Raw genomic sequence first — 113,572 nt, 5'->3', positions numbered from 1 at the left:
GAATGCTGGCGGTACATCACATGCACCACAAAGGTGGCCATCTTTCCTTTCTGTTCGGCAAGCTCCTGTCTTGTCATCTGCGGTTCCACCTTCTTCTGTGTGGTCTGCGGCTTCGGCTTTGCCGGGCCGAAGTGCCTGGGCTGCTGGGTTCTGGCCGGATAATTCAGCCGGTCGCACAGGCGGTCGATGCTGTCCAGCACGTCGCTGGTGCGGCAGATGGGCTCCGGCTGCCTGGAATAACAGTGATAGAGCCTGCCGGTCACTTCGCCGCCCGCCCATGCGTCCACGCACACGCGGCACAGGTTCGGCGCCCCGGAATGGAAACCTTCCATGTTCAAATGCTCTTCACCTCGTCTTCCTCAAAGCTTTGAGCATACTATCCCACACGGCACTTAAAATCCACTTAAAAACCGGCACAAAAATTTCATCTTTTTTTAAGCAGACAAAACCCCCGGCAGCTTTTTTGGGTAAAAAGCGCACCGAGGGTTTTATTTTATTCACATTTATCTGCCAGAATCACCGTACCTTAACCGGGGATATTGTAAAATAGGATTGAAACCATATTAATAAGGAAAGGAAGGATCGATTTTGCCCAACTCGAAAAACACCGCGCTCACCCCACGTCGGGTGCGGGGGTATCTTGGCTGGCTTGCCGAGCGGGAGCGCAGCCGGAGCACCCTGAAGAAATACCGCCGGGATCTTGACAGCCTGCAAACATTTCTGGCGGGCCGCCCGCTGACCAAAACCGCTCTGCTGGCCTGGAAGGCCCAGCTGGGCGAGCGCTACGCCCCCGCCACGGTGAATTCCATGCTGGCAGCGGTGAACGGGTATCTGGTGTATGCCGGGCTTTCTCAGCTGCGGCTGCGGCCGCTGCGCATCCAGCGGCAGATGTTCTGCTGCCGGGACCGGGAGCTGACCAGGGCAGAGTATCTGCGGCTGGTGCAGACGGCCCGCCGCCGGGGCGACATCCGGCTGGCGCTGGTGCTGCAGACCATCTGCTCCACCGGCATCCGGGTGAGCGAGCTGCAATTCATCACCGTGCAGGCGGTGGAGCGGGGCTACGCCCAGGTGAACAACAAGGGCAAACGGCGCACGGTTTTTCTGCCCCGCCAGCTGTGCCAGACGCTGCGGCGGTATCTGACGGGACAAAAAAAGGCGGCCGGCCCGGTGTTCACCACCCGAACCGGCCACCCGCTGGACCGAAGCAATATCTGGCGCGCCATGAAGGAGCTGTGCCGCGCGGCGGGGGTTGGCGCCCGGAAGGTGTTCCCCCACAATCTGCGGCATCTGTTCGCCCGCACCTACTACGCCGCCCAGCACGATCTGGTGCGTCTGGCCGACCTGCTGGGCCACGCCAGCACCGCCACCACCCGCATCTACACCATGGAAAGCGGGCTGATTCACGCCCGCCAGATCGAACAGCTGGGGCTGCTTGTCACATAATAACTATTTTGTTGTTGCCCCACCGGCAGTTGCTTTATTTCTATATAAAATAATAGAGCATATCCGGTTTCTTTTCAAGTAATTCCGCTTCTTCCTCCCGGTTAATCTGAAATGAAGACGCAAAAAAACAGGCCGATGTTTATCCCTTTGAACCTCGGCTTGGTGGAAATCGGCCTGATGCGGACGGATATGGGGTATTTGCGGCTTTTTCTGGGGGAGTCGGCTGATCCACCTTTCTTAAGTAGGAAATTCAAACAACAAAATAGTTATTTTGTTGTGCGCGCTTCACTGTTTTCGATTTTCTGCGGCTGTCCCGCTGCCGGAGGTGATGCGCAACAATGACACAGGATACCATCTATGTTAAATTATTCGGCGAGTTCTCCGTCTGGGTGAACGGCCAGTCGCTTTTGCTGGACAACTGCACCACCAAGGCCATGCGGGTGCTGCAATTTCTTTTGTTCCGGTACCCGGCGGGCGTTTCCCGCAACACGTTGATGGACGCCTTCTTCGTGGACGATTCCACCAGCGACCCGGCCAACAATCTGAACGTGACCATCTCCCAGCTGCGCCGCCGGCTGAAAAAGGCCGCGCTGCCCGGCGAGGTGGGCGTGCAGCTGAAGAGTAACCAGTATACCCTCACCTGCCCGGTGCCCATCCTCACCGATGTGGCCCGCTTTGAGGACTGCCTGACCCAGGCCGCCCAGGCGGCGGACGACGAGCAGCGGCTGGAGCTTCTTTTGGAGGCGGAGCGGCTGTATTCCGGCGACTTTCTGCCCCATCTGGCCATGGACGACTGGGCCGTGACCACCGCCGCCAAATACCGGATGGACTATTTCAACTGCCTGGATTCCCTCACCCGGCTGCTGCCGGAGCGGGGCCAGTGGGAACAGCTGCTGGGCATTGCCACCCGGGCAAGCTCGCTGCATCCGCTGGAGGAATTTTTCTGCCTGCGCATCGACTGCCTGATGAATCTGGAGCGGTACCAGGAGGCAAAGCAGATATACGACCAGGCCATCCGCACCCTGACCGAGGATTTTGTGGTGAAGCCCAGCGCCGAGCTGACCCGCCGGTTCCAGCTGCTGAGCCTTGCCAATCAGGACAGCCACGAGACCATCTTTGAGCTGAACAACCAGCTGCGGGAGGCCGAGCACCAGCGGGGCGCCTACTATTGCAGCTACCCCAGCTTCATCGACGTATACCGCATGTGCTGCCGCATGATCGAGCGCACCGGCCAGAGCGCCTGCCTGCTGCTGTACTGGCTGGTGGACCCCAAGGGCCACGCCCTCACCGACACCGAGAAGATCGCCCAGGCCGCGCCGCTTCTGTCCGGCGCGATTCACGACAGCCTGCGCCGGGGCGACGCCTTCACCCAGCACGGGCGGGACCGGTTTCTGGTGCTGCTCATCGGCACCGACCGGGAAAACTGCGAAATTGTGGATCAGCGCATTCAGTCCCGCTACCGGCAGCAGCCGGTGCGCGGGGTGGCGCTGCGCCATTCCCTGCAAACCGTGGAAACCGACATGCCCTTCCCCAACAGCGGAATATGGCAGCCCCAATAAGAAAGAGTGTGAGCCCTATGAACGATTTTTACAGCATCTGCCCCAACAACGAACCCATCGGCCACTTCTGCGGCTACGGCCCGGTGAGCGTGCTGATTCAGGTGACCGGCCCCGAACAGGACAGCTTCGCCGGTGTGGCGATTCCGCTGTGCGGCAGCGTGCCGCCCTTTGCCTTTTCCAGCTTTGCCCACCTGACCGCCCTGCTGGACACCCTGTGCGACGAGCTGGGCCGCCCGGTGCGCACCGACCGGATGAACAGCTTCGGCTCCGGGTCAGCCAACCCGCTGCGTCTGGTTCCGGCCCAGCCGGTGACCGCCCGCAAGCTGGGGCATTTTACCATCGAGATTCTCTACCGCCAGAATCAGAGCATGCAGGGGCGGATCATCGTGCCCGACCGGGGCGAAACGCCCGCCGGCCGCCAGAGCTTCCGCAGCGACATCGAGCTGCTGCACCTGATGCGGGAATACATGGCCTGAGCAGCCCTTTTCTTTCCAGATAATTCGCCGGATGCGCGGGCATTGCCCCGCGTCCGGCGTTTTTTCTTCTGCGCGGATTCTTCCGCACACAAAAAGGCAGGCGCCCGATCGGCGCCTGCCTTTTTGTGATTTCCGGCCGCAGCGAAGGCGGCGCGGTTTTGTGGGTTTTGATTACCAGGGAGTGAGCTCCAGATACAGATCCTTGTACTGGCGGGCGGAGTTTGCCCAGGAAACGTCCTTGGCCATATCCCGCTGAACCACCTCGTCCCAGTGGTAGCGGCTGGTGAAGTATTCGGTCTTGGCCCGGTTGATGGCGTCCAGCAGAAGGCCGGCGTCGTACCGGTCGAAGGTGAAGCCGTTGCCCTCGCCGTTGAACACGTTGTAGGGCTGAACGGTGTCCTTCAGGCCGCCGGTCTCGCGCACGATGGGCAGGGTGCCGTAGTGCATGGCGTTCAGCTGGGTCAGGCCGCAGGGCTCGAAGCGGGAGGGTACCAGCAGCACGTCCGCACCGGCGTAGATCCGGTGGGCGCGGGCTTCGTCGTACTGGATGCAGGCGCTGAACATGCCCTTGTAGGCGTTCTCGTAATAGCGGAAGGTGTCTTCATATTCCTTGTCGCCGGTGCCCAGCACCACCACCTGGGTGTTGCCGTCCATGATCTGGGGCACGATGGCGTTCACCAGATCCAGGCCCTTCTGGTTGGTCAGGCGGGAGATCAGGCCAACCACCAGCTTGCCCTCGTCCTCCACAAGGCCCAGCTCCTTCTGCAGAGCCAGCTTGTTCTGGGGCTTGCGCTCCAGCACGTTGGTGATGTCGTAGTTCACCGCCAGGGCCGGGTCGGTGGCCGGGTTCCACATGCCGTAGTCGATGCCGTTCACGATGCCCCGCAGCTTGTAGCTGTGGTAGCGCAGGTGGTCCTCCAGCTGCTCGCCGTATTCCGGGGTCTGGATCTCCCAGGCGTAGGTGTTGCTCACGGTGGTGATCCGGTCGGCGTAGGCCAGGCCGCCCTTGAGCATGTTGGCGTCCCGCCAGGCCTGCTGCAGAGCGCCCATGTTGAACACCTCGGCGGGCAGGCCGCTCCAGTAGCGGATGGTGGGAATGTTGTAGATGCCCTGGAACCGCAGGTTATGGATGGTGAGCACGGTCTTGGCTCGGCCCACCGGAGAATCCTTGAACAGGGTGCGCAGATACACCGGCACCAGCGCGGCCTGCCAGTCGTGGCAGTGGATCACGTCGGGAATCCAGTTCATGTAATTCAGCGCAGCCAGCGCGGCCTTGCTGAAGAAGCAGTACTTGGGAATGTCGTCCACCAGGCTCACATAGGGGTTGCCATCGGTGAAGAACTCCTGATTGTCGATGAAGTCGTAGACCACGCCGTCGCAGATGTACTCCATGATGCCCACATAGTAGCTGCGGCCGGTCTCGCCCAGATCCATGTAGAATTCGCCCCGGTAGACCATCTTGTCCTGATACTTCTGCGGGATGCAGGCGTAGCGGGGCAGGATGACCCGCACGTCGCAGTTCTGATTCACCAGCTCGCGGGGCAGCGCGTACATCACATCGCCCAGGCCGCCGGTCTTGACGAAGGGATGGCACTCGGAGCCGATGAAGGCCACGCTTCTGCGGGGGGTGTCGTACTGGGGCTGAGCGGGTGCGGGCTCCGCCACGGGAGCGGCAGGCTGCTCGGCCACCGGTGCGGCTACCTCAGCCACGGGCTCGGCGGGCTTTGCCTCTTCGGCCACAGGCTTTTTGGCTTCGGTCTCCGCCTTCTTGGCAGCAGGCTTTGCCTTTTTCGCCGCAGGCTTTTTGGCAGCGGTCTTTGTCTTTTTGGCGGGCTCCGCCTTAACAGCGGGCTCCGCCTTTTCGGCGGGCTCTGCCTTGGCGGCGGGCTCGGCCTTCTTTACAGGCTCTGCCTTGGCGGCGGGCTCGGCTTTCTTGGCGGATTCCGCCTTGGCGGCGGGCTCAGCTTTCTTGGCAGGCTCCGCCTTGGCGGCGGGCTCGGCTTTCTTGGCGGGCTCCGCCTTGGCGGCGGGCTCGGTTTTGGTCACGGGTTCACTCTTGGCGGGAACCGCTTTCACAGGCTCCGCCGTTTTTTTAGCGGAAGTCGAAGCACCTTTTGCTTCGGCGGTCTTTTTCGGATTGGACTGCGCTTTTTTCTGTGCCACAACAACTCTTCCTTTCAAATGGTGATCGTACCGACGGCGCGGGATGCACGGGCCTCCCCTAAGGCTCCCCCTTCGGCCCGTTCCTGAAAAGGGCGCCGGCATGGGAGCACGACAGAGCGCACTCCCGGGTTCCTGTGGCAATACCGCATCATTTCCGGTGGCGGAGCACGTCGGAGCCGTCCGGCGTGATGCGCCGCCCTGAGGCGTCAGCCGTGCGTTGTGCGGTGTTGCCCTATAAAAAAGTTAGCATATTCCCGTCGGAATTGCAATTGCCGGGCGGCATTTCAGCCAAATAAAGTTTTATTTTGGCAGAGCAGACACAGATTTCACCCCGGATTTTGTTGGTCAGCCAACCGCTTTTTCGCCCGGCGGCAGGTATACTGGGAACAGAAGATGCGGGCCGCTGCCCGCCACACCCACCGTTTTTCCCTTCGGGAAAAGGAGCCCGCCCCCATGCAGCACACCCTTTACCTTTGCTGTTTGGTCTGAATATTACGGCCGGGCTTTGCGGAATTCTGCTTGCTCTGTTCCGGCCCGGGCTTTCCGGCAGGCTGCTGTTTGTCTCCGGCGCAGCCAGTGCCCTGCTGATCTTCATCACCATAACCTTCATGGACCGGCTGCGTATCATCGGGCCATCCATGACGGGAACGGATGCCCTTGTTTGCCTGGCCACTTTTGCTCTGACGTTTTACTATTCCCGCCTGGGAAAAGCCGGATAAATTCCTGGCCAGAGTATGTTTTGAAAAAAAGGCAGGCAATCCAAAAAAGACGGACGGGCCCATCAGCCGTCCGTCTTTTCTGCTTTGTGAAATCCGCCGCATGGCGCCAATTCTATTTTTTCCGTTTTATCCCAGCTGCTCTGTCTGTTGCTGCGCAGTGAATACAGTAATCCTGATGCACCGTCCGCAGCTTTCCGCACCGGCTGCAGCGATACCGCTCATTCTGCCGCCGCACAAATGTTTCCAGCCCATTTGCCTGAATGCAAGGTTTTCCAGCATGCTCATGTGGTATTTTGTGCGGTACCGTTTGTCCAGTGCTTTCAGCCTTTTACACGGGTATACGGCACATTCAAAGCAAAAGGCTTTCTTGCCTGCGCATTTTTGAATGGAGCAGTTCCGGCAGGCTTTTCTTTCTCCGCCATGGCCGCATCCATTGCAGGCAAGCCCCTTGCCCTGATAGGCCTGGCGCAAAGCGCAATTCATTCCGCAGGGCGCCACAAGTTGCTCTAACGTCATTTTCCTTCCTCCATAAACCCCACCGTTCTTTTTCTTTCGGATACAAAAGCCGGCCAACCACTGGTTGATCGGCTTGGCGCTCTGTCTTTGACAAATTTCAGAACGCAAGGCTGACCGCGATCAGAAACATGGCATAGTAGTAGGTCAGAAGATTGGCGATGTGCACGGCAGGATGCCTGGAAGGGTAAAAATACAAAAACAGGATCAATAGATCCGAGATCCAGAACAGCACCGCCCCGGCCAGCACCAGAAAGCACCAGGGCTGGCCCATACCGAACGCCAACTGCAGCCCCTTGCCCAGCAGCGCCGAGACAAAGGCTGCGTAAAGCACCACCCAGGGGCGCATCCGCCCGGTGTGCATTCCCGGCATGCCGGACAGCACCACCGCACTGCCGGCCCCCAGCACCGCGGCCAGCGGCACCGGCCAGCCCATGGGCTGCAGCCGGCACAGGCCCCACACAAACAGGGTGTGTCCGGCCAGAAAGGCCCCCAGCCCGGCCAGGAACAGGCCCGGACGGCGCAGGTTGTTGTAGAGCGCCAGCACCACATCCCCCGCCACACAGCACAGCAGCGCCGGCAGCAATCGCCAGAAGGCTTCGGGACGGCTGCCCAGGGCAGCGCACACCGCCGCCACCGCCACAAACAGAAGGCTGCACAGTGTTTTTTCGGGCAGATAGCCCCGACCCGGCAGGCGCAGCCGCCGAATCAGCAGCCACAAAGCGGCGGTGTAGGCCGCTCCCATTCCCACGATGTACGGTATGCGCATAGGCCGCGCCCCCCTTGCATTATTCCACCTTCAGTATAGGAAAAAAACGCCCGGCCGTCAATTTATGCCCTGCCCAAAAATCCGGCATGGCCTTTGGATACCCTGCGAAGCCCCGGTTTCCGGGCTCTGCCGGAACCATGCCCCTTTCATCAATGAAGCGTAACATACAGCAGAAAAACGAGGTACAGCACCAGCATGTGCAGGGGATAAAACGCATAGCAAAAATATTGCCACCATTTTTTGTGATATCCACGTTCTCCGTTGTACAGCCAGATAATCGGCAGCGCCAGCAGCGCAAGCCCCTGCTGCACAATCTCCAATGTGACGCCGAATATATTTACTTCGAAATACAATCCTCCCAGCAATTCCACATTGATATAATACAAAATAATTATCTGGGCGAAATAATCCCACCATCTTTTCCCATGGAACGCATAGAAGGTGAGAACCGTCAGGACGCCAAAGCCATAATAGTCCACAAAGGTGATCGTTCCCGCGAGCCATCCTCCAAACACGATCAGGAGGATCCATATAATTTTTACCGCGATATTCCTGCCGCTTGCCTTTGCTTTATCGATGCCGATCATGCACACAATCGCGATCAGGAACGTCCATAATACATTCTGATGATACGGATAGAACCATCCGCCCCCTGTCATAAGGTTAAACGGAATTTCCGAGATGAGAGCAAAAACAAACAATCTGCCCATGTATTTTTTAACATTTCGGGTACGGAAATATCCTTCCGCGATCAGAAACGCAAAGATCGGGAACGCCAGCCTTCCAACGTTTGTCATCCAGTGCTGGTCGGTCAAAAGCGTCGCCCATAAATGGTCCAGCAGCATGAACACCATGGCAAAAACATGCAGACCAAACGAGGTTATCCCCAATTTTTTCTTTTCCAAATGATCAGCTTCCTTCATTTCTCTCTTATGCGTTATGATTGGAATACAGCGGCATGACAGCAGGCGGCTCCCTGTTTCCATACTGTTCGATTTATGCGTGGCGGAACAGCGGGCAACCGTCAAAGCTGAAATGACCGGGTTTCTTCCCGGCCCTGACCGCCGCCCTCCGTCCCGCTGAACGGGCAGACAAGGCGGCCAATCCCTCAAAGTGCCTGGCTGCACTCATAGATAAACATTTCGCACTGGTCATTGACAGCGGGTTCTTTCTGATAATTGGAATAGACGGATATGCTCTTAAAGCCGCACCCCCGCAGATATTCGTCCATCTCCCCGTATCGGTACAGGTGTGTCTGAAAATCCATGGTTTCACTTTGCAGCAATTCTGCTCCGTGATAGAGTTCGTAAATGGACGGGGAAAACTGCGTCTGACTTTTTTCGTCGTAGTGGTTTTTCCCTTTCAGGACCAAGTCATACCCCTCTTTTGTCTTCACCGAAACATTTACTTTGTAGTCGCTGTCCTCTTCACATCGGTCAAAGACGGTATCCACTGCAAACACAAATTTCCCGCCGGGAGCCAGCAATTCTTTCATCTTCTGCAAAATTCTCTGGCACATCCCCATGTCTGTAAACAGTGAGACGGAGCCGGAGGGAATAAAAATATAATCAAACTGTTCCTGTACGGCATAGTTGATGATGTCCGCCTGTATCGCTTTTGCGTCCGGCGCTTTCTGTTTTAATTTCGCCAGCATTTCTCCTGACAAATCCATCCCGCTGATGTCAAAGCCACGCTTTAAAAACGGAACCAGAAACCGTCCGCTGCCGCAAAGGGGTTCCAGGATTTTCTTTCCCTTTTCTGCATAGGAAAGATAAAAATTCAATTCGTCCTGTGGCGCCTGTTCATGTAAGATTTCGTACATTTCAGTACACAGGCTGCCATAATAGTTTTGTTTTAATTCACTCATGCTATTCCTCCGGAATTGCTTATGGGAACAGTGTCGCTTCCCGATGCTAAACGCAAAAAAGAGCCGAAAACCGGTAGTCACTAGTTCAAGCTCTCATCAACGCCCGAAAATACCCCGAAACATTTTATATCCATGTACAGAAAAACCGGCCAACCAATGGTTGACCGGTTTGTTGGCATGGCTTAACAAAAAAGATATTTCAAATCCGTAAAATGTCGAGATGATATTTCACGCGAACCGTGATACTATGAATCTGGAACAGGAGATCATAAAGTAAGGAGGGATACCGATGGAAAAGGAGAATCTCATCTGCCCCATCTGCGGCCCGCTGGCGGCACAGACGAAAGAGCCTCTCAACGGTTCCTACCGCCAATATGACCAGATCCTTCGCAGGCTCATGGAACTGGAGCAGCAAGGCTGTATGGAACTGTTTGCCGGTGACTGCCCACTGGAGGATACCGATGCGGTGCTGGATGCCGAGCAGCATTATACCGTTTGCCACTAGGGCAGGTATTGCGACGGCAATACCTGCCTTTTCATATGCATATGCGCTTTTGCAAAGGCCATGGAGTCGACCACACCAATATCGGATGCCTTTGTCCGATGAAACACTGGACTCAGTTGATACAAATTACTCATCATAAAAACTTACCAGTAGATGTCCCTCGGGGCAGTGCTGATAGGCAGACTATAGGTAAAAGGCTGGCCGGAGAGGGTCATGTGGACGGCGCAGCTCAGGGCGGACTCCGCAGCCAGAGGCTGGGGCAGGGAGGCGGTGGCCACGGTGATGTAGGTGTATCTCGTCAGAAGCACATCTGGATTGTCCGAGGTGGAGTACTGGGATTCCTCGCGCACCTGGCTCAGGGCATAGGCCTCCGGCGGCAGGGGCTCCCCGTCCACATAGACGGTGACGCTTAGGGTGTCGCCCTCGGCCTGCTCCGGCGCGACGGGCACCACCTGTGGGAAGTCCTCCCCGTCGTCCCACCAGACCTTCATCGTCACGGTGTTGGTTGTTTCATCATACTCTCCCCGCAGCTGGGGGCATCGGCCCAAGTCGGCAGCGGTGTAGGTCTCCGTTTCCCCATTTACCCGTTCCACCGTCAGACGCATCTCAAAGGTGGGGTAGGTGTCCGCCCCCGCCTCTGCCCAGTAGTCGTCGAAATCCGGGGGATAAACCACATAGAAAGCGGTATACAGCCCGGCATCGATGTCCGCCCGGGGGATGCCCTCACCGAAAGTATCCTCATAAAAAGGACGCTGGGTGATGGTGTCAAACTGGGTGACCTTGGCCGAGGCAATGGTCTCTGGCTCCGGGAAGGCCACCTGCAAAAAACCCTCGGATCCGTTCATCATGGCCGAGAAAAAAGTGATGGGTTCCGGCGTCTGGACTGGGCCGGGGCTTTCCTCTCCGCCCGGAGGCGTGGTCTCCGGCGGCACCGTGGGGAGCGGGTCCCCGGCTGACGTCGGCGGCTCGGGAGAGGGGAGCTCCGCTGCCGGGACGGCGGCCGCTACTGTCAACAGAAGGGCCATGGCGACGGAGGCCAGTATCCGCCAGCCCCGCCGGCGCTCCCGATTCCGGGGCGCACCCCTGCCGCCGCCCTGAAACTCCGGGGGAAGCGGGGCCGCCTCCGCCCCGGGGCGGGGCTCCTCCGGGACGCCAGGCTCCCAGGGCAGGATGAACTCCGGGGGAAGTTTCCATTCCTTTGGCGGTGCGCTCCGCTCCATCGGCGGCGCGTTCCGCAGATTCTGCCCGCCCATGGCTCACATAGAGTGGACGTCCAGCTGGGGGAAGGGGCACTCCACACCCAGCTGGCGCAGGCCCAAGAGCAGATCCCGATTGAGGATCCGCGCACCGCCATAGATGTCCTTTTCTTTCACGTCCACGCAGAAACGCAGCACCACGGCGCTGTCAGCCAGCTGCTGCACCCCCAGGTAGACCGGCGTGTCCAACATGACGTCCGCACGCTTCTGCCGGATCTCCTCCAGCAGGGACGGGAATTTCTCCTCCAGTGCCTCCAGATCACAGGTATAGGGGATGGAGATGTCGCAAAAGGACTTGGACACGTGGTCGGAACGGTTGAGGATGTTCCGCATATCCGCATTGTTTACAATCTTGATGTTCTCGCTGGCGTCGGTGATAGAGGTGGTGCGGATGCCGATGTCCGTCACCACGCCCCGGAAGCCGTCCACCTCTATGATGTCCCCCACATTGTACTGGCTATCAAAGAGGATGAACACGCCCGTGACCAGGTCGGCGATGATGCTGTCGGCGGCAAAGCCGACGATTAAGGCCAAAACACCCAGGCTGGCCACAATAGCCAGAATATTCACACCCAGGAGGTGTAGACCACAGCAGAGGATGACAATGGCTGCGGCATAGCGCAGGAGGCTACGGGTGATGGAGAGGATGGACCGGGCCCGGTGGGTCCTGGGCTTGCAGAGGGTCAAGAAGAACTCCGCCACCCACTCCGCCAGCAGCACCCCTGCCGCCATGGCCGCCAGACGCAGGATAGCCCTCAGGCTGAGGGTCCAGTCGGCGGTCAGGGCCGCCGTTTTCATGGCACCAGTGGCAAAGCCGGCGGTCAGGGCCACTGCCAGGATGACCGCCAGAATCAGGAACTTAATAATGCTTTGTTTTTCTTTCATCGTTTGTTTCCTTCCTTTCTGACAATGCTGTGTGCTTGTGTGGGACGGCCCCGATGGATGGTCAGGCGGAGTGACCAGCAGTCGCTGGTGATCTGGACCACGCTGCTGTGTATCAAAAGCTCGTTTTCCAGATACCGTACGATCCGCCACGGCGGTTATGGCTCACTCTTTTCCCTGTTTGGACAAGCCCTCGCAGGGCTGCAGCAGGGTGACCTTCAGCTCGGTACCCATCTCCTGCTCCTCAGCAGAGATGGAAAAGGTGCTGGGATTACCGTATGCCTCCGCTTTGGCCACAATGGTCTCCTCTCCCTTTTGGTAAGTCACCCTCTCGCCGTCCAGCACATCATAAATCACCAGGAGCACATACCGCCGGGCATATCATTCATTTTTCCTAAACAATCTACTAAAAAAATGCAGCTACCTGTCGTTGTAAGCAGGGCAGTTTTCACTCAATATAGCCGCTGATGGGCTGTACGTACATCTCGTCTTCCGTCACCGGCTGATAGCGCTCCCCAGAATAGCTGTCGCTCCAGCCGTTCTCCGCCCGGTAGATATCACCTGTTTCCGTGTCGTAAACGCGCTCATATCCCAATGTGGCGTCGCTCTGCTTCTGGCTCTGGATGTCCACGCTGGTGTCTCGCGCCTTCCAGGAAGACATGATCCCGTTCAGCACCTCGTTTGCATTTCGGCTGAAGTCCATGGCCTGCTGTACCACTTCCTGCCCCGCCTGGATGGTGGCGTTTACAAAGTTTTCCGAGTACTCCAGTGTGCCGAGGCTCTCGGTCAAAATGCCCTCCCACTCAACGAAGGTGTCCTTGGCCGCTGTGACCGCCATGATGTTATACGCCATATAATACCCGCCGTCCGCCTGGGGGAGCTGGTAGCCTACCGGCGGGCCGGCCGCGATGGGAACACTGCCAAAATCCACGACCGACGCGGCAAACATCCCCTCTCCCTCTCTGCCGTCTTCGGTGAAGGTGGCCCGCAGCAGCTCATCGCCCAGCGCGTAGGCGCTCAGGCTGCCGGTGGACGGGAAACGCTCGGTCACAGTGAAGGCCTCAAACTGGGGGAAGGTATAGCCGGCATAGCCGGGGCCATATTGGGCGGCAAAGTCGGCGTACTGCGGGAAGATCTGATAAAAATTCTCTGTAGATGGGCTGGACAGCACGGGAGCCTGGGCAAATATCTGCATATCAGGCATACCGGTCACGCCGGAATAATAGGTCCAGGCGTCCTTTCCCTCCTGACTGTGGAGCAGGATATCCGCCTTCAAGAGAACGAACATCTGATTGAGGGGCTCAGCGGGGTCCTGAATCCGGATGGAGTGATACATCCCTGTACCGCCGCTGGTGACCGTCCAGCCCTTGGGAATCTGGATGCTGAAATCTGGGGTTTCATACAGTTCCAAATCCACAGTCCTGGCCGCCGTTTCCGTGATCGACACCGCGGGTTCCCGGGAAGATGGGGCAGGCTCCGATGTTATCTGACCATCTCCCTTCGGCACGCTTTCGCTCTCCGGTTCGTTTCCCGGACCGCCGCAGGCAGTCAGGCCAAACAGGAGCAGCAGGGCCACTAAAATAGATCCTGTTTTTCTCAAATTTCATTTCCTCCTTATACAGCGACTGCCTGGCCTGAGCGTCCCACACCGCTGCGGACGGGGTGGACGCAAAAAACCGCGCCAGGAGATCCTGACGCGGTTTGTCGTAGGCCGGGATGCTGCGCCAGTATCTGTGGAAAGCGTAGCATAGATGGCCTTAAAATATAAGGTTACATTTGTCTCTTTTTTTATTTTACATCGTTTTTTTCGAATGACAGGGGGGGTACATTTGTCTCACGCCTTGAAATCCGGGCTTTTTTCAGGGGTAACGCCCTTGTTCTCCGGCATCCACTCATAATAGAACTGCAGCAGGCCGATCCGGCTCTGGGTTCCGGTCTTTTCATTCAGGCTTCTGATATGGCGATACAGCACAGGACGGGAAAGGGCCATCTGCTGCGCGATATCCTGCACGCTGCCGTCCGAGACCAGTAAATACTGCAGCACATCCCGCTCCCGGTCAGTCAATGAATAGAGGCTGGCAAAGGAAGAGAACTTTTCCTTCGGCGTGTAGCCCGCCGCCGGAGCCGGGGGCGGCGCCAATACGGCATGAGCCTTGACCGTGTAGGCAAACATCAGGATGCTGGCCGCGACAAACAGCACCAGCATGAGGACGATCAGCGTAATACTCCTGCCGGCAAGGAGCAGCGTCACCGAGCCGTTGGTAACCAGCGCCGCCACGAGATTATTCACCGCCCGTCCCATGCCGGCCCAGAGGTCCGGCAGGCGCATACAGGCAGCGAGCTCCAAAAAACTGGTGGTAAAAAACACGACAAAAAATCCGGAGGCCACATAGGCGACCGCTACTCCGGTCAGGAATGGCCCGCCCCACCGGAGAACAATCACACACAGCACCGAGAGCACCATCACGCAGTACATCATCAGCGTCATATATTTTCTTTTCCGGATATCAAAGAGGAAACCGGCAGCCAGGCCGCTCAGGGCCAGCAGCATACGGGGCCATTGCCCGATGTCCATCGTGCCCGCCGCATGGCCCAGGGTGATCGCGTTATCCAATGTGCTGAATACGCAGGCCATCAGGGCCACCAGAAGTACCAGGAGCAGTCCCGCCGGTATTTTCTTTCTGGACATTTCATCGGGGCGGAGCGCGGTTCGGAGCGGCGCCGTTTCATCCGATGCGAGTGCTTCTTTGTGGATGCGGCGTGTGCGCATGATCAAAACACTCAGTACCGCAAGGGAAACAGAGAGTACCGCGGCCTCCGCGATCTCTATATTTACCAAATTGTTGTTTGCGTACTGTAGCAGGATGCCGGCCGCGTAGGAGATTCCCACCAGGCCGGCTATGCGTTCGGTCCGGATCGTGCAGGCAGCCAGATAATGAACGGAGCCGCCAAAAACGCCCAGCAACAGAAACAGAACCACGCCTGCCGCAAGCGTGACGGAAAACGAGATGTGCTGTTGGATCAAAAATATGCAGATAATGGAGAGGAACGATAGGGAAAATATAAGGATCGTCTTGTTCCTCTCGCGGACAGAGCGGTTTATCAGCGGGTATATAAGAAATCCAAGGGCATTGACGCCCAGCGCATAATTTTGTGCAATGACCGTCTGGCTTTCCTCGACAATGCGGGAGACCATATTGACATATAGATATTCCGAACCAAGAAACACAAATGTAAAAATACTCAGCAATAAAAATATGGCGCTATGCGACGCCATAGCCTGCGTTTTCCTTCTCTTCATTGCTCCTCCATATGGCATGAGTATACTGCACTCATATCATTGCTCTGGCACCTGTAACCATCTTAGGGGCCGTTCTCGTTTTACTTCTTGTTTGTTGTCCAAGTGGCTATACTTTATTGTAATTTCTGACGGCCCATTATACCACAACAAGAAACGTCAGGGAACTACAACTGATTCCAAACACATAATACGGGAGGAAATATTATACCACAACAAGAAACGTCAGAAAAGTGATTTTCAAAGATCAAAGCCGATCCGAAAAATGGCCTCCCGCTGGTGTCCCGGGGCTGTGTGGTCCGTGCGTATCGGCCATAAAGTTTTCCCTTATAGTTTCCCTTGCGCGCTTAACACAGGTCTTTCGGCGGCGGTACAATCCAACACAACAGCGGATGATCTTTTCCCGAAAACAAATCAAAAAAGACCACAACGCAGTCAAAAAGATACGCTAACAACGCTATCTTATAATTCATTTTTTTCCGTTGATAATACCATGCAACCGCAGTGATAACCAATACTTCAACGGCCATTACGCCGATGGTGGGTAACGACGCCGCTTGCAGAATGGTGGCAAGGCATCCACCAGCACCGGTCAGCAACAATGCTTTCCGCTCCAAAGAAAAATCCGTCAGCCTTGCCACGAGATAAACCCCTAAAAACAGGCGCAGTTCATTGGTGAAAAGGCAAGAAACCACCCGTACCCAATCCATCATATATGCGCCCCCCAAAATTGATTGATTTGTCGCTTGACTTCCTGCAAGTGGGAGCGGCTGATGGGTAGCTGATCGCCGTTTTTCAGTATGGCAATGCTATCGCTGACCTTCATAATCTGGACGATATTGACGATATAACCACGGTCAATAAAAATAAATTCCGGTGCATTCAGTTCATCAAATACCCGCTGCAAGCTCTTTCGTACTTTTGAAGTTCCAACGCTGGACACGATACTGGAATTCTTGCCGTCCCGTTGGATATAGAAAATATCCTTGTAGGGAATCTTCTCCATGTGGTTTGCGGTCTGAATCGTGTATTCCTGTCCAGCCTCCAACTCAATCAGTTTGGCGGCATCAGTTATAGCGGCGGTCAGCTTCGTTTCCAGATTATTTTTCGGCACATAGCGGAAAATGGACAGTTCAAATGCATCAATCGCATACTCCGTATGTGAGGTCACAAAGATAATTCTGGCATTGGGCAGAAACCCTTTGACCTGCTGAGGGATTTCCATGCCGCTGATCCCCGGCATTTCAATGTCCAGCAAAATCAGGTCATAGAAAAAGCCATCATCGGTTATGTCGTAAAGCAAGTTCCGGCTTTGGGTATAGGTCGTTATTTCACAGCCGATGCCTTGCGCTTGTAAGCAAGTCTTGACGATTTTTTCAGTCGAAGCAACGGCCCGTTCTTCATCGTCACATATCGCAATCCGTATCATTTTTCCCCACCTTTCCGCACCAATATAACGCAACATAATAAACTATTTGCAAAAAGCACTTTGTTTGCTGAGAAAAAGCTGAGGACCACCAGTACAAAGAAATTTGTTCTTTTGCCAAGACGCTGCCTTGATTTTTTATTATACTGTGTCTGCCAGCACTTCGCAATTGGCTGTAAAAATTGGATACACTAAAATGAATTTGGGAGGCAGAAAGCTATGATCTACACAGAAGTTGAAAAAAAGGAACTTGATGAAGTCCAGCGGGTGTTTGCAGAACATCTTCGGCAGTGCCCGGATTATGAACTGTTATGGTCGGATAGTTTATACTTTCTCCCGTTTACCTCAACGTCAAAAAACAACGGAAGCGAAGCAACATACTCCAGCAGAGATGTCCGATCTGTTTTCCGCAGATGTTTGAGATAACGGTGAGTTACTTCCCCTCCATTATCATACCAAAGCCACAGATTTCTGGTAGACAACATCTCCGCAGGTTTTTCAGGCCGAAGCGCATCCAGCATCATCAACTCGTGGTTGCCAAGAAGCACTTTAACATTCGACATCTTCATTATTTGCCGGAGCAGCCGCCCACCATCCGGGAACCGGTCAATGATATCACCAAGGATGTAAAGAGTGTCTTCAGGTTGTAGATCGATCTGAGAGAGGATAGATTGAAACCGCCGACTATTCCCGTGGATATCTGAAAGAACATAAGTCATTGGGTCACACCACCTCCTTATAGACAGTATCTAATTATCAACACCAAATTGCTCTTTCGTGGAAAACTATGTCAACTCATTTATAGGGCTCTGACAGAGGAGACAGTTCGACATTATGAAAGAGGAACCTCATCTTATCGATGTGCTTCTCAATGTGCCAGTGACCACAAAACCAATACTGATATGCGAGCTTCTCCTCGATAGTATCGAGCCACTTTTCGGTCGAGTCATCCACTGTGGACTGATCAATAAAAGGAAGAAATGCCTCGCGCGGTTCATACCGGAAGGGACAGGTATGCGAGAGAACAACATCAACTTTCCAATCGACCTGGTCCAGGGTCTGTGCCACCTTCGCTTTGATTTTTTCCGAAGGCTGCTCGTCAGCCCACCAACCATATCCTCTTTCCAGCCGGTATTGTTTGTCCACACTATAGGCACCGCCTATGGTGAGATGCTTGATTCCTTCAAGGTCAAACATTTCGCCATCCGCAGCAAAAAGTAGGCTGGGGCGTTCTGGCTCATACCAAACCTTTCCTCCCCGCCATACTTTAGAGGAATATGATGTAATACTCTCTGGGCGCATTTCGTGGTTGCCATGGATGCAGAGAATTTTCGGCCCTAATTTTGCAAGAGACTTCTTTGTACGGGCGTCACGTTCATCGCCATAGTAATTAGCTCCAACGTCGCCCAAAAGAACCAAAGTGTCTTCGTGAGTCATGTTCATCTGCCTGCAAGCAAAAACAGCAGGAAGCGGATTTCCGTGGATATCTCCCATGTAATAAACCATTGAACAGCCTCCTTCTGTACCTATTATATCAGAACCTTAGCCTGACAGCCGTATCACCTCAAAAATATATACATTCCTCAGAAAAACATATACACATCATCTATCACCCCATGTGCGACTATAAAAACGACCGAAAGTCATGCTTCTGACTCTCGGTCGATTGCTTTCTCAGTTGGTTTCAGTAGAATAGAGAGCAAGCATTCCTGTCATCTCTTTCGACGCTCTCTCATGGAATGCTTTAGAGCCTTGATCGTGTCAATGATGACACCATCTTCAAAAGCAGAGCAATCTGCCAAGAGAGCTGCCACTTGACTGCTGGTGATGTCATTCTTTTCGTCGAGCTGCTCCATCAACAATCTGTCGGCAGTGACTCCCAGAGCGTTTGCAATCATAACAAATGTGTTAAGGCTCATACTTTTTGCGCCGGTCTCTATGTAACTGATGTATGAAGGGGATTTTTCAACCAGTTCAGAAAGCATCGCCTGTGACAGCCCATTTTCTTTGCGGACCTCACGGATGTTTTTGCCAATTTCGTTGTAATTCAGACTCATAACAAGGCCTCCTTAAAAAAATGTAGCCTTATTATAGTTTGCAGGATATATTATAGCCTTTACTTTATATCAATTTTGCCCCCGATTGATATATTCTATCAAACAGATAGCTTGTAGCATATACTGTAAGGGGGAGGGAGCCAATGGCAGAATTAAGTCCTACAGAGAGTCAGCTGATTGGTTCTCGCATCCGTGAGGCTCGCGTTAAGCGTCGAATGAGCCAGGCTGAGCTGGCTGATAAAGCCGGAATCTCCCTTCCACAAATCAGCACAATCGAAAACGGAAGGTGTAGCATGAAGCTGCATTCTTTCATTCGGATCATTGAAGCACTCCAAGTCTCAGCCGATTCGATCCTTCGTCCGGACACACCGGAAACAAGAGGAATTTATCAAAGCCAGTTTGACGAATTATTGGCTGACTGCTCCCCAAAAGAACTGGAAGCCATATTGAGAATCGTCCGTGAACTTCGAGCAACGATGCTCCAAAGGGATCCTGAATAAGTATGTGAAAGCGCGTACCGAGCAAAACGGTACGCACCTTTTTTCTTGTTTATAAACCAGGAGTCATCTGAGGGAACTCCCACCCGGTATCGCAGTACAGGATCTCATCGATGGGACGGTTTTCTTCTACGAGACGAAGAAGCATCGCTGTCGAGTCTTTTCCGCCCGACAGCGATGCAACAGTATAAACTTCTCTTGCGGCAACGCCACCTCCTTCTCAAGCACCATCGTCACATTCCTCGGATTGCTTCGTCCGGCTTGGTCGTCATGAGCTTGTACAGCTGGGTGTTCCGGGGGAAGCTGTTTTCAAAGGGGACGATGTTGCCGGCACAGCGGATCAGCCCGCAGCCTGCAGCCACATTGGTGATATAGCCAAGCTGGGTATCCGAGATGTGCAGCAGGTGCGCCAGTTCCTCCCGGTCGGTGGGCGACTGATTCAGCAGGATGAGGAACTCCGAGTTTGCCAGCATAAGGCGGGCGGTATCGGAACGCAGGATCTCATCCACGTTCTGGGTCAAGCCGGTCACGAGACCGTTGTACTTGCGGATCCGCTTCCAAAGTTTGTAGAAAAAGTCGGCGCTGTACTGATAGCGGAACAGCAATACCGATAGGTCAGACTCTTTCGAGTCTTTCGCCCCGGTCCACACCGTGCAAGCAGCTTTCACTGCACACGGCGTTCCATGGGATAAGTTTTTCATTGTTAATGTAGTCACTTTCAAAGTAAGGATTTTGTTTGTTTTTTATAACGTAATGGCGGGAAGATTGGCGCTTGAACGCCAACGGTTGATTTTATCAAGACAGGGTTTCTTAAAGCAATCTGTTTTTCGCAGGTAGTACTGAATACTTTCTGGTGTGGTCGAATGGATAAGCCTGTGCACATCCACATGGACTATACGCAAGTTTGAGTACTGGTCTGTTCCGCCTAAATGCCTCGGCAGAAAATGATGGCAGTGTACTTCTTCCGCGGATAATAATTTCCCCGTGATTTCACACTTTCCTTTGGAGGCCACAAATCTCGCCAGACGGTTATCGCAGTATTCCACGCTCCGCGAGGGTGAGATGCTGGTTCCAAGTTCAAACAGAACATCCGCATATTCCTCTTTACAGAGCATGTCGTGTATCTTGCGTCTGCCCTCGGGGGTAAATTGATTGATGGATGGTCTGTGGCACATAGGGCTTTTGTGCTTGCAGTATGCTACGGGAGCGATAATAAATCCATTTATCTACCTTACTTGCTTGGACTTTCCATATTTTCGGAGTATATAAGCATCCGTTCCACCTTTTGGTTTACTTGGCTTTTCCTTCGTCAGCGAGTTTCTCCCTGCACAGCGGCATTTCATGGTTTTGTCTATGCTGATAAATATACGGTGCATTTCTCCTGGGATTGTGGATGCTGCTGACGACCTGTGAGCACGAACTGATTCATGGGGAACCGCCTCTGGTTCTTTCAGGATTTCGCGCAGGATATTTTCAAACTCTTTCTGCGATTCAAGGCGTATGATGGCCCACGCTATGTAGTCGTTTTTCTGGCCAGTAGGGCAGGTCTGGAGATACGCCCAGGCACGCTGGTGAAGATCCGAATGAGGGTTAGGCCGGAAGAGGAATTGCTGCCTTTTCATCGCTGTTCCTCACGGCCCGACATTTGGCCCAAAATCCGTTCATAGCCCTCGGCGTTCACCTTATCGTCCCCGATCAGAAAAGCCCGACAAAGGCCGTCACGTTCGCTCACGTTGCGCATGACGGTCGCGGCACCTCCTCCCATCAGAATCACGGGCAGAGTTCGCAGGTCAAACCCTGCTTCCATTGCCGCCGAAATGAGTCGCTCAGTGTAGAGCCGGCCCTGCCGCTGAATCAGCTTTCGTGCCTCCTCATCCATGCTACAGGGCTTGCCGGCAAGGATCCGTTCCACCTGGGCGTCCGTAACAGACAGGCCGGTATCCCGACGAACCTGCTCCTGGATCTCATCCATGCAGCGGATCATGCCAAGTTCCAGACTGCGGCAGGTGGCTGCATTAGGGACGTTGTTGTCCAGTCGCATAAGATCCACCGTCCATCCGCCGATGTCCATGAGGAGCACAGACGGCTCATCCTTCACCAGCTCAGGATGAATAGCGATGGCGGAGTAGCCCTGGGGGAACAGTTTCACGCTTTCGATTTTGACTTTGTAGCGTTCCCCTTCGAACAGGAAGTTGACCGGCTGACCATTGCGCAGCAGATATTCGGTGAACGGCTTCTTGTCACGGCCATACCGTGCTAGAGGGAGTCCTGCCGCCAGGGTTACTGAACTCTCTGCCGGAAGGCCCCTGTAGCGAAGTTCCATGGCAATGGCGGCCAGGGTCAGAATGTAGTAGTTGTCGTTGACGGTCTTGTCACGCAGGATAGGCTGCCGGCCAGTGCCACAGACAAAGTATTTGCCGCCGATCTGGAGGGTGTTTTTCAGGGTATAAGGTTCATGGGTATACGCTGTCACACCGGCTGGGAACGAGAAATTCTTGGTTTTAATTGCGTAGTACCCATGGTCAATGCCAATGATCATGCTTTCAAGTCCTTTCTGGCATTTGCCTTTATTTCTGAGTTTTTTCTTTCGGCCCCGTCCCATCTTATCTGGCCCGACTCATACTGGGGACCTGGGGTTCCTTGCAGTACTCCGGGTACCGAAGCCGAACCGCTTCCAACATGTAGGTTACATCCGAAGTGGTGAACAGATCGTAAGGCGTCGCGCAGCCATCCGCGTTCCACCCGTTCCAGAGGTTGAACGCCAAGCGGGTCAGGCAACTGCTGCCGCTGGTCTGCCAGCCTTTGTTCATGCCCTCCGGCCGGATGGCATCCTCCCGGAAGTTGAAGACGTCCTTAATGTGCTTCCTGGTCTCGCCGCTGATGCCCATGGTGTAGAAAAACGCCTTGTGGTAGGGATCAAGGCTGCCGGTCCGGCCAAGGCACTGCTCATAGAATTTCTCGTGTTCCTTATTTTTGAATTTGATGGACATTTCGTTCCTCCTTCTGGTTCGTTTGTTCAAGGAAATCACCGGCTGGGAAAGACGATGACTCCCATTTCAGCATTGATGTTTGCATCGCTTGCTTGGGCTGGCTGGGGCTGTAAGAGCGCATTCCGTAGGCATTGATATCTTCTTCCCAGTAGGTAAGTGTATCTTGGGGGGAGAGTGTGAGAGGGGGGGAGCAACGTCCCCTGTTTCAAAAGCAGGAAAAGGCGCACTTCCCCCTGGGTGTGACGAGGAATTTCTGCCCAGGTATGAAGATGTTTTCGGGAAATATAAAAAGCGTCTGTTTGGATAAATCCAATACAGACGCTTAAAACGATGGTAAGTTGCAGAAACTCATCCCAACAAATAGTTCCTGCTGCAGGGGGGCTGAGTCATATATGTTTTTTGAAATACTTCACTATCAGTAAGCACAAAGGAGTTACTAATAGAGCGGCAAGAACTATCAACAAACCTAAGCCGCCAAAGAATAGCAGTAAGCCTCGGACTTCTTGCGATTGATATGAGAGTGCGCCAATTCCTGCAATCAATACTATTGCTCCGACTATCAGCATAATAGTCTTCTTTGGAACCACTCGCCCAGCGAGTGGTTTTCGTTATACAAAAACGCCGCGCCCGGTCCCGCCGGGAGGGCGGCGGCGTGGTATCAAAATTGCACCAGGAACAACGCCCAAGGCTCGGTCTGGATGGGTACGGATTCAGGATTTTATGTGGCGCACCCACCCCGGAACAGGTCGCTTGAGGGATATTTCGCTTCTGCTGACAGGGAGAAACATCAATGACTCAGGGCTCCACCCGCACCGTCAGGCGGGAGGCGTGCAGCCCACCGTGATATACCCGGTTATGGGCCACCACGGTCCGGGCGGAAGCAAAACCTTCCCGTGTGTTGCTGTTGGGGAAGATGAAATTCTTGGCGCTGGAGGTGACGGTCACCCGGATGCGGTGGCCTTTCCGGAAGCAGTTGGACAGCTTGGTGGTACGGATCTTCAGGCAGACGATCTCGCCTTCCTGCAAAAACTCCGACCGGGCAAAGCCGTTGCGATAGCGGGCGCTGAGCAGGCCGTCCGCCAGCTTGATGGAACGGCCATTCTCGTCCACGTCGGTAACACGCACCACAAAGTCGGTGTCCGGCGCGTCGGAAGAGATGTACAGCTCCGCCGTCATATCGCCGGTCAGGACCAGGTCCTCCTCCAGCACGGGGGAGGTGTAGCACAGCAGGTCCTGGCGCAGTTCCTCCTGGGTGTAGTCCTCCGGCACCTCGATCTCGTTCTCCGACATATCGATGATGTGCTGGGATGGATGCTCGGGGTCATAGGCGTAGCCGTCGCTGTTCTCCTGCTCCGGCCTGGCAAAGGTCAGCCGCCCGTCCCCGGCGGAGGTGTTGGCGTGGCCGTCGCTGTCCAGATACAGGTGGGTGACCCGTGTCTCGGGCACCGGCCAGTTTTCGGCAGTCTTCCATACCTCCTGGCCCAGGGTGTAGTATTCCACCGGGGCAGTCTGGTCGATGCCGTTGTCCACTTCCTTGAGGTGATGCTCGAACCAGCGGAAATACAGCCAGTCCAGATCAAAGCGCAGCGCCTGGCTGCCGAAGGATACCCCGTGCATATCGTACTTGCTGTTGCCGCTGTGCTGCCAGGGCCCCAGAACAACCTTGCGCATGCCCCGAGGGAAGTCGTGGACCAGTTCCAGGGCTTCGGTGGTGCCCATACCGTTGTCGTCAAACCAGCCGGACTGAATCAGCGCCGGGATCTGCGCCCCGACGGAACGCTCCTGCCAATTGGACCGACGCCAGAAATCGTTGTAGTCACTGGGTTCCAGCCACCGGGTGATGAAGGGCACATCGTATCCCAGGGCCTTTTTGGGCAGGTCGGTCAGGGGGCGAATGTTCAGCACTTCCTCCCAGTCGTCGCGCTCCATCAGCTCGGGGTGGAAGGTTTTCTGAGACACCGCAAAGGCCCAGGCCAGCATGCCCGAGGTGAAAGACCCGCCCCGGCGGGGCAGATCCACAAAGGAGCTGCCCGCGCAGACCACGCTGATCAGAGCTTTCAGGTGGGGGTTGCCGCTGGCAGCGGCCGCCCACTGTACATAACCCAGGTAGGACCCGCCCACCATGCCGATGCGTCCGCTGCACCAGGGCTGGGAGGCGATCCAGTTCAGAGTATCGTCGCCGTCCTCCACTTCGTGGTAGTTGGGCAGCCATTCGCCTTCACTGGCGTTGCGGCCGCGTACATCCTGTACCACCACCGCGTAGCCGTGCTGGACGTAGCGGTAGTAGACCTCACAGCCGTCCTCCTTGCCGTAGGGAGTGCGTACCAGCACTGCAGGCACCGGGGCACTGCAGCCTTTGGGCAGGTATACGTCGGTGGAAAGATGTACCCCGTCCCGCATGGGCACCGGGAATGTCCCCGCATGCTCTACCGGGAACAGCTGTTCCTCCGGCCAGGTCGAGCGCCACAGGCGCAGAATGGTCTCCTCCTCGGCACCGGGTTCCACCAGCACCGTGACCATCTCCCGGGCAGGGCAGGTGACGGCGATCAGCCGCCCTTCTTTCATCTGTTTGTTGTTGGGGAATTTTACATCCCGCTGCAGGTAGCTACAGCCGTCTTCGCTGGTGTAGCGCTCGCCGCACAGGGAAACTTCCCCGGTACCCTGCAGGCCCGCCTCGTAGCGGGACAGGTTCTGCCCCAGGGCGGCAAAGTCCATCTTTACAAAGGAACGGTAAAAATCCCGGTCCTGGTCGGTCAGGTCCTGCCAGTCCAGCAGCGCGCCGGTGTGCACATCCAGTTTCTGGATCTGGGGTGTGCCGTCGCCCAGGCGCAGCCTGCCGTACAGGATGCCCGAAACATATAAGTCAAAATTACGCATTTCCGTTTCTCCCGTTTTCCGGTCAGGCGCCGATCAAGGCACGGATGGCATAGGCTACACCGATGCCCACATAGTTGCCCAGGGCACCGGCCAGTACGCCCATGAGCAGACCGATGTTGATAAGGGTCTTCCACTGGGCGCTGGAGGCGATGAGGGCAGCGGTGGGGCCATCTGAGATGCAGCCTACGATGGACAGCAGCACATACTCAAAGCGGACTTTCAGCAACCGGGTGATGAGCAGGTGCAGCAGGATGGAACAGGCGATGACGCAGAAGCAGAACAGGGTGATGTAGAAGGTGGAGCCGAAGAACTGCTGCAGGTCCACCGCAAAGCCGATGGTCACCAGGAACAGCAGCGCCACAAAGAGGCCCAGGTCAAAGTTGCCGCGCAGCTTGCGGATGGCAGGTACCTGTGCCAGGATGATGGAGAAGGTGGTGATGAGCAGGATGCGGCCCGCGCTGCGGAATCCTTCCCCGAATACTACCGAGGAGATGCCGGTGGCGGCCCACACGGTGCCGAAGCCGATGGCCAGCAGCCAGGCGATTTCCTGGATGGACCATTCCTTGGAGGCCATCAGTTCCTCGTGGTCGCCGTCGCCCAGCAGTTCCGGCTCGCTCATTTCATAGGGCCACAACTTTTTCAGCCGTTTGGAATTCTTGTACAGGGCGGGGGCGGCGAACATCAGGATCAGTGTGGGAATGCCCACCACATAGTCGGCGGCGTTGGCCGAGGCGATGGTGGTCTTGCTGGCCTCCAGGCCCACGGCGATGGCGGTCAGGTTGGAGCTGCCGCCGGTGTAGGTGCCCACGAACATGCCGGCCACCTTCCAGCCTTCGTCGATCTTGCCGGCGAACAGTACGCCGAACACCAGGGCCGCCACGCAGACGCTGAACACTGCCGATGCCAGCGCAATGACCGGCTCTTTGGACAGCTTGCGCATCTGTTTCAGGTCCAGGCTCAGCAGGCAGATGGAAACGGACAGCGGCACGCAGTAGCTGCTGATGGCATCATAGGTAGCGCTGGAGGTGGGCACGATCCGCAGGTTGGACATCACGATGCCCATGACGATAACCGTCAGGGCCGGGCCCAGCGTTTTGAACGCCTTGAACCGCTGCAGCCAGAATCCCAGGGCGACCGTGGCGACCATGATGAACAGGAGCGCGCCTTCGGAGGAAAAAATTGTATTCGGCATAATGTACCTCTCTGCGGGGTCCCGCTTAAAAATCAATATCGATGCCAAGGCCCGGTTTGTCGGACAGGGTGTAGACGCCGCCGTTCACGGCAAAACCACCGGGCATGCCCATCTCGGGGTCCACGGCGTACATAAAGCTGTCGCAGTCCGCCTCAGTGATGTTCTGCTTGGCAGCGACCAGACTCACACCGGCGGCAATGGCTACCTTGGTCTCCAGCATGCAGCCCACCATGCACTGTACATGGTTCGCCTCGGCAATGGCGTTGATCTTTTCCGCCGGGTACAGGCCGCCGCACTTCATCAGCTTGATGTTGATGATGTCTGCAGCATCGATCTTGCAGGCTTTCGCTGCGTCAATGGGAGAGTGGACCGACTCATCCAGCATGACCTTCAGGTCCACCTTGGAACGCACAAAGCGCATACCGTCCAGATCCCAGCTGGGCAGGCACTGTTCCACCGCTTCCACGCCCACCTGTTCAAAGGCTTTCAGGGTGCGCACCGCATCGCTGACAGTGTAACCCTGGTTGGCGTCCACACGCAGGCGGATGTTGGGGCCCACCGCCTGGCGGATCAGGGTCAATGCCTGGATGTCCTCTGCCGGGTTGATGCCGGCTTTGATTTTCAGAATGGTGAAACCGTCCTTCTCCACCCGTTCCCGAGCTTCGGCGGCCATGGCTTCCGGTGTGTCAATGCCCACCGTCATGTCAGTGACGATCTGGTTCACACTGCCGCCCAGCACCTTGTACAGAGGCTGACCCATCAGCTTGCCCTTGATATCGTACAGGGCAATATCCACCGCGGCCTTTGCCGAGGTGTTGCCTGACAGCAGGCGGTCCATCATGCAATGGATGCCCTCAACATCCAGCGGATCCATGCCGATCAATCCGGTGCGGAACAGTTTCAGCGCTTCCAGAACGGTGGCCGCGCTCTCGCCGGTCACCGGTTCAAAGGGCGCGGCCTCACCGATGCCCCACAGGCCTTCGTCGGTGGTGATCTTCACCAGCACGTTCACCGAATGGTCCTGTACCGCAAAGGCAATACGGAAGGGCTTTTTCATAGGGATGTGAATGGTTTCCACCTTAACATCTGTAATTTTCATGGGATGCCTCCTGCACAGTAAAATTTTATACAATTTTACTATTTCTAAAATTTTTGTCAAGAGCTTTCCTCTTTTTTCACATTTTTCAGAGAATAAGCAAGAAATCATCTGATTTTCTTTGTAAAAATTTTATAAATATCGAATATTTTCTCGCTTATTTACGTACAGGATATTTTGTGATATACTGTAAATAAATTTTTTACGAAAAAGCGGGAGGTTTTATGCTGGGCGAACAGGTTCGAAATATTCGGAAAAAGCGGGGAATCACCCTCAAGGAACTGGCCGAAAAGACTGGTTTGTCCATCGGGTATATCTCCCAAATCGAGCGCAATCTCACCGACCCGTCCCTGTCCACCCTGCGCAAACTCAGCGCCGCTCTGGACATCCCCACCTATCTGTTCATGGGTGGTGAGAGCAGCACTGGCCTGACGACCCGTCAGGCGGATATGATGATCCTCTCCCAGCCCAACTCCAATATACGGTATCATCTGCTCACCCCCATGCCCAACGGGGATTTTGTACCTCAGTCGTTGGTCATACGCTTTGAACTGGAGCCCCACTGCAAGGACGGCGACCTGCCGGTGATCCATCCCAGTGAAGAAATCCTGCTGCTGGAACAAGGGCAGCTGGATGTACTGGTGGAGTCCGAAACCATCCGCCTGAACGCCGGGGATACCACGGTGGTGCAGTCCAACCTGCCCCACATCGTTTCCAACCCTGGGGATACCACAGCGGTGGGGCTGGCGGTGTTCACTCCGGCCATTTGGTTTCCCAACAACCGGCGCACCCTCAACCGCGGTGGCGAAACCTAAATCTTCGCATAGGAATACCAAAAAGAAAGTACAGCCAATTGCCTGTACTTCAGACTGTCGAAAAAGGTCACCGGAAGGTGGCCTTTTTCTCGTAAATGGGAAGAAAATGAGATGAATAGTGTAGTTGCATTGCCGGGGCTGAAAGAGTGCATTTGGTAAGCATTGATATCTTCTTCCCAGTAGGTAAGTGTTACTTGGGGGGAGAGTATGAGAGGGGGGGAAGTAGCGCACCGTGCTTCATGGGCAAAATAGACGCACCTCCCCCTGGGTGTAATGAGGAATTTCTGCCCATGTATGAAGATGTTTTCGGGAAATAAAAAAAGCGCCTGTTTTGGCGAATCCAATACAGACGCAAAAACCAGAATTTTCGGCATCCTAAACAAAATTAAGCCGATTATTTCTACAACAAATTTTTCTTAAAAAGGGGGAAATTGGGGACTAATCTAGTGGAGCTGAGTAGCTACTTGTGATTATTTCAAAAAGTTCATAATTTGTTTACAATTTCACCGGGTCAAAAATCGGAAAAACCGATCCAAACCAGGCAAAATAAGCCACAAAATCGGTAGTCGTTAGTTCAAGTCCTCACCAAAGCCCGAAAAGGGCGAAAAATATCTTTCAAACTGGGACCTAATTTTTGGCACGAAAAAACCCCGTAAACGGCTTGTTTACGGGGTTTTTCGGTCTTATATCTTTTTTGTTAAGACAATATGGTTGCGGAGGCTGGATTTGAACCAACGACCTTCGGGTTATGAGCCCGACGAGCTACCAGGCTGCTCCACTCCGCGCTATTTTGTTTGCCCTCTTGCTGAGTGCTTATATATAATAGCATACGGAATCGGGGTTGTCAAGCCTGTTTTTTTTATTTTTTTTAATCCGCTCTTTTCTGCCGCATGGGGCCGGGCAGTTCTCATTCCACCGGCTCCGCCCCCACCTGCGCCAGATCAAACTCCACAATTTCGTCGCCGCTGGCCTGCTGGGCGGCGCTATCCGCCGGGGGCTGGGTCTGCACCTCGCCGTCCGCCGAGGCCTGGGCGGCCCCTTCCCCGAAGCCCGCGGCGGTCTGGGCCGCCTGTTCATCGGTCAGGGGCGCGGGGGTGGCCGCGGCGTTTGCCAGCCCCAGCACCTCGCCGGAGGGCTCGTTCAGCAGGTAGGCTCCCACCGGCTTTTCCTTATACACCAGCAGCACACACTGGCAGGTGGTGTCGCCGCCCGACCGGGCCGGGCACTCCACCAGCCATTTTTCCACCGTTTTTCCCTTGCTGTCTGCCAGATCGAAGCCGCTCTCCTTCACCACCGTGTTGAAGGCGGAAAAGCTCTCGTCCCACTTTTTGGGGATCTTCACCTTATCCACCGTGGCGGTGGTCAGATCCACCTCCAGCCCGAAGCACTTGAAAAAGGCGGCGATGTCCTCCGAGCCGGTGATCTGCCCGGGCACGGCGGCCCCGCTCACCGCGGCCGAGGCGCTGGCCTCCAGCGCGCCGTCCCCCGCGTGGATGAAGCCGCTCACCGCCAGCACCGCCCCCGCCAGCGCAATGCCGCACACCGCGGCGGCGCCCAGCCTGCGCAGGCTCTTTTTGCCCAACGTCAACACAAACATTGTCTGGATCCCTCCTCCATGAACTGCTCTTCGGTCATGCGAAGCACTGGTTCATAGGTATGTGCCGGATCCTTAAAATATGTGCCCACGGGGCGGCCGGTTCAACGGGCGGCGGCCTGCGGCCGGGTTTGCGCCCGCCCCAGCAGGATGCGCACCTCCCGCCACAGCGCCACCGCCAGCGGAATGGCGCTGGCCGTCCAGGCAAGGGGTGCGGCCGAGCAGGCACCGGCCATGCCGAACGGGGCGGTGAGCAGCAGCGCCGCCACCATGCGCATGGCCATTTCCACCACGCCCGCGGCGGTGGGCACCGCGCCCCGGCCAAGGCCCTGCAGGCTGAACCGGCAGATATACAGCACCGCCAGCGAGCAGTAGCCGATGCCCACCATGATCAGGTAGATATGGGCCAGCCGGGCCACCTCGGCCTGCCCGGGCAGGAACAGGCCGGCCAGCTGCCGCCCCAGACCGATGCTCACCGCGGCCGCGGCCACGCTGTATCCCAGCGCCATGGTCAGGCACTGGCGCAGGCCCAGCGCAATGCGCCGGTAATCCTGTGCGCCGTAGTTCTGGGCGGTGTAGGTGGCCATGGTGGTGCCGAAGGACACCAGCGGCATGGTGAACACACCCTCCAGCCGGTTGCCTGCGGTGAAGGCGGCCACCGCATCCGCTCCAAGGCCGTTCACCGCCGCCTGCAGAATCAGGGTGCCGATGGAGATCAGGCAGGTCTGAAAGGCCATGGGCAGGCCGATGCGCAGATGCGCCCACACCTCCGCCGGGCCGGGCAGGAAATGCCGGGGGCTCAGCTTCAGCTGGGGGAACCGGCGGCCGATGTACCACAGGCACAGCCCGCCGCTCACCAGCTGGGCCGCCACCGTGGCCAGCGCCGCCCCCTGCACCCCCATGGAAAACCGGGTGATGAGCAGAATATCCAGCACGACGTTCACCACGCTGGCCGCCACCAGAAAATAAAGCGGGGTACGGCTGTCGCCCAGGGCCCGCAGGGTGTTGCCCAGCAGGTTGAACAGCAGCGAGGCGAACATGCCCCCGAAGATGATGGAGATATACGCCTGCGCCTGGGGCAGAATATCCGCTGGGGTGCGCAGCAGCTCCAGCAGCGGGCCGCACAGCGCCACCGCCGCCGGGGTGATCAGCAGGGTGGCCAGCCCGGTGAGCAGAATGGCGCACCCGTAGCTGCGGCGCACGCCCTCGGCGTCCCGTGCGCCGGTGCGCTGGGCCAGCACCACCGAAAAGCCGCTGGTCAGCCCCTGGGCAAAGCCCAGAATCAGAAAGCTCAGGCTGCCGGTGCAGCCCACCGCCGCCAGTGCCTGGGCTCCCAGCGCCCGCCCCACGATCAGGGTATCCGCCATGTTGTAAAGCTGCTGAAACAGGTTGCCCACAAACAGCGGCAGCGCAAACAAAAGGATCAGCCGTGCCGGGTTGCCCCGCGTCATATCCTGACTCATTCCTCGTCCCTCCTCCGCCCTGTTCACCGGGCGAACCATCTGGATCTTTTTTCCCTTTTTCTTCCCGCTCCGGCCACCTCTTTTCGGTGGGTGGGGCGTTCATTCCCCCACATTGTACGCCCCCTGAAAGGCTCCGTCAATCAAGCGCCACGAATTTTTTGCTCGGCTTTCACATTTTGTCCACACCGCTCCCCTATTATGGTAATATAAAGGTAATACCGCGCAATTCCAGATGGTGGAGCGCGCCGGAAAATTTTTTGTGATGTGAACCAAAAAGCGCAGCCAATCCTTTGTGGCCTGGCGAGCATTTTTGGAAAACAGCACGGAAAATTTTGGCGCGATACGCCGCCTGAGCCGGCAGGCGTGAATTGTGCGGTGTTACCGGGAGACAGAACTGCGGCTCCGGGCTTCCCCGGCCGCTTTTGCAGAAATTAACAGGAGGTAATCTTTTATGCCGAAAATCCTGATCGTAGACGATGAACCCCGCATCCGGGACCTGATCCGCGCCCATCTGGAGCACGAGAACTTCACCTGTGAGGAAGCCAGCGACGGCGGCGCGGCGCTGGCCGCTCTTTCGCTGGGCGGCATCGACCTGGTGATTCTGGACGTGATGATGCCCTTTGTGGACGGCATGACCTGCCTGCGCCAGATGCGCAGCCGCAAGATCGACACACCCGTCATCATGCTCACCGCCCGGGGCGAGGAATACGATAAGCTGGCCGGTCTGGAGGGCGGCGCGGACGATTATGTGGTCAAGCCCTTCAGCCCCCGGGAGCTGGTGGCCCGGGTGAAGGTGGTGCTGAACCGCACCCTGCCCAAGACCGAGGCCGAGGGCGGCGTTTACACCTTCGGTGGCCTCACGGTGGACTCGGTGAGCCACAGCGTGAAGATCGACGGGCAGGAGGCGTCCCTCACTCCGAAGGAGTTCGATCTGCTGGTGTTCCTGGCCACCAACCGGGGCATCGCCCTCTCCCGCGAGAAGATTCTGCAGAAGGTGTGGAACTACGACTACTACGGCGAGGATCGCACCGTGGACACCCACATCAAGATGCTGCGCAGCCATCTGGGCCGCTATCGGGACGCCATCGTCACCGTCTGGGGCATCGGCTACAAATTCGACCCGGAAGCGGTCAAGTAAGGAGCGCCGTTTATGGCAAAAACCAAACCCCATTTTTTCAGCCTGCGCTACCGGCTGATGATGTTTCTGTGCCTGGCCAGCGCCTTTGTGCTGATTCTGGTATGGGTCTTTGTGACCCACTTCATGCAGCCGCTGTACAACCACTACATCTACAAGCATCTTCTGAATCAGGTGAACACGGTGGTGTCCATCATCGAGTCCTCCACCGAGCCCATCAGCACCCGCAGCCTGCCCATTCTGGACGCGCAGGTGAGCAGCAGCTTCGAGGCCTCGCTGCTTTCGGCCATCCAGAGCCGCAAGCTGGACGCCTCCAACACCTGCTTCGATCTGGCGGACTCCACCCTCCAGCATGTGACCGGCTTTGAAAACCTGTATCCCTGCCTTTTGCACGAGGCCTCCTTCACCACCTCCATCAACGGCAAGACCTCGGTGTGGAACGGCAGCGTGGTGGAAAGCCTGCGGGCCACGGTGCTCAGCCAGGGCTTTGTGAAAAAGGAGCTGGTGGTGGACAAGAACGCCTCCACCCGGCAGATGGCGGTGGGCCGCGTGGCCAAAAACGGCGACGAAACCTACTCGGTGATCTTCTGCACCAGCCTGGCCCGCATCGACGAGGCGGGCGTGGTGCTGGGCCAGCTGATGCCCTGGATTTTTTTGTGCCTGATGGCCTTCTCCATTGTGGCGTCCTGGCTGTTCAGCCGCTGGTTCACCAAACCGCTGACCAAGCTCTCCCACGCCACACGGCAGCTGGCGGAGGGCGACTACTCGGTGCGGGTGAACGTGCCCGAAACCGATGAGATCGGCCTGCTGGCGGCGGACTTCAACCACATGGCGGGCGAGGTATCCCGCGCCGCACAGCTGCAGCGGGATCTGCTGGCCAACGTGAGCCACGATCTGCGCACTCCGCTCACCCTGATCAAGGGCTATGCGGAGACGGTGCGTGACCTGACCGGCGACAATCCGGAGAAGCGCACCGCCCAGCTGGACGTGATTGTGGACGAGACCGACCGGCTGAGCGGGCTGGTGAACAGCGTGATGGAGCTTTCCAAGATGAGCAGCGGCACCGACAAGCCGGAAAAGGTGCGGTTCGACCTTTCCCAGCTGTGCGAAGAGGTGGCCCAGCGGTACGAGGCGGTGTGCGCCCAGAACGGCTACACCCTGAAGCTGGAGCTGCCGGATCCGGAAACCGACTGCACCATCTCGGCGGGCCCGGCCATGATGGAGCGGGTGCTGCACAATCTGCTGGGCAACGCCATGCACCACATCGGGCCGGACAACATCTTCATCCTGCGGGTGAACGCCCCGGAAAAGGGCACCGTGCGGGTGGAGGTGGCCGACCACGGCGCGGGCATCGCCAAGGAGGATCTGCCCTATATCTTCGACCGCTACTACCGCAGCCGCAGCGACGCGGGCAAGGTGGGCACCGGTCTGGGGCTTTCCATCACCAAGGCGATTCTGCAAAGCCACGGCTTCCGCTTCGGCGTGAACAGCACGCTGGGCGAGGGCTCCTGCTTCTGGTTCGAGGCAAAGGATCAGGGCTGACGGCCCCTTCCCTGTTTTTCCTGACCCACTGACGCAAAATGCCCCCCGCGCCCGGGGTTTCCGGGTACGGGGGGCATTTTTCTGTTCATCCGGCAAGGGTGCCGTTTTTCTGCATCAGCGCGGCCAGCTGGGGGATCAGCTCCTCCGGGGTGGGGCGCTCGCCCCGGAAGGTCATGCCCGCCCACACCGAGCCGGGCATTCCGCCGTTCTGTTCCCATGCCCGGTCAATGGCCCGCTGCATCTCCTGCCTTACATGCTCCGGGGTGGTGCCGTTGCGCCGTGCGATCTCTTTCAGCATTTTCTGAAAATTTGCCATCGTTTCTTCCTCCGCTTTTTTCAATTTCGACCGGTTCTCTGGAATAAGTATATATTTTTCAGACATCAGAATTTCGATTACCCTGTCGACGAAAGGAAAAAAACAACGCACTCACCGCATTCAGCACCCTCTGCTTTTCCTCCCGCGGCAGGGTATCAATGGCATCCGAAAGCTCACAGGCCACCCCGCTGGCCGCCCGATCCACCACATCCACCAGCAGGCTGTCCGCCGAGACCTGCAGCACATTGGCAATGGCCACAAAGGTGTCCATCCTGGGAATTTTCGTTCCCCGCTCGATCACGCTCACATGGGTGGGGCTGATATCCACAAGGGCGGCAAGCTCTTCCTGCGTCAGATGCTTTCGTTCTCTCGCGGCCCGGATCCGCTGGCCCACTGCCTTTGCGTCCACGCTTTGCCCCCTCCTTCAGAACGGAATTTTGTTCTAAAGATAGTATAAATTGACAGCCTGCCCGCATACAGAAGCCAAAGAACGAACGCTCGTTCCAAAGAGCAACAAAACGGATAAAATCCCCTTTTCCCAACAAAAAAGCACCCGTTCCGGAGCATTTCCGGAACGGGTGCTTTGCATTTGTTTACTTGTTCTTGTCGAACAGATCCTTCAGGTTCTTGAAGAAGCCCTTGCGCTGCTCGTAGTTTTCGTCCCTGAGGGTCTCCTCAAAGGCTTTCAGCGCCTCGCGCTGGGCCTTGTTCAGCTTTTTGGGAATCTCCACGTTCACCTTCACATACTGGTCGCCACGGCCGCGGCCGCCCAGATACTGGATGCCCTTGCCGCGCAGCCGGAAGGTGGTGCCGCTCTGGGTGCCTTCGGGCACGGTGTATTCCACCTTGCCGTCCACGGTGGGAACCACCACGGAGGCGCCCAGCACCGCCTGACTGAAGGTGATGGGCACGTTGACCCATACGTCGTAGCCGTCCCGCTCGAACATGGGGTCGGGCCGCACGGTCACGATCACGATCACGTCACCGGCGGGGCCGCCGTTCACACCGGCGTCGCCCTGGCCGCGCAGCGCGATGCTCTGGTCGTCGTTGATGCCGGCCGGGATCTTGACCTCCAGCGTCTTTTTCGCGCCCACCTTGCCGGTGCCGTGGCAGTGGCCGCAGGGGGTGCTCACGATCTTGCCCTTGCCGCCGCAGCGGGAGCAGGGCTGGCGCTGCTGCATGACCATACCGCCCATGCGGATGTTCCGGTTCACATAGCCGGTGCCGTGGCAGTCCGGGCAGGTCTCGGGGCTGGTGCCCTTGGCCGCGCCGCTGCCGCCGCATTCGGGGCAGGTATCCTGCTTGTTGATGGTGATGGTCTTGGTGCAGCCGTGCACGGCCTCCATGAAGCTGAGCACCAGGCTCACCCGCACATCCGCGCCCTTGCGGGGGGCGTTGGGGTTGGCCCGGGCGCCGCCGAAGCCGCCGCCAAAGCCGCCGCCGAAGATATCACCGAAGATGTCGCCCAGATCCACGCCGCCGAAGCCGCCGCCAAAGCCGCCGAAGCCGCCACCAAAGCCGCCCGCGCCGCCGGCGCCTGCGCCGTAGCTGGGATCCACGCCCGCAAAGCCGAACTGGTCGTACCGGGCGCGCTTTTCCTTGTCGCCCAGAACCTCGTAGGCCTCGTTCACTTCCTTGAACCTGGCCTCGGCCTCCTTGTCGCCCGGGTTCAGGTCCGGGTGATACTTTTTGGCCTGCTTGCGGTACGCTTTTTTCAATTCATCGTCGCTGGCGTTCTTCGCAACGCCAAGGACCTCGTAATAATCGCGTTTGTCTGCCATAAATTTCTCACCTAAAAGCCCGCCGGGCGGGCCCCTCATGTAAAATCACCGGGGCGATACGCCGTATGAGGCGTTCGCCGTGAATGGTGTGGTGTTGCCTGAATCGCACAACCAGAAATTGCCGCCCCAGCCTGGGCCGGGGCGGCTGAGAGTATTATTTTATACCTCTTTGAAGTCCGCGTCAACCACGCCGTCGTCGGGCTTGCCGCCGTTGGCAGCGCCCGCGTCCGCACCGGGCTGTGCGCCCTGAGCAGCCTGCGCGTTCTTGTACAGCTCCTCGCTGATGGCGTAGAAGGCCTTCTGCACAGCCTCCTGCTTTGCCTTGATGGCCTCGATGTCGGTGCCCTTCAGAGCTTCCTTCAGCTCAGCCAGCTTGCTTTCCACTTCGGCCTTCTTGGAGGCGTCCACCTTGTCGCCCAGCTCGTTCAGGGTCTTTTCGGTCTGGAACACCAGCTGATCGGCGCCGTTGCGGGTGTCGATCTCCTCGCGCTTCTTCTTGTCCTCGGCGGCAAACTGCTCGGCCTCACGAACGGCCTTGTCGATGTCGTCCTTGCTCATGTTGGTGGAAGCGGTGATGGTGATGCTCTGCTCCTTGCCGCTGCCCAGATCCTTGGCGCTTACATGCACGATGCCGTTGGCGTCGATGTCGAAGGTAACCTCGATCTGAGGCACGCCACGGGGAGCGGCGGGGATGCCGTCCAGCTTGAACATGCCCAGGCTCTTGTTGTCGGCAGCCATCTCACGCTCGCCCTGCAGCACGTTGACTTCAACGCTGGGCTGGTTGTCGGCGGCGGTGGAGAAGATCTGGCTCTTCTTGGTGGGGATGGTGGTGTTGCGCTCGATGATCTTGGTGCAGACGCCGCCCAGGGTCTCGATGCCCAGGCTCAGAGGAGTAACGTCCAGCAGCAGGATGCCGCCGACCTCCTTGTTCAGCACGCCGCCCTGAATGGCAGCGCCGATGGCAACGCACTCGTCGGGGTTGATGCCCTTGAAGGGCTCGCAGCCCATCTCCTTCTTAACGGCTTCCTGCACGGCGGGGATACGGGTGGAACCGCCCACCAGCAGAACCTTGCCCAGATCGCTGGGGCGCAGGCCGGCGTCCTGCAGAGCCTTGCGTACGGGAACCATGGTGCGCTCCACCAGATCGGCGGTCATCTTGTCGAACTGGGCGCGGGTCAGGGTCATATCCAGATGCTTGGGGCCGGTAGCGTCGGCGGTGATGAAGGGCAGGTTGATGGCGGTGCTGGGCACGCCGGACAGCTCGATCTTGGCCTTCTCGGCGGCTTCCTTCAGGCGCTGAGCAGCCATCTTGTCGCCCCGCAGGTCGATGCCGTTCTCCTTCTGGAACTCGTCGGCCATCCAGTCGATGATGCGCTGGTCGAAGTCGTCGCCGCCCAGGTGGGTATCACCGTTGGTGGCCAGAACCTCGGTCACGCCGTCGCCCATCTCGATGATGGACACATCGAAGGTGCCGCCGCCCAGGTCGTAAACCATGATCTTCTGGTCGTTGTCCTTGTCGGCGCCGTAAGCCAGAGCCGCAGCGGTGGGCTCGTTGATGATACGGCGCACGTTCAGGCCGGCGATGGTGCCGGCGTCCTTGGTGGCCTGACGCTGGCTGTCATTAAAGTAAGCGGGCACGGTGATCACGGCCTCGGAAACGGTCTCGCCCAGGTAGGCCTCGGCGTCCGCCTTCAGCTTGGCCAGAATCATGGCGCTGATCTGCTGGGGGTTGTAGTCCTTGCCGTCGATGGAAACCTTGTAGTCGGTGCCCATGTGACGCTTGATGGAGCTCACGGTGCGCTCGGGGTTGGTGATGGCCTGGCGCTTGGCCACCTGGCCGACCAGACGCTCGCCGGTCTTGGTGAAGCCCACCACACTGGGGGTGGTGCGGGCGCCCTCGGCGTTGGCGATCACAACGGGCTCGCCGCCCTCGATAACGGATACACAGCTGTTGGTAGTACCCAGGTCAATACCAATAATCTTGCTCATAATCTATTCCTCTCCTTCTCGAATCGTATCAGAATGAAGTTGATTGTTTTTATCAAAAAGCCGGTTGGCTTTTCTGCTTATTCAGCCACCACAACGGTAGCATGGCGGACGACCTTGTCGCCCAGTTTATAGCCCTTCTGGAACACCTGCACCACGGTGCCGCTCTCCTGCCCTTCGGCAGCGGGCTGCTGCATCACGGCGCTGTGCACCTCCGGGTCAAAGGGAAGGCCCAGTGCGGGGATCTCCTCCACCTTGAGCACCTTGAAGGCAGCGGCCGCTTTGTCCAGCGTCATCATCACGCCTTTTTTGTAGTTCTCGTCGGTGGTGGGGGCGTTGGCCGCCATGTCCAGCGTATCCAGAATGGCCAGAATCTGGCTCACCGCGAAGCCCACGCCGTTGTTGAAGGCGGCGTCCTGCTCGCGGGCGGACCGCTTGCGGAAGTTTTCGTACTCGGCGGCGGTGCGCAGCAGCTGATCCTTGGCGGCGCTCAGCGCGGCCTCGGCGGCAGCGGCTGCTGCCTTTGCGGCCTCCAGCTCGGCGGCCAGATCCTTTTTCTTTTCCTTGCCGTGCTTTTTCGGCTCCTGCCCGGCGTTTTCTTCCGGGGCGCCGGTTTCAGCGGCTTTGGTTTCCTCCGCGGGCTGCTCTTCGGGCTGCTGCGCGGGGTTTTTCATCTCTTCGCTCATGTATTGTCCTCCTGCGCCTTGCCGGCCATACATTCGCCGAGCTTCAAGGCATAATATTCCAGAATGGGGATCAGCTGTTCAAAGGGCATCCGTACCGGGCCCAGCAGCGCGATGGCTCCCGTGAGCCCGCCGCCTGCCAGATACCGCTTGCCCATCACACAGAGGCCGGGCATGGGGTTTTCCATGTCCTCCCCCAGCAGCACCGAGGTGCGGCCGGTGGGCGGGGTGATGAACCGGCCCGCCTTTTCCTGATCGGCGAACAGCTCCAGCACACCGGGCAAACAGCCCTCCAGCTGGGGCCAGCGCAGCAGATACTGCTGGCCCTCCAGATAGGTGCGGGCCTTGGCGGCCTCACACAGCAGCGCTGCGGCGGCCTGCACCACCGGATACAGCGCCGGGCCCTTTTCGCCCATGCTGGCGGTCACAGCCGCCAGCCGCTGGGCGCTCAGATCCGCCGGGGCCACAAAGGCCAGCCCCCGGTTCAGGGCCATGGCAACCAGCTGGGCGTCCTGCCGGGAAAAACCGGTTTCCAGCCGGGCCACCCGGGTGCGTACCCCGCCAGCACTGGTCACGCCCAGCACCGCGGCGGAATACCGGCCCACCTGCACCACCTCGAAATGGGCGATGCGCAGATCGTCCGACCGAGGGGTGGTGGCGGCCACCGTGTAACCGGTCTGCTCCGTCAGCGCCTTGGCCGCGCCCTCCGCCAGCTTATCCGGCTCGTAGTCCAGCCGGGCGAACACCTGGTCGATCTGGGCCTTCTGGCGGGCGCTCAGCCCCGCCTTGGGCTGCATCAGATGATCCAGATAATACCGGTAGCCCTTGGCGCTGGGCACCCGGCCCGCGCTGGTGTGGGGCTGCTCCAGCAGGCCCAGCTTGGTGAGGGCGGCCATCTCGTTGCGCAGCGTTGCGCTGGAGACCGCCATGTCCAGATACTGGCTCAAAAGACCCGAGCCTACCGGTTCGCCGCCCTGGGTATACAGGGCAACAATCGCTTCCAGCACGCGCTGCTTTCGATCATCCATCGGCACAGGTCCTCACCTCTTTTTGCTCTTTTTTAGCACTCTATGTTCCCGAGTGCTAAGTCTATTTTACTCCATTTTATACGGCTGTCAAGGGGGTGCGCAAAAATTTTAAAAGTTTCATGCTTTGTTCACAATCTGCCATAATTCCCCTGCTTGGGCAGGGCAAAACAAAGGCTCCCGCCGCCCCGCAGGGGCGTGGGAGCCGAAAAACTGGCGCTTCAGGCCTCCACCTGCTTTGCCAGAAAGGCCGCCGCAATCTGCAATGCGGCCTGCTCCGGCTCGCCGGGGCGGGCGCTCTTGTCGGCCGAGAGCAGCAGCACCGCGCCGGCCACATCGCCCCCGGCCAGCAGCGGGCAGGCGGCAAGAATGTGCCGGTCGGCCCCCTCGCAGGGGAACACGCACTCCTCGGCTTTGCCGCTGTGCCAGAAGGGCTTGCGCCGGTCCATGATGCGCTCCAGCGGGATGCTCACGCCCCGCTCCTGATACTCCCGCTTTGCTGCGCCGGCGGCGGCGATGATGCTGTCCCGGTCACAGACCAGCGCGGTCAGGCCCAGTATTTTGTGCAGGGCCTCGGCGTACTGGGCGGCAAAGCCCGCCAGCTCGCCCATGGGGGAATACTTTTTAAAGATGACCTCCCCGGCGCCGGTGGTGAAGATCTCCAGCGGGTCGCCCTCCCGGATGCGCTGGGTGCGGCGGATCTCCTTGGGGATCACCACCCGGCCAAGATCGTCGATGCGTCTCACGATTCCTGTTGCTTTCATGGCAGACTCCTTTTTGGATTGGTATTGTAATTCGTAGTATCTGCCAGAATTTCCAGTTTATGCACCCGCAAGCGAAAAAAGCCTCCGGGCGGCGAACTGCCGCCCGGGGGCTCTGCTCAAAACGTTATTTATTCCGCGCCTACCATGCCGTTCCACAGCCGGTAGTACACGCCCTGCTTTGCCAGCAGCTGTTCGTGGGTGCCCTCTTCCTCGATGCCCTCGGCCCCCAGCACCAGAATGCGGTCCGCATGCTGGATGGTGGTCAGCCGGTGGGCGATGGTCAGGGTGGTGCGGCCCCTGGCCAGCTTCTCCAGGCTCTTGCCCACCAGCACCTCGCTCTCGTTGTCCAGCGCGCTGGTGGCCTCGTCCAGAATCAGGATGGGCGGGTTCTTCAAAAATACCCGGGCAATGGAGATGCGCTGCTTCTGCCCGCCGGACAGCTTCACGCCCCGCTCGCCCACATAGGTATCGTAGCCGTTTTTCAGCTGGGTGATGAACTCATGGGCGCCCGCCAGCTTTGCGGCGGCGATCACCTCTTCCCGGCTGGCGCCCACCTTGCCGTAGGCAATGTTCTCGTACACGGTGCCGCTGAACAGATACACATCCTGCTGCACCACGCCGATGGCCCCGCGCAGGCTCTTCAGGGTCACGCTGCGCACGTCCTGATCGTCGATCAGGATGCGGCCGCTGGTCACATCGTAGAACCGGGGAATCAGGTTGCACAGGGTGGTCTTGCCGCCGCCGGAGGGGCCCACCAGCGCCACCTTTTCGCCTGGCCGGATGGACAGGTTCACATTCCGCAGCACCTGATTGTGGTCGTCCGGGTATTCAAAGCTCACATCCTCCAGCCGGATGGCGCCCTCGGTCACCGTCAGGGGTCTGGCGTCCGGTTCATCGAAGATTTCCACGTCCGCGTCCATGATCTCGCAGAAGCGCTCGATGCCGGTCATGCCCCGCTGGAACTGCTCGGCAAATTCCACAATGCGGCGGATGGTGGCGATGAGGGTGGTCACATACAGCATATAGGCCACCATGTCGCCCGGATCGATCTTGCCGTATACCAGAAACAGGCCGCCGGCCACGATCACCACCAGATACATCAGACCGTCGAACAGGCGGGTGCTGGTCTGGAAGGCGGCCATGTAGCGGTAGCTCTGCTTCTTGATGGCCTGAAAGGCGGCGTTGTCCTTCTCAAATTTTTCCTTCTCCACTTCCTCGTTGGCGAAGGCCTTCACCACCCGCTCGCCCAGCAGGCTGTCCTCAATGCGGGCGTTCAGCTCACCGATCTGCACCCGCTGGCGGCGGAAGGCCGCCCGCACCTTCAGGTTGATGAAGGTGGACACCACCCCCATCAGGGGCACGCAGGCAAAGAGGATCAGGGTCAACGCCACGCTGGACTGGCACAGAATCACGAAGGAGGCGGTGATCTTGATGGCCGCGATGAAGAATTCCTCGGGGCAGTGGTGGGCGAACTCGGTCACATCGAACAGGTCGTTGGTGATGCGGCCCATGATCTGGCCCACCTTGGTGTTGGAATAATAGGTATGGCCCAGCTTCTGCAGATGGGCAAAGGCATCCCGGCGCATGTCGGTTTCCACATACACGCCCATCACATGGCCCATGTCCGCCATGTAATAGTTGGCCGCGCCGTCGATGAGCCGCAGCACCAGATACACGGCGCCCAGCTGCAGCACCACCTGAGCGGTGAGCGCCGCCAGATCGGTGGTGGCGGTGTTGGTCAGGTAGCGCATGATCAGCGGCAGCACCATGTCGCACAGAGTGGTAAGGGCCGCGCAGAACAGATCCAGCAAAAGGATATGCCGGTACTTGCGCAGGTAGGGCCAGAAGCGCCGCATCAGGCCCTGCTTTTTGGCTTGGGTGTTCATAAGTTATTCTGTCCTCGTCTTTGTTGGATTTTGGGGAATTACACATAAAAGCGAAGAGGTCAGGTGACCTCTTCGCTTTTTGATCAGGTTCAGCCCTCCACGGAAGCGGTGCTGGCGTTCTCTTCCGGAGCGGGCGCCGCGTTGGCAGGGGTGGAATTGTCCGGCACGGTCACCGCAGGTTCACTGGCCGGAGCTTCCGTTGCAGGGGGCTCGGTAGGTACAGGTTCCGGTGTGGGCGCCGGGGTAGGTGCTGCCGTAGGCGCAGCGGTTGGAGCAGCCGTAGGTACAGCCGTAGGTACCGCAGTGGGCATAGCTGTGGGAACTGCTGTAGGAACTGCAGAAGGAGCCGTGGTCGGCGCGGCGGTGGGAGCCTGGGTAGGCTTCGGGCTGGGCGAAGCAGTGGGCTCCGGGGTTGCGGTGGGCTCCGCCTCCACCTGCTCGAAGTAGGCGGTGAGGATTACGCCGTTGGCGTCCGCGTTGGAGGGCACGGTAAAGGTCAGGCTCTCGCCGCTGCCGCCGGTGCTGCCGATGGTGGCAGCCCAGCCCGCGAACACCCAGCCCTCATCGGGCACGGCGGTCACGGTGCTGCAGGTGCCGCCCTTGGCCACCATCTGGCTGGTGGCGCCGCTCAGGTGGCCGCCCTCGCTGCACACGAATTCCACGGGCACCTTGGTGGTGGCCTGGCCGTTCTCGCCCCGCACCGCGATGGGATCGCTGGTGATCAGGTTCGGGGTAACGCCCTGCACCTGGGGCACCTTGTTCAGGGGCTTGGGACGGGTATCCTCGGTGATGTAGGCGTGGGTCTTGATGTAGTCGAACAGGGCGCGCACGCCGTTCTGGCTCAGGTGCACACCGTCGCTCAGGGTGTAATCGGTCCTGGCCCAGCCGGTTTCCGGATCCTCCAGAGCCTGGCTGCTGTCCAGATACTTATACCCTTCCTCCTCGCACATCTTCACGATGGCGCTGTTCAACGCATCCACCTGCTTCATGCTCAGCGCGGTGTTGCTGCGCTGCTTGTCCAGCGGGGGGATGGCGTTGACGATGATGTCCGCATAGGGGTAGGCTTCGTGGATGGCGGCCAGACCTTCCTTGTACTCCTCAATGAAGGTGTCCACATCCATGGTCAGGTTGTTGGTGCCGAAGCCGATGATCACCCGGCGGGGCTGCATGATCTTGACCGCCTCGGGCATGGTCACCGCAGAGGAGCGGCCCACGAAGTTTTCGCACTTCAGGCTGCTGATCTGCTGCACGCCCATGCTCACAACGCCGATGTTGTTGTCGATGGTGGTGAAGGGCTCGTCGCTGCCCTCCGGGCCATAGACCATGTAGCGCACGGTGTTGGAGTCGCCCAGAAAAAGGGTCTCGCCCAGATATTCCTGGCCGGCGTCCTCGGTTTCGGGCAGCACGGTGCCCTTGTAGGCGTCCACGTCCACCTTGTCGGCGGTGGCGTCGTAGGAAGCGTCGCTGGCCGGCTCGGACCAGCTGGTGCTGCCGGATTCGGCGGGCTTGCCGCCCAGCACGGTAAACCATACCACAATGGCCGCGATGGCCACGATAATCAAACCGCAGACCGCCGCAAGAATGGGCAGTGCCGCCGGTTTTTGAAGCAGCGCCCGCAGCTTTTTCTGCCAGGGCGCCTGTTTACGATTGGATGCCACGATTCGTTCACCTTTCTTTTTTCAGTCGGGAAAATTACTCGTACCAAGCTATTTTACACTATTTTCCCCCGGGGCGCAAACAATCCGTGAAAAAAACGCCAATCCGCGTAAATTTTTCACCTTTTTTGCCCACATTTCGGCCCGCTTGCCCCATTTGAGGCCAAAAAAGCGGAAAAGCCACCGGCTTTCCCGCATTTTTCTGTATTTTTATACCAGCAGCTCCAGCCGGCCGGGCTCCACCCGGATGTCCGCCTCGCGCACCTGGGGGCTGGCTTCGCCGTCCAGCGTCCAGCCGGTGGGTTCGTCGAACACCGCCCGCACCCGCCGCGCCTGCAGCAGATACAAAAGCTCCCCGTCCGGCTTCTGGCTCATCAGGCACGTCACCAGCCGCCGGGCCTGGGGCAGGGTCTGGGGCTTGCGCAGGATCATCACCTCGAACAGGCCGTCGTCCAGCTGCACCGCGTTCTGCTCCGGCACCGCCATGCCCCCGATGTAGCGGGAGTTGCTCACCGAGCAGTACCAGAATTCCCCCTCCAGCGTCCGGTCGTCCACCTGAATGGTGGCCCGCCAGCCCTGGGAAAGATCCAGCCGCAGCACCCCCTCCAGCACGTAGGCAAAGTGGCCCAGCAGGTTTTTGGTGGCCTGCGGCGTCTGGTACGACACCGCCGTGAACATGCCGAAGGCGGCCACATAGCAGAAGTGCCGCTCATTGAACCGGCCCAGATCCAGCGGCCGGGGTGCCATTGCTCCAATGGCGGCGCAGTTTTCCTCCAGCGGGCGGCGAAGCCCGGCCGAGGCGGCAAAGTCGTTGGTGGAGCCAAAGGGCAGATAGCCCACCGGCAGCGGCCGGGGCGCGTTCATCACGTCGTTCACCGTGTAGTGCAGGGTGCCGTCGCCTCCGCAGCAGACCACCGCATCGAACCGGCCGGGGTATGCCGCCAGCAGCTGTGCCGCGCTCCAGCCCTCCATCACCGGGCAGGCGGTGACCATACACCCCGCCCGGGTCAGACCGGTGAGGATGGATTCCAGCTCCTGCGCCACCCGCCGCTTGCCCGCAGCGCCGTTATAAATCAAAAGCACCTGGTGCCGATGTTCCATTGCCGTGCCCTCCGTTCCCCGGCCCGCCGGTACCGGGCCGAATGCAAAGATACCTTTTATTATAGTGGCAGGCGGGCAAAAGTCAAACAGGGGGTGTCGAAACAGCGAAGGCGGGCCGCCGGAACAATCCCGGCGGCCCGCCTTTCGAAAGGGGAACCATTCAATTTTTCAGCCAGTGGCGTGTGCCGGAACCTCTCCGGTGCGGTGAGCCGCCTCAGCACAAAAGCTGTTTGCGGAACAGCCCCGCCCGCTTGAGGGCCGGGCGCAGCGCCCCGGCCAGGATCACAGCCACCAGCACGCCGGCGCCCGCATTGATCAGGCTGCTCAGCAGCTTGGTCACCAGCTGCACCTGCACCGCGCCAAGGGTCTGGCGCTCGATGAAATACATCACAATGAAGCTCTTGCCCAGATACAGCACCACATAGGCCAGCGTACCGGTCACCGCGCCCACAATATCCCACACGCGCTGGGCCGCCGGGCTTTTGCCCGTGCCCCGGCGGGCGATGAGCCCGGCCAGAAAACCGATGAAGAACTTGGTCAGGAAGGTGATCCAGCTCTCGGCAATGTACAGCGGGTTGGTGAAGTCGAACAGCATGCTGCCCATGCCGCTGGCAAGGCCGCCCACCCAGGGCCCGAACAACAGGCCGGTCAATGCGCAGAAGCCGTTGCCCAGATGCACCCGGCTCACATCGCCAATGGGAATCTGCATCCAGCTGGACGCGAACACCAGCGCGCTCATCAGACCGAACACCGCCAGCCGCTGCACGCTCCAAAATTTCTTTTCCATAGGTATGCCTCCCGGCGGGGCCGCGATTTTTGTTTTTTCGGCACCACCGCACATCCGGTTCCGCAGGCTCCGGCGCGCTCCACCCTGCGGAATTGTGCGGGATTGCCTTGACTTTTTTCGCCCCGTTCTCTATGCTCATATTATACCGGATACTGGCCCCATGATAATATCCAGAACAGAACTTTTTTATGGGGTCAGTTTTATCACTTTAACGCGCAAAAAGAAAGGAGCTGCGGAATATGTTTCAGCTTTCCTTTGCGGCCTCGGACCCCGGCGGGCCGCTGTATGACCAGCTGTACCGGGCCATCGTGGCCCAGATCCGCCACGGGGAGCTGGCCCCCGGCGAGCGGCTGCCCGGCAAGCGCAGCCTTGCGGCGGAGCTTTCGGTGAGCGTGAACACGGTGGACACCGCCTACCAGCTGCTGGTGGCGGAGGGCTATCTGGAGGCACGGCCCCGGTCCGGTTTTTTTGTGCAGCACTACACCGGCCCCAAAACCGCTCTGCCCGGCCCCGCGCCCGCGCCCCGGCCCGCCGAGGCGCCGGTGTGGCGGTACGACCTTTCCACCGGCGGCATCGACACCGCCCTCTTCCCCTTCCGCACCTGGGGCCGCATCCAGAAGGAGCTGCTTTATTCCCAGCCCCAGCTGCTGAGCCACGGCCACCCCCAGGGGGACGAAGATCTGCGCAGCGCCATTGCAGATTATCTGCACGCCTATCGTGCGGTGGACTGCGCGCCGGATCAGATCGTGGTGGGCGCCGGTGTGGAATATCTGCTGGGTCTGCTGGCCCGGCTGGTGGAGGGCCCGGCCGCGGTGGAGGACCCGGGCTACGGCCGCACCCGGCGCATTCTGCAAAGCAGCGGCGTGCCCTGCGTGCCGGTTCCGGTGGACCGGCAGGGCCTTGTGGTGGAAAAGCTGGCCGAAACCAATGCCCGGCTGGCCTATGTGACCCCCAGCCACCAGTTCCCCACCGGCGCGGTGATGCCCGCCGGGCGGCGGGCGGCCCTGCTGCAATGGGCGTTGGCCGCCCCGGGGCGGTACATCCTTGAGGACGACTACGACTCGGAGTTCCGGTTTGCCCTGCGCCCGCTGCCCAGCCTGCAGGGCATGGCGGGCAGCGGCGGGCCGGTGGTGTATCTTTCCACCTTCTCCCGCAGCCTTGCCCCCAGCATCCGCATCGCCTTCATGGTGCTGCCCCGGGACCTGCTGGCCCGTTTTGTGGAGCAGTTCGGCTTTTACTCCTCCACCGTGAGCCGGTTTGAGCAGCAGACGCTTCGGGTATTTTTGCAGGAGGGCCACTTCACCCGCCATCTGGCCCGCTGCCGGGGAAAATACCGCACCCGGATGCAGGCCCTCACCGGCGCGCTGGACACCGCCTTCGGGCCGGATCGGCTGCATTTTTCCGGCCAGCACACCGGCCTGCATCTGCTCTTGCAGGTAAAAAACGGCCCGGGCGAAGCGGAGCTTGTCCGCCGTGCCCGGGCTGAGGGAATCCGGATCACCGGTCTTTCGGAATACTGCACCACCGCTTCCTGCCCGCCGAACACGCTGGTGGCCGGCTACGGCGCACTGGCGGACGGCCAGATCGAACCGCTGGCCGCTCTGCTGGCCCGGCTCTGGGCCTGATTTATCCCAGCGCCCCCGCCGGGGCCCCGCTCACCGGGGGCGCAGGGCTGGCGGAAGAAGAAGGACTGCCGACCGGCGACGGGCTTGGCCCTGCCTGTGCCGAAGGGCTGGCGGTGGGGCCCGCCGACGGGCTGGGGCTTGCCCCGGCAGCGCCTGCCGAGGGCCCGGGCGTTGCCAGCGCGGGGCTTTCCGTTTCCTGCTCACGCTGGCAAAACCAGCTCCGGGCAAAGGCGACGCTGTCCTCGGTGAACTCGTAGCGCTCCTCCCCTTCCCACCGGCCGGGCACCACCTGGGCCTCCACCTGGGCCTGCTGGCGGGCCAGAAACTCCAGCGTATCCTGCATGTCGTACAGATCGGTGAGGGTCAGGTTGGAAAGCAGGGTGCTGCTGGCCTTGCGCAGCCCCTCGATCAGGGTGGTGGAAAGGCCGGGCAGCTGCTGGCGCAGAGCCGCGTCCCACACCGCGCCCCGGATGCGCTCCAGCCGGGCGGGCGGCACGCCCTCGCCCTTCAGCTTTGCCAGAAATTCCGAAGCGGACTCCGGCGCAAGGCTCACCACCGGATCCTCCGAAAGGCCCAGCGCCGCCAGTTCCTGAGGCTCCAGCAGGCCGGTCAGGTTCACCCGGGGCGGCTCCATGCCGTTCCAGGCAGTGCCCAGGCTGGCCGGGGTGATGGCCAGATACCGGTCGATCTGAATGTTCAATGTCTGGCTCAGCAGCTCTGCCGCCCGGCCGGGGCCGGCGCTGGAGTAGCTGTCCCGCAGAAGGGTGGGCCCGCCGGGGGCGGATACCACGCTGACCGCGGGCACCGGGCAGATGCGGATCACATTGTTCATTCCGTCCAGCCGCAGCAGCACGAAGCCGGGCTCCTCGGCGGCCACCGCCACGAAGAGGGTGTGGTCGTTTTCCTGTGATGGACTTGCCACCGGCACCCCGCTCTGGGTGATCTGGGCGGGGGCGGCGGTGCTTTGCTGCCACAGGCCGTACAGCACAAAGCCCCCCAGCAGCGGGACGAGAATGGCCAGAGTGAGAAAAAACGAAAGCCAGAAGGCCTTTGGGCCGCTTTGCATGCACATCGCTCCTTTTCATGGATTGCGCATACAGCATGGGCTGTTTGGGCAGAATCTATACCAGAAGGAGGCTTTGCCATGAAAAAACAGCATTCCGTTCCCATCCCCCCGGCGGCGCAGCAGGTGCTGAAGGCCGCCCGCCCCGCGAAGGACGACCCGGAGGGCAGCTACACCGGCATGCCCGCCATCCCCGGCGAGATGCCCCAGCAGGACGCGGACGATCTTTGATTCCCCAAACGCCACAAAAAAGAACCGATGCGGTTGCATCGGTTCTTTTTGCTTGCTTGTTTGGGGGTTGCTGTGCTTATTCCTGATAGAAGGAGCCCATGTAGCGGATGTACTCGTCGGCGGTGTGGTTGGCGCGCCAGTCCTGCACGCTCTTTTTGTTGCGCTCGCCGGAAATGACCGAGAATTCCTTGCCCAGCTTTTCGAAGGCCTCGTCCACCACCTCTTCGGGGGTCTGGGCGATCTTCATCACCGCTTCGCCCTGCGGGCCGCCGGGCAGGTTGCTCAGCAGGCTGGGGGTGAGGGTGGTGCCCAGGGTGATGACCTCCACATCCACGTTGGTCTTTTCCACCTCGCAGGCAACAGCCTCGGTCATCTTCAGGATGAAGGCCTTGCCTGCGCCGTACTGGCCGTTCCAGGGCGAGCTGGAGATGCCGGTCATGGAGGACACATTGATCACCGCGCCCCGGTCCTGGGCGGCGAAGATCTTCATGTAATGGTAGAAGCACTTCATGAAGGTGACCACGTTCACATTGATCATCGCCTCATGCTTTTCCCAGGGGGTATCCTGGATCTTGCCGAAGGAATGCAGGCAGGCCACATAGCTCATGAAGCCCATGTCCAGCCCTTCGGTGGCGGCGAAGATGGCGTCGGTGGCGTTGGGGGTGGAAAAATCCGCCTTGACCACCTTGTAGTCCACGCCGTAGGTCTGCTTGATGCTTTCGCCCAGCTCCTTCAGCTTCTCTTCCCGGCGGCCCACCATCACAACGTTCATGCCGCCCTGGGCCAGCTTCTCGCAGAATGCCTTGCCCACGCCCTCGGTGGCACCCAGAACGATGCCCCATTCGCCGTATTTTTCGCGCAGATTCATGTTGAACAATCTCCTTTTTCTTTCTGCCGTTTCCGGGCAGTTTTTTCCACTTTTTGCAGGGGTCCGTTTGCAGTGTAGAGTAATATACCACTTTGACCAATCGAAGTCAAAGTGCAAAACGTAGAATTTCCGGCCGCTTTTTTCTACATACCACACCGCTGTATCACTTTATCTGACTGCGCTTGCTGCACAAAAAAACCGATGCAAAACAGCCGGGGTGACATAAGAAAACAGCGCCGGAAAAGGGCCGCTTTTGCAGGATTGCAGCGTCAAAGCCCCTTGACAACCACCAAGGGTGCCTGCGGGTCTTTTCCTTGCACTCCCATCAAAATCGGCCCTTTTCCGGTGCTGTGCAGTTCTGCCCCAGGATTTTGGATGCAGAAAGTGCGAAAAGGGGCGGCGCAAGCCTTGGTGGCTTGCCCGCCCCTTTGAACATTTTGTGCGCCAAAATCCTAAGGCAGAACCGTCGTTTTCTTATGCCACACCGGCTAACGCATCGGTTCTTTTTTCTTGCTTTTGGGCTTGTGCTTACTTCAGCACGGCGGCGGCGAAGTCGCGGCCATACTGACGGGCCTCGGCCAGCTGGGCGTCGCTGGGCTTGAAGCGGATCTTCAGGCCGGGCAGAGGCTGACCCAGCTTCAGGGCCTCCATGCGGGCGGTCAGGTTGGGAACCGCCTCGCCGCTCCAGCCGTAGCTGCCGAAGGCAGCGGCGGGCAGGCCGCGGTGGATGATGGGGTTCAGGCCCACCAGCATCTCGTAGATGGGGGGCAGAGCGTCGCCCACCAGAGTGGGGCTGCCCAGCAGGAAGCCGTCGGAGGACTGCAGCGCAGCCTTGGCAGCGGCGTTGTCGTCGGTGACCAGATCAAACATCTGGATGTGCTGCACGCCGCCATCCTTCAGGCCCTCGGCGATGGTCTCGGCCAGCTGCTTGGTGTAGCCGTAGGCGGAAACGTAGGCGATGACCACGTTCCGATCCTCGGGAGCCTTCTTCACGGGGGTGGCCCACTTGCGGTACAGATCGAAGTAGTGCTGGATGTTGGTGCGCAGCACGGGGCCGTGGCCGTTGCCGATGAACTCGATGTCCAGATCCTTGATCCGGTTCAGAGCCTTCAGCACGAAGGGCTTGAAGGGGCCCATGATGTTGTCGAAGTAGTACTTGTAGGCAGCCTCGAAGTCGCCCTCGATCAGGTCGTTGAATACCCGGTCGTCGGCGTAGTGGCAGCCGAAGGAGTCCACGGTAAACAGAGCCTTGGCCTCGGGGATGTAGGTGTACATGCTGTCCGGCCAGTGCAGGAAGGGCACGCTCAGGAATTCCAGGTGCATGCCGCCCAGGTCGATCTGATCCTTCTCGGTCACGGCCTGGCTCTTGAAGGGATGGTTCACGATCTCCTTCAGGAAGGTCAGGGCGGTGGCGCTGCCCACAACGGTGGCGTTGGGAGCCAGAGCCAGCAGCTTCTCCACGCCGCCGGCATGGTCGGGCTCGGTGTGGCCAACCACGATGTAATCGATGGTGGCGGGATCGCAGACCTCTTTCAGGTTCTCCAGATACTGGTCGAAGAACTTGGCCTTCACGGTCTCGAACACGGCGGTCTTTTCGGTGCCCTTCACCACATAGGCGTTGTAGCTGGTGCCGTACTCGCTGTACATCACGATGTCAAACACGCGCAGATCCGGGTCCTGTACGCCGACCCACCAGATGTTTTCCTTAGCCTGTAATGCTCCCATTGTTCTGTCTCTCCTTTATCGGGCGGGCTGGCCGCCTTGTTGATATGATTTGCCGTGCGCGCCGCGGCCAACGGCCGCTTTGCACTCCTTCTTTTAAAATACACCTTATTATACGGCGAATAAAAGCACCTCTTTGTTGCAGCGGCAACAAAATGATGCTTTTTTGTCAATCCTGCCGGTCGTAGAGCAAAAAGCGGAACCCGATGGGGGTTTCCAGCCGCTCCAGCCGGGCCAGACGGGCGCTGCCCTCGGCCGGGGTTTTCCAGTAATAGGGGGTCATGGCGAACAGATCGCCGATGGCCTGCCCCTCCACGGTAATCCGGTCCTCCGCCCGGGTCTCCCCGGCGGGGGAAAAGCCCGGATAGTCCACCTGCTGGCAGGGATTCTCGTAGGGCTCGTCGTACAATACGTCCTTCAGGCCCATCAGATGCTCCGCCGTGGGCACCGCGTAGATCAGCCGGCCGCCGGGGGCCAGGCAGCGGCGGAACTCCTCCCCCGCAAAGGGGGAAAAGATGTTCAGCACCACATCCGCCCAGCCGCTTTCCACCGGGGCGGCAAAGCTGCTGGCCACCGCGAAGGCCGCATTCGGCAGCTTCCGTTTGGCTGCCAGCCGCACCGCCGCCTTGCTGATGTCGAACCCGGCCAGCCGGAAGGGCAGGCCCTGCCGCTCCAGCTCGGCGCAGATGGCTCCGTCGTAGTAGCCCTCGCCGCAGCCCGCATCCAGAATGTGCAACACGCCGCCCTTTTTGCGGGCCAGCTCCGCGCACAGGCGGGCCAGCTCGGCAGCGAAGGGTGCGTAGCCGCCCCCGTTTAAAAAGCGGTTGCGGGCGGCCACCATCTCCTTGCTGTCGCCGGGGATTTTGCTGTGCATCCGGCTGACAAGCAGCAGGTTCACATACCCCTCTTTGGCCCGGTCGAAGCTGTGGCCGGCCGGGCAGCGCACCGCGCCGCCCGCATCGGTCAGCCTTCCGCCGCACACCGGGCAGACAAAGCCGCTCATTCCTCCGCCTCGCCCTCGATGGGCTCGGAGAAGCCGCCGTGGCTCTTCATGTACTCCTCAAAGCTGGCGAACTTCTGGGCCGGGGGCTTGCGGGAGATCAGCAGCAGGCCCGGATCCTCGTCCTTTGCCGGGGCCGCCTGCCGGGGCTGCTTTTCCGCCCGGGCAGATTTCTGCTGCTGGCTGCGGCCGGAAGTCCGCTGGGTCTGCCTGCTGTGCTCGGGGCGGGCGGCGCTTCGCTGCTGGCCGCGGCCGCTCTGGGCCTTTTCCCGGCTGGAGGAAGCCTGCTTTGCAGGCTGTTTTTGCGCCTTTTCCGCCGGGCGTTCATTCCGTTCGGGGCGTTCCGGGCGTTCGCCACGCTCCTCCCGCTTTGCGTTTTCCTGCGCTGCCGCTTCCGCAGCCTTACCGGCCGCGCGCCGACGGCGGCGGCGGCGCTTTGCGCTGGCCGAAAGGGGCTGGCCAGCCTGGGTGTTCTTTTCTTCCACGATGGTAACCTCCAACTGTTGGTTTGCAGGCTCGTTCGGGGCCTGTTTCGCTGTTTCCTTCCGTTTGGGCTGCTCGGGCTTTGCCTTCTCCCGCTCCGGGCGCGGTGCGGGCCGGGCCGGTGCGGCGGTTTCCGCCCGCTCGCCCAGCTCCGGCAGCTCCAGCATCGGAATCTTTTTCCGGTTCAGCTTTTCGATGCCCGCCAGATATTCCTTTTCCTCCGGGCTGCAGAAGCTGATGGCCACGCCCTCGGCCCCGGCCCGGCCGGTGCGGCCGATGCGGTGCACATAGGTTTCCGGCACCTCGGGCAGGTCAAAGTTGAACACATGGGAAAGCTCGCTGATGTCGATGCCGCGGGCGGCGATGTCGGTGGCCACCAGCGCACGGATCTTGCCCGCCTTGAAGCTGTCCAGCGCGGCCACACGGGCGCTCTGGCTCTTGTTGCCGTGGATGGCCGCCGCGCCGATGCCCTGTTTGTTCAAAAAGGTGGCGATGGCGTTGGCCCCGTGCTTGGTGCGGCTGAACACCAGCGCGCTGGTCACCGCCGGGTCGGCCAGCAGCTTTGCCAGCAGCCGCTTTTTGTCCGGCTTGTTCACAAAGTAAAGGCCCTGCTCAATCCGCTCCACGGTGCTGCTCACCGGGTCCACCTTCACGGTGACCGGCTTTTTCAGAATGCTGTTTGCCAGCTGCTCAATCTCTTTGGGCATGGTGGCGCTGAACAGCAGGTTCTGGCGCTGGGCAGGCAGGTGACGGATCACCTTTTTCACGTCGTTCACAAAGCCCATGTCCAGCATCCGGTCGGCCTCGTCCAGCACAAAGATCTCCAGCCGGCTCAGATCCACATGGCCCTGACCGATCAGGTCGTTCAGGCGGCCCGGGCAGGCGGTGAGCACGTCCGCGCCGCGGCGCAGCGCGTCCACCTGGGGCTGCTGGCCCACCCCGCCGAACACCACGCAGTGGCTCACGTTCAGGTAGCGGCCGTAGTTTGCAAAGCACTCGTCGATCTGCAGGGCCAGCTCCCGGGTGGGGGTCAGAATCAGCGCCCGCACTCCCTTGTGGGAGGGGTGGCTGGCGGCCAGCCGCTGCAGAATGGGCAGCGCAAAGGCGGCGGTCTTACCGGTGCCGGTCTGGGCGCAGCCCAGCAGGTCATACCCGGCCAGCACCGGCGGAATCGCCTTGGCCTGAATGGGCGAAGGGGTTTTATACCCCTGCTCCTCCACTGCCTTCAGCAGCGGGCGGGTCAGTTTCAGTTCGCTAAAATTCATAGTCCTCCAAATAATCGCTTGTTCAAACGGCAACACCGCGCCCGAAAAAACGGGCGCGGCCCTGCCTGAAACAAGCCGGGGCGCAGGGGCCCGCCGTCAGCGGATGTACCTGCACTCCAGCTCGTACCGCTGTTCCCGGGCCTCAAGGGGCGCAAACAGCCCCAGGGGCAGAAAATCGGCCCCCGCAAGGCCCCGGAACAGATCCTCGTTTGTCTCATGCAGCAGCACGCCGGTGTTGCCGTCCGCCGCCAGCTCCCGCAGCTCGGCCTCATCGGCCAGCCGGTCGGCAAAGCAGGCGGGGTTCGCCCGCAGATACTCCTGCAAAAAGGCTTCCAGCACGGCAGCCGCCAGCGGCCAGCGGCCCCCGACAGGCCACACCGCCCGCTGCCAGGCACCGTACACAAAGTCCAGCCGCCCGGAGCAGCCGGGAACCGGGCTCTCCTCCAGCCGCACGCTTTGACCGGCGCACCAGCTGCGGAAGGCCGCCAGCAGCGGCAGGCCCTGCACCCCCATCACCAGCCGGTGGGCGGGGGCAAGGCGCAGACCGGCACTCCGGATGCTGCACACCTCGGCCAGACAGAAGCGGGCCGGATGCGTTTCCCGCTCCGCTTCGCTCAGCTCCTCCCGCATCATCATCCAGTATGCCCGGGCGGCGGCCAGATCCTCTTCCCCGCTCACCGGGGCAAGCAGCGCCGCGCCCGCAGGCCCTTGTGCCGGGTCAAACAACGCCGCCAGCGCACCCAGCCGGTCGGCAGATTCCACCGCCCAGCCCACGGCACTGCCGCCGCCATAGCACAATGGCCCCTCATAGAGGGGCGCCTGGTTTTGAATTTCTTCCACCGCCGCAAACAGGGCCGCTTCGTCCATGTTTGCCGCCAGCAGAATGTGGCTGCTCTGTAGCGCCGCATCCTCCCAGCGTTCCAGCCGGGGCAGCACCTGCCGGGCAGCCAGCGCCGAGGGCGCCCGCACCGGAGTGCGGCTGCCTGCGGCAAAAGCGTAGGCTTCCAGATCCACGCAGCCCACAAGGCCCCGGCGCACCCGGCCGTCCGGCAGGGTGCGCTCCAGATACACAAAGCCGTTCACCGTGCGGGGCAGCAGCTCCCGGGCCCGGCCCATGGCCGCCTTTGCCGCGGCCAGCCGCTCCCGGGTTTCCACCCGCTGAAGCAGCGCGTCCGGCACCAGCAGCTGCATGGCCGCCGGAGCGTTTTCCCGCCGGGCCTCCAGCTCGCGCCAGCTCTCCCGGCTCAAAGCGCCCGCCGAGGGGCAGGCCCACTGTTCCGGCGAAACGCCTTCGCCGGGCACAAGCAGCCGGCCCGGCACAAAGCAGGGCTGGCTCATTGGCCCGCCTCCACCGCGAACACGTCGCCGGTGCGCACGCCCACATAGTCGCAGCCCGCGGCTGCGGCTTTGGCGGCGTCCAGCTGGGTCTGGGTCTCTTCGGTGAGCTCGCCGCCCACCTCGATGGCCAGATTCTCAATGCCCAGCGCGTCGATGGTACCGCCGGTCAGGCGGGTCTCCTGGCCGCTGGCCACGTTCAGCGGGTATTCCACCCAGCAGGTGGCCTTTTCCTGCCATGCGGCCAGGGCGTTTGCCAGGCACTGGGCCTCGGTCACGCCGGCCGTATCGCCATAGCTGGCCTTGTCGCGGCCGGCGGTGGTGGGCAGCTGCACGCCGGTGAGCCAGATCTGCTCAAAGCCCATGGCTTTGGCCTCGTCGATGATGCCGCCGATGTAGTCCACCGCGGCGCTGGAATACGGGTTCAGCCAGGCCTTGCCGCCCTTGTCCTGCGCGGCGTCCAGCCACAGGTAGTCGGTGCCCTGATACTTCACAGCCATTTCCCGGTTGGCGCTGGCGGCCAGTGGATCCTGGAAGGCGCACACACCCGCCACCGGCACGATGCCCTGCTCTTTGAAGGCCGCAGCCACCGCCGCGCCGTCGATCTGGGTGGTGGAAAGGCTGGATGCCGCCGCCGGCAGGGCGCTGGCGTAGTACACGCTGCCGGTGCTGTCCTTCAGGGGCACCACCGCATAGGTCACGCCCTGGCCTGCCAGCTGCTGCGCCACCTGCTCGGCCGCGCCCTCGCCGGTCAGGCTGGCCACGTCCACAAAGGCCCAGCTGCCCCGGGTCATGTCGCCGCCGGTCTGGGGCGCTTCGGTGGGCTGGGGCTCACTGGCGGGCTGGCCTTCCGACTCGCTGGCGCTCTGGGGCACGGAGGCGCTTTCCGGCTGGCTTGTGGGCGGATTGTCGGAATCGCCCCGCACGATGCTGTACCAGGTGCTGGTGCCGAAGTTGATCACCGCAGGGCCTGCCAGCCAGCCCACCGCAAACAGCGCCACCAGAGCCAGAACGCCCCCGGCGATGCGCGATGCGCGCTGCCGGCCGCTGTAAAAGCTGCGCCGGTACCGCTTCACTTTGCCCAGATTTTTCTTTGCCATATCAAATCAAGCCGCCTTTCCGCGTGGGTTTTCCACGGTGTGTCATCCAATGGAGATGCGGTGCCCGGTGAAGCCGTAGATGGCCAGCGCCAGGATACCGATGTAAATCAGGGTAACGGGCAGACCCTTGAAGCTGCCGGGGATCATGTCCTGCCGCATGCGGCGCTGGCCCTCGCTCACCACCACCACGGCGGCGGTGTAGCCCACGCCGCTGCCCAGCGCAAAGCCCATGGTCTGCACCAGATTGAAGCTCTGGGTGGCGGCAATCAGCAGCACGCCCAGCACCGCGGTGTTGAAGGTTGCCATGGGCAGCACCGCCAGCATGCGGCGCGCCTTTTCCTTCCAGATCAGCAGCAGCACGCCCAGCACCACAAAGAAGGCCACCGTGCTGCACAGGATGAACAGGAACGGGCGCACGGCGTTGCGCCAGCTCAGCGGGGTGAGCAGAAGGTCCACCCAGAAGCTCAGGGGCGCCGCCACCAGCTGGATCAGGCAGAGCAGGCCGCCGAAGGTGAGGGTGTCCACGGTGGAATCCTCCACCAGCTTCACCAGGCGGGACACGCCCATCGCCCGGCCGAACACTGCGTTTTCCGCAAACACTGCCGTTACAGCATACAAAAAGAAGGTGCTGCAGGCTTTTATTACTTCCATCATTCGCCTCGTCTCGCCTCCGTATGCACATGTTTTTTGTAGGCCCGAACCAGACCGCGCCAGACCGCGCACACCACGCCCAGCAGGATAAACCCGCCGGCGGGCAGGCTGGCCATGGGCAGCAGGGTGGTATTCAGCCGGGGAATGGGTGCGCCGAACAGGGTGCTTGCGGCCAGAATCTCCCGCAGGCAGCCCATGAGCAGCAGCACCAGCACATAGCCCGCAGTGGTACGCAGGCCCTTGCGCAGGGCGGTCATCACCCGCTCGGGCTGGGGCCGCTCGTACCTCTTGATGATCAGCGGCTCCACCACCAGCATGGGCAGATAAACGCCCAGCTGCAGAATTTCCACATCAAAAATGGCCCGCAGCGCAAAATATACGCCGATGTACAGAATCGAGCTGGTGAAGCAGTACACCAGCGCCCGCAGCTGGCCCCGGCCGGTGCGGCAGATCATGGCCGCAACCACCCGGGTGGGGGTGAGCAGCAGCAGCACCGCCACGCTGAGCATCAGCGCGTTCATGCCGTTGGTGGCAGCCACCACCAGCGGCGCAAGGCCCATGCCCTGCATGATGACCGGGTTGTTCAGGAAAATCCGGTCCCGCCGGGCAATGCGCTCCATGTTTTCCGACAGGTATTTCGCCTTCTTAGAGTTCACGGCGCACAACCCCCTTTCGGTGCAGGATGCGAAGCACGGCCCGGTCCAGCCAGCCGGAGAAGGCGTTCACCGCCAGAATGGCGAAGCACACGCCGGTCTCGTAGTTGCCGTAGTAGCGGAACATCATGGCCATAAAGCCGGTGAGCGCACCATACAGGATGCGGGAGATCCGGTTGGTGGGGCAGATCACCGGGTCTGCCATCAGAAAGACCGCCGCAAACAGCAGGCCGCCGCTGCACAGCTCGTATTTCATCACCGCCAGCCGGTCGGCCACATAGGTCCAGGGCATGCTGAAGGCGGGAATTTCGCCCAAGCGGGGGGCCACAAAGGCCACCAGCGCGCACATGCCCAGAAAACTGAACATCACGCTCAGGTGCAGGCTGCGCCGGTTTGCCAGAAACAGCGCGCAGGCCATGATCACCAGCAGCGCGGTCACGCCCATGGGGCCCGCGTAGTTGCCCAGAAACAGGGTGGTATTGTCCAGTGTGGGCAGGCCGCCGGTCTTTAACGCATGCAGGGGCGAATCCACCAGCTGCACGCTGGAAACACTGCCCAGAGGCAGGCTCTGGAACAGCTGGGCTTCCGGATACCGGAACACCTGCTCCGGCCAGCTCACCGCCACCACCGCGTAGCCCACGGCGGTGGGATGGAACACATAGCAGCCATAACCGCCGAAGGCTTCCTTGCCCAGCAGCACCGCCGCCACCGCGCCCACGATCACCACATAGTAGCTCACCGTGGCGGGCATGATGAGCGCCAGCATGAAGGCAAAAGCCTCGCTGCTCCACTCCCCTTTTTCGTAGGGGCGGCCCCGCAGCCAGGCCACCAGTCTGTCGCTCAGGTTGGCCGCGATCACCGCCGTGCCGCACAAAAGCACCGACCGCAGCCCGTAAAACGCAAAGGCCATGGCCAGCAGCGGCAGGCACATATAAAACAGATCCGCGTGAATGCCCTTATCCTGCCGGATGCGGGCAAGTTGTTGTTCCTTCAAGTGCACTGCTCCCTTCCTTGTAAGATTCGGGCTTCTCACAGGCCCTTCAGCCCGCGCACCGCGCCGGCCATGTCGGCCTTGCCGAATACCGCGCTGCCTGCCACCAGCAGGTTCGCGCCCGCCGCCACACACTGGGGGCCGGTCACCGCATCCACGCCGCCGTCCACCTCCAGCCAGGGCGAAAGGCCCCGGGCGTCGCACTCGGCGCGCAGGGTTTTCAGCTTATCCAGTGCGCCGGGCATGAATTTCTGGCCGCCGAAGCCCGGCTCCACGCTCATCACAAGAATCAGGTCCAGCCGGTCCAGAAAGGGCAGAACGGCCTCGGCCGGGGTGCCCGGCTTGATGGACAGGCCCGCCTTGCAGCCGGCGGCATGAATGGCGTCGATGGTTTCGCCCGCGTCGCTTTCGCTTTCCAGATGGAAGGTGATGCAGCTTGCGCCCGCCTTCACAAAGGCGTCCACATAGTCCAGCGGGCGGCGAATCATCAGATGTACGTCGTAAAAGGCATCGGGCAGCGCCTTGTGCAGGCTTTGCAGCACCGGCACACCGAAGCTGATATTGGGCACAAAGCAGCCGTCCATCACATCGAAATGCAGCATGTCGGCTCCCGCGTCCAGCACCTGGCGGCATTCTTCACCCAGGCGGGCAAAGTCCGCCGCAAGGATCGAGGGGCTCAGTTGAGTCATGGGAAAGGTCCTCCTTATGGATCATGCGCAACGGGCCCGCTCTACAAATTGTAAAACGTCAGAGCGTGCGCAAGGATATACAGTATAATTTTATCCTATTTCCCGCTAAAAAGCAAACCGCCATAACCCTTTTCACGTTTTTTGCACAAAAGCGCGGTTTCCGGACATTTCCGAAAACCGCGCTGGCTGTTTTTTGGGGAAATAGCGCATTCTTCCCGGCGATGGAGCGTCAGCCGTGAATCGTGCGGTATTGCCTTTACTTTTTTCCGGTCTGTTTGCGCCGCTGCTCAGGCGGGGCCTCGCAGGGCAGGGTGAAGTTGAACTGGCACCACTGGCCCTCCTCGCTCTCGGCCCAGATCTTGCCGCCGGAAAGGCCCACCAGAATCTTGCAGATGTGCAGCCCCAGGCCGCTGCCCCGGGCGTTGAGCCCGCGGCTTTTATCCTCCTTGTAGAACCGCTCGAACACGAAGGGAAGCGCGTCCGCCCCGATGCCCTGGCCGGAATTCCGGATGGACACCGTGACCATGCCGCCGCTCTTTTTCACCGAAAAGCGGATGTAGCCGCCCTCCGGGGTGAACTTGATGGCATTGTCCAGAATGTTGTAGACCACCTGATACACCAGATCCTGATCCGCGTAGACCATGGTGCGGGTGGGCGCAAGGCCCTGAATCTCCACATGCTGGTTCTGGATGCGCTGCTCGGCGCTGAACACCACGCCGGTGATGCTCTCCCAGATGTCGTAGCTCTGGGCATTCACCCGGTACTCGCCCGCCTCCAGCTTGGAGATGTCCAGCATGTTCTGGATCAGCCGCGTCAGCCGGCCCACCTCCTGGCTCACCAGCCCCAGATAATGCTGGCGCAGCTCGTCCGGAATGGTGCCGTCCAGCATGCCGTCGATGAAGCCCTTGATGCTGGTCATGGGGGTGCGCAGCTCGTGGGCGATGTTGCCCATGAAGCTGGCGCGGGAGGAATCGATGGTCTCCAGATTGCGGGCCATGTTGTTGAAGGTCACCGCCAGCTGGGCCACCTCGTCGTTGCCCTCCACCGGAACGCGCACGCTGAAATCGCCGCTGCCGAACTTGCGGGCGGCCTCGCTGATGCGCCGCAGCGGGGTGGTGAGCCGGTTGGTCACAAAGATGGCCAGAAGGCTGGCCGCCAGCAGCAGCAGCCCGGCGCTGAGCACGAAGATGGAGAACATGTCGCTCACGAACACATTCAGGCTGGCCGCGCTGGCCGAGGCGAACACATAGCCCGCCGCGGCGCCGGATTCATCCCGCATGACCCGGCCCACGGTGTAGTATTTGCCGCCGTAAAGCCCGCCCAGATTGCCGGTTTCAAAAAAGCCGTCCTCTTCCTGGGCCTGGCGCAGAATGCCCGCGTCCACCTGGCTGCCGATCAGCTGCTCGGCCTCGTTCTGGGTATACAGCATCACCTGACCGGAGGCGTCGGTGAGCAGCAGGTTGGTGCTGCTGGTGCGGCCGATCAGGCGCATCTGATCCTGCACGCTGGAGCGGGCGTTTTCATCCTCCAGCAGGCGGCGCAGGGGGGAGCCCTCCTGCACCTGCATGGCGGTCACCTGCACCACGTCGTTCAGGGTGCTGCGTTTGTCCTCCTGAAAATAGCCCATCACCAGATACATCTGGATCAGGCCCATCACCGCCGTGCTCACAATGAGCAGAATGGCGGTGGTGCTGAAATACATGGAACTGATGCTTTTTCTCACACGCGATCAATCCTTTGCTTCAAACTTGTAGCCCACGCCCCACACGGTTTTGAGGCTCCACTGCTCGCTGGCGCCCTCCAGCTTTTCCCGCAGGCGCTTGATGTGCACGTCGATGGTGCGGGAGTCGCCGTAATACTCGAAGCCCCACACCTCGTCCAGCAGCTGGTCGCGGGTGAACACCCGGTTGGGATGGCCGGCCAGATAGGCCAGCAGCTCCAGCTCCTTGGGGGGAGCCTCCACCACCTTGCCCTTCACCTTCAGCTCGTAGCGGCTCATGTCCAGCGAGAGGTTCTCGAACTGGATCACGCCGTCCTTTGCAGAATCCTCCGGGTTGCAGCGGCGCAGCACCGCCTTGATGCGGGCCACCACCTCTTTGGAATCGAAGGGCTTGACCACATAATCGTCCGCCCCCAGCTCCAGGCCCAGCACCTTGTCGAATGTCTCGCCCTTGGCGGTGAGCATGATGATGGGGGTGTTTGCCTGGGCGCGGATGCGGCGGCAGACCTCCCAGCCGTCCATCCTGGGCATCATCACGTCCAGCAATACCATATTGGGCTTGTTCTGTTCAAACAGCTCCAGCGCCTTTTCGCCGTCGTGGGCGATCAGAGTCTCGTAGCCTTCCTTTGCCAGATACAGTCTCAGCAGCTCGCAGATGTTCTGGTCATCATCCACGATCAAAATTTTCTGGTTGGGCATATTCTCCCGCTCCTTTTTCATTTACCGGGCGGCGCAAAAAATCCTCCGCGCCGCCCGAATTGTTTCCGGTAATTGTATTTATTATACAATAGAAATATGGACAAAAAAAGAACGCTCCCCCCTCAAAAAGACAAAAACCCGGCGGCAGGTGGCAAATCGCCGTTGCGCAAACCGCCGGGATTGGGTATAATGATGGGTACGAAACCGCGCGGCGGCCCAACAAGGCCGCCGCCTGCCATACACCAGAAGTTTAATGTTTAAGGAGTTTCAAGCCATGAAATTAGGTATCGTGGGCCTGCCCAACGTGGGCAAGAGCACCCTGTTCAACGCCATCACCAGCACCAAGAACGCCGCCGCGGCCAACTACCCCTTCTGCACCATCGACCCCAACACCGGCATCGTGCCCGTGCCGGACGCCCGGCTGGACAAGCTGGCCGAAATCTGGGACACCAACAAAAAGACCCCTGCCATCGTGGAATTCGTGGACATCGCGGGTCTTGTGAAGGGCGCTTCCAAGGGCGAGGGCCTGGGCAACAAGTTCCTGGGCAACATCCGCGAGTGCGACGCCATCGTGCATGTGGTGCGCTGCTTCGGCGGCACCGACATCGTGCATGTGGACGGCAGCGTGGATCCCCTGCGCGACATCGAGACCATCGACACCGAGCTGATCCTGAGCGATCTGGAGGTGGTCTCCAACCGGGCCGCCCGCTTTACCAAGGCCGCCAAGACCGGCGACAAGAAGGCCGGCGGCTCCGCCGCCTGGCTGGAGCAGCTGGCCGACCATCTGGGCAAGGGCAAGAACGCCCGCAGCTTCGACTTTGATCTGGACGACGAGGATCAGGCGCTGCAGCTGAAGGAGATGGGCCTGCTCACCTACAAGCCGGTGATCTACGCCGCCAACATGAGCGAGGACGACCTGATGGAGGGCATGGACGAGAACGTGCACTATCAGGCCGTGAAGAAGCTAGCCGCCGAGGAGGGCGCGGAGTGCATTCCCATCTGCGCCAAGACCGAGGAGGACATTGCCGACTACTCCCCCGAGGAGAAGAAGGAATTCCTGCATGAGATGGGCATCGAGGCCACCGGCCTTGACAACCTGATCAAGGCCAGCTACAGCCTGCTGGGCCTGATCTCCTACCTGACCGACGGCAAGAAGGAATGCCGCGCCTGGACCATCCGCAAGGGCACCAAGGCCCCCCAGGCCGCCGGCAAGATCCACTCCGACTTCGAGCGCGGCTTCATCCGCGCCAGCGTGGTGCACTACGAGGACTTCGCCGCCTGCGACTTCAACATGGCCACCGTGAAGGCCAAGGGCCTGCAGCACACCGAGGGCAAGGAATATGTGGTGCAGGACGGCGACATCATCGAGTTCCTGTTCAACGTCTGATCCAAAGGAGGAACATATGGAGATCATTGGTATCATGGGCGCCATGCCCGACGAAGTGGAGCAGCTGTGCGCTCTGCTGGACGGGGTGACCATCGAGCCCTACGCCGGGGTGGAGTACCACCGGGGCATGCTGGGGGATAAGCAGGTGGTTGTGTGCTGCGCCGGCATGGGCAAGGCCAACGCCGCCGCCACCACCCAGGTGCTGATTACCAAGTTCGGCGCCCAGCGCATCATCTTTTCCGGCATTGCCGGCAACATGACGTCCAAGATCGGCATTGGCGACGTGGTGGTGGGCAAAACCGTTGTCTACCACGACGCGCAGGACGACATGATCGCCCAGTCCGCCCCCTTCACCGCCGAGTACCCCGGCGATGAGGAGATGGTGAAGGCCGCCATGGCCGCCTGCGAGGAAACGGGCGTGAAAGCCATCGCCGGCAAGATCGCCACCGGCGACCAGTTTGTGGGCGACAGCGCCACCAAGGCCGCCATCGCCGCCAGGGTGAACCCGGACTGCGTGGAGATGGAGGGCGCCGCCGTGGCCCAGATCGCCGCCAAGAACAATGTGCCCTGCGTGGTGCTGCGCGCCATGAGCGACAACGCCGACGAGGCCGGCCATGAGGTTCTGGTGGTAAAAAAATTCAGCATCAGTGAATATGTGACCACCGCCACCCGCATCGTGGCCCGCATGCTGGAGCGTCTGGACTGATTTTCCGGCCGCGCCGCATTCCAAAAGACTGCAAAAAGGGACGGGCAGGCTCCAGCGCCTGCGCCGTCCCTTTTTTCCACAATTTTTTCCGTCGGATTCCTCCGAACCTCCGGCAAAGCCTTTTGGCATCCGGTTTTGCGGGTTCTTCTTTTTGGAAAAGTTTTCAACAAAATCAGCGCCCGGCCGTGGAAAACCTGCCCGCCGGGCGCTTTTTCAGGCAGATTTTCGCCCCTTTTGCCCATCGATGGACATTCCGGGAACGGCAAACCCCAAAACCCGAACAAACAGTTCGTCGACATTTGCCCCCTGCTGCGTTATGCTGCATGAAAAGGGGGAATTTATTCAATGAAAGGATGTATGGCAACCCGGCGGGCTTCCCGCCGTGCACCGATCGCCGCAGAGGGGGTCGTTGTACTTGATCCGGTATCAGATTGTAAAACAGGCGCTTGAAACACCTGAGCTGGGCCGCTATGTGAGCTACGGCATTGAGGCGGTGGCCCTGCCCGATGGCCAGCGACTGGCCTTTGTTTCGGACGTATCCACCGACCCTGCCTTCGCAGCAAATCTTGCGGAACGCTGCACCGAAGGCCAGCTGGACCCGGCCCAGCTGCTGGATGTGGTTCTGGATGCGCTGTAACCTTCCTGTTCCGCCTGCACGATGCAGGCGCACACCTATGGCATACACAAAAAGGCAGGCGGCGGTTCCCATTGCCGAACCGCCGCCTGCCTTTCATTTTTTCGGTTTTTTCTCACAGATACTCCCGCATCTGGCGGGCGGTGCGCTCCTCGAACTGCTGCAGTTCGTTCAGCAGCCCCAGCGCGCCGGTGCTGGCGGCGGGGTGGTCTCTGCGGGCCTTCTCACAGTCCATCACGCCCTGATTGGCCCCCTGAATGACCATGTCCGCCAGATTGCGGGTGGAGCGGTCGGTGAGGGTCTCGGTCCAGATGCCCATTTTTGCCATCAGCTTTGCCGCGGTGCTCTGGCCCTGACTCTGGGCCCCGCAGGCCGCCATGGCCGCGTGGGCCTGCTGGTTGATGCGCCGGTACTCCTTCTGCTGGGCCAGCAGGCTGGCCTTCAGCTGCCGATCGTCGGTCACGTCGATCAGCTGATCCAGACTGTTTTTGCCCATCTCGGTGTTGCGCACGATCTCGTTGAGCACGGCCTGATTGTCGTTGTCGCCGTGGTTCTGGTCGTTTCTGCGTTCACTCATACAAAAAGCCCCCTTTGGAAACTGACTGACGGAGCACAATCGCTCCGGCAACAGCCAGTATTCCCAAAGGGGGTGCTGTTTATTCTGCAGCAGACGTCCGCCCCGCGGCCTCCGCCGCCTTTTCCCCTGCCTTTTTCCCGGTCTTTATCACCGGGGCAGCCGGCCGTTTTTCCAGCGGTTCGGGCAGCGGTGCACAGCGGCCGTAGCGGGCGCAGGTGCGCCGGATGCGCTGGGCCAGCTCCGGCGTGAAGGAGCCCTCCCTGGCCCGCCAGACCCAGTTGCCCATGCCGGTGCCGGGGGTGTTGATACGGCCCTCGGCCCCCAGCTCCAGCCAGTCGGCCATGGGGATCACCGCCAGATTGGCGCAGCTGGACAAAACGCCCCGCAAGAAGCCCCGCACCGAGCCCTCCATGGCGTTCAGGCCCAGATAGTTCTTGGCCCGTGCCAGCTCCTTCGGGTCGCCGTTTTTCAGCCAGTCCCGCAGGGTGGTGTTGTCGTGGGTGCCGGGGTAAACCACACAGTTGGGGATGTGGTTGTGGGGCAGGTATTCGTTTTCCGCCGTGCTGCCGAAGGCGAACTGCATCACCTTCATGCCCGGGTAGCCGCTTTCCTTCAGCAGCACCCGCACGCTGTCGAACAGATCGCCCAGATCCTCGGCCACGATGGGCAGCTTGCCCAGCTTTTCCTCCAGCGTGCGGAACAGATCCATGCCGGGGCCGTATTCCCAGTCGCCCACCCGGGCGTTGGTGCGCCCGGCGGGAATGGCATAATAGGTATCGAAGGCGCGGAAGTGGTCAATCCGCAGCCGGTCGTACATGGTGAGCGCGTGCTCCACACGGCGAATCCACCAGGCGTAGCCGCTGGCCTTGTGCTGGGCCCAGTCGTACAACGGGTTGCCCCAGAGCTGGCCGTCCTCGGAGAAGTAGTCCGGAGGGCAGCCCGCCACCCGGGTGAGCCTGCCCTCCCCGTCCACCTGGAACAGCTTGCCGCCGGCCCAGGCGTCGGCGGAGTCCGCCGCCACATAGATGGGAATGTCGCCCAGAATCTGCACGCCCTTGCCGTTGGCGCAGGCCTTCAGGGCCATCCACTGCCGGTAGCCCTGATACTGCAAAAAGCGCCAGAAGCCCAGCTCGTCGGCATTTTCTTCGCGCAGCTGCTCCAGCGCCCGGGGCTGCCGGGTGCGCAGCGCGGCGGGCCATTCCGGGTAGGCCTTCATCTTGTTCAGGCCCTTGGCGGTCATGTAGAGAGCGTAGTCCTCCAGCCAGTCCTCGTTCCAGAAGCAGAAGGTGTAGTAGTCGTCCGGCAGCCAGGCCTTGAACCGGTTATAGGCCAGCCGCAGCACCGAAAAGCGCCCGGTATACAGCGCACCATAATCCACCGCGTTCGGCTCTTCGCCCCAGTCGATGGTGCCGTACTCCTCCTCTTCCAGCAGGCCCTCGTCCCGCAGGGTGTCCAGGTCGATGAAATAGGGGTTGATGGCAAAGGCCGAGCAGCTCTGATAGGGGCTGTCGCCATAGCCGGTGGGCGAAAGGGGCAAAATCTGCCAGATCTGCTGGCCCGCCCCGGCCAGAAAGTCCACAAAGGCATAGGCCTGCTTGCCGAAGCTGCCGATGCCGTAAGGCCCCGGCAGGCTGGACACAGGCATCAAAACGCCGCATTCCCGCATAACAACCGCTCCTTTTTCGCTGTGTGACCCCGGGTCTTCCCCCTCGCGGCGCGCACGCTGGCGCTGCGCCTTCCTTTTTCCGGGGCCTGATTCTTGAATTTCCCCTATTATATCATAAACCGCGGCAAAATGGCATTGGCACGCGCAAAGTATGGCTCTTTTGTGCTATAATAGATGCACTCAGCGGGCTTTGCGCGCCCTTGGTGGCACGCAGGCCCGCAGCAAAGGAGTTTTTGCGATGCAGACCGAAGCGCTTTATTATACCCAGCCCCCGGTGGGCGAGTTCACCGCCCGGGTGCTTTCCTGCGAAGCGGCGGGCGAAACCTGGGCCGTTACGCTGGACCGCACCGCCTTTTACCCGGAGGGGGGCGGCCAGCCCGCCGACCGGGGCACCCTTGGCGGGGCAAAGGTGCTGGACGTGCACGAAAAGGGCGGCGAAGTGGTGCACAGCCTTTCCGCCCCGCTGGCGGTGGGCGAAACCGTGACCGGCCGCGTGGATCTTGCCCGGCGGCTGGAGATGAGCCAGCAGCACACCGGCGAGCACATTCTTTCCGGCATGCTGCACGCCATGTTCGGCGCGGAGAACGTGGGCTTTCACATCGGGCAGGAGTTCCTGACCATGGACACCAGCGTTCCCATTTCCGACGAAGAGCTGGCCGAAGCCGAGGCCCGGGCCAACCGGGTGATCTGGCAGGACGTGCCGGTGGAAGCGATCTGGCACACCAGGGAGGAGCTGGCAGGCCTTACCTACCGGAGCAAAAAGGAGCTGGAAGGCCCGGTGCGCATCGTCACGGTGCCGGGGGCGGACTGCTGCGCCTGCTGCGGCACCCATGTGGAGCGCACCGGTCAGGTGGGCATGATCAAGATCATCGACTGGCAGAACTACAAAGGCGGCGTGCGGCTGTTTGTGGTGTGCGGCGTGCGGGCGCTGTGGTACTTTGAGGCCCAGCGGGCGGAGGCCGCGGCCATCCGGGCCATCCTTTCCGCAAAGCCGGGTCAGCTGGCCCGGGCGGTGCAGCACCAGAGCGTTGAGCTGGAAGCCGCCCGCTACCGGGCAGTGCAGGCGGAAAACGAGCTGTTCGCCGCGCTGGCCGAGAGTGTGCAGCCCGACGAAGCCGCCATTCTGCTGCGGCCAAATCTGGGCCCGGACGGGCTGCGGCGGCTCTGCGCGGCGCTGAGCGAGCGCACCGACGGCCTTTGCGCCGCCTTCAGCCCCACCGAAACCGGCACCCTTGCCTACGCGCTGGCCTGCACCGGGCCGGGGGCGGATCTGCGGGGGCTGTGCAAGCAGCTGAACCAGGCCTTTTCCGGCCGGGGCGGCGGCAAGCCCGGCTTTGTGCAGGGCAGCCTGACCGGCGAATTCGAAGAGGTACAGGCCTTTTTGCGGGATGCCCTACAGGCGTAACCGCCCCTTTTCATTTCTTTTCAGACAAACACTTGTGAAGGAGAACCATACACCATGAGAATGCGATTCAAACCCTACGCCCGGCCGGAGCTGCTGGCCTGCGACTACCATGCCCACGCCCCGCTGGAGAACAAGGGCCGCTGGCACAGCGTGTTCGCCCGGCCCCAGCAGCCGGTGCATCTGGAGCTGGGCTGCGGCAAGGGCGGCTTTCTGGCCCGGCTGGCCAGCGCCCACCCGGACATCAACTATCTGGGCATCGACATCACCGACAAGGTGCTGATTCTGGCCAAGCGGAACATCGAGCGCATCTACGCGGAAAAGGGCATGACGCCGGACAACGTGATGATCATGAGCCTGGACATCGAGCGCATCCTGAACGCCTTCGACGAGCGGGACACGGTGCAGCGCATCTACATCAACTTCTGCAACCCCTGGAACAAAAAGCTGGCCCACAAAAAACACCGGCTCACCCACACCCGCCAGCTGGCCCTCTACCGCACCATTCTGGCGGAAAACGGAGAAATTTACTTCAAGACCGACGACGACGATCTCTTCCGCGACAGCCTTGCCTACTTCCCGGAGGCAGGCTACGAGATCGTGTGGAAGACCTTCGACCTGCACGCCGACGAGCCGGACTGGAACATCCGCACCGAGCACGAGGCCATGTTCACCGAGCAGGGCATTCCCACCAAGGCGCTGATCGCGGTGAAGAAGCCCATGACCGCCGACGAGCTGGCCGCCGCAGTGGCCGCCCGCAACCAGCGGGACAAGGAAGAAAGCGCCGCCATCCGCGCCGAAAAGGGCATTCAGTAAGCTTCTCCCCCGTTTAAGACAATAAAAGCCCCCATTCCCGGCCGGGAATGGGGGCTTTTGCTTGTGCAGCTCAGCACTCGAAGTCACAGAAGGTGCGGTTTTTCGCAATGCTGCCCACCCACTTTTTGATCTCCACATGGGGCGGGAAGTTCTGGTAGGCCTCCAGCGCCTCGCGGCTTTCCAGCTCGGCAATCAGGGCCACGTCGTAACCGGCAAAGCTCCGGCTCACATGGGCGCTGAGCAGACCGGGGGTCTGGCCCACCAGCGCCTCCAGCCGCTCCTTCATTTTGGCCGCATTGGCATCCGCCTGGTCCTTGTCCGCCAGCTCCCACAATACGATATGTTTAATCATGTTCACTCTCTCCTTTTTGTATTGTATGTTGGATCAATCCCGGTCCAGAAGGGGAATCACATCCCTCAGGCCGGGCAGGATCTCATCCGCCAGCTTTTTCAGCTCCTCATCCGGGGCAGTCAGATCCGGCACCATCACCGTGAAGCAGCCTGCCGCCGCGCCTGCCCGCACCCCGGCGGGGCTGTCCTCCAGAACCATGCACCGGGCCGGGTCCCTGCCCGCCAGCGCCGCCGCCTTCAAAAACACCTCCGGGTCGGGCTTGGAATGGCTTACCTCGTCGCCGCAGACCGCGCCCAGAAAATACCGGTCCACCTTCGCCCGCTGCAAATGGCCCCAGGCGCTGTCCCTTGTGGTGCTGGTGGCCAGCACCGCCGGGATGCCCCGCCGCTCCAGCTCGGCCAGCAGCTCATACAGCCCCGGCTTCACCGGCAGACCGTCCTCCTCGATCCACCGGGCCATGAGCGCCCGGCAGGCGGTGCGCATGGCGTCGAAATCAAAATCCTCACCGAACGCTTCCCGGCACACCCGGGCACAGCCCTCCCGGTTGCGGCCCCGCAGCCGGTCCACGATCTCCGGCTCCATGGGCGCCCCCATCTGCCGGCCGGCCTGCAGCCAGGCCTTCTGGTACATCCGCTCGGTGTCGAACATCAGGCCATCCATATCAAACAAAACCGCTTCGATCATACGTTCCTCCCCGTTGTCGTCGGGCACTCCGCCCTGTTTTCCGTCCGCTCACAGCGGGCCCTTTACCTTTTCGTCGAACTCCTCTTCCTCCCCGTCCCCTTCGCTCTGAGGGCGGATGGCCAGCTCGCCCAGGCCCATGTCGTTGTGCAGGATGCTCCCTGCGCCGATGGCTCCCCGGCCGTATTTTTTGCGGATGGCGTCCAGGCTCTGCTCCAGCTTTTCCCGCCGGGGGTCTGCCTTGGGCGCATCGTCAAACAGGCTCTGCTGCACCGCAAAGGGCTCCTCGGTGATGGCCAGCGCGGTCACGGTGAGCATCCGCACCGGGCGGGCCATGTCCCAGTTTTTCTCCATCAGCTCCCAGCAGGCGTTGGCCAGATCCCGGGCCAGATGGGTGCTCATGGGCAGCTGCTTCTGCCGGGTGATGGTCTTTAAATTCGGATCCCGGATGGTCACCTGCACCGCCCCGGCCCATACCCCGTGCCGCCGCAGCCGGCCGGCCACCTCATCCGCCAGCACGTTCAGCGCCGAGCGGATCTCCGCCGGGCCCCTGATGTTGCGCCGGAAGGTGGTGCCGTTGCCCACGCTCTTGATGGGCTCCTTTTCGCCCCAGCGGCGCACCGGGGCTTCGTCCTCGCCCCGGGCGTAGCGGCTCAGCTCCAGCCCCAGCTTGCCCAGGGCCTCGGCCAGCGCCTCGGGCCGGGCCGCCGCCAGCTCGCCAATGGTGGAAATGCCCATGCCGGCCAGCCGCTTCTGGGCCGAAGCGCCCACATACAAAAGATCCCCCGCCGGCAGCGGCCAGACGATCTGGTGGAAGTTTTCCCGGGTAATGAGGGTGGTGGCGTCCGGCTTTTTGTAGTCGCTGCCCAGTTTGGCGAACACCTTGTTGAAGCTCACCCCCACCGAGATGGTCAGCCCGGTGGCCGCCTTCACCTCGGCCCGCAGCCGGTCCGCCAGGGCCGCCGGGCTTTCGGCAAACAGCTGCCAGGTGCCGGTCACGTCCAGCCAGCTTTCGTCGATGCCGAAGGGCTCCACCCGGTCGGTATACTTGCGGTATATTTCGTTAATGATTTTCGAGTACTTTCGGTAATATTCCCGGTGGGGCGGCAGCAGAACAAGATCCGGGCATTTGCGCTTTGCCTGCCAGATCACCTCGGCGGTTTTCACGCCCATGCGCTTGGCGGGCTCGTTTTTGGCCAGCACAATGCCGTGGCGGCCCTCCGGGTCGCCGCAGACGGCCACGCACTTGTCCCGAAGCTCCGGGTGGCGCAGCAGCTCCACACTGGCATAAAAGCTGTTGCAGTCACAGTGAAAGATCCAGCGTTCCACCCGGCAAAGCCCCCTTTTTTTTGTAAATTTTTCATTTTTCTGTTCTGATTATATCACGCAGGGGCAACGGGATGCTATAATGTTAAAACAACGCCATAGAATTCCATAAAACCAAACGCATCCCCTTGGCGCTGTTTTACGAGAGGTGGTATCTGAATGGAACATTCCCTGTACGCGATTTTGTGGTACTTTCTGATCTACGCCTTTTTGGGCTGGTGCCTTGAGGTGGTGTTCTGCACCCTGCGCACCGGCAAATGGGTGAACCGGGGCTTTCTGAACGGGCCGGTCTGCCCCATCTACGGCTTCGGCATGGTGATCGTGCTCATGGCGCTGGAGCCGCTGGCGGATCGGCCGCTGGCACTGTTTGTGGGCAGCGCCCTGCTGACCAGCGCGCTGGAGCTGGTCACCGGCTGGGCGCTGAAAACGCTGTTTCACACCACATGGTGGGATTATTCCAAACAGAAATTCAATCTGGGCGGTTACATCTGCCTGAAATTCAGCCTGGCCTGGGGCCTGGTGGGCATGTTTGCGGTGAAGGTGCTGCATCCGCCGGTGAACCACTTTGTGGGATGGATGCCCCGGCCGGTGGGCCTGGCGCTGCTGGTGCTGTGGATGGCGGTCTTTGTGGCCGACGTGGCGGTGACCCTGCGCACCCTGATTGGTCTGGAGCGGGATCTGGGCGAGCTGGAAAAGGTGGTGGCCGCCCTGCGCAGGGGCAGCGACACCATCAGCCGCAATCTGGGCGACGCGGCCCTTGCGGCGGACGAACGGCTGGAGGAGAGCCGACAGGCCCTGCCCCAGAAGCTGGCCGAGCTGGAGGCCCGGCGGGACTTTTTGCAGGCCCGCATTCTGGACACCCGGCTGTTCGGCGCGGCCCGTCTGATGAAGGCCTTTCCCGCCATGAAGGATCTGCGCCACAGCGAGCTGCTGGCCGAGCTGAAGAAAACCCTGCACGAGCGGCTGCACCGCTGATTTTTCCACAAACAAAGCCCCGTCCTGTTGAAAAACAGGGCGGGGCTTTTCTGATTGGGCAGGCTCAGCCCGCGTCCAGCTGGTTCAGGCTCACGGCGCGGGTGTGGGCCACCGGGGTCCACTCCACCCTGCGCACGCAGGCCACCAGCGCAATGGGCAGATAGGTGGCCATGTACAGCGGGAAGGTGAAGATGCCCGCCAGCTTCCACACCGCGGGGGCCTGAATCCGCTTCCACTCGGTGCAGGTGGTCAGCGCCGCCATCACCAGCATGGAAAGGTAGCCGCAGGCAAGAATCCGGCCCAGAGCGGCCAGCACCAGTACCGGCCCGCCGGCCAGCGCCGCGCCCACGGCGGCAAAGCCCAGCGCCAGCAGGTTGAACAGCACCGGTGCAATGCGGCTGATCAGCAGATCCGCGCAGGACCAGCTGCCCCGCAGCGCCGCCCGGCCCAGCCCTGCGCCCCGGCTGGCCATCACCTGCAAAAAGCCCTTGCACCAGCGCAGCCGCTGGCGCACGCTCTGGGAAAGGGTGGCGGGCTGCTCGTCGAAATATTCCGCCTGGGGGCAGTAGGCGATGCGCCGCCCGGCGATCATCTGCACGGTGGAAAATTCCAGATCCTCACACAGGCAGTGCCAGGGCCAGCCGCCCGCGGTGCGCAGAATCTCCTCGCTCACCAGAAAGCCGGTGCCGGTCACGTTGCCGCTGAAGCCCAGCAGGGTGCGGGGGCAGTTGAGAAAGCGCACCTCCCGGATGAAGCACAGCCCCTGCCCGGCGGCCACCCAGCCCCGGTAATTCTTGGTGTTCCGGTAACCCGCCACCACCGGGCATTCCGGGCCGAACACCCCGTCCAGCCGGCGCACAAAATCCGGCCGGGCCAGATTGTCCGCGTCAAAGAGCAGATAGCCGTCGTAGTGTTTGCCCTCGGCCCAGATCCGGTGCAACAGAAAATTCAGCGCGTATCCCTTGCCCACATGGACTAGGTCGTGCCGCTCGAACACGGTGGCTCCGCCCTTTCGGGCAAGGCGGGCGGTGTCGTCGGTGCAGTTGTCCGCCGCCACATACAAATCCAGCACGCCGGGGTAATCCTGGGCGCGCAGGCTTTCCAGCAGCTTTGGCAGCACCGCGGCCTCGTTGCGGGCGCAGATGAGCACCGCGTACCGGTTGGTGCCCGCCCCCGGCTTCCAGCGGGGCGTTTTCACAAGGCTCAAAAAGGTGTAGGCCAGCTGGTAGGCGCAGCAAAGGCCCATCAGCAGCAGCCAGAACCGGCTGATGGAAAGGAGTATATATGCCATGGTAATCGACCTCCCTGTTCGGCATGCGGGGTTTCGCGGGCGGCGGATTTCCGCCCGCCTGTGCCCATACAACGAAGGTTGGCGCCCCGGTTCTTCACCGCCGGGCGTAAATTCCGCTTTCTTTGCAGAAACTTCATATATTCCGCCCCGGAACGTGGTACCATAACAGAAAGGGAATCTGTTTTCGATTCTGTTTTCAATCCCCCGCCGGCATCTTTTCCGGCGATACAACGAGGTGTTTCATTTGTCCTCTGATCTTTCCATTCTGGTGACCCTGAACGAGCATTACCTGCCCCAGCTGGAGGTGATGCTCACCTCCCTGCACGCATCCAACCCGGGCGAAAACGTCTCGGTCTGGCTGATCCACCGCTCCCTCACCCCGGAGCAGCTGGCCCGGCTGGAGCGGCGCTGCGGCCTGTTGGGCTTTTCGCTTCATCCGGTGACCGCCGACGCCCGCCTGTTTGCGGACGCCCCCCTCACCCGCCAGTATCCCCAGGAGATGTATTACCGGCTGCTGGCGGCCCAGCTGCTGCCGGAGGAGATGCACCGGGTGATCTATCTGGACCCGGACATTCTGGTCATCAACCCGCTGCGCCCGCTGTGGGAGCTGGATCTTGCGGGCAACCTGTTCGCGGCGGCGGCCCACACCGGCAAGACCGAACTGGCCAACAGCGTGAATCAGGTGCGGCTGGGCACCGACCACGACTACTTCAATTCCGGCGTGCTGCTCATGGATCTGGACGCCGGCCGCCGCTGGATCAACCCGGAGGCCCTGTTCGACTTCACCCGCCGGCATGCCCGGGAACTGCTGTTCCCGGATCAGGATCTGCTGAACATGCTGTACGGCAGTCTGGTGCTGCCGCTGGACGACGCGGTGTGGAACTACGACGCCCGCAATTTCAACAACTACTATCTGCGCAGCGGCGGCGACTGCGATATGGACTGGGTATTCGCCCACACCTCCGTTTTGCACTTCTGCGGCAAGGCCAAGCCCTGGAAGCCGGGCTACCGGCGGCGCTTTGGCCCTTTGTACCGGCACTACATGCGCCTGACCCAGCTGGCCATGCCGGACTGAACCGACCATAAAAAGACCGCCCCCGGGCCTGTGTGAAAAACACATGGGCCGGGGGCGGTTTTTGTTTGTCGTTCTGTGGCTGCTTATGCCTGCTTGCGGGGGGCGCGGCGGCGCAGCAGCTGGCGCAGCATGCCCAGAATGCCCTGCAGATTGAACAGGCAGATCACCGCGGTGAGCAGGGTGCACCAGACCGGCCAGCCCGGAATCTGGCGCAGCATGAGCACCGTTTCCACCCCGATCAGCACGCAGTTGATGGTCAGGCGCAGGGGCGCGAAGCTCATGTGCATCAGGCCGCGGGTGTTGATGGCACGCAGCACAAACACGATGACATAGCTGATCAGGCTGGCCAGCGTTGCGCCGTTGGGGCCCATCAGGGGAATCAGCGCCCAGTTCAGTGCACAGTTGGCGATGGCGCCCGCCAGCATGGTGTACAGCGAAAGAGTGCTGCGCTTTTCCACCATGTAAACGCTGTTCAAAAACTGGTTGAAGCAGTTGAACAGGGTGGCCAGCGTGAGCATGGGCACAAACTGCCATGCGTCGTAGAAGTTGGCCTTGAACATGAACATCAGCGGGCGGCACAGAAGGATGATGCCGCTGCAGCAGCAGAACAGCAGCGCCTGATAGATGCCGAACACCCGGCTGAAAAAGGCGGCGCGGCCCTTTTCCTCGGTCACGGCGGAAAGCTGCCAGGCCTCATAGAAGATGGTGCCCAGCACCGTGAGGATGGTGGGCAGGAAATAGCCCACGCCCAGCAGGCCGGTCCAGTATTCGCCGCTCTGGCCCTGGTAGCCCTCGCACATGGCCTGCACGAAGAACAGGTCGCTGGCGTTGATCACCCAGAAGCTGATCTGAGCCGGCACCATGGGCAGCGCGTAGCGCATCATGCGGCCCCACAGCTCCCTGTTGAAGCTCTTCACATGCAGATACCGGCGCAGCCCCGCCACCAGAAATACGAACAGAGCGCTCAGCGCGTCGCTGCAGATGATGGCCAGAATGTAGCCGGAGGCGCCCATGCCCATGCCGGACAAAAACAGGATCATGAAGCCCAGGTTGGTGGCGCTGCACAAAACGCCGTCCACCGCCACCAGCCGGTTCAGCTGGCGGCTGCGCACAAACTGGGTGCACAGGGTACGCAGGCAGCTCACCAGCACATGCACATACAAAAGCAGCGCATAGTCGCTGAACAGCGGGATGAGCCGCAGCACCGGGTAACAGATGAGCATCAGCGCAAAGCCCAGGCCGATGGTCACAAGGCCGTTTGTAAACACCTGGCTTTTGCTGTTGGTCTTTTCCAGACCGAAACGGATGATGGCGAAGCTCACGCCCATGCTCACCAGCGGGATCAGCAGCGAACCGATCTGCTGCACCAGCTTGGTGATGCCCACCTCGTCCACCTCGCCCATGGCAAAGGTGATGTAGGGTTGTAAGATAATGCTGAGCAGCTTGGAGGAAAAGTTGCTGATGGCAAACAGCATGGTGTTGCTCATCAGCTTTTTGTATTTGTTTTCCACGCCCGGCGGCCCTCCTTGTTTTCTTTTATTCTATTATATATACAATTATATGGTCCGCAGATTTTCTTCGGACGAACCTATATTATAGCGCCTGTGGGCAAAAAAGTCCACGGAATCCGCTTTTGGAGTGCCGCGCCCCTGCCCTATCCCTGGCGCAAAAGCGCCCGGCGGGCTTTCCAGTCCGGCAGAAAGCGCTCCACCAGCGCCCAGAATTCCTTCTGATGATTGGGGTGCACAAAGTGACAGTATTCATGCACGATCACATATTCCACCGCCGCGGCGGGCTGCAGCGCCAGCCGGGAGGCCAGCGTGATGCGTTTTTTCGCCACGTCGCACACGCCCCAGCGGCTGGTCATGTCCCGCACGCGCAGCTCGGGCGGCTGGCCGCCCAGCACCCCGGCAAAGGCCGGATACACCCGCCGGCTGACCGGCTCGAACAGCGCAAGGCACTCCTCCTTCGAGGGGGGCGGGCAGTCCGCCTGCTTTCGGGCGGCCCGGGCCACCTGCTGCTTTGCGGCGATCACCCAGCCCATCCGCTGGGCCACAAAGGCATCCGCCTGGTCGGCGCTCACCCGCAGCGGCACGCTCACCGCCACCGTGCCGTCCCGCCGCACCCGCAGGTTCAGATTCTTCACCTTTTTTCGAACAAGTTCATATTCCAGCCCCGCCACCCGGCGAATTTGGCCTGCCATCTTGGTTTTCCACCCCCTGGCAAAGTTTTCCGACCATTTTATTGTATCACAACATTCTGCGGTTTGGCTCGTCAAGCCATCATATCTCACAAATTTTCCCCGAAAAGCTTGGGCGTTCTTGGGCCTTATCGGCATCGGGAATCTATTGACTTCTACTATATCTAGTGCAATAATAATAATCGCGGCCGAATCACCCCAAAATACAGAGGGTAGTTCTTTACGCTCTGTATTTTTTTTGCCGCACCAAAGTAACAGTTGCATGAGGAGAATCGCCATGATCAAAAGTGTAATTAAGCGCGACGGCCGTGTGGTGCTCTACGATCAGAGCAAGATCACCGCCGCCATTATGAAGGCGCTGGAAGCCGCCCAGGAAGGGGATGCCGCCGAAGCCGACCGCATTGCCGCCCGTGCTGCCCGCCAGCTGGAGATGGATTGCGGCGAGGAGTCTCCCCAGATTGAGCAGATTCAGGACGCGGTGGAAACCGCGCTGATGGAGACCGGCCACGACGCGGCCGCCAAGCAGTACATTCTGTACCGGGCAAACCGCACCCGCATCCGCGAGGCGAACACCAGCCTGATGAAAACCATCGACGAGATCACCAATGTGGACGCCCGCGCCAGCGACATGAAGCGCGACAACGCCAACATCGACGGCAACACCGCCATGGGCAGCATGCTGCAGATCGGCACCGCCGGCGCCAAGGCCTATAACGCGGCGTATCTGCTGCGCCCGGAGCAGGCCAAGGCCTACCGGGAGGGCGACATCCACATCCATGACTTTGATTTTTATTCTCTGACCACCACCTGCTGCCAGATCGATATTCTGCGCCTGTTCCACGGCGGGTTCTCCACCGGCCACGGTTTTTTGCGCGAGCCCAACAGCATCGGCAGCTATGCGGCACTGGCGGCCATTGCCATCCAGTCCAACCAGAACGACCAGCACGGCGGCCAGAGCATTCCGAACTTTGATTACGGCATGGCCGAGGGCGTGGGCAAGACCTTTGCCCGGGCCTACCGCAAAAAGCTGGCCGAAAGCCTGGAGGACGTGCTGGAGACCGAGAACGAGGCCGACTTTGTGAACCAGATGGTGGACAAAGCCGTTACCAAGCTGGACCAGCAGCCCCGCCTGGAGACCAATGCGGAGGAATTCGACCGCATTGTGGCCGACGCGCTGATTGCCAGCGGCCGTGTGGATGAGCACACCGCCCGCCGTCTGGTGGCCACCGCCCGCCGCCGCGCCTGGAAGCAGACCGACCGGGATACCTACCAGGCCATGGAGGGCTTTGTGCATAACCTGAACACCATGCACAGCCGCGCCGGCGCGCAGACCCCCTTCAGCAGCATCAACTACGGCACCGACACCACCCCCGAGGGCCGGATGGTGATCCGCAACATTCTGATGGCGGAGGACGCGGGCTTGGGCCACGGCGAGACCCCCATCTTCCCCATTCACATCTTCAAGGTCAAAGAGGGCGTGAACTACAACGAGGGCGACCCCAACTACGACCTGTTCAAGCTGAGCATGAAGGTGAGCGCCAAGCGGCTGTTCCCCAACTATGTGTTCCTGGACGCACCCTTCAACCTGCAGTACTATGTGCCCGGCCGGCCCGAGACCGAGGTGGCCACCATGGGCTGCCGCACCCGCGTGATGGGCAACGTCTACGACCCGGAGCGCCAGATCAGCTACAGCCGCGGCAACCTGAGCTTCACCTCCATCAACCTGCCCCGTCTGGCAATTCTGGCCGACCACGACGAGAAGAAGTTCTACGAGAGCCTGGACGCCATGATGGAGCTGGTGGCAAACCAGCTGCTGGACCGGTTCGAGATTCAGGCTGCCAAGCGCGTTTACAACTTCCCCTTCCTGATGGGTCAGGGCGTATGGCTGGATTCCGACCAGCTGGGCCCCGCCGACGAGGTGCGTGAGGTGCTCAAGCACGGCACCCTGTCCATCGGCTTTATCGGTCTGGCCGAGACCCTGACCGCCCTGTACGGTCACCATCACGGCGAGAGCGACGAGATGCAGAAGAAGGGTCTGGAGATCGTGGGCCACATGCGGGATTACTGCGACCGCAAGAGCCAGGAGATGAAGATGAACTTCACCCTGCTGGCCACCCCCGCCGAGGGTCTGTCCGGCCGGTTCACCCGCATGGATCAGAAGCGGTTCGGCATCATTCCCGGCGTGACCGATCGGGAATACTACACCAACAGCTTCCATGTGCCCGTGTGGTATCCCATCTCCGCCTACGACAAGATCCAGAAGGAGGGCCCCTACCACGCCCTGACCAACGCGGGCCACATCAGCTATGTGGAGCTGGACGGCGACACCGCCAACAATCTGGAGGCCTTCGAGAGCGTTGTGCGCTGCATGCACGACAGCGGCGTTGGCTACGGCAGCATCAACCATCCCGTGGACCGCGACCCCGTTTGCGGCTACGTCGGCGTAATCGGTGACGTTTGCCCCCGCTGCGGCCGCCGCAGCGGCGAGGCCCTGAGCCCCGAAAAGCTGGATGAGCTGCGCAAAAAGTATCCCGGCGTTCCCACCTTCTGCGGCCTTTCTTAACGGATTTTTTAACGAACCCGACCGTTGACCGGGTCCGATGCGCCAGCCTTCCGCACCCGGCTTTCCTCAGCAAAAACATCAAGCTGCCTTATTGGCCCTCTGCGTTTTGCTGATTAAGCCCGCACAATTGTTTTGTTGCTTCGGCAACGCTGTGCCGCCGGTGTTCTTTCTATAATGGTCTTATCCCCCATTTGCTTTTGAATTTTTTACGCCGCCTGCCTTTTTCGGGGCGGGCGGCGCCTGATAAAAGGAGGAGTTTTCTATGTCCGCTATGCAGAAACAATCCGTCGTTGGTAAGGACGTTCCCTTCGAGCGCATCCGCCGCATCACCGGCTATCTGGTCGGCACCATGGACAAATGGAACGACGCCAAGAAGGCCGAAGAGCGCGACCGCGTGAAGCACCTGTGAGCGCCATGCTGCAGGTAGCAGGCTTCGCCGGCGACAGCATTGTGGACGGCCCCGGTCTCCGGTTTACCGTGTTTTTCCAGGGCTGCCCACACCACTGCCCCGGCTGCCACAACCCCGAAACCTGGCCCTTTGAGGGCGGCACCCCCTTTACCCCCGAACAGCTGATCCAGATGGCAAAGAAGAATCCGCTCTGCCGCGGCATCACCCTGTCCGGCGGCGAACCCTTCGCCCAGGCCGGGCCGGAAATGCTGGAATTCGTCCGGCTGGCCCGCGCCGCCGGCTACGAGGTGGCAAGCTACACCGGCTACACCTTCGAGGAGCTGTACCAGCACGGCACCCCTGCCCAGAAAGAGCTTCTGACCCTTCTGGACACCCTCATCGACGGCCCCTTCGTACAGGCCGAGATGAGCCTGGAGCTGCGCTTTCGGGGCAGCCGCAACCAGCGCATTCTGGATCTTCCCAAAAGCCTTGCCCAGGGCGAGGCCGTGTGGGAGACCCGCGAACGCTGGGTGGGCGAGCACGAATAACCGCACATGTTTTAAACAAGGCCCCCGCACCCCGGACATTTCCGGCGGCGTGGGGGCCTTGTTTGCAGTTTTGATACAACTTCTTGCCGACAGTGTTACCCTTTGTATGCAATAATAGAGACGAAGGCAAAATCCCCTGTCGGCCGGTGCGGCAGAAAAAACAACGCCGGCCCTGTTCAACAGGATTTTACCAGTTGGCCCATTTTGCGGCCGGATTATGATACAATAAGTGTAACGCGATCGGTTTTCCGGCCCCGGCCGGAACCAAAGGAGGAAAACAACCATGGCACATATCCTGATTGTGGAGGACGAAGAACACATCGCCCAGATGATCGAGGCCACCCTGTCTCTGGGCGGCTACAGCTGCGAAATCTGTTCCGACGGCGCGCAGGCCGTGGAGCGCATCTTTGCAGGCGGCTTTGATCTGGTGCTGCTGGATGTGATGCTTCCCGGGCTGGACGGCTTCTCCGTGATGGAGCGGGTGGCCAGCCAGGGTACCCCGGTGATCTTTCTGTCCGCCATGCAGCAGGTGGCCGACAAGGTGCGCGGGCTGCATCTGGGCGCCGAGGACTACATCGCCAAGCCCTTCGAGGCGCTGGAGCTGCTGGCCCGTGTGGAGGTGGCCCTGCGCCGCCGGGGCAAGGGCCGGGAGGTGCTGGAATACCGGGGCATCTGCCAGGATCTTTCCAGCCACACAGTGACCCTGAACGGCAAACCGGTGGCCTTGAGCCCCAAGGAATTCGAGCTGCTGCGGGTCTTTTTGCAAAATCAGGATCTGGCTCTCTCCCGGGACAAGCTGCTCTCGCTGGTGTGGGGCTACGATTTTGCCGGCGAAACCCGTACCGTGGACATTCATGTGCAGCGGCTGCGCCAGAAGCTGGGCCTTTCCGGCAAGCTGGTCACCCTGCCCCGCATCGGCTACCGGCTGGAACACTGAAAGGAGCCCGCCTGTGAAACTGTGGCAGAAGATCTTTTTGTCCTCTCTGGCGCTGCTGGTGCTGGCCACCGGCGGGCTGAGCCTTCTGTTTCTGAACAACACCCAGACCCAGCTGTGGCAGCGGGAAAAGCAGCGGGCCGCCCTGCAGCAGCAGTCTTTGATGAACGCCATCAAAACCAACGTGGTAAACCAGCGGCTGCAGTCCGGCCAGATCAGCCTGAGCGAGACCGAAACCCGGCAGGCGCTGCAGGCGGCCCTGTCCAGCCAGGAGACGGACAGCTATATGCTGGCCTTCCAGATGTTCGATGCGGGCGGTGCCAGCCTTCTGGACGACCCCACCGGCCTGTGCGCCGCCGCCGACCTGATCAGCAGTGACCGGCAGGACACCTCCCTCACCTATACCCGCATCTTCAATCAGGGCGACCGGATGCTGCTGGCGCTGAATGCCCCGCTGCCGCTGGAGCAGGTGGATTTCCGCATCGTGTCCGTGTTCGACGTGACCGATCTGGGCGCTCAGCTGCAGCGTCAGGCGCTCACCGCCCTGTCCTTCGGCATGGTGGTGAGCCTTGCCGCCGCGGTGGTGCTGCTGGTGCTGGTGAAGGTGCAGCTGCGCCGGCTGGAACAGCTGTCCCGGGCGTCCCGCCGCATCGCCAAGGGCAACTATGCCGAGCGGGTGCAGATCTCCGGCGCCGATGAACTGGCCGATCTGGGCGAGGACATGAACCGGATGGCCCAGGCGGTGCAGCAGCATGTGGGCCAGCTGGAGCAGGTGGCGCAGGATCAGAAAACCTTCATCGCCAACATGGCTCACGAGATGAAAACACCCCTCACCAGCATTCTGGGCTTTGCGGATCTGCTCTATCTGCAGAAGGATGTGCCGGAAAAAAAGCGCCGGGAATACGCGGGCATCATTCTGGACGAAACCAAGCGGATGCGCAGTTTGTCCGGCAAGCTGATGGAGCTGCTGAACGTGGGCAGCCAGAACCTGATCTTTGCGCCGGAGGAGCTTTCCGGCGTGATCGACGAGGTGGCCACCGCCATGCAGCCGGTGCTGAACAGCAGCCGGCTTGCCCTGCAGTACGGCTGCGAGCCGGGGCTGTGGGTGGACATGGACCGGGAGCTGTTCAAATCGCTGCTGTACAACTTCATCGACAACGGCCGAAAGGCCAGCCCGGAGGGCAGCCTGATCCAGCTGCTGGCCCACCGCAAGGGCCAGAACATCGAGATTCTGATCCGGGATCACGGCCAGGGCATTCCCAAAAAGGAGCTGGAAAAGATTCGCCAGCCCTTTTATATGGTGGACAAATCCCGCAGCCGCAAGGCGGGCGGCGCGGGCCTTGGCCTTGCGCTGTGTGAGGAGATCTGCCGCATCCACAAGGGCAGCTTCGTCATCGACAGCCGCCTGGGCGAGGGCACCCTCATCACCCTCACCTTTCCGCCCGCCTCTTCCGGCGGCGCAGAGAAAGGAGGCAACGCATGAAAATCCGGCGCAGCCAACAGCACAGTCAAACAAAACCGGGCCCGGGCTCTGCCCCGGCGGGCAAACAGCCCCACATCCCCGCAAGCTATTCCATTCGAAATGAGCCGGCAGCCGGCCGCAGTCTCCCGCTGCGGTTTACCGCGCTCGCAATGGTGCTGCTGGCCGGCAGCGCCCTGTGCCTGTTTTTTCTGGCCCAGTGCCTGATCCGGCCCAGCGCCCAGATCGACAGCCTTGCGGCCCTGCCCGCCTACAACATGGTGGGCGAGCAGAACGATCAGGCCAGCTTCTGGTCCATGGCCAAGTATCACGACCTGCCCCCCACCTCCTCCAGTAACCATCCGTTTTTTGCACTGGATGCGCTGAACCGGCTGAACAGCCGGGATCATCTGACGCAGCTGATGCAGCCGGACGGAATGTGCAGCCTGATTGCCGCAGATGGCGCTTTGGTTTCCTCCTGGACGTACGACGATCTTCTTCAGGAAGTGCGCTGCTGGTTCGTCGACGACATCCCCTGCACCTATTCCGACAGCACCGGCCGGGAGATTCCGGGTTCGGTGGATTTGAGCATGGGCTGGTCCACCGGGTTTTCCTGCCTGCCCGTGTGCTACACCGTGCTGTTCCATCCCCAGCAGAACGCCGGAGAGGAAGCCTTTGAAAAGGCATACGCCTCGCTGGTGGACGATCTGCAGCAGCTGTGCGGCGCCCGCATCGACCGGTTTGTCTCCATCGAGACCATGCTCCTCACCCTGGGAACCGCTCCCTTTGAAAACGCCGGCATGACCTTCGAGAGCGCCTGTGCCCTGAGTGATCTGGGCATCTATATGGGGCATACGCTGGAGCAGCTGTATACCTCCGCCACCTTCCCCTACGATCTGGACGATCCGGAGCGCGCCACCGATCTGCTGCAGGATCATTTTTCCAGTCAGGGCCTGTCGTTACAGATTCTGCGGCTGGAGGAATTTTATCTGGTACTCATTGGCGACAGCAGCTCCACTCTGGGCCTTTATTACAGCCCCGTGCTGGAAACCTGGTGCGGGTTCGGCCTGCAGCAGCTGTGAGCCCGGGCGGGAAAGGAAACATATCATGCACACAAACAAAGCAAAATCCCCGGTGCGCCCCGGCCGCACACCCCGGTCAGAGCCATCCTGGCCGTTCACCCGCACGCTGCGGGCAAACCTGGCCTTCGTGCTGCTCACGGTGTTGATTCTCGCCGCGGGCGGAACCTGCGCCGTGCGGGCCTCCTCCCTGCTGACCGCCCCCTCCGGCCAGGTGGACTCCTTTGCCGCGCTGCCGGTATACAACGTGATCGGCCAGCGCACCGAGCGGGTGGAGTTCTGGCCCCGGGCCCGCTACCACGACCGGGCGCAGGCGCTGGGCTATCCGCTGACCTACACCCCCCGTCAGGCATTTGAGGAGAACAATGCCAGCCTGATTTTGCAGAATCTGCTCAATTACAGCAACTTTGATCAGCAGCTGACGCTCTCCCTTTCCGACCAGCTGCAGAACGACTTTGCCTGCTATGCCTACCAGCGCGACAATGTGGTCTGCCGCTTTTACGACAATATCCCCATTCAGATTGCCGACTCGCAGGCGCCGGATACCCCGATCTATCAGGGCGTGATCAATTCCAGTTCCGGCCGAATGATCAGCACCGGCCGCTACTGTTACAGCGCACTGATCATCCCCTCGGCCGCCATGGACGCTCCCACCGAGGAGCAGTACCGGCAGGCATACGGAACGCTGCTGGAGCAGCTGCTGCAGCTGGCGGGTGGGGGGCATCAGGAAGCCCCCTATTACTGCGACGGTCCGCTGGTGTGGGTGCTCAGCACCCTGCAGGCGGACTTTCCCTCCACTGTAATCACAGGTCTTGGCACTGGTGAGGAAGAAGACGCAGAGGGCGAATTTTCCTACACCTACTCCACCCTTGAATGGTTCTGCTCCACTCTGCTGGATAATTTCCAGAAAAATGAGCAGCTGCTGGAGCTTCCTCCCTGGGAACAGATTAACTGGCCCGAGCCGAACCCGAACGACCCGGAGGCCGTGGAACGCTTTTTGCAGGAATACTATTCGACCATGTATAACATCGACCTGCAGATTCTGCGTCAGGACGGCTGTTATCTGGTTCTATTCCAGATATCCGAACATACGCTGGGTCTGTATTTTGACCCGCTGCTGCAGGCCTACACCGGCTTCGGCCTCCAGTAAAAAACACATCAGCCCCCCTGCAAAGCAGGGGGGCCTTAAAATTTGCAACTTGGATACATTTCTTTGGCGACTTGGTTTCCGTTCCCCTTCTATAATAAAGTCAGCCGGAAAAGGCGCGGCCCGCGTGATTTTTTTGCGGGTTCTGCGTCTAATAGGCAAACGCTGAAAAGGAGGTTCGCCGCCATGGCTGCCCGCACGCTTTCCGTTCAAAATGCTCGCCGACCGGTTTACCACGCGGCGCCCTGTTCTTCTTCCCTGCCCGGCCGGCAGCGGTCCATCCGCCGGCCGGCGGAGCGGCCGGTCTCCGCTTATCCCCAGCCGCAGCGGTCAAACGCCCGAGCGGCGGCGCCCGCGCCCACCGTTTACCGCCGGCCCCGACCTGCCGCCCACGCTCCGGCCCACCGCCGCAGAAAGCGCCATACGCTGGCCCTTGTGCTGGGCAAGCTGATGGTTCTGGCCCTGTGCGCCGCGGCCCTGTTCTCGGTGTTTGATCTGCTGGCTCAACACCGGCTGCTGGCCTCCATGGGCAGCCTGGCCACCGGGCAGACCATTGCAAACCCGGCGCCGGAAACCGCCTTTGCAAGCGGCAGCGGCATGCTCACGGTGCGCACGGTGCTGCAAAAACCCGCGCTGCCCAACGGCTGCGAGGCGGCAAGCCTTACCACCCTGCTGGAATACAGCGGCTATCCGGTAGATCTTGCGGCCCTGGCCGAGGATTACCTGCCCCGCCAGAGCTTCACCTACAACGGGCTGAACCGCTACGGGCCGGATCCGGAAACCGCCTACGCGGGCAATCCGGCCAGCTCCTCGGACGGCTGGTACTGCTTCGAGGGGCCCATTATCGAAGCGGCCAACGCTTATCTTCGGGATCAGGGCTCCGACCTGCGGGCCGAGAGTGAAACCGGCGCGGACATGGCCCGGCTGGAGCAGCTGCTGCGGCAGGGCACGCCGGTGGCGGTGTGGTTCACCCAGGACTACGAGCAGCCCCGGTTCAACAATTCCTTCACCTGGACGCTGCCCAATGGCCGCACCTACACCCCCTACACCAACCTGCACTGCGTGGTGCTCACCGGTATGGACGAAACCTGCTGCTATCTGGCCGACCCCATGCAGGGGGACACCCTGATCGACCGAAGTCAGTTCGAGTCCATCTACACCGCCATGGGAAGCCGTGCGGTGGTGCTGCGCTGAATTTTACCTCTTTTTTCGTTGCTTTTCAACTCCTTCTTATCGCCCCTCGGGGGCAAAAGCCCAGACGCACGGCTGGGCTTTTTTGCCCCAAAACGAAATGATCCGGGGGCTTTTCTCGTCTTATAAAAGACGACAGTTTTCGACTTTTCCCCGAAAGGATTGTATTTTTCATGCCCACTGCAACCCTTCGCCGCCCCCGGCGGCGCAAAAAGCGGCCGCGCCTGCTTCGGCTGGCGGCCCCCATTCTCGCCCTTGTGCTGCTGGCCGCCGCCTTCTGGATCGCGCTGGCCAAATTTTCCACCCAGCGGGAGGACGACCCCACCAGGCAGGCCCGCATCGTGGCCATCGACGCAGGCCACGGCGGCTCGGATACCGGCGCCATCGGGGTAAACGGCGTGCGGGAGTGCGACCTGACCCAGGCCACCGCCCAGGCCCTGTGGGACCTGCTGGAGGCCGACCCGGACATCACCCCGGTGATGTGCCGCTCGGACTGGAACGAGGACCTGCCCGCCGCCGACCGGGCCAAGCGGGTGGCCGCATCGGACGCCACCCTCAGCCTGTCCATCCACATGAATTCAGACGGCGGCTCCGGTCAGGCCAGCGGCTTCGAGTGCTTCCCCGCCCCGCCGGGCAATCGGTACAACAAAAACAGCCTGCGCTTTGCGGATTTCATCGCCGCCGAAATGAGCGCCGCCGGGGCCAGCCTCCGGGGCGAGGGCGGGGTGCGCTATGCCTATTACGACGAGAACAACCAGCGCATCATCCGGGAGCGCAGCGACACCAATCCCAACGATTACCCCAGTTTCGCCATGGTGAACAGCACCGGCTGCGCCTCGGTGCTGGCGGAACAGTGCTTCATCACAAACGAAAGCGATCTGGCCGCCTTTGCCTCGCCGGAGGGCTGCCAGCTAGCCGCCCGGTGCTACTACCGGGCCATCCGCCAGTATTACGGCCTTTCGCCCGAACCGGAGCAAAGCAATTCCTGACCATAAAAAAATCCCCTTTCCAGCCGGAAAGGGGATTTTTGTTGGTTGCGGTTCAGGCGGCTTCGGTGTTGGTGTCCGCTTCCAGCGCCTGTGCACTGGACAGGCCACTCACGCTCAGCCCGCCGCTGATGCGGTAGACGCCGCTCATGTAGGCAATGCCGATCTTGTAGTTCTTGCCGGGGGTCAGGCCGTCAAAGGTGGCCGTGGCGCAGTCGCCGCCGGTGGCAAACTCGATGGTGTGGCCGTTCACATAGGCGCGGCCACCCTCCGCTTCCTCCCACAGAGTCACCAGATACTGGGTGGTTGCGGTGTCCTTTTCGCTGGTGGCGTAGCTGGTCACCGTGATGGAATCGCCCGCCGGGGTGAAATAGTTGGTGAACCGGTTCTGCACGCTGTTGAACACCACATACAGTGTGCCGCTGGCTTCGTCCAGCTGGCTGGCGAAGGTGGCGCTGGTGTCCAGCCCTTCCGGCCAGGTGATGCTGCCGCCTGCCTGAGAGGCGATGTAGGTTTCCTCCACCGCTTCGCTCTCGGCTTCCTTCTCGCTGCTGCCCGAGCAGCCGGTCAGGCAGAAGGCCGCCATGGCAAGCGCCAGGCCCAGGGCAAGCAGAGATTTCATTCGTTTCATAGCTGTGTCCTCCGTTTCGCGGGCGCAAAGCCCCCAACGGGCCGCCCGTAAGTCCGGTTTTTGTTCAGAGTTCCCGCAGCCCCGCCCCGTTGAAAACAGGGCCTGCCGGCGGGTGGATACCTTTTTATTATAATCCAAAACCCACCGGCTTACAAGCAGGCAGAAAAAAGCAGCCCCTTCCGACCCTTTACTCGGGGTCAGGAAGGGGCTGCTCACAGCGCAAAATCAGCCGGTCACAGCTGAATGGCAAACTCCAGCCGGTGATTCTCTTCGGCGCTCAGCCGGTAAGCGGGCTCCACGTCCGCGCCCCAGCTGTCGATGCCGCCCACGCCGCGCACCGCGCCCATCACCGTGACCACGGTGCGGCCGGTGTTCGGCAGCTGCTCCCGATGGTCGGCGTTCTGCAGCTCCTGCGCAGTGTAGGGCAGGGCGCTGAAGGCAAAGGGCTCGCCCTCCATGAACACCTCCAGCCGTGCCGCGTCCGGCTGGCCCGCGATCCGCCGCTCCAGCGTGAACTGGTGGGTGTCCATGTGTACGCCGCAGTCCTGCGGCACCAGATAATCCGGGATATGGGGAATCTCGGTATGGCGGCCGAACATCCCGCCCTTCTTCCGGTCCGGGTAGGTCTCGCCGGACAGGCCGGTCCAGCCGATGGCGGACGCGGGCTCGGGGAGAACCAGCCGCACGCCGAACACCGGCAGACCGGACAAGCCGGGCGCTCCGGCAAATTCCGCCTTCACCCGCAGGGTACCGGCGGCATCCACCGTGTAAACAATCTCCACCTTCGCGCCGGGCACGGCGGCAAAGGCGAATTCGTATGCAATTTCCACCTTGCGGGGGCCCTTTTCCCGCACCGTCCAGCCGGTACAGCGGGCAAAGGCGTCCGCCGCCATCCAGGCCGCGCTCTTCGCCGCGAATCCGTTGCCGATGTCGTTTTCGGTGGCGGCCCGCCACAGCGCCGGGCGGGGGGCCCGGTAGAGCCACTGCACACCCTGGGAAATCAGCGACACCGGGCCGGCCTCCACATAGGAGAAGAGCACCTCAAAGCCGGCGCCCTGCACGCCCAGGTTCACATCGCCCTCGATCACGGTCAGATCCGGGGCAGTCTCGGCCCGGCCGGCCCGCTCCTTTTGCAATTCGGCCAGCTGGCGGGCGGACTGCTGCGCTGCCCGCCGGTTGTTCGCATCGTGAGCAGCGCGCTGCTCCGGGGTGGAATACCAGTAACGCACCTCCTGCATGGCGGGCTTTTCGCTGCCGTCCGCAAACACGATGCCGTTGGCGCTGAAGTTGTAGTCGGTGGGGCGCTCGCCGAAGTCGCCGCCGTAGCCCAGCACCCGGCGGCCCAGGCTGTCGGTGCGCCAGAGGGCCTGATCCATATAGTCCCAGATAAAGCCGCCCTGATACTGGTCGAATTCCTCACCCAGGCGGATGTAGCTTTCCATGCCGCCCAGACTGTTGCCCATGTCGTGCATGTACTCGCACAGCAGGAAGGGCTTTTCCGGCTTTGCCTCCAGATATTCCCGAATTGCCTCGGGGGTGGCGTACATCCGGCTTTCCACGTCGCTGATGCGGTCGAATTCCCGGTTGTGGAACACGCCCTCGTAATGCACCAGACGGCTGGGGTCGTTTTCGTGGAAGAACCGGCTCATGGCCAGAATGTCCTCGCCCGCATAGGACTCGTTGCCGCAGGACCAGAACAGGATGGCGGTGTGGTTTTTATCCCGCTCGAACATGGAGCGGGCCCGGTCCACCACGCATTCCTTCCACTGGGGCAGGCTGCCGGGCACGTTCCAGCTGGGCTCCACCGCGCCCATCTTCTGCCAGGAGCCGTGGCTCTCCAGATTGGTCTCGTCGATCATATAGATGCCGTTTTCGTCGCACAGGTCATACCAGCGGCTCTGATCCGGGTAATGGCAGGTGCGCACCGCGTTGATGTTGGCCCGGCGGAAGGTATCCATGGCCCGGTCCATATCCTCGTCGGTGATGGCCCGGCCCCGCTCGGCGCTCCACTCGTGGCGGTTCACGCCGTTGAACATCACCCGCTCGCCGTTCAGCAGAAGCAGGCCGTTTTTCAGCTCGAACCGGCGGAAGCCGGTGGAATAGGGCACCAGCTCCACCACCTGACCCGCGACGTTTTTCACCGTGAACAGCACCGAATACAGCACCGGATGCTCATGATCCCAGGCGCACACATCGGGCAGGCGGATGGCGGTGCTGCCGTCCGGGTTTACCGGGCCCTCAAACAGCACCCGGCCCGCCGGGTCGCTCACCCGGCATTCCACCGCCGCGCCCTCCGTTTCGCCGGAAAGGCGCAGCCGGGGGGCAAGGGTGCCGGTGGTGTTGTCCTCGGCAAGGCCCGCCCGCAGCCACAGGTCCTCGATGTGCACCTGAGGCTTTGCATACAGATACACCGGCCGGAAGATGCCGCTGAACCGGAAGAAGTCCTGATCCTCCAGCCAGCTGGCGCTGCTGCGCTTGTGCACCTCCACGCAGAGCAGGTTGCCCTTCGGGCGGATGGCGTTCGTCAGATCGAAATGGGCGGGGGTGAAGGAGTCCTCGCTGTAGCCGATGAACTGGCCGTTCAGCCACAGATAGAACGCCTGCTCCACCCCTTCCAGACAGATGCAGACCGGCTTGCCCGCCAGGGCCGGGTCCAGATCGAACCGGCTCACATAGCTGCTCACCGGCGCGTCGTTCCAGTCAATCTGGGGCGGGCGCAGATCGCTGCGGCCATCCCAGGGGTACATGGTGTTGATGTACTGGATCTGGCCATAGCCCTGCAGCTCCACATGGCCGGGCACCTGGATGCGGCCGAAGGCCGAACGGTCGGCCTCCTCCTTCCAGAAATCCGCGGGCCGGGCGGCGGGGTTCGGGCTATAGGCAAACTGCCACTCCCCGTTAAGGCTCTGGCGCAGGGCCATGGTTTTCTGGGCCAGCTCCGCCTCGTTCTGGTACCACCGGTGGTCCGAGTGGGCGGGCAGCCGCCCCACCGCGAACACCTCCGGGTTCACAAGCCAATTCAAATCAGGCTGCATCAATGCTTTTCTCTCCTTTTCCATTCTCAGGCCACCTGATTTTCCGCCCGGATGGCCGCGCACTCGCTGGCGGCCAGATCCGCCCAGCTGCCGTTGTGGAACAGAAAATCGTAGCGGTAGAGCACATAACCGTCCGCGCCCACTTCCCTGCCGGTGCCGATCATATCCGCCAGATTGTGGCCGGTCTGCCACTGGGTCACCGCCGCGTCGTAGTTGCCGCCGTCGCCGTCGCCGATGCGGTAGGCCCCCAGCCCAAAGTAGAGGGCTACCCCCTCGGCCCGCTCCAGCGCGGCCCACTCCTTTGTGATGTTCTCGAAGCCGAACCGGGTCTGCCCGCCGGAAGTGGTGTAGCCGTAGCCCCAGTAAAGCTGGGGCAGTATGTAATCCACATAGCCCGGGGTACTCATCCAGAGGGCCACATCACTATACTGGCCGTTATAATTGTTATCCATATTCCCCTGCGGACTGATCCCGAATCGAACCTCCGGCTTTGCCGCCTTGATGGCGTCGTATACCGCTTTCACCAGCTGGTTCACGTTGTCCCGCCGCCAGTCCTCAAGGCTCAGGGAGGTGCCGGATGCGGCGTATTCCTCCGCGTCAAAGGAGGGGTCGGTGGTGGGGTAGAAATAGTCGTCGAAGTGGATGCCGTCCACCTCATAGTTCATCACGATTTCGGTCACGCCGTCCACGATCAGCTGGCGCACTTCTTCGCTGGAGGGGTCGAAATACAGCCCCTCCCCCGCCTGCTTGACCAGCTCCGGCCGGGTGACGGCGGGGTTTGAATCCGCCAGCTGACCGGGCAGGCCGGCGTTCAGCTGCACCCGGTAGGGATTCAGCCAGGCCTCCAGTTCAAGGCCGTGGGCGTGGGCAGTCTCGATCAGAATGGCCAGCGGGTCAAAGCCCGGGTCCTGCCCCTGGGTGCCGGTGCACAGATGGCTCCAGGGGAAGTACTGGCTGGGGTAAAGGGCGTCCGCAAAGGGGCGCACCTGGGCGATGACCGTGTTCAGGCCCAGATCGGCGCAGTTGGCCATCATCTCCTCTGCCCCGGCCCGGAAGGCTTCGGCGCTGGAGAAATCGAACTGCTGCCATTCCAGATAGCTCACCCACATGGCCCTGTATTCCGGCTGAGCCTGAGCGGGCTTTTCGGCTTCGTCGCCGGTGTCGTTTACAATGGGGCTGCCGGTCTGGCTGCCGGCGGTGCTGGCGGACGTGCCGCCGGGTGCAGTTCCGCCGCAGGCGGCAAGGCTCACCGCAAGGCAGGCGGCGGCCAGCAGGGCGAATATCCTGTTCCACATCATGGATCAACTCCTTTTGGGGCGGGCTTTGCGCAAGGGGCCCCGCGGCAGGCGGCCCGCGCCCTGTTTCATTCCTATGCGGGGCGATTCGTGCTTATTATAGCACAGCACGCCCGCGCAGCGCAAAAAAGCGGCAGCCGGAAAACCGGCTGCCGCCTGTGTGCCTGAAAATCAGTATTTGGCCACAATGGCGCTCATCTTGTCCCAGTTGGCCTCCATGTCGCTCACCAGCTTGAACTGGGTGCGGCAGCGGTCCAGGTTCTGGCCTTCCCGGTGTACCCGGAAGTAGTGGTCACCCTCCAGATAGTCGGTGAGGAAGCGGATGCCGCATTCCAGCGTCATCAGCTTGGCGCCCCAGGGCAGGTTCTCCTTTTCGGCGGCGGTCAGCGCATCGCCGGCAGCCTCCAGAAAGCCCTTGGTGTAGATCTCGAACAGATCCAGATCAAAGTTCACCTTGCTCAGGTCCTTCTCGTCCTCGGCGCAGTGGTTGGCGCCGAAGCGGATGGAATCGCCGAAATCGTTCAGCGCAAGGCCGGGCATCACGGTATCCAGGTCGATGACGCAGATGCCGGTGCCGGTTTTCTTGTCCATCAGGATGTTGTTCAGCTTGGTGTCGTTGTGGGTCACGCGCAGGGGCAGCTTGCCTGCCTCCAGCTGATCCATCAGCACGGCGCAGTCCTTCTCCCGGGCCAGCACGAAGTCGATCTCCGGCTGCACGTCCCTGGCGCGGCCGCACGCATCCGCCTCCAGCGCCTTTTTGAAGTTGGCAAACCGGTTGCGGGTGTCGTGGAACTTGGCAATGGTCTCATGCAGGGTGGAGGCGTCGTAACCGGCCAGCAGACGCTGGAAGTTGCCGAAGGCAACGGCGCTCTGGTAGAACTGCTCCGGATCCTCCACCGCCTGCAGGCAGACGGTGCCCTCCACGAAGGGATACACACGCCAGCAGCCGCCCTGGCTGTCCCGGTAATAGTTCTTGCCCTCTTTGGTGCGCTGCACGGTCATGGTCTCACGGGCGGTATCGCCGCCGTTTTTCTCGATGATGCCGCGCAGATAGTCGGTCACGCCCACGATGTTTTCCATCAGGCCGTCCGGATCGGTGAAGGTGTTGGTGTTGATGCGCTGCAAAATAAAGCGCACGCAGTCGCCCGCCTCGTCCTGGGTGTATACACAGAAGGTATCGTTGATGTGGCCCTTGCCGTAACGCACGGCGCCCACGATCTGACCGCCGAAATCAAAGCCGGTCAGGGCCTCGGACAGGGTTTCTTCCGCTTTGCACAGTGCCATGATGCTTACTCCTTCCACAGATCATCGGGATACAGGCCGGCGGCGGTCTTGTCGGCAATGGCCTTTACCACCACGGGCTTATCCTCTTTGTAAGTAACGCCGTACCACTTGTCGGTGCTTCGCAGCACCTGAACGGTGGCCTTGCCCTCCTCGATCAGCTGGCTGACCACGCTGGGCAGGAAGTACTCGCCCTTCAGCGGGTTCTCCACCAGAGCCTTGTCCAGGAAGGCGGCGAAGCGGGTCTTGGCTTCGGCCACGAAGTTCTCGGAGAAGCCCCACAGGTTCATGGAAACCACGCTGTCCGCGTCCACGTCGGTCCAGGTTTTGCCGTCGTCCTCGGTGAAGTGGATGCCGTTCTCGTAGGTCTCGATCTTGGTGCGCTCGGTCACGCTGGCCAGGGTGCCGTCGGCGTTTTCCACGCAGATGCCGCGGGCCACGCTGCCGTTCTCGGTCACGGTGTTCTTCAGCAGATAGCCCACCATGGCGAAGCGGTACTTGTCGTCGTCCTGATGGGTGGACAGATAGTTGTAAATCTCCTTGAAGGCTTCGGGGCCGTAGTAGTCGTCGGCGTTGATCACGGCGAAGGGTGCGTCGATCACGTCACGGGCGGCCAGAATGGCATGGCTGGTGCCCCAGGGCTTGGTGCGGCCTTCCGGCACGGAATAGCCCTCCGGCAGATCGTTCAGATCCTGATAGGCATAGCGCACGTCCATAATTTTGGACAGCCGGTTGCCGATGGCTTCCTTGAAGGCGTCCTCGATTTCGTGCTTGATGATGAACACGATGGTCTCAAAGCCCGCGCGGCGTGCGTCGTAGGCGGAATAGTCGATGATGATCTGGCCGTGGTTGCCCACCGGATCAATCTGCTTCAGGCCGCCGTACCGGCTTCCCATACCTGCTGCCATCACCACAAGAATCGGTTTTTTCATGATGCTCTCTCCCTATCTCTCAATGCAATCTTAACGGGCAGGCCGTTCAACCCTTGTACCCGTTGGGGTTCATGCTCTGCCACTTGTAGCTGGAGGCGCACATCTCCTCGATGCCGTACTGGGCCTCCCAGCCCAGCTCCTCCCGTGCCTTGGTGGGGTCGGCGTAGCACTCGGCGATGTCGCCGGGGCGGCGGGGATCGATCACATAGGGCAGCTCCTTGCCGCAGGCCTTGGAGTAAGCCTTGATCACATCCAGCACGCTGTAACCGTGGCCGGTGCCCAGGTTGCAGATGAACAGGCCGCAGTTGGTGGACAGCTTTTTCAGCGCCGCCACATGGCCCCGGGCCAGATCCACCACATGGATGTAGTCACGCACGCCGGTGCCGTCCGGGGTGTTGTAGTCGTTGCCGAATACATGCACCTTTTCCAGCTTGCCCACGGCCACCTTGGCGATGTAGGGCACCAGATTGTTGGGAATGCCGTTGGGGTCCTCGCCGATCAGACCGCTCTCGTGCGCGCCGATGGGGTTGAAGTAGCGCAGCAGGGCCACATTCATGGTGGGGTCGGCCTTGCACAGATCCTTCAGAATCTGCTCGTTCATCACCTTGGTGGCGCCGTAGGGATTGGTGGCCGCGCCCACGGGGAAATCCTCCCGGATGGGCACGCTGGCCGGGTCGCCGTAAACGGTGGCGGAGGAGGAGAACACGAAGTTCTTCACCCCGTGGCGGCGCATGCTGTTCAGCACGTTCAGGCAGCTGACCAGATTGTTGGTGTAGTATTCCAGCGGCTTGGAAACGCTCTCGCCCACTGCTTTATAAGCAGCGAAGTGAATCACCGCGTCAATCTCCGGATGCGCATCGAACAGCTCGTCCACCCTGGCCGCATCGCACAGGTCGATGTTCACAAAGGGTACCTTTTTGCCGCTGATCTGCTCCACCCGGTTCAAAGCCTCCTGGCAGGAGTTGTAGAAGTTGTCGGCCACCAGAATCTCGTGGCCGGCTGCCATCAGTTCAATGCAGGTGTGGCTGCCGATGTAGCCGGCGCCGCCGCTTACCAAAATAGGCATAATGATTTATCCTTTCTTATTCAACCGTTTTCCGGCATCATTCAGCAGTTGGGCAGCTCCACGTTGGACAAACAGTTCACCGGGGTGCGGCCGGGAATCAGGCGGGTACCGTCGGAATAGCCTTCCTCCGAATCCTTCAGCTCCTGAATCAGCAGATTGCGCAGGTAGGCAATCCGCTCCTGCTTGTCCGGGTCATGGATGGCGTTGTGGGTCTCGTCCGGGTCGTTCACCAGATCGAAATACTGTTCCTCGTTCCGCTCGTTCAGCCAGATGAACTTGTCGGTCTTTGTCACAATAAACTGGCTGGACCAGCGGTTGAAGCCGAAGGTGTGCTCCCCGTGGATGTATTCCCGGTCCAGCGGATGCAGCATGCTGCGCCCGTCCAGATGGGCGGGGATCGGTGCGCCCGCCAGCTCCAGCAGGGTGGGCATCACGTCCCGCAGCTCCACCAGCGAATCGTCGGTGCGGCCCCGGGGGCCGATGTACCGCTCCGGCCCGCTGATAAACATGGGAATGTGGGCGCTGCCGTTGTAGGGCAGTGCTTTACGGCACCACCCGTGGTCGGACAGCATCTCCCCATGGTCGGAGGTGAACAGGATCACGGTGTTGTCCATCAGCCTGTGCTCGATCAGCGCCTGAATGATGCGGCCGATCTGGTGGTCCAGATGGGTGATGCAGGCGTAGTAGCCGATCTGCTGCTGGCGGATCAGCTCCGGGTCTTTTGGCCCGGTGCAGGAATTGAACACCATACCCCGCTTTTCCAGCATGGCGGTGTCGTTCCAGTCACCCTTCACCGGCGGCCGCAGATCCTTGTCCTTATACAGGTCGAAGTAATACTGGGGCGCGTCGTAGGGGGCGTGGGGCCGCACGAAGCTGGCCATCAGAAAGAAGGGCTGGCGGGGGTCCCGGCGGCGCAGAAAGTCGATGCTCCGGCTGGCCACCCAGTTGGTGGGGTGGTATTTTTCCGCATAGGGCCAGGGGCGGGCGGTCCAGCCGTTGCAGTCCATGCCGGTGTCGGTCACGTCCGCATCCGCGCCCAGCTCGCTTTTCAGCCAGTGGAAATAATCGTCCGCAATCAGCTGGTTTTCGCCGTATTCCACATTGGGGTAACGATATTCATGCAGGTAGCCGTCGTGCAGCTCCACGTTGTGGAAGCCCAGATAGTTGCGCAGGGGATGCACATGCATCTTGCCCACGCACTGGGTGTAGTAGCCGGCCCTGCTCAGTTCTCCGGCCATGGTGCAGCCGTAGTTCCAGTCCACCCGATCCTGATAGCCCACCTTTCCGGTGTGGCGCTGGCTCAGGCCCGTGTGCAGGATGGCCCGGGCGGGCACGCAGGTGGGGCAGGCGGACCAGGCATTGGGAAAATAGATGCCGTCGGCGGCAAGGGAGTCCAGATACGGGGTTTTCACATCCGGGTGCCCGGCATAGCCCAGGCAGTCTCCCCGCTGCTCATCGGTCATGATGAAAAGAATATTGGGGCGGTCCGTCACAGCGTTCACAACCTTTCCGAAAACAGGCGACAGGGCGTTTTTCCCCCGCCGCGACAATGAAAGAGGCGGCCGCCGCCGGGCATTCCCGAGGGCGGCCGCCTTGATGCAAAACCGGATCAGGGCCGATCAGATCTCATACCACTTGATCTCGTTGGCGTCCATATCCAGCTCGAAGCTGGTGCCGTCGCCCTTGTAAACGGTGGTATGCTGGGGCTCGTAGGTGTTGTTCACCACGCAGTATTTGCCGTTCTTCACATAGGCATGTACTTCCACGTTGAAGTTGGAGGAGAACCAGCGATGCAGGTTGTCCTCGTCGTGGGCGCTCCACAGGATGGAACGGTACAGCATGCGGCTGTTCTCGAAGGTGTAGGGCAGGCCGCTGATGTAAACGGTGCGGCCGGCGCCGAACTCGTTCACTGCCATCTGCACTTCCTTGTCCTTCTGAACCAGGATCTGGGCGCCCTCCAGCGCGTAGATGTTCTTCTTGCCCTCGCCGAAGTCCACTTCCCTGGTGGCGTCGGCCAGGATGAAGTGATCCCGATGCTCATCCCAGTTGTACTTGTCGTAGTTCAGGGTGAAGCCGGTCTCCTTCTCCACGCCCATCACGGTGGCCAGCTGCAGGTAGTGGCCCTGATACTGGTGGCCGGCGGGCTCGCCCACGCCGATGAAGCCGCCGCCGTTGTAGATGAAGGCCTTGATGGCAGAAGCGATCTCCGGGTCCTCCCACACGGCGCCGCCGGTGTGGGCGGTGTCGCCGTCGCCCACGTTGATCAGCACGTCAATGGAATCCAGCAGCTTCGGGTCGGCCTTGATGTCGTCGAAGCTGATGAACTTCACGTCGAAGGGAGCGCCGCTCAGCGCCTCGATCACGCCGGCGTAGCTGTAGTTCTGCTTCTGGTACAGCGCATGGTGCACCATGTGGCAGCCCCAGCTGCGGGCCTTGCCCCAGCTGTTCAGCACAGCCACGGTCTTGACGCAGTAGGCGGTGGTGCCCTTGGCGTTCTCGTACAGCTCACGGAACTCGTTGCAGACGCTCTCGATGTAATCCACGAACTCGGGGAAGTCCAGCGCCAGCTTCAGGTAGCCGCCGTAGCCGATCCGGTCCACGGGCTTGCGCAGGATGGCGCGGCGGGCGGTCACCCAGTTCTCCTTGGCTTCCTTCACCGGGTCGCCGCCCTCGTGGAAGGTATCCGGGAAGAAGTAGGGCAGGAATCGGCCCTCGGTGTACTTCACGCCGGGAATATCGGAAATCAGACGCAGGGTGGAGCCGTTGCCCACGCTGCCCACCACGGCGTCCAGGCCGATGGTCTTGAACTCGTCCATGAAGGGCTCGGTGCCGATGAAGTGGTCGCCCAGGAACATCATGGCTTCCTTGCCCAGCTCGTGGGTGATGTCCACCATCTCCTTGGCCAGCTTGGCAACCTCGCGGCGCTGGAAGGCCTGGAAGTCCTTGAACTCCTTGCTGGGCACCCGGTACTGGTTGTTGTAGTAGCCCTGATCGATGATGAACTCGGGGCGGAACTTGTAGCCCACTTCCTCCTCAAACTGCTTCAGGATGTAGGGGGAAACGCTGGCGGAATAGCCGTACCAGTCCACATACTTCTCACGCTTCAGCTCGTCGAACAGCAGGGTGAACTGATGGAAGAAGGTGGTGTAGCGGATCACGTTCACATAGGGATGCTCGGCAATGAACTTGCGCAGGCGCTCCATGGTGAACTTGTGGGTCTTGGGCTGGCGCACGTCGAAGGTGATCTGGTGCTCAAAGTTCTGCCAGTTGTTGGTCACCGCATTGTACATGTGCACGGGGTCCCAGATCAGGTAGGCCAGAAAGCTCACGGTGTAGTCGTGGAAGGCGGTGCAGCCGGTGATCTCCACGCAGCCGGTGGCCTCGTTGTAGCTCCACTGCTCCACGGGAACCACCTCACCGGTGGTGCGGTCGATCACTTCCCACCAGCGCTTGATGTCGTCGCGGGTGTTTACTTCCATCAGCTCCTGGGAAACGCCCTTCATCAGAGGAATCGACAGAGTGTCGCCGGTGGCGGTGTAGAAGCCGGTCATGATGTAGCACTGCTGCACCTCGTCCGGGTTGGCCTTGGCCCAGGCGTTGTCCTTCCGGGTGGTGTAGTAGGTGGAGTAGATCTTCGCGCCCACCTTGGTCAGCTCTTCGGGAAATTCGGTGCCGTCGCAGTCGCGGATGGCGTCTGCGCCCCAGCGCTTCAGAATATCAATGGTTTCCGGCACAATGTCCAGATTGGTGGGAATGGTTACCCGGCCGGTCAGTTTTTTCTCGCTCATGTTGTTCCTCTTTTCCTGGTTTTGACCAAAATACGGCGTTCTGCCCGCTCTTTTCGGCGCGGGCAGAACGCCGCGTTTGTGCGTTTTATTTTGTGTAGGGTTTGTTATACAGATACAGCAGCACAAGGATGCCGGCCAGACCCACCAGCTGGATGCCCAGACCGATCGTTCCCTGCCGGGTGTCGGCCATGAAGCCCATGGAGTGGCCCGCAATGACCAGCGCCAGGCACACCAGTGCAGCAATGCCGGCCAGGATCAGTTTCACGGTCTTTTTGGTGTATTCATTCATCGTGTTTCCCTCCTTAGCCCTTCAGGCCGCCCAGAGTCATGCCCTGAGTGAGCTTTTTCTGTACACACATATACAGGATCAGCGTGGGGATCATGACCAGAACCAGACCGGCGTACATCTGGCCGTACTCGGCCTTGGCGTTCTGGGCCTTCATCAGGTTCAGCAGGCCAACCGGCAGGGTGCGGGCGCCGTTGGGATCGGTGAGCATGGTCATGGAGATGATGTACTCGTTCCAGTAAGCCAGGAACTCGAACAGAATTACGGTGATGATGCTGGGCTTGGCCATGGGCAGGATGATGCGCACCATGGTGGTGAAGTAGCCCGCGCCGTCCACATAGGCGGCTTCCTCGTAGTCCTTGGGCAGAGTGGCCAGGTAGCTGCTCAGCAGGTAGATGGTGAAGGGCAGCGTGGTGGAGGCCAGAACCACCGATACCACGAAGGGATTGTTCAAGAAGAAGGATTTGCCGAACAGAGAGTTCAGAACCCGGTCACCGGCCACGAACATCAGGAAGATGGGAACAACGATGTAGTTCACGTTGATGAACAGGCCGGCCATGAAGCCGCCGCGGATGACCTTGCGGCCGATGAAGTTGTAGCGGCTGAGCACATAGGCCGCGGGCAGAGCCACCAGCAGCAGGATCGCCAGCGACATGGCGGTGATCATGACCGAGGTCATGAAGTACTCGCCCATGCGAGCCTTGGTCCAGGCATCCACAAAGTTTTGCAGGTAGAGGCCCTGAGGCAGGGTGAAGGGGTTGCCGTAGAACTCGCTGTTCTGCTTTACGGATGCCATAAACACCCACGCCACGGGCACAATGATCGTGACTGCAAGCACGATCAGCACGATATAAATCACGGCTTTGATCAGCGCATCGCTTCTCTGGCCGCTTGTTTTCTTGTTTGCATTCATTCGCACACGCTTCCTTTCCGATCAGAATTCCAGCGCTTCGCGTTCGGTCACCTTGTTCACGATGGCGGCCAGTGCGAAGGAGAAGGTGAACACCACAACACCGATGGCCATGCCGTAGCCGTAGGTGGAGTTGGTGTAGGCCTGCTTGTACATGTAGCTCAGGAACACCTCGGTGGCGCCGTCCGGGCCGCCGTTGGTCATGGCCTTTACAAACAGGAAGCTCATGTTGATGTTGGAAATGATGAAGAAGGTCAGAGTGGTGCGGATGTTGGTCCAGATCAGAGGCAGGGTGATGCTGAAGAACTGCTTGGTCCGGGAAGCGCCCTCCAGGTTCGCGCTCTCGTACAGGCTTTCGGAGATGGAGGACATGCTGGCCATGTACATGACCATGTAGTAACCGATGGCCTGCCATACCATGGCGATGGCCAGGCTGTAGATAACGATCTTCTGGTCACCCATCCAGTAGATGGGCTCCGCGTCGCCCCGGAAGATGTTCAGGATGCTGTTCAGCAGGCCGTTGTTGGCGTCGTAGATGGCGCTGAAGATGGCGCTGATAACAACCACAGACAGAATGTTGGGGATGTAGAAGATCACGCGGAAGAAGTTCTGACCCTTGAGGTTCTCACGGGTCAGGATGGCGGCAAACAGCAGTGCGAACACGATGGTCACCGCTGTGACCAGCACGATCAGCAGGATGCTGTTGCGGCAGGAACGGAGGAAGTTTTCATCCTTGAACAGGGTGACAAAGTTTTCCAGACCCACAAATTCCTGATTGGGGGAATAGCCGCCCCAGCGGAACAGGGACATGCGGAACACGTTGAATGTGGGGATTGCCAGGAAAATGAACGCCAATATTGTGGCCGGCGCCACGCATGCCACAATAAACCGGCTGCGCGCTTTATTTTTTTGCATTGTGCCAACTCCTCTCACCTAAAAGGCGGTGAACAAAAGGCTGATTCCTTCTGTTCACCGCCCGGTTTACCAGATTACCTGCGCGGCAGGCGCCTTACGGCGCATCCAGTTTGCCATGCGCATTTGAACATTGTGGCCAGCGCCGACAACGTTTACTCCATGGCTGCGGCCATGGTCTTGCAGGTATCCTGCATATCGGTATGCCACTGCTCAGCAGTCTTGTTGCCGTTCACAACGCTGTCCATGGTGAAGCAGAAGACCTGCTTGAAGTCCATGCCTTCCACGGGCTTGGTGGTGGCGAAGGTGCCGATGGCAGCCTTGGCGCCGTTGTCGTATACGCTGTAGTAGACCTTGTTGTCGTCGCTCAGCTTGTCGGTCATGCCAACGATGGGCTGAACCGCACCGGACTCGGCGAAGATGGCAGCAGCCTCATCGCTGTACAGGTAGCTGATGAATACCTTGGCCAGCTCCTGATTCTGAGAACCGGCGGGAACCCAGCACTGCTCGAAGAAGGTGTAGCTGTAGCGGTCGCCGCCCTGCTCCATTGCAGGCAGAGCCATGAAGCCCCACTCGAAGCCGTCAGCACGGGGAGCGTCGGCCATCTCGCCGATGACCCAGTTGCCGTTGGGCATGAACAGCGCCTTGTTGTCCAGGATCAGCTGCTGGTTCTTGGTGAAGTTGTCGGAGTTGCCGTTGGAGGGAGTGGACTTCTCGGTGTTCGCAGCCAGCTTGCCCAGCACGTCGAACATCTGGCCCATCTCTTCGCTGGCCCAGGTAGCCTCGTCGTAACGCAGAGCGTTGTTGAAGAAGTCCTGACCGCCCACCTCAGGGATCATGGCGTAGATGAACGCATCCAGGTAGCCGGCGGTGGGGTAAGTAAACAGGGGGATGTCGGTCTGGTCGGCCAGAGCGAAGAACTCATCCCAGGTGGTGGGCAGGGTCAGCTCGCCGCCGCCCTCGGTGAAGTTTGCCTTGTTGTAGAACAGACCGCAGGGGCTGTAGAACATGGGCATCATGTAAACGCGGTCGTCGTTGTAGGGGTTGGTGGTCAGGTTGCCGGTGAAGCCGGGGATGATCTTCTCGCCCACGGTCACGTCCTCACCCAGAACCTTCATGTCCAGAACGTCGCTCAGGTCGGTCAGAGCGTTCTCTTTCAGCATGGTCTCGGGCAGAGCCTTCTCACGGCCGGTGGCCAGATGAACCACGTCGTAGAAGTTGCCGGCCTTCATCTGGGGATCGATCACGTCCTCCAGGTTCTTGTCGGTGGTCAGCTCTACGGTAGCGCCGGTCTTGGCTTCGAAGCCATCCACAACCTTCTGCCACATCTCGGAGCCGTAAGCGGTCTCAATGGCGGCGACCTTCAGGGTCTGGCCGGCGTAATCGCCCTCTGCGGAAGCGGTGGAACCGGACGCGCCGGAAGCGGCGGTGCTGGTAGAGCCGGTGCTGGTGGTGCCACCGCCGCAAGCGGTGAACACGGATGCAGCCATCATGACTGCCAGCAGCATGCTAAGTGCCTTTTTCATAGTGTACCTCCTGTTTCGTGTATCCATAACGCAGGGACGGAAGGAACGCTGTTGCACTTCCTTCGGTTTTCGCGCTTCCCTGCATTTCCTGATTCCAGTATACCGTTTCCAACCAGGAATACAAGAGTTTTCTTGCTCTAACTTTTATACTGCTTGTTTTTGTGTTCATTTTCCCCAGTATGTGCTCCTTTTGGGAGTAATTTTTGTATTTAACATCAACAAAAAAACCAAACAATTTCTGGCTATATTGCCATTGTCAAAAAATTCGTAGAACAGCTCACTATTTTTTGTTTTTATCGTCAATTCAAAACGACCAATTTTTCATCACACTCTCATATTTTTTCACTTTATCAACCAAAATTGTTCATGCAAATTTGCATTTTAAAAAAATGGCGTTATAATAAAGCCAAACAATCGATTATATTTTGCTCAATATTTTATAAATTCTCCGGAATTTTCGGTCTTTTGCCTTGTGCAGCCGCCGAACGGATACAAATCGTTCGGATATGCGGCCGTAAAAATATCCGGCAGGGAGGTTTTTGCATGAGCACCAAACGATATGATCTGGATCTGAGCGTTTCCCAGCGTTCACCGGGCTCCTTTTCCGCCCTTCTGGGAAACGCCAGCCTGCTGTATGTGACCGACGCCCAGTTCAACACAGACTGGCACAGCACCCTGCACAGCCACCCCAACATGGAGCTGTTTTACTGCGTGCGGGGCATCGGTGAGTTCCGCATGAAGGACCGGGTGCTGCCCGTGGGCAGCGACGACATGATCATCATCAACCCCAACGTGGAACACACGGAATCCAGCATTCCCAGCAATCCGCTGGAATACATCGCTCTGGGCATCAGCGGGGTGGACCTGGTGTTCGACACCAAGGGCCAGCAGTTTTCGGTGCTGAACTACCGGGAATCCCGTTCCGAGATTGCGGCACTGCTGCGGATGCTGATCTCGGAGGCCTCCACCCAGCCGCCGGGCTGGGAGAATGTCTGCCAGCATCTTCTGGTGGTGCTGCTCTCGCTTTTGCTGCGGCACACCCATTTTACCCTGAACAGCGAGCAGGGGCTGCATACCAACAAGGAATGCGCCGCTGCCCGCCGCTACATCGACGAACACTTTGCCGAGCCCATCGACCTGAATCAGCTGGCAAACCTCACCCACGTGAACAAGTATTATCTGGCCCATTCCTTCAAGAAGGAATATGGCATCTCCCCCATCAACTATCTGATTGAGCGGCGGATCCGGGAAAGCAAATATCTGCTGGAGCACACCGACCACAACCTCTCTGAAATTGCTCATTTTCTGGGGTTTTCCTCCTCCAGCTATTTTTCCCAGAGCTTCCGCCGGTTCACCGGCCAAAGCCCCACCGATTATCGGAAAACCAGCCGATGCACCGATGAGGATCTCTCCGCCGAGCCCGACAGCTGAGCAAAACAAAAGCGCCTTCGCCGAACATCGGCAAAGGCGCTTTTTGTCTGGTGGGCCATCCAGGACTTGAACCCGGGACCAATCGGTTATGAGCCGACAGCTCTGACCAGCTGAGCTAATGGCCCTTACGGGCGGCGAACCGCTCGAATGTTTTTATTATACCAGAACCAGAGCCCGGTTGCAAAGCATTTTTTGCGGCAGAGGTCACCTTCAGATTCTGCCATACATCTTGCACACCAGCCGCAGGCTCAGGTCTCCAAAGTGGCCGGCGTTGCGGCGCACCACATCCACGGTGCTCAAGGGCCGGAAATATTCGCCCTGCCGCTGCACTGCGGCGCGGGTGTATTCCAGATAACTGCCCTCGTAGATGGCATACGGTTCCAGCCGGTGCAGCAGCGACTGCACCTGAATGACGCGCAGGCCAAGGCAGCGGCTCACAAACTCCACGCAGGTGAAGGCCCCGGGCAGGGCCAGATGGAACCCCACCACACTGGCCATGGCCCCGTATGTATTGTAGATGGTGCGACCCGGCTGGGCCCGGCAGACCATGAGCATGTTGCGGGCGGCGTCGAACTGGCGCCGGGTCACCGGCACCCGGCAAACCCGCACCCGGATGTCGCCCTCGTCGCACAGGCGGCCCGCATCCTCGGCCACAAAGCCGCCCGCCAGCGCGTTTTGCTTGTTGCGGCGGGCGAAGGAATAGCAGACCGCCAGATCCGGCCGCAGGCTGATGGAAACATGGTTATAGCTGCTCCCGGTCACCGCCCGGATCATCCGGCCCATTCCGGTGTTGGTGTGGGAAAACATCACATACAAATCCGGCAAATTCCTTCGCCTCCTTTTTTGAATTTACGAAAAAGCCTGTCATTCCAGACCGGCGCACCGGCCTGCCAGATACCCCGCGCCCATCAGGCCCGCCTGGTTGCCCAGCTGCGCAGGAATCAGCCGGCAGCCCCGGAAACTGGGCTTTAAAAGCGGCTGCAGCTGCCGGGCCAGCTGGCTCTGGATGTAGTCCTGCTTCATCACGCCGCCGCCCAGCACCACAGCTTCCGGGTCAAAGGCGTGGATGAGCGACACAAGGCCATAGCTGATCTCGCGGATCCAGCCGTCCACTTCGGCCCGCACGCTGTCATCCTCCAGCCGTGCGAAGATAGCCCGGCCGTCGGTCAGTTCCGGAAAGCGGGCGCTTACCCGTTTTACCAGCGCGGTGGTACTGGCGTAGCGCTCATAGCTGCCCGTGCCCTGGCAGGCCGGGTCCACCGCCTCCGGATGGGTGATCAGGCCGCCAAATTCCCCGGCGCTGCCCAGGCTGCCCCGGTACAGCTGCCCGCCCGCAAAGGCCGCGCCGCCGATGCCGGTACCGAAGGTAAGCATCACAAAATCCCGTTTCCCCTTTGCCGCACCGAAGGCGTATTCGCCCATGGCAGCGGCGTTCACATCGTTTTCCACCGCCACCGGCAGGCCCAGCTGCTGCTCCAGCAGAGTTTTCGGGTTCATACCGGTATAACCGGGAATGTTGCAGGCAAACCGGATGCGACCGGTCTGCGGCTCCACCTCGCCGGCAGTGGAAATGCCCACACACTGCACGCCGGGCATCCCGTGCACCAGCTCCGCCACATTCCGGAGCATCTGCTCCGCGCCGGCAGCCGCATTGGTGGGCGTTTCCTGCAAAGAGGAAAGCCGCCCGTCCTCCAGCACCGCCGTTTTGATATAAGTACCGCCAATGTCCACACACGCTGTTTTCATGGAAAAGCCTCCACTTTCACTATGTTTTTGTGCCAAAGGGTCGTTTGAGGGTTATTATACCAAACTCCGACGGAATTTGGAAGAGAGGCGCGTTCTGATATAAAAAATGCGCCGCAAGCAAATACAGCTTGCGGCGAGCTGAAACATCGCAACACAACAGATACTTTTACACTGGCTTCTTCTTCGCTGTATTGATGGAAGCAATCAGCAGTCGTTTGACCTTTGTGCATTGCTTTAAAATGGCAGAATCTTCATAATAACCGCTCTCGATCAACAGTTCCAGCCAGTACTCACTTTCCGAACATTCTTTCAGGGCAATCTGCAATTTTGCAATAAAATCAGCCTTACCGTGGGCATACATGGCTTCCCGGATATTCGCCCCCACGCTGGTACCAGATCGAATCAGCTGATTGGTGAGAACGCCCTCCCGTTTTTCACGCTTGATTTCATTACATACCCGGATAATTTCCAAAGCGAAGGCTTTGGATTTATCCTGCAACGGACTGGGCACAATCATCACCCCAACCATTAAACTCCGTGCCGCGCATGCGGCACACCTTACTTATTCACTATTCACTCTTCACTATTCCCTTCCAAAAATCGACTCTGCCGGTTTAGTGAAAAGTGAATAGTGAACAGGAAATAAGGAAAAATCGACAAGCTCCTTGGCGGAACTTACTTCCGGGGCCCCCGCGAAAGTTTGCAAAGCAAAGTTTCGTGGGGAGAAGGAGGAATGACGCAGCGGTATGAGAAAAGCCCGGTCTTTCGACCGGGCTTTTTGAATGGAGCGCAGTCCATCGGGCAGGCCACGCCCTGCTGGGGCCCCCATGAAAATTTGCGGAGCAAATTTTCATGGGGAAGTGAGGAGCGACGCAGGGATGAAGAAAGCCCCGGTCCTTCGACCGGGGCTTTTGCACGGACCGGAGTCCGCGACGAACTGGAGCTGGTGGACGGATTCGAACCCCCGACCTGCTGATTACAAATCAGCTGCACTACCAGCTGTGCTACACCAGCATATTCAACAAGAGACATTATACCAAAAAAATCGTCCGGGTGCAAGACGGTTTTTGTCGCCGGGCTCCTTCCCTTTTGCCGGGGCCCGGCGACATGGTTCCGTTTTGCAAACCGGCGGCTTATTTTGCCGCCTCCAGCGCCTTCTGCAAGGCGCAGAAATCTTCCAGCGTGAGCTGCTCGGGGCGGGCGGTGGGGCTCAGGCCCGCCGCCTCCAGCGCCGCGGCCACCTGGGCCTTGGGCAGACCCAGACCGCTGCTGATGGAGTTGGCCGCGGTCTTGCGCCGCTGGCCAAAAGCCGCCCGCACCAGCTTGAAAAAGCCTTCCTCGTTTTCCACCTGCACCGCGGGCTGCTCGCGCACCTGCAGCTGAATCACCGCGCTGGTCACCTTCGGCGGCGGATAGAAGCTGCCGGGCTGTACCGTGAACAGCAGCCGGGGCTTTGCATAGTAATCCACCGCATAGCTGATGGCGCCCGCCTGACGGGTACCGGGCGTGGCCGTGATGCGGTCTGCCGCCTCCTTCTGCACCATAACCGTGATGTGCTGAATGGGCAGTTTCTCCTCCAGCAGCCGCATCAGGATGGGGCTGGTGATGTAGTAGGGCAGGTTGGCGCACACCGCCACCGGCATTCCGGCGAATTTCTCCCGGATCAGGCCGGCCAGGTCCACCTTCAGCACATCCTGCAGAAGGATTTCCACGTTATCGAACTCGGCCAGCGTCTCCGCCAGCAGGGGCGGCAGGCGCTGATCCACCTCGATGGCCACCACCTTGTTTGCCCGCAGGGCCAGCTCCTTGGTGAGCACGCCCACCCCGGGGCCAACCTCAATCACGCCCCAGCTCTTGTCGATGCCCGCGGCCTCCACGATCTTGGGGCAGATGCCCGGGTTCACAATGAAGTTCTGCCCAAATCCCTTGGACAGTGCGAAGTCATACCGGGCGCAAAGGTCCCGAATGGTGGAAATATCCGTTAAATTGGGCATAGGGTCCCGCCTTTCTGTTTCTCTCGCGCCCGCCCGGAGCTTTTCCCGGGCAGACAGCAGCGCCCCGCCGCCCATCTGCATGGGCCGCCGGAGCGCCGCTGGATCATTTTGAAATTATTCGCCGTCGGTGCCGTCGGTCTGGGCAGTGCTTTCCGCCGCAGTGCTGGCATCCGTGCTCTCGCCGGTAGTCTCGCCGCCCTCATCGGTGCTCTGGCTGGCGGAAGCGTCGCCGCTGGCGGCGCTGGTGGCATCGGTACCGGTGGAAGCGGTTCCACCGGTCATGGTCTGGGCAACGCCCTCGGCCTTCTGAACCTGGGTATCCTCCTCCACGCCCACCAGCGTGGTGTCGCTGCCGTCGGCCTTGGTGGCCACCTCAACGTCCACGGTCAGGCCGGTGCCGTCGAAGCTGGTCTTATCCGAGGTGAGCATCTTGGCAGTGGTGATAACCACGGCGCTGCCGTCGCTCATGCGGTAGGGGTCCGCCTGAATGGTGCCCTTGCCCGCGGTGGTGCTGCCCACCAGCTGGGCACCGGAAAGCTGGCGCAGGCTGGCGGCAAACAGCTCCGCGGTGCTGGCGGTGCCGCTGTTCACCAGCACCACCATGGGCAGATCCACATAGTTTTCATCGCTGGAGCCCAGCAGGGTCTGCTCGCCGTTCTTGTCCTCCGCGAACACGATGTCCGCCTCGGGCACCAGCTGGTCGATGCAGTTCACCGCCACGTCCATCTGGCCGCCGGCATTGTCGCGCAGGTCGAAGATCAGCGCCTTTGCGCCCTGATTCTGCAGATCCTCCACTGCCTTGCTGAAGGTACCCTGCGTGGTACCGTCAAACCGGTAGATGCGGATATAACCGTAGCTTTCGCCCAGCATCTGGTATTCCACACTGGGGATGGTATAGCGGCTGCGGTTGATGGTGTGGTCGGCGGTGGTGCCGTCCGGCGCCATGTAGGTCACGGTCACCTCGGTGCCCGCCTCGCCCTGCAGCTGGGCGGTCACGTTGGCGGCGGTCAGGCCCTTCACCTCGGCCCCGTTGATGGCGGTGATGAAGCCGCCCACCTGCAGGCCCAGCTCAGAGGCGGGGCTGGAATCGTAAACCTTGGTGATGCGGGCATGGCCCGAGGAATCCTTCACCACGTCCACGCCGATGCCCATGATGTTGCCGTTCTGCACCTCCACCAGCTCGGCGTACTGCTTCGCGGTGTAGTAGCTGGCGTTCTTATCGCCAATGCCCAGCACATAGCCGTAGGCCATCATATCGTTCAGGGTGGCATCCTGAATATCGCCGTAGTAGTTGGCGCGCACATATTTGTCCAGCTCGGCGATCTTGCTGTACATGCTCTCCTTTTCCTTGACGGAAGGGATGGTGGCGTCGAACATCTGGCGCGCCAGAATCATGGTGATGGAAAAGGTCACCGTCATGGCGATGATGGCGATGGTCAGCGCCATGCTGATGGAAATCTTCTTGTTCATGGTCTTGCGTTTCCTCCGTGGCGTTTGCCGGTCAGATCAGATAGGCGATCTGGATCGCCATGGAGCTGAAGATGGTGAGCACCATGAGCACGGCAAGCACCAGGCTCACGGTACGAACGAGTTTTTTATTATCCTTCATGGGGCTCCTTTCGTTGTTGAGGGCGGACATCAGAACGCCACATAATTGCGGGGGTTCTGCTTCACGCCGTTGATACGCACCTCAAAGTGCAGATGATTGCCATAGGAATTGCCGGTATTTCCCACATAACCGATCACGTCGCCCTGCTTTACCGACTGGCCAACGCCCACGGCAATGCTGCTCATGTGGGCATACAGAGTGGTCACGCCGTCGCCGTTGTCCACCATGACCACGTTGCCGTAACTCCAGTGGCCGGTGGTGGAAGAGATCTTGCCGTCATGGGCAGCCTTGATGGGGGTCCCGGCGGGGGCGGCGATGTCCATGCCGCTGTGGCCGGTCTGAATCACGCCGTTGATGTTCTGGGTGGCGCCGAACTCGGTGGTCACCCGTCCGGCGATGTCCAGCGGCCAGCGGAAGCCCTCGGCGCTCACGCCGCTGCCGGTGGAAGCCTGGCTGGCCACCCAGGCTTCGTACTGCTTCTCGGCCTCGTCCGCCCGCTTCTGCTTTTCGGCCACCACGGTCTCCTGTGCCTCGGCTGCGGCCTCCTTCTGGCTGATGGTCTTGTTCTGGGCCTGAATGTTGGCGGCCAGCTGGTTTTCCTTTTTATCCAGCGCGGCTTTCGCGTCCTCCAGCTCGGCCTTGGCTGCCTCCAGCTCGGCTTCCTCTGCCTCCAGCTTGGCCTTTTCGTCGTTCATTTCCTGCAGGATCTCGGTATCCTTTTCGCTGATGCGCTGCAGGTTATCGGAATAGGTGAGCAGATCGTACAGGCTCTGGGCGCTGGCCAGCACTGCCACGGCGCCGCTATCCTGCATCACCTGCATGGCCTGCATGCGTTCCTTGAAGTCCGCCCAGCGCTCGTCGATCACCGCCTGCTGGTCTGCAATGGCCTGCTGCTGGATGGCGATTTCGCTGTTCTTCTGGTTGATCTGATCGATGGTATCGTTGATCTGGCTGATGATGATGGTCTGCTGATTTTCCAGACTCTTTTTCTGCTGCTCCGCCTTGTCCTTCTCGTTCTGGATCTGCTGAAGGACCTGCTCTTCCTTTTTCAGCTCCTGCTCGGCCTTCTCCCAGTCGGATTTATAGTCGGCGCTTGCCGCCGCGCCGCCGCATACGGCAGCCATGCACACAGCCAGCGCGCCGCACAGCGCCCGCCGCCAGGGTGCCCGAAGTTGCTTGCTCATGAGAATCGCTCCTTTTGCTGGCGCCCGCGGCCGGCCGGCCGCGGATCGCGGTTTATACGTGCAGGTATTTGCGGATGGAGGTGGCAGTGCCCACACTGCCGATCAGGCTGCCGAAGGCCAGGAAGGCAACCAGCACCTTCCACCAGACCTGATCCATGCCCAGCAGCACGCTGTTCAGAATGCTGCCCCAGAAGGCGGGGAAATCCACGCTGTAAATGATCAGCAGCTGGTAGCCGCCCAGCACAATGGCCGAGGAGATCAGCCCGGCGATCAGGCCCACGGCGATGCCCTCCACAAAGAAGGGCAGACGGATGAAGCCGTTGGTGGCGCCCACATATTTCATGATGTTGATCTCCTTGCGGCGGGCGAACACGGTCAGCCGGATGGTGTTGCTGATGACCACGATGCTCACGAAGCCCAGCACCACCACAAGGCCCACACTGATCACGGTGACCGCCTTATGGATGTTCACCACCAGGTCGGAAAGGCCGGTGGGCACGTTCACGTCCACCACGCCGGAGATGCTCTCCAGCTGGGGCACGATCTCATCCATCTGGCCCACGTCCTGCAAAACCACCTTGTAGTTGGCCAGGAAGGGGTTTTCCTCGCCCTCAAACACATCGAACAGGTCGGCCTTGTCGCCCATGGAATCCCGCATCAGATCCAGCGCCTCATCCTTGGACACATAGGTCACTTCCTTGAGGCCGCTGATGGAGCGCAGGGCGCTGTCCACCGAGGCGAGGCCCGCCTCGTCCAGGTTTTCGTCCAGATAGACGACCACCTCGTTCTGGCTGCGCAGATACAGCATCAGGCTGTTCATGTTGGCGGTGAACAGACCGGCCACGCCGGTGATGATCAGGCAGACGGTGAGCACGCCCACGCTGGCAAAGCTCATCAGCCGGTTGTTGATCATGTTGTGAAGGCCCTGACGGGCAAGGTATTTAAAGCTGGACCACTTCACAGGATCACCTCCCCTGCTTCGTCGGTGGCATCCTGCCGGTTCTGGGAGTCACCGATCACGTTGCCGTGGTCGATGGTGATCACCCGCTTGCTGAAGTGGCGGGCCAGCTCATGCTCGTGGGTAACCACCACCACGGTGATGCCCACGCTGTTGATGGCGCTGAGCAGCTCCATCATCTCGATGCTCAGCTCCGGGTCAATGTTGCCGGTGGGCTCGTCGGCAATGATCAGCTGGGGGCTGTGCACCAGTGCACGGGCCAGCGCCACGCGCTGCTGCTCGCCGCCGGAAAGCTCGTCCGGGTATTTGTCCATTTTTTCGGAAAGGCCAACCAGGCTGAACACATAGGGCACCCGGCTGGCGATCTTCTTTTCGGGAATGTTGGTCACCCGCATGGCGAAGGCCACGTTTTCATAGGCGGTCATGCTGGGAATGAGGCGGAAGTCCTGGAACACCACACCCATGTTGCGGCGCAGGTAGGGCACCTCACGCTCCTTCATGCGGGTCAGGTCCTTGCCGTTCACAAACACCCGGCCACTGGTGGCCTTCTCCTCCCGCAGGATCAGCTTCAGGAAGGTGGATTTGCCCGCGCCGGAATGCCCCAGAACGAACACGAACTCGCCTTTTTGGATGTGAAGGCTCACATTTTTCAGTGCGGTGTTGCCCCCGGGGTACACCTTGGAAACGCGGTCAAATACAATCATTTCTTCTCCCCTTGCGCTGCCCTGCCTGCGAGCTGCGCGGCCGCTGAGCGGCCATTTTTTCCTTTTGTTGGTTGCTGTTTCGCTGTTACAAAAAAACAGGGCCGGCGCAAAGCGCCGCGGTGCAACAATTGGCACCGCGGTGCGGCATAGCGGCCGGCCCATGCAGACTTCGCCGCCCGGCACAGGCTCCGGGCCTGCGCGTGATCAGTATTTTGCCGGGTTGGCGCTCAGATATTTCTTTACCATCAGCGCCACCTTGAACACGATGGCGTCGTCGAATTCCCGCAGATCCAGGCCGGTGAGCTTTTTGATCTTCTCCAAGCGGTACACCAGCGTGTTGCGGTGCACGAACAGGCCGCGGCTGGTCTCGGAAACATTCAGGTTGTTTTCAAAGAAGCGCTGGATGGTGAACAGAGTCTCGTTGTCCAGGCTCTCGATGCTGCCCTGCTTGAACACCTCGCGCAGGAACATCTCGCACAGGGTGGTGGGCAGCTGATAGATCAGGCGGGCAATGCCCAGATTGTCGTAGCTGATGATGGACTGCTCGGTATCGAACACCTTGCCCACCTCCATGGCCACCTGCGCTTCCTTGAAGCTGGCGGCCAGGTCCTTCACGTTGGCGATGGGGGTACCGATGCCCACGGTGGCCTTGATGTAATGCTCGCCGGACAGAGTGTCCACGATGCTG

Annotated in this window: 106 protein-coding genes, 3 tRNA genes and 1 pseudogene (2 of these 110 cut by a window edge); 30 read left to right on the top strand and 80 right to left on the bottom strand. The window is 60.4% G+C overall.

Translation table 11 applies throughout. From position 1 onward, the window contains the following. A protein-coding gene (locus EDD77_RS02840; protein ID WP_077138443.1) for a hypothetical protein crosses the window boundary here: on the bottom strand, positions 1-332 show its 5' portion. The gene continues 190 nt to the left of window position 1, outside the view; 332 of the gene's 522 nt are visible here — the first part of the coding sequence; its start codon is at positions 330-332; the stop codon falls past the left edge of the window. 256 nt (positions 333-588) lie between these two features. On the opposite strand from EDD77_RS02840, the gene EDD77_RS02835 reads away from it, so the two are divergent. The 4 genes from EDD77_RS02835 to EDD77_RS02825 all read left to right on the top strand — a co-directional run bounded on the left by EDD77_RS02835 (position 589) and on the right by EDD77_RS02825 (position 3,478). Next, positions 589-1,443: a tyrosine-type recombinase/integrase gene (locus EDD77_RS02835; protein ID WP_058962735.1), complete on the top strand. Its 855-nt coding sequence runs from the start codon at positions 589-591 to the stop codon at positions 1,441-1,443. A gap of 111 nt (positions 1,444-1,554) precedes the next feature. Next, on the top strand, positions 1,555-1,785 hold the full coding sequence (locus EDD77_RS17985) for a hypothetical protein (protein WP_147625417.1): 231 nt from the start codon (positions 1,555-1,557) through the stop codon (positions 1,783-1,785). Beyond that, entirely contained in the window at positions 1,782-3,002 is a 1,221-nt protein-coding gene (locus EDD77_RS02830) for an AfsR/SARP family transcriptional regulator (RefSeq protein WP_058962736.1), read from the top strand. The genes EDD77_RS17985 and EDD77_RS02830 overlap by 4 nt, the downstream gene beginning before the upstream one ends. A 17-nt stretch (positions 3,003-3,019) precedes the next feature. Beyond that, complete coding sequence (locus tag EDD77_RS02825) at positions 3,020-3,478, top strand: hypothetical protein (protein ID WP_058962737.1); 459 nt, start codon at positions 3,020-3,022, stop codon at positions 3,476-3,478. 171 nt (positions 3,479-3,649) lie between these two features. On the opposite strand, the gene EDD77_RS02820 is transcribed toward EDD77_RS02825, so the two are convergent. Continuing rightward, positions 3,650-5,641, bottom strand: a complete 1,992-nt coding sequence (locus tag EDD77_RS02820; RefSeq protein ID WP_341439305.1) for a glycogen synthase — start codon at positions 5,639-5,641, stop codon at positions 3,650-3,652. Positions 5,642-5,946: 305 nt separating this feature from the next. On the opposite strand from EDD77_RS02820, the gene EDD77_RS02815 reads away from it, so the two are divergent. After that, a complete protein-coding gene (locus tag EDD77_RS02815; RefSeq protein ID WP_132587298.1) occupies positions 5,947-6,360 on the top strand; it encodes a hypothetical protein in 414 nt (137 codons plus the stop codon). Between the two features lie 147 nt (positions 6,361-6,507). Then, the gene (locus EDD77_RS17980) at positions 6,508-6,870 is read left to right on the top strand and encodes a hypothetical protein (RefSeq protein WP_156417366.1); all 363 of its coding nucleotides are present in this window, start codon (positions 6,508-6,510) and stop codon (positions 6,868-6,870) included. A 103-nt stretch (positions 6,871-6,973) separates the two neighbouring features. On the opposite strand, the gene EDD77_RS02805 is transcribed toward EDD77_RS17980, so the two are convergent. From EDD77_RS02805 to EDD77_RS02795, 3 genes are all read right to left on the bottom strand, one after another. Further along, positions 6,974-7,642 carry a lysoplasmalogenase gene (locus EDD77_RS02805; protein ID WP_058962739.1) on the bottom strand — a complete coding sequence of 223 codons (669 nt, stop codon included), beginning with the start codon at positions 7,640-7,642 and terminating at the stop codon, positions 6,974-6,976. Positions 7,643-7,791: 149 nt separating this feature from the next. After that, positions 7,792-8,547 carry a TraX family protein gene (locus EDD77_RS02800; protein ID WP_058962740.1) on the bottom strand — a complete coding sequence of 252 codons (756 nt, stop codon included), beginning with the start codon at positions 8,545-8,547 and terminating at the stop codon, positions 7,792-7,794. Positions 8,548-8,750: 203 nt separating this feature from the next. After that, positions 8,751-9,590, bottom strand: a complete 840-nt coding sequence (locus EDD77_RS02795; RefSeq protein WP_242868284.1) for a class I SAM-dependent methyltransferase — start codon at positions 9,588-9,590, stop codon at positions 8,751-8,753. 208 nt (positions 9,591-9,798) lie between these two features. On the opposite strand from EDD77_RS02795, the gene EDD77_RS02790 reads away from it, so the two are divergent. Continuing rightward, on the top strand, positions 9,799-10,014 hold the full coding sequence (locus tag EDD77_RS02790; protein ID WP_058962742.1) for a hypothetical protein: 216 nt from the start codon (positions 9,799-9,801) through the stop codon (positions 10,012-10,014). Positions 10,015-10,157: 143 nt separating this feature from the next. Here EDD77_RS02790 and EDD77_RS02785 read toward each other — a convergent pair whose 3' ends face one another. The 10 genes from EDD77_RS02785 to EDD77_RS02740 form a co-directional block, all read right to left on the bottom strand. Continuing rightward, positions 10,158-11,234, bottom strand: coding sequence for a hypothetical protein (locus tag EDD77_RS02785; RefSeq protein ID WP_058962743.1), 1,077 nt, complete (start codon positions 11,232-11,234; stop codon positions 10,158-10,160). Positions 11,235-11,270: 36 nt separating this feature from the next. Continuing rightward, positions 11,271-12,155, bottom strand: coding sequence for a mechanosensitive ion channel family protein (locus tag EDD77_RS02780; RefSeq protein ID WP_058962744.1), 885 nt, complete (start codon positions 12,153-12,155; stop codon positions 11,271-11,273). Positions 12,156-12,317: 162 nt separating this feature from the next. Further along, positions 12,318-12,509: a hypothetical protein gene (locus EDD77_RS02775; protein ID WP_132587297.1), complete on the bottom strand. Its 192-nt coding sequence runs from the start codon at positions 12,507-12,509 to the stop codon at positions 12,318-12,320. Positions 12,510-12,600: 91 nt separating this feature from the next. Continuing rightward, positions 12,601-13,752, bottom strand: coding sequence for a hypothetical protein (locus EDD77_RS02770; RefSeq protein ID WP_132587296.1), 1,152 nt, complete (start codon positions 13,750-13,752; stop codon positions 12,601-12,603). A gap of 234 nt (positions 13,753-13,986) precedes the next feature. Further along, on the bottom strand, positions 13,987-15,453 hold the full coding sequence (locus EDD77_RS02765) for a helix-turn-helix transcriptional regulator (RefSeq protein WP_058962747.1): 1,467 nt from the start codon (positions 15,451-15,453) through the stop codon (positions 13,987-13,989). Positions 15,454-15,797: 344 nt separating this feature from the next. Beyond that, positions 15,798-16,163, bottom strand: coding sequence for a hypothetical protein (locus EDD77_RS02760; protein WP_058962748.1), 366 nt, complete (start codon positions 16,161-16,163; stop codon positions 15,798-15,800). Beyond that, entirely contained in the window at positions 16,160-16,879 is a 720-nt protein-coding gene (locus EDD77_RS02755) for a LytR/AlgR family response regulator transcription factor (protein ID WP_058962749.1), read from the bottom strand. The genes EDD77_RS02760 and EDD77_RS02755 overlap by 4 nt, the downstream gene beginning before the upstream one ends. Positions 16,880-17,175: 296 nt before the next feature. Beyond that, complete coding sequence (locus EDD77_RS02750) at positions 17,176-17,595, bottom strand: metallophosphoesterase (protein ID WP_058962750.1); 420 nt, start codon at positions 17,593-17,595, stop codon at positions 17,176-17,178. Positions 17,596-17,671: 76 nt separating this feature from the next. Continuing rightward, positions 17,672-18,382 carry a metallophosphoesterase gene (locus tag EDD77_RS02745; RefSeq protein ID WP_058962751.1) on the bottom strand — a complete coding sequence of 237 codons (711 nt, stop codon included), beginning with the start codon at positions 18,380-18,382 and terminating at the stop codon, positions 17,672-17,674. Between the two features lie 206 nt (positions 18,383-18,588). Continuing rightward, positions 18,589-18,933 carry a helix-turn-helix domain-containing protein gene (locus EDD77_RS02740; protein WP_058962752.1) on the bottom strand — a complete coding sequence of 115 codons (345 nt, stop codon included), beginning with the start codon at positions 18,931-18,933 and terminating at the stop codon, positions 18,589-18,591. A 143-nt stretch (positions 18,934-19,076) separates the two neighbouring features. On the opposite strand from EDD77_RS02740, the gene EDD77_RS02735 reads away from it, so the two are divergent. Then, positions 19,077-19,433, top strand: coding sequence for a helix-turn-helix domain-containing protein (locus EDD77_RS02735; RefSeq protein WP_058962753.1), 357 nt, complete (start codon positions 19,077-19,079; stop codon positions 19,431-19,433). A 49-nt stretch (positions 19,434-19,482) separates the two neighbouring features. Here EDD77_RS02735 and EDD77_RS02730 read toward each other — a convergent pair whose 3' ends face one another. The 7 genes and pseudogenes from EDD77_RS02730 to EDD77_RS02700 all read right to left on the bottom strand — a co-directional run bounded on the left by EDD77_RS02730 (position 19,483) and on the right by EDD77_RS02700 (position 27,588). After that, positions 19,483-19,605 (bottom strand): phosphoadenosine phosphosulfate reductase domain-containing protein, encoded by a 123-nt coding sequence (locus tag EDD77_RS02730; protein ID WP_132587301.1) that lies wholly within the window; start codon positions 19,603-19,605, stop codon positions 19,483-19,485. A 58-nt stretch (positions 19,606-19,663) separates the two neighbouring features. After that, positions 19,664-20,035: pseudogene (locus tag EDD77_RS02725) on the bottom strand (VirB4-like conjugal transfer ATPase, CD1110 family); the annotation flags it as partial. 1,013 nt (positions 20,036-21,048) lie between these two features. After that, complete coding sequence (locus EDD77_RS02720) at positions 21,049-21,969, bottom strand: ParM/StbA family protein (RefSeq protein WP_058962879.1); 921 nt, start codon at positions 21,967-21,969, stop codon at positions 21,049-21,051. A gap of 64 nt (positions 21,970-22,033) precedes the next feature. After that, positions 22,034-22,420 carry a DUF6075 family protein gene (locus EDD77_RS02715; protein ID WP_058962756.1) on the bottom strand — a complete coding sequence of 129 codons (387 nt, stop codon included), beginning with the start codon at positions 22,418-22,420 and terminating at the stop codon, positions 22,034-22,036. Positions 22,421-23,215: 795 nt separating this feature from the next. Beyond that, a complete protein-coding gene (locus EDD77_RS02710) occupies positions 23,216-25,297 on the bottom strand; it encodes a CocE/NonD family hydrolase (protein ID WP_058962757.1) in 2,082 nt (693 codons plus the stop codon). 22 nt (positions 25,298-25,319) lie between these two features. Next, entirely contained in the window at positions 25,320-26,489 is a 1,170-nt protein-coding gene (locus tag EDD77_RS02705; protein ID WP_058962758.1) for a DUF819 family protein, read from the bottom strand. Positions 26,490-26,514: 25 nt separating this feature from the next. After that, complete coding sequence (locus EDD77_RS02700) at positions 26,515-27,588, bottom strand: mandelate racemase/muconate lactonizing enzyme family protein (RefSeq protein ID WP_058962759.1); 1,074 nt, start codon at positions 27,586-27,588, stop codon at positions 26,515-26,517. A 221-nt stretch (positions 27,589-27,809) separates the two neighbouring features. On the opposite strand from EDD77_RS02700, the gene EDD77_RS02695 reads away from it, so the two are divergent. Beyond that, positions 27,810-28,400: a helix-turn-helix domain-containing protein gene (locus EDD77_RS02695; protein WP_058962760.1), complete on the top strand. Its 591-nt coding sequence runs from the start codon at positions 27,810-27,812 to the stop codon at positions 28,398-28,400. Between the two features lie 708 nt (positions 28,401-29,108). On the opposite strand, the gene EDD77_RS02690 is transcribed toward EDD77_RS02695, so the two are convergent. The 3 genes from EDD77_RS02690 to EDD77_RS02680 all read right to left on the bottom strand — a co-directional run bounded on the left by EDD77_RS02690 (position 29,109) and on the right by EDD77_RS02680 (position 31,457). After that, positions 29,109-29,185 (bottom strand) — tRNA-Met (locus tag EDD77_RS02690). Between the two features lie 122 nt (positions 29,186-29,307). Next, entirely contained in the window at positions 29,308-29,997 is a 690-nt protein-coding gene (locus tag EDD77_RS02685) for a DUF4830 domain-containing protein (RefSeq protein WP_058962761.1), read from the bottom strand. A gap of 101 nt (positions 29,998-30,098) precedes the next feature. Beyond that, a complete protein-coding gene (locus EDD77_RS02680; RefSeq protein WP_058962762.1) occupies positions 30,099-31,457 on the bottom strand; it encodes an MATE family efflux transporter in 1,359 nt (452 codons plus the stop codon). A gap of 451 nt (positions 31,458-31,908) precedes the next feature. Here EDD77_RS02680 and EDD77_RS02675 point away from each other — a divergent pair, with 451 nt between their 5' ends. Further along, positions 31,909-32,595 carry a response regulator transcription factor gene (locus tag EDD77_RS02675; RefSeq protein ID WP_058962763.1) on the top strand — a complete coding sequence of 229 codons (687 nt, stop codon included), beginning with the start codon at positions 31,909-31,911 and terminating at the stop codon, positions 32,593-32,595. A gap of 12 nt (positions 32,596-32,607) precedes the next feature. Then, the gene (locus EDD77_RS02670) at positions 32,608-34,134 is read left to right on the top strand and encodes a sensor histidine kinase (RefSeq protein ID WP_058962764.1); all 1,527 of its coding nucleotides are present in this window, start codon (positions 32,608-32,610) and stop codon (positions 34,132-34,134) included. An 85-nt stretch (positions 34,135-34,219) separates the two neighbouring features. On the opposite strand, the gene EDD77_RS02665 is transcribed toward EDD77_RS02670, so the two are convergent. The 11 genes from EDD77_RS02665 to EDD77_RS02615 form a co-directional block, all read right to left on the bottom strand. Next, complete coding sequence (locus EDD77_RS02665; protein WP_058962765.1) at positions 34,220-34,450, bottom strand: sporulation initiation factor Spo0A C-terminal domain-containing protein; 231 nt, start codon at positions 34,448-34,450, stop codon at positions 34,220-34,222. A gap of 58 nt (positions 34,451-34,508) precedes the next feature. After that, positions 34,509-34,859 carry a helix-turn-helix domain-containing protein gene (locus EDD77_RS02660; RefSeq protein ID WP_058962766.1) on the bottom strand — a complete coding sequence of 117 codons (351 nt, stop codon included), beginning with the start codon at positions 34,857-34,859 and terminating at the stop codon, positions 34,509-34,511. Between the two features lie 184 nt (positions 34,860-35,043). Continuing rightward, positions 35,044-36,231 (bottom strand): molecular chaperone DnaJ, encoded by a 1,188-nt coding sequence (gene dnaJ, locus EDD77_RS02655; RefSeq protein ID WP_058962767.1) that lies wholly within the window; start codon positions 36,229-36,231, stop codon positions 35,044-35,046. A 159-nt stretch (positions 36,232-36,390) separates the two neighbouring features. Then, positions 36,391-38,220 (bottom strand): molecular chaperone DnaK, encoded by a 1,830-nt coding sequence (gene dnaK, locus EDD77_RS02650; RefSeq protein ID WP_058962768.1) that lies wholly within the window; start codon positions 38,218-38,220, stop codon positions 36,391-36,393. Positions 38,221-38,297: 77 nt separating this feature from the next. Continuing rightward, a complete protein-coding gene (locus EDD77_RS02645) occupies positions 38,298-38,903 on the bottom strand; it encodes a nucleotide exchange factor GrpE (protein WP_058962769.1) in 606 nt (201 codons plus the stop codon). Beyond that, complete coding sequence (gene hrcA, locus EDD77_RS02640) at positions 38,900-39,928, bottom strand: heat-inducible transcriptional repressor HrcA (RefSeq protein WP_058962770.1); 1,029 nt, start codon at positions 39,926-39,928, stop codon at positions 38,900-38,902. Before hrcA ends, EDD77_RS02645 begins: the two co-directional genes overlap by 4 nt. A gap of 218 nt (positions 39,929-40,146) precedes the next feature. Continuing rightward, on the bottom strand, positions 40,147-40,689 hold the full coding sequence (locus tag EDD77_RS02635; protein WP_058962771.1) for a stage V sporulation T C-terminal domain-containing protein: 543 nt from the start codon (positions 40,687-40,689) through the stop codon (positions 40,147-40,149). Between the two features lie 128 nt (positions 40,690-40,817). Then, the gene (locus EDD77_RS02630; protein ID WP_058962772.1) at positions 40,818-42,575 is read right to left on the bottom strand and encodes an ABC transporter ATP-binding protein; all 1,758 of its coding nucleotides are present in this window, start codon (positions 42,573-42,575) and stop codon (positions 40,818-40,820) included. Positions 42,576-42,664: 89 nt separating this feature from the next. Beyond that, complete coding sequence (locus tag EDD77_RS02625) at positions 42,665-44,233, bottom strand: SGNH/GDSL hydrolase family protein (RefSeq protein WP_058962773.1); 1,569 nt, start codon at positions 44,231-44,233, stop codon at positions 42,665-42,667. Between the two features lie 207 nt (positions 44,234-44,440). Beyond that, positions 44,441-45,331 (bottom strand): diacylglycerol/lipid kinase family protein, encoded by an 891-nt coding sequence (locus EDD77_RS02620; protein WP_058962774.1) that lies wholly within the window; start codon positions 45,329-45,331, stop codon positions 44,441-44,443. A 214-nt stretch (positions 45,332-45,545) separates the two neighbouring features. Further along, positions 45,546-46,118, bottom strand: a complete 573-nt coding sequence (locus EDD77_RS02615) for an ECF transporter S component (protein ID WP_058962775.1) — start codon at positions 46,116-46,118, stop codon at positions 45,546-45,548. A 239-nt stretch (positions 46,119-46,357) separates the two neighbouring features. Here EDD77_RS02615 and pdxR point away from each other — a divergent pair, with 239 nt between their 5' ends. After that, entirely contained in the window at positions 46,358-47,743 is a 1,386-nt protein-coding gene (gene pdxR, locus EDD77_RS02610) for a MocR-like pyridoxine biosynthesis transcription factor PdxR (protein ID WP_058962776.1), read from the top strand. 1 nt (position 47,744) lies between these two features. Here the strand turns inward: pdxR and EDD77_RS02605 are convergent, their stop codons facing one another. Then, complete coding sequence (locus EDD77_RS02605; RefSeq protein ID WP_058962777.1) at positions 47,745-48,809, bottom strand: hypothetical protein; 1,065 nt, start codon at positions 48,807-48,809, stop codon at positions 47,745-47,747. A 78-nt stretch (positions 48,810-48,887) separates the two neighbouring features. On the opposite strand from EDD77_RS02605, the gene EDD77_RS17975 reads away from it, so the two are divergent. Next, positions 48,888-49,037, top strand: coding sequence for a hypothetical protein (locus tag EDD77_RS17975; RefSeq protein WP_156417367.1), 150 nt, complete (start codon positions 48,888-48,890; stop codon positions 49,035-49,037). Positions 49,038-49,113: 76 nt separating this feature from the next. Here EDD77_RS17975 and EDD77_RS02600 read toward each other — a convergent pair whose 3' ends face one another. From EDD77_RS02600 to EDD77_RS02545, 12 genes are all read right to left on the bottom strand, one after another. Then, entirely contained in the window at positions 49,114-49,905 is a 792-nt protein-coding gene (locus EDD77_RS02600) for a 7beta-hydroxysteroid dehydrogenase (RefSeq protein WP_058962778.1), read from the bottom strand. Positions 49,906-50,433: 528 nt separating this feature from the next. Next, a complete protein-coding gene (locus EDD77_RS02595; RefSeq protein WP_058962779.1) occupies positions 50,434-51,630 on the bottom strand; it encodes an FprA family A-type flavoprotein in 1,197 nt (398 codons plus the stop codon). 166 nt (positions 51,631-51,796) lie between these two features. Beyond that, positions 51,797-52,630 carry a putative RNA methyltransferase gene (locus tag EDD77_RS02590; RefSeq protein ID WP_058962780.1) on the bottom strand — a complete coding sequence of 278 codons (834 nt, stop codon included), beginning with the start codon at positions 52,628-52,630 and terminating at the stop codon, positions 51,797-51,799. Beyond that, positions 52,627-54,375, bottom strand: coding sequence for a DEAD/DEAH box helicase (locus tag EDD77_RS02585; RefSeq protein WP_058962781.1), 1,749 nt, complete (start codon positions 54,373-54,375; stop codon positions 52,627-52,629). Before EDD77_RS02585 ends, EDD77_RS02590 begins: the two co-directional genes overlap by 4 nt. A gap of 96 nt (positions 54,376-54,471) precedes the next feature. Beyond that, positions 54,472-55,713 carry a DUF1015 family protein gene (locus EDD77_RS02580; protein WP_058962782.1) on the bottom strand — a complete coding sequence of 414 codons (1,242 nt, stop codon included), beginning with the start codon at positions 55,711-55,713 and terminating at the stop codon, positions 54,472-54,474. Beyond that, the gene (locus tag EDD77_RS02575) at positions 55,710-56,810 is read right to left on the bottom strand and encodes a putative glycoside hydrolase (protein ID WP_058962783.1); all 1,101 of its coding nucleotides are present in this window, start codon (positions 56,808-56,810) and stop codon (positions 55,710-55,712) included. Before EDD77_RS02575 ends, EDD77_RS02580 begins: the two co-directional genes overlap by 4 nt. A 42-nt stretch (positions 56,811-56,852) precedes the next feature. Beyond that, positions 56,853-57,464, bottom strand: coding sequence for an Rnf-Nqr domain containing protein (locus EDD77_RS02570; protein ID WP_058962784.1), 612 nt, complete (start codon positions 57,462-57,464; stop codon positions 56,853-56,855). Then, positions 57,461-58,117 carry an Rnf-Nqr domain containing protein gene (locus tag EDD77_RS02565; protein WP_242868285.1) on the bottom strand — a complete coding sequence of 219 codons (657 nt, stop codon included), beginning with the start codon at positions 58,115-58,117 and terminating at the stop codon, positions 57,461-57,463. Before EDD77_RS02565 ends, EDD77_RS02570 begins: the two co-directional genes overlap by 4 nt. Then, complete coding sequence (locus tag EDD77_RS02560) at positions 58,107-59,108, bottom strand: RnfABCDGE type electron transport complex subunit D (protein ID WP_058962785.1); 1,002 nt, start codon at positions 59,106-59,108, stop codon at positions 58,107-58,109. The genes EDD77_RS02565 and EDD77_RS02560 overlap by 11 nt, the downstream gene beginning before the upstream one ends. A 35-nt stretch (positions 59,109-59,143) precedes the next feature. Further along, positions 59,144-59,794 carry a ribulose-phosphate 3-epimerase gene (rpe, locus tag EDD77_RS02555; RefSeq protein WP_058962786.1) on the bottom strand — a complete coding sequence of 217 codons (651 nt, stop codon included), beginning with the start codon at positions 59,792-59,794 and terminating at the stop codon, positions 59,144-59,146. A gap of 256 nt (positions 59,795-60,050) precedes the next feature. Next, positions 60,051-61,517 carry a sensor histidine kinase gene (locus EDD77_RS02550; RefSeq protein ID WP_058962788.1) on the bottom strand — a complete coding sequence of 489 codons (1,467 nt, stop codon included), beginning with the start codon at positions 61,515-61,517 and terminating at the stop codon, positions 60,051-60,053. Positions 61,518-61,523: 6 nt separating this feature from the next. After that, complete coding sequence (locus EDD77_RS02545) at positions 61,524-62,213, bottom strand: response regulator transcription factor (RefSeq protein WP_058962789.1); 690 nt, start codon at positions 62,211-62,213, stop codon at positions 61,524-61,526. Between the two features lie 274 nt (positions 62,214-62,487). Here EDD77_RS02545 and ychF point away from each other — a divergent pair, with 274 nt between their 5' ends. The 3 genes from ychF (at position 62,488) to EDD77_RS02530 (ending at position 64,943) form a co-directional block, all read left to right on the top strand. Continuing rightward, positions 62,488-63,600 carry a redox-regulated ATPase YchF gene (gene ychF, locus EDD77_RS02540; RefSeq protein ID WP_058962790.1) on the top strand — a complete coding sequence of 371 codons (1,113 nt, stop codon included), beginning with the start codon at positions 62,488-62,490 and terminating at the stop codon, positions 63,598-63,600. 16 nt (positions 63,601-63,616) lie between these two features. Further along, a complete protein-coding gene (locus tag EDD77_RS02535) occupies positions 63,617-64,306 on the top strand; it encodes a 5'-methylthioadenosine/adenosylhomocysteine nucleosidase (protein WP_058962791.1) in 690 nt (229 codons plus the stop codon). Positions 64,307-64,721: 415 nt separating this feature from the next. Continuing rightward, positions 64,722-64,943: a DUF6514 family protein gene (locus EDD77_RS02530; RefSeq protein ID WP_058962792.1), complete on the top strand. Its 222-nt coding sequence runs from the start codon at positions 64,722-64,724 to the stop codon at positions 64,941-64,943. 112 nt (positions 64,944-65,055) lie between these two features. Here EDD77_RS02530 and EDD77_RS02525 read toward each other — a convergent pair whose 3' ends face one another. Together EDD77_RS02525 and malQ are read right to left on the bottom strand one after the other, a co-directional pair. Next, the gene (locus EDD77_RS02525) at positions 65,056-65,517 is read right to left on the bottom strand and encodes a hypothetical protein (protein ID WP_058962793.1); all 462 of its coding nucleotides are present in this window, start codon (positions 65,515-65,517) and stop codon (positions 65,056-65,058) included. Positions 65,518-65,596: 79 nt separating this feature from the next. Further along, on the bottom strand, positions 65,597-67,183 hold the full coding sequence (gene malQ / locus EDD77_RS02520; RefSeq protein WP_077138446.1) for a 4-alpha-glucanotransferase: 1,587 nt from the start codon (positions 67,181-67,183) through the stop codon (positions 65,597-65,599). A 238-nt stretch (positions 67,184-67,421) separates the two neighbouring features. Here malQ and EDD77_RS02515 point away from each other — a divergent pair, with 238 nt between their 5' ends. Beyond that, positions 67,422-68,588: an alanyl-tRNA editing protein gene (locus EDD77_RS02515; protein WP_058962794.1), complete on the top strand. Its 1,167-nt coding sequence runs from the start codon at positions 67,422-67,424 to the stop codon at positions 68,586-68,588. A 54-nt stretch (positions 68,589-68,642) separates the two neighbouring features. Then, positions 68,643-69,401, top strand: a complete 759-nt coding sequence (trmB, locus tag EDD77_RS02510; RefSeq protein ID WP_058962795.1) for a tRNA (guanosine(46)-N7)-methyltransferase TrmB — start codon at positions 68,643-68,645, stop codon at positions 69,399-69,401. Positions 69,402-69,471: 70 nt separating this feature from the next. On the opposite strand, the gene EDD77_RS02505 is transcribed toward trmB, so the two are convergent. The 3 genes from EDD77_RS02505 to EDD77_RS02495 are packed head-to-tail and all read right to left on the bottom strand — an operon-like array spanning position 69,472 to position 71,763. Continuing rightward, positions 69,472-69,753 (bottom strand): Dabb family protein, encoded by a 282-nt coding sequence (locus EDD77_RS02505; protein ID WP_058962796.1) that lies wholly within the window; start codon positions 69,751-69,753, stop codon positions 69,472-69,474. 33 nt (positions 69,754-69,786) lie between these two features. Next, positions 69,787-70,437 carry an HAD family hydrolase gene (locus EDD77_RS02500; RefSeq protein ID WP_058962797.1) on the bottom strand — a complete coding sequence of 217 codons (651 nt, stop codon included), beginning with the start codon at positions 70,435-70,437 and terminating at the stop codon, positions 69,787-69,789. Positions 70,438-70,485: 48 nt separating this feature from the next. Then, positions 70,486-71,763 carry a DNA polymerase Y family protein gene (locus EDD77_RS02495; protein ID WP_077138447.1) on the bottom strand — a complete coding sequence of 426 codons (1,278 nt, stop codon included), beginning with the start codon at positions 71,761-71,763 and terminating at the stop codon, positions 70,486-70,488. A gap of 156 nt (positions 71,764-71,919) precedes the next feature. On the opposite strand from EDD77_RS02495, the gene EDD77_RS02490 reads away from it, so the two are divergent. Beyond that, positions 71,920-72,735 carry a putative ABC transporter permease gene (locus EDD77_RS02490; RefSeq protein ID WP_058962798.1) on the top strand — a complete coding sequence of 272 codons (816 nt, stop codon included), beginning with the start codon at positions 71,920-71,922 and terminating at the stop codon, positions 72,733-72,735. 64 nt (positions 72,736-72,799) lie between these two features. On the opposite strand, the gene EDD77_RS02485 is transcribed toward EDD77_RS02490, so the two are convergent. Next, positions 72,800-74,026 carry a glycosyltransferase family 2 protein gene (locus EDD77_RS02485; RefSeq protein ID WP_058962799.1) on the bottom strand — a complete coding sequence of 409 codons (1,227 nt, stop codon included), beginning with the start codon at positions 74,024-74,026 and terminating at the stop codon, positions 72,800-72,802. 244 nt (positions 74,027-74,270) lie between these two features. Between EDD77_RS02485 and EDD77_RS02480 the strand changes: the two genes are divergently transcribed. Next, positions 74,271-75,101 (top strand): glycosyltransferase family 8 protein, encoded by an 831-nt coding sequence (locus tag EDD77_RS02480; protein ID WP_058962800.1) that lies wholly within the window; start codon positions 74,271-74,273, stop codon positions 75,099-75,101. A gap of 83 nt (positions 75,102-75,184) precedes the next feature. Here the strand turns inward: EDD77_RS02480 and EDD77_RS02475 are convergent, their stop codons facing one another. Together EDD77_RS02475 and EDD77_RS02470 are read right to left on the bottom strand one after the other, a co-directional pair. After that, a complete protein-coding gene (locus EDD77_RS02475) occupies positions 75,185-76,612 on the bottom strand; it encodes a lipopolysaccharide biosynthesis protein (protein ID WP_242868286.1) in 1,428 nt (475 codons plus the stop codon). Positions 76,613-76,755: 143 nt separating this feature from the next. Then, complete coding sequence (locus EDD77_RS02470) at positions 76,756-77,304, bottom strand: M48 family metallopeptidase (protein ID WP_058962801.1); 549 nt, start codon at positions 77,302-77,304, stop codon at positions 76,756-76,758. Positions 77,305-77,578: 274 nt separating this feature from the next. On the opposite strand from EDD77_RS02470, the gene EDD77_RS02465 reads away from it, so the two are divergent. From EDD77_RS02465 to EDD77_RS02425, 9 genes are all read left to right on the top strand, one after another. After that, positions 77,579-79,864: an anaerobic ribonucleoside triphosphate reductase gene (locus EDD77_RS02465; RefSeq protein ID WP_058962802.1), complete on the top strand. Its 2,286-nt coding sequence runs from the start codon at positions 77,579-77,581 to the stop codon at positions 79,862-79,864. A gap of 262 nt (positions 79,865-80,126) precedes the next feature. Next, on the top strand, positions 80,127-80,273 hold the full coding sequence (gene nrdD / locus EDD77_RS02460) for an anaerobic ribonucleoside-triphosphate reductase (protein ID WP_143402985.1): 147 nt from the start codon (positions 80,127-80,129) through the stop codon (positions 80,271-80,273). A gap of 5 nt (positions 80,274-80,278) precedes the next feature. After that, the gene (gene nrdG / locus EDD77_RS02455) at positions 80,279-80,800 is read left to right on the top strand and encodes an anaerobic ribonucleoside-triphosphate reductase activating protein (RefSeq protein WP_058962882.1); all 522 of its coding nucleotides are present in this window, start codon (positions 80,279-80,281) and stop codon (positions 80,798-80,800) included. Between the two features lie 283 nt (positions 80,801-81,083). Continuing rightward, a complete protein-coding gene (locus EDD77_RS02450) occupies positions 81,084-81,737 on the top strand; it encodes a response regulator transcription factor (RefSeq protein WP_058962803.1) in 654 nt (217 codons plus the stop codon). Positions 81,738-81,750: 13 nt separating this feature from the next. Continuing rightward, entirely contained in the window at positions 81,751-83,217 is a 1,467-nt protein-coding gene (locus tag EDD77_RS02445; RefSeq protein WP_058962804.1) for a sensor histidine kinase, read from the top strand. Beyond that, positions 83,214-84,275 carry a hypothetical protein gene (locus tag EDD77_RS02440; RefSeq protein WP_058962805.1) on the top strand — a complete coding sequence of 354 codons (1,062 nt, stop codon included), beginning with the start codon at positions 83,214-83,216 and terminating at the stop codon, positions 84,273-84,275. Before EDD77_RS02445 ends, EDD77_RS02440 begins: the two co-directional genes overlap by 4 nt. A gap of 25 nt (positions 84,276-84,300) precedes the next feature. Beyond that, on the top strand, positions 84,301-85,422 hold the full coding sequence (locus EDD77_RS02435; RefSeq protein ID WP_058962806.1) for a hypothetical protein: 1,122 nt from the start codon (positions 84,301-84,303) through the stop codon (positions 85,420-85,422). Positions 85,423-85,605: 183 nt separating this feature from the next. Next, positions 85,606-86,613, top strand: a complete 1,008-nt coding sequence (locus tag EDD77_RS02430; RefSeq protein ID WP_058962807.1) for a C39 family peptidase — start codon at positions 85,606-85,608, stop codon at positions 86,611-86,613. A 170-nt stretch (positions 86,614-86,783) separates the two neighbouring features. Then, positions 86,784-87,599, top strand: a complete 816-nt coding sequence (locus EDD77_RS02425) for an N-acetylmuramoyl-L-alanine amidase family protein (RefSeq protein WP_058962808.1) — start codon at positions 86,784-86,786, stop codon at positions 87,597-87,599. Between the two features lie 52 nt (positions 87,600-87,651). Here EDD77_RS02425 and EDD77_RS02420 read toward each other — a convergent pair whose 3' ends face one another. The 12 genes from EDD77_RS02420 to EDD77_RS02365 all read right to left on the bottom strand — a co-directional run bounded on the left by EDD77_RS02420 (position 87,652) and on the right by EDD77_RS02365 (position 103,258). Continuing rightward, positions 87,652-88,227, bottom strand: coding sequence for a hypothetical protein (locus EDD77_RS02420; RefSeq protein ID WP_058962809.1), 576 nt, complete (start codon positions 88,225-88,227; stop codon positions 87,652-87,654). 233 nt (positions 88,228-88,460) lie between these two features. Next, positions 88,461-91,286, bottom strand: coding sequence for a glycoside hydrolase family 2 TIM barrel-domain containing protein (locus tag EDD77_RS02415; protein ID WP_341439376.1), 2,826 nt, complete (start codon positions 91,284-91,286; stop codon positions 88,461-88,463). A gap of 2 nt (positions 91,287-91,288) precedes the next feature. Next, entirely contained in the window at positions 91,289-92,560 is a 1,272-nt protein-coding gene (locus EDD77_RS02410; RefSeq protein ID WP_242868288.1) for a glycoside hydrolase family 10 protein, read from the bottom strand. 168 nt (positions 92,561-92,728) lie between these two features. Further along, positions 92,729-93,841, bottom strand: a complete 1,113-nt coding sequence (locus tag EDD77_RS02405) for a phosphotransferase enzyme family protein (protein WP_058962811.1) — start codon at positions 93,839-93,841, stop codon at positions 92,729-92,731. Positions 93,842-93,846: 5 nt separating this feature from the next. Beyond that, a complete protein-coding gene (locus EDD77_RS02400; protein ID WP_058962812.1) occupies positions 93,847-94,770 on the bottom strand; it encodes a sugar phosphate nucleotidyltransferase in 924 nt (307 codons plus the stop codon). 46 nt (positions 94,771-94,816) lie between these two features. Next, positions 94,817-95,836, bottom strand: a complete 1,020-nt coding sequence (galE, locus tag EDD77_RS02395) for a UDP-glucose 4-epimerase GalE (RefSeq protein WP_058962813.1) — start codon at positions 95,834-95,836, stop codon at positions 94,817-94,819. Positions 95,837-95,877: 41 nt separating this feature from the next. Then, positions 95,878-97,329 (bottom strand): arylsulfatase, encoded by a 1,452-nt coding sequence (locus EDD77_RS02390; RefSeq protein ID WP_077138448.1) that lies wholly within the window; start codon positions 97,327-97,329, stop codon positions 95,878-95,880. Between the two features lie 126 nt (positions 97,330-97,455). Next, positions 97,456-99,624, bottom strand: coding sequence for a 1,3-beta-galactosyl-N-acetylhexosamine phosphorylase (gnpA, locus tag EDD77_RS02385; RefSeq protein WP_058962814.1), 2,169 nt, complete (start codon positions 99,622-99,624; stop codon positions 97,456-97,458). Between the two features lie 85 nt (positions 99,625-99,709). After that, complete coding sequence (locus tag EDD77_RS02380; protein ID WP_058962815.1) at positions 99,710-99,913, bottom strand: DUF6903 family protein; 204 nt, start codon at positions 99,911-99,913, stop codon at positions 99,710-99,712. 13 nt (positions 99,914-99,926) lie between these two features. Then, positions 99,927-100,823: a carbohydrate ABC transporter permease gene (locus EDD77_RS02375; protein ID WP_058962816.1), complete on the bottom strand. Its 897-nt coding sequence runs from the start codon at positions 100,821-100,823 to the stop codon at positions 99,927-99,929. Positions 100,824-100,844: 21 nt separating this feature from the next. Beyond that, the gene (locus tag EDD77_RS02370; RefSeq protein WP_058962817.1) at positions 100,845-101,735 is read right to left on the bottom strand and encodes a carbohydrate ABC transporter permease; all 891 of its coding nucleotides are present in this window, start codon (positions 101,733-101,735) and stop codon (positions 100,845-100,847) included. Between the two features lie 152 nt (positions 101,736-101,887). Then, the gene (locus EDD77_RS02365; RefSeq protein WP_187120488.1) at positions 101,888-103,258 is read right to left on the bottom strand and encodes a carbohydrate ABC transporter substrate-binding protein; all 1,371 of its coding nucleotides are present in this window, start codon (positions 103,256-103,258) and stop codon (positions 101,888-101,890) included. Positions 103,259-103,801: 543 nt separating this feature from the next. Here EDD77_RS02365 and EDD77_RS02360 point away from each other — a divergent pair. After that, on the top strand, positions 103,802-104,689 hold the full coding sequence (locus EDD77_RS02360; RefSeq protein WP_058962819.1) for an AraC family transcriptional regulator: 888 nt from the start codon (positions 103,802-103,804) through the stop codon (positions 104,687-104,689). A gap of 48 nt (positions 104,690-104,737) precedes the next feature. On the opposite strand, the gene EDD77_RS02355 is transcribed toward EDD77_RS02360, so the two are convergent. From EDD77_RS02355 to EDD77_RS02305, 11 genes are all read right to left on the bottom strand, one after another. Next, a tRNA-Ile gene (locus EDD77_RS02355) sits at positions 104,738-104,814 on the bottom strand. Between the two features lie 85 nt (positions 104,815-104,899). Next, complete coding sequence (locus EDD77_RS02350; protein WP_058962820.1) at positions 104,900-105,514, bottom strand: hypothetical protein; 615 nt, start codon at positions 105,512-105,514, stop codon at positions 104,900-104,902. Between the two features lie 39 nt (positions 105,515-105,553). Beyond that, the gene (locus EDD77_RS02345) at positions 105,554-106,435 is read right to left on the bottom strand and encodes an ROK family protein (RefSeq protein WP_058962821.1); all 882 of its coding nucleotides are present in this window, start codon (positions 106,433-106,435) and stop codon (positions 105,554-105,556) included. A gap of 166 nt (positions 106,436-106,601) precedes the next feature. Beyond that, complete coding sequence (locus tag EDD77_RS02340; protein ID WP_058962885.1) at positions 106,602-106,952, bottom strand: four helix bundle protein; 351 nt, start codon at positions 106,950-106,952, stop codon at positions 106,602-106,604. Positions 106,953-107,373: 421 nt separating this feature from the next. After that, positions 107,374-107,449 (bottom strand) — tRNA-Thr (locus EDD77_RS02335). A 119-nt stretch (positions 107,450-107,568) separates the two neighbouring features. Then, the gene (rsmA, locus tag EDD77_RS02330; RefSeq protein ID WP_058962822.1) at positions 107,569-108,429 is read right to left on the bottom strand and encodes a 16S rRNA (adenine(1518)-N(6)/adenine(1519)-N(6))-dimethyltransferase RsmA; all 861 of its coding nucleotides are present in this window, start codon (positions 108,427-108,429) and stop codon (positions 107,569-107,571) included. A 114-nt stretch (positions 108,430-108,543) separates the two neighbouring features. Next, entirely contained in the window at positions 108,544-109,899 is a 1,356-nt protein-coding gene (locus tag EDD77_RS02325; RefSeq protein ID WP_058962823.1) for a S41 family peptidase, read from the bottom strand. A 168-nt stretch (positions 109,900-110,067) separates the two neighbouring features. Further along, positions 110,068-111,222, bottom strand: coding sequence for a murein hydrolase activator EnvC family protein (locus tag EDD77_RS02320; protein WP_058962824.1), 1,155 nt, complete (start codon positions 111,220-111,222; stop codon positions 110,068-110,070). A 52-nt stretch (positions 111,223-111,274) separates the two neighbouring features. Beyond that, on the bottom strand, positions 111,275-112,183 hold the full coding sequence (gene ftsX / locus EDD77_RS02315) for a permease-like cell division protein FtsX (protein WP_058962825.1): 909 nt from the start codon (positions 112,181-112,183) through the stop codon (positions 111,275-111,277). Then, complete coding sequence (gene ftsE, locus EDD77_RS02310) at positions 112,180-112,884, bottom strand: cell division ATP-binding protein FtsE (protein WP_058962826.1); 705 nt, start codon at positions 112,882-112,884, stop codon at positions 112,180-112,182. Before ftsE ends, ftsX begins: the two co-directional genes overlap by 4 nt. Before the next feature lie 204 nt (positions 112,885-113,088). Continuing rightward, positions 113,089-113,572, bottom strand: the end of a protein-coding gene (locus EDD77_RS02305) for a PucR family transcriptional regulator (RefSeq protein WP_058962827.1). It continues 599 nt past the right edge of the window; the window shows 484 of its 1,083 coding nt (coding positions 600-1,083); its start codon lies off the right edge, out of view; the stop codon is at positions 113,089-113,091.

Source organism: Allofournierella massiliensis (assembly GCF_004345265.1).
Lineage (GTDB): Bacteria > Bacillota > Clostridia > Oscillospirales > Ruminococcaceae > Allofournierella > Allofournierella massiliensis.
This window is presented reverse-complemented; position numbering and strand designations above follow the sequence as displayed.

Excerpts from the sequence above, each read along its gene's own strand:
- EDD77_RS02365 (WP_187120488.1), bottom strand. The coding sequence starts at position 103,258 with ATGAAAAAGGCACTTAGCATGCTGCTGGCAGTCATGATGGCTGCATCC.
- EDD77_RS02705 (WP_058962758.1), bottom strand. The coding sequence starts at position 26,489 with ATGCCGAATACAATTTTTTCCTCCGAAGGCGCGCTCCTGTTCATCATG.
- EDD77_RS02470 (WP_058962801.1), bottom strand. The coding sequence starts at position 77,304 with ATGGCAGGCCAAATTCGCCGGGTGGCGGGGCTGGAATATGAACTTGTT.
- ftsE (WP_058962826.1), bottom strand. The coding sequence starts at position 112,884 with ATGATTGTATTTGACCGCGTTTCCAAGGTGTACCCCGGGGGCAACACC.
- EDD77_RS02715 (WP_058962756.1), bottom strand. The coding sequence starts at position 22,420 with ATGTCCATCAAATTCAAAAATAAGGAACACGAGAAATTCTATGAGCAG.
- dnaK (WP_058962768.1), bottom strand. The coding sequence starts at position 38,220 with ATGAGCAAGATTATTGGTATTGACCTGGGTACTACCAACAGCTGTGTA.
- EDD77_RS02415 (WP_341439376.1), bottom strand. The coding sequence starts at position 91,286 with ATGGAAAAGGAGAGAAAAGCATTGATGCAGCCTGATTTGAATTGGCTT.
- rsmA (WP_058962822.1), bottom strand. The coding sequence starts at position 108,429 with ATGCCCAATTTAACGGATATTTCCACCATTCGGGACCTTTGCGCCCGG.
- EDD77_RS02580 (WP_058962782.1), bottom strand. The coding sequence starts at position 55,713 with ATGAGCCAGCCCTGCTTTGTGCCGGGCCGGCTGCTTGTGCCCGGCGAA.
- EDD77_RS02620 (WP_058962774.1), bottom strand. The coding sequence starts at position 45,331 with ATGGAACATCGGCACCAGGTGCTTTTGATTTATAACGGCGCTGCGGGC.
- EDD77_RS02360 (WP_058962819.1), top strand. The coding sequence starts at position 103,802 with ATGAGCACCAAACGATATGATCTGGATCTGAGCGTTTCCCAGCGTTCA.
- EDD77_RS02585 (WP_058962781.1), bottom strand. The coding sequence starts at position 54,375 with ATGAATTTTAGCGAACTGAAACTGACCCGCCCGCTGCTGAAGGCAGTG.
- EDD77_RS02680 (WP_058962762.1), bottom strand. The coding sequence starts at position 31,457 with ATGAGTCAGGATATGACGCGGGGCAACCCGGCACGGCTGATCCTTTTG.
- nrdD (WP_143402985.1), top strand. The coding sequence starts at position 80,127 with ATGTCCGCTATGCAGAAACAATCCGTCGTTGGTAAGGACGTTCCCTTC.
- trmB (WP_058962795.1), top strand. The coding sequence starts at position 68,643 with ATGAGAATGCGATTCAAACCCTACGCCCGGCCGGAGCTGCTGGCCTGC.
- gnpA (WP_058962814.1), bottom strand. The coding sequence starts at position 99,624 with ATGAGCGAGAAAAAACTGACCGGCCGGGTAACCATTCCCACCAATCTG.
- EDD77_RS02435 (WP_058962806.1), top strand. The coding sequence starts at position 84,301 with ATGCACACAAACAAAGCAAAATCCCCGGTGCGCCCCGGCCGCACACCC.
- EDD77_RS02515 (WP_058962794.1), top strand. The coding sequence starts at position 67,422 with ATGCAGACCGAAGCGCTTTATTATACCCAGCCCCCGGTGGGCGAGTTC.
- EDD77_RS02570 (WP_058962784.1), bottom strand. The coding sequence starts at position 57,464 with ATGATGGAAGTAATAAAAGCCTGCAGCACCTTCTTTTTGTATGCTGTA.
- EDD77_RS02345 (WP_058962821.1), bottom strand. The coding sequence starts at position 106,435 with ATGAAAACAGCGTGTGTGGACATTGGCGGTACTTATATCAAAACGGCG.
- ychF (WP_058962790.1), top strand. The coding sequence starts at position 62,488 with ATGAAATTAGGTATCGTGGGCCTGCCCAACGTGGGCAAGAGCACCCTG.
- EDD77_RS02400 (WP_058962812.1), bottom strand. The coding sequence starts at position 94,770 with ATGAAAAAACCGATTCTTGTGGTGATGGCAGCAGGTATGGGAAGCCGG.
- dnaJ (WP_058962767.1), bottom strand. The coding sequence starts at position 36,231 with ATGGCAGACAAACGCGATTATTACGAGGTCCTTGGCGTTGCGAAGAAC.
- EDD77_RS02790 (WP_058962742.1), top strand. The coding sequence starts at position 9,799 with ATGGAAAAGGAGAATCTCATCTGCCCCATCTGCGGCCCGCTGGCGGCA.
- EDD77_RS02765 (WP_058962747.1), bottom strand. The coding sequence starts at position 15,453 with ATGAAGAGAAGGAAAACGCAGGCTATGGCGTCGCATAGCGCCATATTT.
- EDD77_RS02685 (WP_058962761.1), bottom strand. The coding sequence starts at position 29,997 with ATGTTTGTGTTGACGTTGGGCAAAAAGAGCCTGCGCAGGCTGGGCGCC.
- EDD77_RS02370 (WP_058962817.1), bottom strand. The coding sequence starts at position 101,735 with ATGCAAAAAAATAAAGCGCGCAGCCGGTTTATTGTGGCATGCGTGGCG.
- EDD77_RS02665 (WP_058962765.1), bottom strand. The coding sequence starts at position 34,450 with ATGGCAAATTTTCAGAAAATGCTGAAAGAGATCGCACGGCGCAACGGC.
- EDD77_RS02405 (WP_058962811.1), bottom strand. The coding sequence starts at position 93,841 with ATGGCACTGTGCAAAGCGGAAGAAACCCTGTCCGAGGCCCTGACCGGC.
- EDD77_RS02755 (WP_058962749.1), bottom strand. The coding sequence starts at position 16,879 with ATGATACGGATTGCGATATGTGACGATGAAGAACGGGCCGTTGCTTCG.
- EDD77_RS02535 (WP_058962791.1), top strand. The coding sequence starts at position 63,617 with ATGGAGATCATTGGTATCATGGGCGCCATGCCCGACGAAGTGGAGCAG.
- EDD77_RS02465 (WP_058962802.1), top strand. The coding sequence starts at position 77,579 with ATGATCAAAAGTGTAATTAAGCGCGACGGCCGTGTGGTGCTCTACGAT.
- hrcA (WP_058962770.1), bottom strand. The coding sequence starts at position 39,928 with ATGGATGATCGAAAGCAGCGCGTGCTGGAAGCGATTGTTGCCCTGTAT.
- EDD77_RS02440 (WP_058962805.1), top strand. The coding sequence starts at position 83,214 with ATGAAAATCCGGCGCAGCCAACAGCACAGTCAAACAAAACCGGGCCCG.
- malQ (WP_077138446.1), bottom strand. The coding sequence starts at position 67,183 with ATGCGGGAATGCGGCGTTTTGATGCCTGTGTCCAGCCTGCCGGGGCCT.
- EDD77_RS02785 (WP_058962743.1), bottom strand. The coding sequence starts at position 11,234 with ATGGAGCGGAGCGCACCGCCAAAGGAATGGAAACTTCCCCCGGAGTTC.
- EDD77_RS02340 (WP_058962885.1), bottom strand. The coding sequence starts at position 106,952 with ATGATTGTGCCCAGTCCGTTGCAGGATAAATCCAAAGCCTTCGCTTTG.
- EDD77_RS02525 (WP_058962793.1), bottom strand. The coding sequence starts at position 65,517 with ATGAGTGAACGCAGAAACGACCAGAACCACGGCGACAACGACAATCAG.
- EDD77_RS02590 (WP_058962780.1), bottom strand. The coding sequence starts at position 52,630 with ATGAGCGGCTTTGTCTGCCCGGTGTGCGGCGGAAGGCTGACCGATGCG.
- EDD77_RS02420 (WP_058962809.1), bottom strand. The coding sequence starts at position 88,227 with ATGAAACGAATGAAATCTCTGCTTGCCCTGGGCCTGGCGCTTGCCATG.
- EDD77_RS02375 (WP_058962816.1), bottom strand. The coding sequence starts at position 100,823 with ATGAATGCAAACAAGAAAACAAGCGGCCAGAGAAGCGATGCGCTGATC.
- EDD77_RS02490 (WP_058962798.1), top strand. The coding sequence starts at position 71,920 with ATGGAACATTCCCTGTACGCGATTTTGTGGTACTTTCTGATCTACGCC.
- EDD77_RS02500 (WP_058962797.1), bottom strand. The coding sequence starts at position 70,437 with ATGATCGAAGCGGTTTTGTTTGATATGGATGGCCTGATGTTCGACACC.
- EDD77_RS02695 (WP_058962760.1), top strand. The coding sequence starts at position 27,810 with ATGCTGGGCGAACAGGTTCGAAATATTCGGAAAAAGCGGGGAATCACC.
- EDD77_RS02615 (WP_058962775.1), bottom strand. The coding sequence starts at position 46,118 with ATGGAAAAGAAATTTTGGAGCGTGCAGCGGCTGGCGGTGTTCGGTCTG.
- EDD77_RS02805 (WP_058962739.1), bottom strand. The coding sequence starts at position 7,642 with ATGCGCATACCGTACATCGTGGGAATGGGAGCGGCCTACACCGCCGCT.
- EDD77_RS02710 (WP_058962757.1), bottom strand. The coding sequence starts at position 25,297 with ATGCGTAATTTTGACTTATATGTTTCGGGCATCCTGTACGGCAGGCTG.
- EDD77_RS02325 (WP_058962823.1), bottom strand. The coding sequence starts at position 109,899 with ATGAACAAGAAGATTTCCATCAGCATGGCGCTGACCATCGCCATCATC.
- EDD77_RS02670 (WP_058962764.1), top strand. The coding sequence starts at position 32,608 with ATGGCAAAAACCAAACCCCATTTTTTCAGCCTGCGCTACCGGCTGATG.
- EDD77_RS02545 (WP_058962789.1), bottom strand. The coding sequence starts at position 62,213 with ATGCCCAACCAGAAAATTTTGATCGTGGATGATGACCAGAACATCTGC.
- EDD77_RS02575 (WP_058962783.1), bottom strand. The coding sequence starts at position 56,810 with ATGGCAAAGAAAAATCTGGGCAAAGTGAAGCGGTACCGGCGCAGCTTT.
- galE (WP_058962813.1), bottom strand. The coding sequence starts at position 95,836 with ATGCCTATTTTGGTAAGCGGCGGCGCCGGCTACATCGGCAGCCACACC.
- rpe (WP_058962786.1), bottom strand. The coding sequence starts at position 59,794 with ATGACTCAACTGAGCCCCTCGATCCTTGCGGCGGACTTTGCCCGCCTG.
- EDD77_RS17975 (WP_156417367.1), top strand. The coding sequence starts at position 48,888 with ATGAAAAAACAGCATTCCGTTCCCATCCCCCCGGCGGCGCAGCAGGTG.
- EDD77_RS02425 (WP_058962808.1), top strand. The coding sequence starts at position 86,784 with ATGCCCACTGCAACCCTTCGCCGCCCCCGGCGGCGCAAAAAGCGGCCG.
- EDD77_RS02750 (WP_058962750.1), bottom strand. The coding sequence starts at position 17,595 with ATGACTTATGTTCTTTCAGATATCCACGGGAATAGTCGGCGGTTTCAA.
- EDD77_RS02505 (WP_058962796.1), bottom strand. The coding sequence starts at position 69,753 with ATGATTAAACATATCGTATTGTGGGAGCTGGCGGACAAGGACCAGGCG.
- pdxR (WP_058962776.1), top strand. The coding sequence starts at position 46,358 with ATGTTTCAGCTTTCCTTTGCGGCCTCGGACCCCGGCGGGCCGCTGTAT.
- EDD77_RS02630 (WP_058962772.1), bottom strand. The coding sequence starts at position 42,575 with ATGAACACCCAAGCCAAAAAGCAGGGCCTGATGCGGCGCTTCTGGCCC.
- nrdG (WP_058962882.1), top strand. The coding sequence starts at position 80,279 with ATGCTGCAGGTAGCAGGCTTCGCCGGCGACAGCATTGTGGACGGCCCC.
- EDD77_RS02635 (WP_058962771.1), bottom strand. The coding sequence starts at position 40,689 with ATGAAAGCAACAGGAATCGTGAGACGCATCGACGATCTTGGCCGGGTG.
- EDD77_RS02825 (WP_058962737.1), top strand. The coding sequence starts at position 3,020 with ATGAACGATTTTTACAGCATCTGCCCCAACAACGAACCCATCGGCCAC.
- EDD77_RS02645 (WP_058962769.1), bottom strand. The coding sequence starts at position 38,903 with ATGAGCGAAGAGATGAAAAACCCCGCGCAGCAGCCCGAAGAGCAGCCC.
- EDD77_RS02700 (WP_058962759.1), bottom strand. The coding sequence starts at position 27,588 with ATGAAAATTACAGATGTTAAGGTGGAAACCATTCACATCCCTATGAAA.
- EDD77_RS02760 (WP_058962748.1), bottom strand. The coding sequence starts at position 16,163 with ATGATGGATTGGGTACGGGTGGTTTCTTGCCTTTTCACCAATGAACTG.
- EDD77_RS02745 (WP_058962751.1), bottom strand. The coding sequence starts at position 18,382 with ATGGTTTATTACATGGGAGATATCCACGGAAATCCGCTTCCTGCTGTT.
- EDD77_RS02485 (WP_058962799.1), bottom strand. The coding sequence starts at position 74,026 with ATGGCATATATACTCCTTTCCATCAGCCGGTTCTGGCTGCTGCTGATG.
- EDD77_RS02595 (WP_058962779.1), bottom strand. The coding sequence starts at position 51,630 with ATGGGAGCATTACAGGCTAAGGAAAACATCTGGTGGGTCGGCGTACAG.
- EDD77_RS17985 (WP_147625417.1), top strand. The coding sequence starts at position 1,555 with ATGAAGACGCAAAAAAACAGGCCGATGTTTATCCCTTTGAACCTCGGC.
- EDD77_RS02410 (WP_242868288.1), bottom strand. The coding sequence starts at position 92,560 with ATGATGTGGAACAGGATATTCGCCCTGCTGGCCGCCGCCTGCCTTGCG.
- EDD77_RS02380 (WP_058962815.1), bottom strand. The coding sequence starts at position 99,913 with ATGAATGAATACACCAAAAAGACCGTGAAACTGATCCTGGCCGGCATT.
- EDD77_RS02605 (WP_058962777.1), bottom strand. The coding sequence starts at position 48,809 with ATGCAAAGCGGCCCAAAGGCCTTCTGGCTTTCGTTTTTTCTCACTCTG.
- EDD77_RS02320 (WP_058962824.1), bottom strand. The coding sequence starts at position 111,222 with ATGAGCAAGCAACTTCGGGCACCCTGGCGGCGGGCGCTGTGCGGCGCG.
- EDD77_RS02830 (WP_058962736.1), top strand. The coding sequence starts at position 1,782 with ATGACACAGGATACCATCTATGTTAAATTATTCGGCGAGTTCTCCGTC.
- EDD77_RS02780 (WP_058962744.1), bottom strand. The coding sequence starts at position 12,155 with ATGAAAGAAAAACAAAGCATTATTAAGTTCCTGATTCTGGCGGTCATC.
- EDD77_RS02740 (WP_058962752.1), bottom strand. The coding sequence starts at position 18,933 with ATGAGTCTGAATTACAACGAAATTGGCAAAAACATCCGTGAGGTCCGC.
- EDD77_RS02600 (WP_058962778.1), bottom strand. The coding sequence starts at position 49,905 with ATGAATCTGCGCGAAAAATACGGCGAATGGGGCATCGTTCTGGGTGCC.
- EDD77_RS02720 (WP_058962879.1), bottom strand. The coding sequence starts at position 21,969 with ATGATCATTGGCATTGACCATGGGTACTACGCAATTAAAACCAAGAAT.
- EDD77_RS02735 (WP_058962753.1), top strand. The coding sequence starts at position 19,077 with ATGGCAGAATTAAGTCCTACAGAGAGTCAGCTGATTGGTTCTCGCATC.
- EDD77_RS02430 (WP_058962807.1), top strand. The coding sequence starts at position 85,606 with ATGGCTGCCCGCACGCTTTCCGTTCAAAATGCTCGCCGACCGGTTTAC.
- EDD77_RS02675 (WP_058962763.1), top strand. The coding sequence starts at position 31,909 with ATGCCGAAAATCCTGATCGTAGACGATGAACCCCGCATCCGGGACCTG.
- EDD77_RS02450 (WP_058962803.1), top strand. The coding sequence starts at position 81,084 with ATGGCACATATCCTGATTGTGGAGGACGAAGAACACATCGCCCAGATG.